This window comes from Brevundimonas sp. SL130, assembly GCF_026625805.1.
Taxonomy (GTDB): domain Bacteria; phylum Pseudomonadota; class Alphaproteobacteria; order Caulobacterales; family Caulobacteraceae; genus Brevundimonas.
Map to the genome: position 1 here is coordinate 225,706 of NZ_CP113064.1, position 110,791 is coordinate 336,496.

General features: G+C 67.0%; 112 protein-coding genes, 1 tRNA gene, 2 pseudogenes and 1 riboswitch (2 of these 116 running past the window's edge). Of the genes and pseudogenes, 68 read left to right on the top strand and 47 right to left on the bottom strand.

Annotated elements, in window-relative coordinates; translation table 11 throughout:
* Together timA and OU998_RS01065 are read left to right on the top strand one after the other, a co-directional pair.
* On the top strand, positions 1–613 hold the 3' portion of the coding sequence (timA, locus tag OU998_RS01060) for a TIM44-related membrane protein TimA (RefSeq protein ID WP_267515006.1). It extends 38 nt beyond the left edge of the window; only the last 613 of its 651 coding nucleotides appear in the window; the start codon falls outside the window, past its left edge; the stop codon is at positions 611–613.
* A 191-nt stretch (positions 614–804) separates the two neighbouring features.
* Positions 805–1,776 (top strand): MltA domain-containing protein, encoded by a 972-nt coding sequence (locus OU998_RS01065; RefSeq protein WP_324287971.1) that lies wholly within the window; start codon positions 805–807, stop codon positions 1,774–1,776.
* 168 nt (positions 1,777–1,944) lie between these two features.
* On the opposite strand, the gene OU998_RS01070 is transcribed toward OU998_RS01065, so the two are convergent.
* Positions 1,945–2,370, bottom strand: coding sequence for an organic hydroperoxide resistance protein (locus OU998_RS01070; protein ID WP_267515008.1), 426 nt, complete (start codon positions 2,368–2,370; stop codon positions 1,945–1,947).
* 119 nt (positions 2,371–2,489) lie between these two features.
* Between OU998_RS01070 and OU998_RS01075 the strand changes: the two genes are divergently transcribed.
* A complete protein-coding gene (locus OU998_RS01075) occupies positions 2,490–2,987 on the top strand; it encodes a MarR family winged helix-turn-helix transcriptional regulator (RefSeq protein ID WP_267515009.1) in 498 nt (165 codons plus the stop codon).
* Positions 2,988–3,150: 163 nt separating this feature from the next.
* On the opposite strand, the gene OU998_RS01080 is transcribed toward OU998_RS01075, so the two are convergent.
* Positions 3,151–3,618 carry a universal stress protein gene (locus OU998_RS01080; protein WP_267515010.1) on the bottom strand — a complete coding sequence of 156 codons (468 nt, stop codon included), beginning with the start codon at positions 3,616–3,618 and terminating at the stop codon, positions 3,151–3,153.
* 55 nt (positions 3,619–3,673) lie between these two features.
* Complete coding sequence (locus tag OU998_RS01085) at positions 3,674–8,545, bottom strand: NAD-glutamate dehydrogenase (RefSeq protein WP_267515011.1); 4,872 nt, start codon at positions 8,543–8,545, stop codon at positions 3,674–3,676.
* A gap of 207 nt (positions 8,546–8,752) precedes the next feature.
* Between OU998_RS01085 and OU998_RS01090 the strand changes: the two genes are divergently transcribed.
* A protein-coding gene (locus OU998_RS01090) for an IS630 family transposase (protein WP_267515012.1) occupies positions 8,753–9,695 on the top strand; the annotation gives its coding sequence in 2 pieces (ribosomal slippage) (positions 8,753–9,088 and positions 9,090–9,695; 942 coding nt in all).
* 239 nt (positions 9,696–9,934) lie between these two features.
* On the opposite strand, the gene OU998_RS01095 is transcribed toward OU998_RS01090, so the two are convergent.
* Positions 9,935–11,065 (bottom strand): AI-2E family transporter, encoded by a 1,131-nt coding sequence (locus OU998_RS01095; RefSeq protein WP_267515013.1) that lies wholly within the window; start codon positions 11,063–11,065, stop codon positions 9,935–9,937.
* A gap of 110 nt (positions 11,066–11,175) precedes the next feature.
* Here OU998_RS01095 and OU998_RS01100 point away from each other — a divergent pair, with 110 nt between their 5' ends.
* Genes OU998_RS01100 through OU998_RS01160 form a run of 13 tightly spaced genes read left to right on the top strand, consistent with a single transcriptional unit; the run spans position 11,176 to position 22,118 of the window.
* The gene (locus tag OU998_RS01100) at positions 11,176–12,678 is read left to right on the top strand and encodes a helicase HerA-like domain-containing protein (RefSeq protein WP_267515014.1); all 1,503 of its coding nucleotides are present in this window, start codon (positions 11,176–11,178) and stop codon (positions 12,676–12,678) included.
* A gap of 38 nt (positions 12,679–12,716) precedes the next feature.
* A complete protein-coding gene (locus OU998_RS01105) occupies positions 12,717–13,274 on the top strand; it encodes a NifU family protein (protein ID WP_267515015.1) in 558 nt (185 codons plus the stop codon).
* Positions 13,275–13,334: 60 nt separating this feature from the next.
* Complete coding sequence (locus OU998_RS01110; RefSeq protein ID WP_267515016.1) at positions 13,335–13,928, top strand: helix-turn-helix domain-containing protein; 594 nt, start codon at positions 13,335–13,337, stop codon at positions 13,926–13,928.
* A 45-nt stretch (positions 13,929–13,973) separates the two neighbouring features.
* The gene (locus OU998_RS01115; RefSeq protein ID WP_267515017.1) at positions 13,974–14,381 is read left to right on the top strand and encodes a helix-turn-helix domain-containing protein; all 408 of its coding nucleotides are present in this window, start codon (positions 13,974–13,976) and stop codon (positions 14,379–14,381) included.
* Between the two features lie 9 nt (positions 14,382–14,390).
* Positions 14,391–15,071, top strand: coding sequence for a tRNA (adenosine(37)-N6)-threonylcarbamoyltransferase complex dimerization subunit type 1 TsaB (gene tsaB / locus OU998_RS01120; RefSeq protein ID WP_267515018.1), 681 nt, complete (start codon positions 14,391–14,393; stop codon positions 15,069–15,071).
* Entirely contained in the window at positions 15,068–15,511 is a 444-nt protein-coding gene (rimI, locus tag OU998_RS01125; RefSeq protein ID WP_267515019.1) for a ribosomal protein S18-alanine N-acetyltransferase, read from the top strand. Before tsaB ends, rimI begins: the two co-directional genes overlap by 4 nt.
* Positions 15,512–15,538: 27 nt before the next feature.
* A complete protein-coding gene (locus OU998_RS01130) occupies positions 15,539–16,024 on the top strand; it encodes a Fur family transcriptional regulator (protein ID WP_267515020.1) in 486 nt (161 codons plus the stop codon).
* A 44-nt stretch (positions 16,025–16,068) separates the two neighbouring features.
* Positions 16,069–17,484: a tRNA (N6-isopentenyl adenosine(37)-C2)-methylthiotransferase MiaB gene (gene miaB / locus OU998_RS01135; RefSeq protein ID WP_267515021.1), complete on the top strand. Its 1,416-nt coding sequence runs from the start codon at positions 16,069–16,071 to the stop codon at positions 17,482–17,484.
* Positions 17,484–18,470: a PhoH family protein gene (locus OU998_RS01140; protein ID WP_267515022.1), complete on the top strand. Its 987-nt coding sequence runs from the start codon at positions 17,484–17,486 to the stop codon at positions 18,468–18,470. Before miaB ends, OU998_RS01140 begins: the two co-directional genes overlap by 1 nt.
* Positions 18,467–18,931, top strand: coding sequence for an rRNA maturation RNase YbeY (gene ybeY, locus OU998_RS01145; protein WP_267515023.1), 465 nt, complete (start codon positions 18,467–18,469; stop codon positions 18,929–18,931). Before OU998_RS01140 ends, ybeY begins: the two co-directional genes overlap by 4 nt.
* A 2-nt stretch (positions 18,932–18,933) precedes the next feature.
* On the top strand, positions 18,934–20,565 hold the full coding sequence (lnt, locus tag OU998_RS01150) for an apolipoprotein N-acyltransferase (RefSeq protein ID WP_267515024.1): 1,632 nt from the start codon (positions 18,934–18,936) through the stop codon (positions 20,563–20,565).
* 19 nt (positions 20,566–20,584) lie between these two features.
* Positions 20,585–20,998 carry a helix-turn-helix domain-containing protein gene (locus OU998_RS01155; RefSeq protein WP_267515025.1) on the top strand — a complete coding sequence of 138 codons (414 nt, stop codon included), beginning with the start codon at positions 20,585–20,587 and terminating at the stop codon, positions 20,996–20,998.
* Between the two features lie 43 nt (positions 20,999–21,041).
* Positions 21,042–22,118 (top strand): sialidase family protein, encoded by a 1,077-nt coding sequence (locus OU998_RS01160; protein ID WP_267515026.1) that lies wholly within the window; start codon positions 21,042–21,044, stop codon positions 22,116–22,118.
* A 31-nt stretch (positions 22,119–22,149) separates the two neighbouring features.
* Here OU998_RS01160 and greA read toward each other — a convergent pair whose 3' ends face one another.
* On the bottom strand, positions 22,150–22,629 hold the full coding sequence (gene greA, locus OU998_RS01165) for a transcription elongation factor GreA (protein WP_267515027.1): 480 nt from the start codon (positions 22,627–22,629) through the stop codon (positions 22,150–22,152).
* Between the two features lie 63 nt (positions 22,630–22,692).
* Between greA and OU998_RS01170 the strand changes: the two genes are divergently transcribed.
* Complete coding sequence (locus OU998_RS01170; protein ID WP_267515028.1) at positions 22,693–23,907, top strand: TIGR03862 family flavoprotein; 1,215 nt, start codon at positions 22,693–22,695, stop codon at positions 23,905–23,907.
* A 37-nt stretch (positions 23,908–23,944) separates the two neighbouring features.
* Positions 23,945–25,588 carry a M28 family metallopeptidase gene (locus OU998_RS01175; RefSeq protein WP_267515029.1) on the top strand — a complete coding sequence of 548 codons (1,644 nt, stop codon included), beginning with the start codon at positions 23,945–23,947 and terminating at the stop codon, positions 25,586–25,588.
* On the opposite strand, the gene OU998_RS01180 is transcribed toward OU998_RS01175, so the two are convergent.
* The gene (locus tag OU998_RS01180) at positions 25,585–27,951 is read right to left on the bottom strand and encodes a sensor histidine kinase (RefSeq protein ID WP_267515030.1); all 2,367 of its coding nucleotides are present in this window, start codon (positions 27,949–27,951) and stop codon (positions 25,585–25,587) included. The two genes, OU998_RS01175 and OU998_RS01180, sit on opposite strands and share 4 nt — an antisense overlap.
* Before the next feature lie 129 nt (positions 27,952–28,080).
* Here OU998_RS01180 and OU998_RS01185 point away from each other — a divergent pair, with 129 nt between their 5' ends.
* Positions 28,081–28,491: a metallopeptidase family protein gene (locus OU998_RS01185; RefSeq protein ID WP_267515031.1), complete on the top strand. Its 411-nt coding sequence runs from the start codon at positions 28,081–28,083 to the stop codon at positions 28,489–28,491.
* Positions 28,492–28,494: 3 nt separating this feature from the next.
* Here OU998_RS01185 and OU998_RS01190 read toward each other — a convergent pair whose 3' ends face one another.
* Positions 28,495–29,190, bottom strand: a complete 696-nt coding sequence (locus tag OU998_RS01190; protein WP_267515032.1) for a MarC family protein — start codon at positions 29,188–29,190, stop codon at positions 28,495–28,497.
* An 88-nt stretch (positions 29,191–29,278) separates the two neighbouring features.
* Between OU998_RS01190 and pyrF the strand changes: the two genes are divergently transcribed.
* The gene (pyrF, locus tag OU998_RS01195) at positions 29,279–30,010 is read left to right on the top strand and encodes an orotidine-5'-phosphate decarboxylase (protein WP_267515033.1); all 732 of its coding nucleotides are present in this window, start codon (positions 29,279–29,281) and stop codon (positions 30,008–30,010) included.
* Positions 30,011–30,013: 3 nt separating this feature from the next.
* On the opposite strand, the gene OU998_RS01200 is transcribed toward pyrF, so the two are convergent.
* Together OU998_RS01200 and OU998_RS01205 are read right to left on the bottom strand one after the other, a co-directional pair.
* Positions 30,014–30,817, bottom strand: a complete 804-nt coding sequence (locus tag OU998_RS01200) for a hypothetical protein (protein ID WP_267515034.1) — start codon at positions 30,815–30,817, stop codon at positions 30,014–30,016.
* A gap of 65 nt (positions 30,818–30,882) precedes the next feature.
* A complete protein-coding gene (locus tag OU998_RS01205) occupies positions 30,883–31,140 on the bottom strand; it encodes a DUF1674 domain-containing protein (protein WP_420709777.1) in 258 nt (85 codons plus the stop codon).
* A 95-nt stretch (positions 31,141–31,235) separates the two neighbouring features.
* On the opposite strand from OU998_RS01205, the gene htpX reads away from it, so the two are divergent.
* Positions 31,236–32,210 carry a zinc metalloprotease HtpX gene (gene htpX / locus OU998_RS01210; RefSeq protein WP_267515035.1) on the top strand — a complete coding sequence of 325 codons (975 nt, stop codon included), beginning with the start codon at positions 31,236–31,238 and terminating at the stop codon, positions 32,208–32,210.
* 177 nt (positions 32,211–32,387) lie between these two features.
* Here the strand turns inward: htpX and OU998_RS01215 are convergent, their stop codons facing one another.
* Positions 32,388–33,563, bottom strand: coding sequence for an acetyl-CoA C-acetyltransferase (locus OU998_RS01215; protein ID WP_267515036.1), 1,176 nt, complete (start codon positions 33,561–33,563; stop codon positions 32,388–32,390).
* A 158-nt stretch (positions 33,564–33,721) separates the two neighbouring features.
* Here OU998_RS01215 and trhA point away from each other — a divergent pair, with 158 nt between their 5' ends.
* The 3 genes from trhA to OU998_RS01230 all read left to right on the top strand — a co-directional run bounded on the left by trhA (position 33,722) and on the right by OU998_RS01230 (position 35,509).
* Positions 33,722–34,435 carry a PAQR family membrane homeostasis protein TrhA gene (trhA, locus tag OU998_RS01220; RefSeq protein WP_267515037.1) on the top strand — a complete coding sequence of 238 codons (714 nt, stop codon included), beginning with the start codon at positions 33,722–33,724 and terminating at the stop codon, positions 34,433–34,435.
* An 88-nt stretch (positions 34,436–34,523) separates the two neighbouring features.
* On the top strand, positions 34,524–35,153 hold the full coding sequence (phaR, locus tag OU998_RS01225; RefSeq protein ID WP_267515038.1) for a polyhydroxyalkanoate synthesis repressor PhaR: 630 nt from the start codon (positions 34,524–34,526) through the stop codon (positions 35,151–35,153).
* A complete protein-coding gene (locus OU998_RS01230; protein WP_267515039.1) occupies positions 35,150–35,509 on the top strand; it encodes a hypothetical protein in 360 nt (119 codons plus the stop codon). Before phaR ends, OU998_RS01230 begins: the two co-directional genes overlap by 4 nt.
* 224 nt (positions 35,510–35,733) lie before the next feature.
* Here the strand turns inward: OU998_RS01230 and OU998_RS01235 are convergent, their stop codons facing one another.
* From OU998_RS01235 to OU998_RS01245, 3 genes are all read right to left on the bottom strand, one after another.
* Entirely contained in the window at positions 35,734–36,156 is a 423-nt protein-coding gene (locus tag OU998_RS01235) for a hypothetical protein (protein WP_267515040.1), read from the bottom strand.
* A gap of 91 nt (positions 36,157–36,247) precedes the next feature.
* Positions 36,248–37,162 (bottom strand): hydroxymethylglutaryl-CoA lyase, encoded by a 915-nt coding sequence (locus OU998_RS01240; protein ID WP_267515041.1) that lies wholly within the window; start codon positions 37,160–37,162, stop codon positions 36,248–36,250.
* Positions 37,159–38,841 carry an ArnT family glycosyltransferase gene (locus OU998_RS01245; protein ID WP_267515042.1) on the bottom strand — a complete coding sequence of 561 codons (1,683 nt, stop codon included), beginning with the start codon at positions 38,839–38,841 and terminating at the stop codon, positions 37,159–37,161. The genes OU998_RS01240 and OU998_RS01245 overlap by 4 nt, the downstream gene beginning before the upstream one ends.
* Positions 38,842–38,917: 76 nt before the next feature.
* Here OU998_RS01245 and OU998_RS01250 point away from each other — a divergent pair, with 76 nt between their 5' ends.
* On the top strand, positions 38,918–39,658 hold the full coding sequence (locus OU998_RS01250; RefSeq protein WP_267515043.1) for a glycosyltransferase family 2 protein: 741 nt from the start codon (positions 38,918–38,920) through the stop codon (positions 39,656–39,658).
* 4 nt (positions 39,659–39,662) lie between these two features.
* Here OU998_RS01250 and OU998_RS01255 read toward each other — a convergent pair whose 3' ends face one another.
* A complete protein-coding gene (locus tag OU998_RS01255; protein ID WP_267515044.1) occupies positions 39,663–40,139 on the bottom strand; it encodes a hypothetical protein in 477 nt (158 codons plus the stop codon).
* Positions 40,140–40,250: 111 nt separating this feature from the next.
* On the opposite strand from OU998_RS01255, the gene pgi reads away from it, so the two are divergent.
* Both pgi and OU998_RS01265 read left to right on the top strand, forming a co-directional pair.
* Positions 40,251–41,858, top strand: a complete 1,608-nt coding sequence (pgi, locus tag OU998_RS01260; RefSeq protein ID WP_267515045.1) for a glucose-6-phosphate isomerase — start codon at positions 40,251–40,253, stop codon at positions 41,856–41,858.
* A complete protein-coding gene (locus OU998_RS01265; RefSeq protein ID WP_267515046.1) occupies positions 41,855–42,232 on the top strand; it encodes a DUF4260 domain-containing protein in 378 nt (125 codons plus the stop codon). The genes pgi and OU998_RS01265 overlap by 4 nt, the downstream gene beginning before the upstream one ends.
* On the opposite strand, the gene OU998_RS01270 is transcribed toward OU998_RS01265, so the two are convergent.
* Positions 42,233–42,817: a DUF1826 domain-containing protein gene (locus tag OU998_RS01270; RefSeq protein ID WP_267515047.1), complete on the bottom strand. Its 585-nt coding sequence runs from the start codon at positions 42,815–42,817 to the stop codon at positions 42,233–42,235.
* 96 nt (positions 42,818–42,913) lie between these two features.
* Between OU998_RS01270 and zigA the strand changes: the two genes are divergently transcribed.
* Positions 42,914–44,134 carry a zinc metallochaperone GTPase ZigA gene (gene zigA / locus OU998_RS01275; RefSeq protein ID WP_267515048.1) on the top strand — a complete coding sequence of 407 codons (1,221 nt, stop codon included), beginning with the start codon at positions 42,914–42,916 and terminating at the stop codon, positions 44,132–44,134.
* 43 nt (positions 44,135–44,177) lie between these two features.
* Here zigA and OU998_RS01280 read toward each other — a convergent pair whose 3' ends face one another.
* Positions 44,178–44,606, bottom strand: coding sequence for a hypothetical protein (locus OU998_RS01280; protein ID WP_267515049.1), 429 nt, complete (start codon positions 44,604–44,606; stop codon positions 44,178–44,180).
* 302 nt (positions 44,607–44,908) lie between these two features.
* Between OU998_RS01280 and groES the strand changes: the two genes are divergently transcribed.
* Both groES and groL read left to right on the top strand, forming a co-directional pair.
* Positions 44,909–45,196, top strand: a complete 288-nt coding sequence (gene groES, locus OU998_RS01285) for a co-chaperone GroES (RefSeq protein ID WP_008259448.1) — start codon at positions 44,909–44,911, stop codon at positions 45,194–45,196.
* Between the two features lie 118 nt (positions 45,197–45,314).
* Positions 45,315–46,958, top strand: a complete 1,644-nt coding sequence (gene groL / locus OU998_RS01290) for a chaperonin GroEL (RefSeq protein ID WP_008264422.1) — start codon at positions 45,315–45,317, stop codon at positions 46,956–46,958.
* 105 nt (positions 46,959–47,063) lie between these two features.
* Here groL and OU998_RS01295 read toward each other — a convergent pair whose 3' ends face one another.
* Both OU998_RS01295 and OU998_RS01300 read right to left on the bottom strand, forming a co-directional pair.
* Positions 47,064–49,247: a peptidase domain-containing ABC transporter gene (locus tag OU998_RS01295; RefSeq protein ID WP_324287972.1), complete on the bottom strand. Its 2,184-nt coding sequence runs from the start codon at positions 49,245–49,247 to the stop codon at positions 47,064–47,066.
* Positions 49,208–50,449, bottom strand: a complete 1,242-nt coding sequence (locus OU998_RS01300) for an HlyD family secretion protein (protein ID WP_267515050.1) — start codon at positions 50,447–50,449, stop codon at positions 49,208–49,210. The genes OU998_RS01295 and OU998_RS01300 overlap by 40 nt, the downstream gene beginning before the upstream one ends.
* Positions 50,450–50,573: 124 nt before the next feature.
* On the opposite strand from OU998_RS01300, the gene OU998_RS01305 reads away from it, so the two are divergent.
* From OU998_RS01305 to OU998_RS01315, 3 genes and pseudogenes are all read left to right on the top strand, one after another.
* On the top strand, positions 50,574–50,759 hold the full coding sequence (locus OU998_RS01305; RefSeq protein WP_267515051.1) for a class IIb bacteriocin, lactobin A/cerein 7B family: 186 nt from the start codon (positions 50,574–50,576) through the stop codon (positions 50,757–50,759).
* 195 nt (positions 50,760–50,954) lie between these two features.
* The gene (locus OU998_RS01310) at positions 50,955–51,155 is read left to right on the top strand and encodes a hypothetical protein (protein ID WP_267515052.1); all 201 of its coding nucleotides are present in this window, start codon (positions 50,955–50,957) and stop codon (positions 51,153–51,155) included.
* Between the two features lie 372 nt (positions 51,156–51,527).
* Positions 51,528–51,998: pseudogene (locus OU998_RS01315) on the top strand (TCP-1/cpn60 chaperonin family protein); the annotation flags it as partial.
* A 396-nt stretch (positions 51,999–52,394) separates the two neighbouring features.
* Here OU998_RS01315 and lpdA read toward each other — a convergent pair.
* The 4 genes from lpdA to OU998_RS01335 form a co-directional block, all read right to left on the bottom strand.
* Entirely contained in the window at positions 52,395–53,810 is a 1,416-nt protein-coding gene (gene lpdA / locus OU998_RS01320) for a dihydrolipoyl dehydrogenase (protein WP_267515053.1), read from the bottom strand.
* 174 nt (positions 53,811–53,984) lie between these two features.
* Complete coding sequence (locus OU998_RS01325) at positions 53,985–55,664, bottom strand: 2-oxo acid dehydrogenase subunit E2 (RefSeq protein ID WP_267515054.1); 1,680 nt, start codon at positions 55,662–55,664, stop codon at positions 53,985–53,987.
* A 1-nt stretch (position 55,665) separates the two neighbouring features.
* A complete protein-coding gene (locus OU998_RS01330) occupies positions 55,666–56,733 on the bottom strand; it encodes an alpha-ketoacid dehydrogenase subunit beta (RefSeq protein ID WP_420709825.1) in 1,068 nt (355 codons plus the stop codon).
* Between the two features lie 59 nt (positions 56,734–56,792).
* A complete protein-coding gene (locus OU998_RS01335; RefSeq protein ID WP_267515056.1) occupies positions 56,793–58,040 on the bottom strand; it encodes a thiamine pyrophosphate-dependent enzyme in 1,248 nt (415 codons plus the stop codon).
* A 149-nt stretch (positions 58,041–58,189) separates the two neighbouring features.
* Here OU998_RS01335 and OU998_RS01340 point away from each other — a divergent pair, with 149 nt between their 5' ends.
* The 5 genes from OU998_RS01340 to OU998_RS01360 all read left to right on the top strand — a co-directional run bounded on the left by OU998_RS01340 (position 58,190) and on the right by OU998_RS01360 (position 63,171).
* Complete coding sequence (locus tag OU998_RS01340) at positions 58,190–58,678, top strand: Lrp/AsnC family transcriptional regulator (protein WP_267515057.1); 489 nt, start codon at positions 58,190–58,192, stop codon at positions 58,676–58,678.
* Positions 58,679–58,720: 42 nt separating this feature from the next.
* The gene (locus OU998_RS01345) at positions 58,721–59,638 is read left to right on the top strand and encodes a pirin family protein (RefSeq protein WP_267515058.1); all 918 of its coding nucleotides are present in this window, start codon (positions 58,721–58,723) and stop codon (positions 59,636–59,638) included.
* A gap of 77 nt (positions 59,639–59,715) precedes the next feature.
* Positions 59,716–60,681 (top strand): WD40 repeat domain-containing protein, encoded by a 966-nt coding sequence (locus tag OU998_RS01350; RefSeq protein ID WP_267515059.1) that lies wholly within the window; start codon positions 59,716–59,718, stop codon positions 60,679–60,681.
* Complete coding sequence (gene mtgA / locus OU998_RS01355) at positions 60,681–61,373, top strand: monofunctional biosynthetic peptidoglycan transglycosylase (protein WP_267515060.1); 693 nt, start codon at positions 60,681–60,683, stop codon at positions 61,371–61,373. Before OU998_RS01350 ends, mtgA begins: the two co-directional genes overlap by 1 nt.
* A 127-nt stretch (positions 61,374–61,500) precedes the next feature.
* Positions 61,501–63,171 carry a pilus assembly protein gene (locus OU998_RS01360; protein WP_267515061.1) on the top strand — a complete coding sequence of 557 codons (1,671 nt, stop codon included), beginning with the start codon at positions 61,501–61,503 and terminating at the stop codon, positions 63,169–63,171.
* Between the two features lie 18 nt (positions 63,172–63,189).
* Here the strand turns inward: OU998_RS01360 and OU998_RS01365 are convergent, their stop codons facing one another.
* Entirely contained in the window at positions 63,190–64,101 is a 912-nt protein-coding gene (locus OU998_RS01365; protein ID WP_267516674.1) for an isopenicillin N synthase family dioxygenase, read from the bottom strand.
* A 241-nt stretch (positions 64,102–64,342) separates the two neighbouring features.
* Between OU998_RS01365 and OU998_RS01370 the strand changes: the two genes are divergently transcribed.
* Together OU998_RS01370 and OU998_RS01375 are read left to right on the top strand one after the other, a co-directional pair.
* On the top strand, positions 64,343–65,017 hold the full coding sequence (locus OU998_RS01370) for an OmpA family protein (RefSeq protein ID WP_267515062.1): 675 nt from the start codon (positions 64,343–64,345) through the stop codon (positions 65,015–65,017).
* A gap of 131 nt (positions 65,018–65,148) precedes the next feature.
* Positions 65,149–65,319 (top strand): hypothetical protein, encoded by a 171-nt coding sequence (locus tag OU998_RS01375; protein WP_267515063.1) that lies wholly within the window; start codon positions 65,149–65,151, stop codon positions 65,317–65,319.
* Positions 65,320–65,465: 146 nt separating this feature from the next.
* Here the strand turns inward: OU998_RS01375 and OU998_RS01380 are convergent, their stop codons facing one another.
* The 3 genes from OU998_RS01380 to OU998_RS01390 all read right to left on the bottom strand — a co-directional run bounded on the left by OU998_RS01380 (position 65,466) and on the right by OU998_RS01390 (position 68,368).
* A complete protein-coding gene (locus OU998_RS01380) occupies positions 65,466–66,626 on the bottom strand; it encodes an OmpA family protein (RefSeq protein ID WP_267516675.1) in 1,161 nt (386 codons plus the stop codon).
* A gap of 250 nt (positions 66,627–66,876) precedes the next feature.
* Positions 66,877–67,332: a MaoC family dehydratase gene (locus tag OU998_RS01385; RefSeq protein WP_267515064.1), complete on the bottom strand. Its 456-nt coding sequence runs from the start codon at positions 67,330–67,332 to the stop codon at positions 66,877–66,879.
* 55 nt (positions 67,333–67,387) lie between these two features.
* Entirely contained in the window at positions 67,388–68,368 is a 981-nt protein-coding gene (locus OU998_RS01390; RefSeq protein ID WP_267515065.1) for a threonine ammonia-lyase, read from the bottom strand.
* Positions 68,369–68,425: 57 nt separating this feature from the next.
* Here OU998_RS01390 and glpK point away from each other — a divergent pair, with 57 nt between their 5' ends.
* Positions 68,426–69,922, top strand: coding sequence for a glycerol kinase GlpK (glpK, locus tag OU998_RS01395; protein ID WP_267515066.1), 1,497 nt, complete (start codon positions 68,426–68,428; stop codon positions 69,920–69,922).
* A gap of 38 nt (positions 69,923–69,960) precedes the next feature.
* Positions 69,961–71,046 carry a phosphotransferase family protein gene (locus OU998_RS01400; protein ID WP_267515067.1) on the top strand — a complete coding sequence of 362 codons (1,086 nt, stop codon included), beginning with the start codon at positions 69,961–69,963 and terminating at the stop codon, positions 71,044–71,046.
* Here OU998_RS01400 and OU998_RS01405 read toward each other — a convergent pair.
* The 6 genes from OU998_RS01405 to OU998_RS01430 all read right to left on the bottom strand — a co-directional run bounded on the left by OU998_RS01405 (position 71,043) and on the right by OU998_RS01430 (position 76,433).
* On the bottom strand, positions 71,043–71,528 hold the full coding sequence (locus OU998_RS01405) for a PA2169 family four-helix-bundle protein (protein WP_267515068.1): 486 nt from the start codon (positions 71,526–71,528) through the stop codon (positions 71,043–71,045). The genes OU998_RS01400 and OU998_RS01405 overlap by 4 nt on opposite strands.
* Positions 71,529–71,853: 325 nt before the next feature.
* Positions 71,854–72,651, bottom strand: coding sequence for a tryptophan 2,3-dioxygenase (locus tag OU998_RS01410; RefSeq protein ID WP_267515069.1), 798 nt, complete (start codon positions 72,649–72,651; stop codon positions 71,854–71,856).
* Positions 72,652–72,723: 72 nt separating this feature from the next.
* A complete protein-coding gene (locus OU998_RS01415; protein ID WP_267515070.1) occupies positions 72,724–73,254 on the bottom strand; it encodes a CHAP domain-containing protein in 531 nt (176 codons plus the stop codon).
* A gap of 48 nt (positions 73,255–73,302) precedes the next feature.
* Positions 73,303–74,430, bottom strand: coding sequence for an acyltransferase family protein (locus OU998_RS01420; RefSeq protein ID WP_267515071.1), 1,128 nt, complete (start codon positions 74,428–74,430; stop codon positions 73,303–73,305).
* A gap of 78 nt (positions 74,431–74,508) precedes the next feature.
* A complete protein-coding gene (locus OU998_RS01425) occupies positions 74,509–75,981 on the bottom strand; it encodes a carotenoid oxygenase family protein (RefSeq protein ID WP_267515072.1) in 1,473 nt (490 codons plus the stop codon).
* A gap of 23 nt (positions 75,982–76,004) precedes the next feature.
* On the bottom strand, positions 76,005–76,433 hold the full coding sequence (locus OU998_RS01430) for a DUF2141 domain-containing protein (RefSeq protein WP_267515073.1): 429 nt from the start codon (positions 76,431–76,433) through the stop codon (positions 76,005–76,007).
* 257 nt (positions 76,434–76,690) lie between these two features.
* Here OU998_RS01430 and OU998_RS01435 point away from each other — a divergent pair.
* Positions 76,691–76,767, top strand: a tRNA-Ala gene (locus tag OU998_RS01435).
* A gap of 20 nt (positions 76,768–76,787) precedes the next feature.
* On the opposite strand, the gene OU998_RS01440 is transcribed toward OU998_RS01435, so the two are convergent.
* Positions 76,788–78,968 carry a primosomal protein N' gene (locus OU998_RS01440; RefSeq protein WP_267515074.1) on the bottom strand — a complete coding sequence of 727 codons (2,181 nt, stop codon included), beginning with the start codon at positions 78,966–78,968 and terminating at the stop codon, positions 76,788–76,790.
* A 180-nt stretch (positions 78,969–79,148) separates the two neighbouring features.
* On the opposite strand from OU998_RS01440, the gene fsa reads away from it, so the two are divergent.
* The 7 genes from fsa (at position 79,149) to OU998_RS01475 (ending at position 85,537) form a co-directional block, all read left to right on the top strand.
* Entirely contained in the window at positions 79,149–79,802 is a 654-nt protein-coding gene (gene fsa, locus OU998_RS01445; protein ID WP_267515075.1) for a fructose-6-phosphate aldolase, read from the top strand.
* 36 nt (positions 79,803–79,838) lie between these two features.
* Complete coding sequence (locus OU998_RS01450) at positions 79,839–80,552, top strand: DUF484 family protein (RefSeq protein ID WP_267515076.1); 714 nt, start codon at positions 79,839–79,841, stop codon at positions 80,550–80,552.
* Complete coding sequence (locus OU998_RS01455) at positions 80,534–81,463, top strand: tyrosine recombinase XerC (RefSeq protein WP_267515077.1); 930 nt, start codon at positions 80,534–80,536, stop codon at positions 81,461–81,463. The genes OU998_RS01450 and OU998_RS01455 overlap by 19 nt, the downstream gene beginning before the upstream one ends.
* A 37-nt stretch (positions 81,464–81,500) precedes the next feature.
* A complete protein-coding gene (locus tag OU998_RS01460; protein ID WP_267515078.1) occupies positions 81,501–81,956 on the top strand; it encodes an iron-sulfur cluster assembly scaffold protein in 456 nt (151 codons plus the stop codon).
* Between the two features lie 79 nt (positions 81,957–82,035).
* Positions 82,036–82,284: a membrane protein insertion efficiency factor YidD gene (gene yidD, locus OU998_RS01465; protein ID WP_267515079.1), complete on the top strand. Its 249-nt coding sequence runs from the start codon at positions 82,036–82,038 to the stop codon at positions 82,282–82,284.
* Entirely contained in the window at positions 82,281–84,209 is a 1,929-nt protein-coding gene (thrS, locus tag OU998_RS01470; RefSeq protein WP_267515080.1) for a threonine--tRNA ligase, read from the top strand. Before yidD ends, thrS begins: the two co-directional genes overlap by 4 nt.
* Before the next feature lie 86 nt (positions 84,210–84,295).
* Positions 84,296–85,537 (top strand): hypothetical protein, encoded by a 1,242-nt coding sequence (locus tag OU998_RS01475; RefSeq protein WP_267515081.1) that lies wholly within the window; start codon positions 84,296–84,298, stop codon positions 85,535–85,537.
* A gap of 48 nt (positions 85,538–85,585) precedes the next feature.
* Here the strand turns inward: OU998_RS01475 and dapD are convergent, their stop codons facing one another.
* From dapD to argB, 3 genes are read right to left on the bottom strand one after another with little or no spacing between them, the layout of a single operon-like run.
* Entirely contained in the window at positions 85,586–86,443 is an 858-nt protein-coding gene (dapD, locus tag OU998_RS01480; RefSeq protein ID WP_267515082.1) for a 2,3,4,5-tetrahydropyridine-2,6-dicarboxylate N-succinyltransferase, read from the bottom strand.
* Complete coding sequence (locus OU998_RS01485; RefSeq protein ID WP_267515083.1) at positions 86,440–87,102, bottom strand: pyrimidine 5'-nucleotidase; 663 nt, start codon at positions 87,100–87,102, stop codon at positions 86,440–86,442. Before OU998_RS01485 ends, dapD begins: the two co-directional genes overlap by 4 nt.
* Positions 87,099–88,028: an acetylglutamate kinase gene (gene argB, locus OU998_RS01490; RefSeq protein ID WP_267515084.1), complete on the bottom strand. Its 930-nt coding sequence runs from the start codon at positions 88,026–88,028 to the stop codon at positions 87,099–87,101. Before argB ends, OU998_RS01485 begins: the two co-directional genes overlap by 4 nt.
* Before the next feature lie 99 nt (positions 88,029–88,127).
* On the opposite strand from argB, the gene OU998_RS01495 reads away from it, so the two are divergent.
* From OU998_RS01495 to OU998_RS01515, 5 genes are all read left to right on the top strand, one after another.
* Entirely contained in the window at positions 88,128–89,435 is a 1,308-nt protein-coding gene (locus tag OU998_RS01495; protein WP_267515085.1) for a glycosyltransferase family 4 protein, read from the top strand.
* Positions 89,436–89,507: 72 nt separating this feature from the next.
* Complete coding sequence (locus tag OU998_RS01500) at positions 89,508–91,085, top strand: hypothetical protein (protein WP_267515086.1); 1,578 nt, start codon at positions 89,508–89,510, stop codon at positions 91,083–91,085.
* A gap of 222 nt (positions 91,086–91,307) precedes the next feature.
* A protein-coding gene (locus OU998_RS01505) for an IS630 family transposase (RefSeq protein WP_267513427.1) occupies positions 91,308–92,250 on the top strand; the annotation gives its coding sequence in 2 pieces (ribosomal slippage) (positions 91,308–91,643 and positions 91,645–92,250; 942 coding nt in all).
* Between the two features lie 30 nt (positions 92,251–92,280).
* Positions 92,281–92,547: a hypothetical protein gene (locus tag OU998_RS01510; protein ID WP_267515087.1), complete on the top strand. Its 267-nt coding sequence runs from the start codon at positions 92,281–92,283 to the stop codon at positions 92,545–92,547.
* A gap of 177 nt (positions 92,548–92,724) precedes the next feature.
* Entirely contained in the window at positions 92,725–92,955 is a 231-nt protein-coding gene (locus OU998_RS01515) for a hypothetical protein (protein ID WP_267515088.1), read from the top strand.
* Here the strand turns inward: OU998_RS01515 and OU998_RS01520 are convergent.
* Together OU998_RS01520 and OU998_RS01525 are read right to left on the bottom strand one after the other, a co-directional pair.
* Positions 92,952–93,797: a ribokinase gene (locus OU998_RS01520; RefSeq protein WP_267515089.1), complete on the bottom strand. Its 846-nt coding sequence runs from the start codon at positions 93,795–93,797 to the stop codon at positions 92,952–92,954. The two genes, OU998_RS01515 and OU998_RS01520, sit on opposite strands and share 4 nt — an antisense overlap.
* Positions 93,794–94,759 (bottom strand): nucleoside hydrolase, encoded by a 966-nt coding sequence (locus tag OU998_RS01525; protein WP_267515090.1) that lies wholly within the window; start codon positions 94,757–94,759, stop codon positions 93,794–93,796. Before OU998_RS01525 ends, OU998_RS01520 begins: the two co-directional genes overlap by 4 nt.
* 126 nt (positions 94,760–94,885) lie before the next feature.
* Positions 94,886–94,995, top strand: a riboswitch (TPP riboswitch).
* 69 nt (positions 94,996–95,064) lie between these two features.
* Here OU998_RS01525 and thiC point away from each other — a divergent pair.
* The 5 genes and pseudogenes from thiC to OU998_RS01550 all read left to right on the top strand — a co-directional run bounded on the left by thiC (position 95,065) and on the right by OU998_RS01550 (position 98,677).
* Entirely contained in the window at positions 95,065–97,083 is a 2,019-nt protein-coding gene (thiC, locus tag OU998_RS01530) for a phosphomethylpyrimidine synthase ThiC (protein ID WP_267515091.1), read from the top strand.
* Positions 97,084–97,086: 3 nt separating this feature from the next.
* Complete coding sequence (locus OU998_RS01535; protein ID WP_267515092.1) at positions 97,087–97,329, top strand: DUF4160 domain-containing protein; 243 nt, start codon at positions 97,087–97,089, stop codon at positions 97,327–97,329.
* The gene (locus OU998_RS01540; RefSeq protein WP_267515093.1) at positions 97,304–97,561 is read left to right on the top strand and encodes a DUF2442 domain-containing protein; all 258 of its coding nucleotides are present in this window, start codon (positions 97,304–97,306) and stop codon (positions 97,559–97,561) included. Before OU998_RS01535 ends, OU998_RS01540 begins: the two co-directional genes overlap by 26 nt.
* A 4-nt stretch (positions 97,562–97,565) precedes the next feature.
* A pseudogene (locus OU998_RS01545) lies at positions 97,566–97,847 on the top strand (phosphomethylpyrimidine synthase ThiC); the annotation flags it as partial.
* A gap of 80 nt (positions 97,848–97,927) precedes the next feature.
* Complete coding sequence (locus tag OU998_RS01550) at positions 97,928–98,677, top strand: DUF5131 family protein (RefSeq protein ID WP_267515094.1); 750 nt, start codon at positions 97,928–97,930, stop codon at positions 98,675–98,677.
* Here the strand turns inward: OU998_RS01550 and OU998_RS01555 are convergent.
* Positions 98,660–99,535, bottom strand: a complete 876-nt coding sequence (locus OU998_RS01555; protein WP_267515095.1) for a three-Cys-motif partner protein TcmP — start codon at positions 99,533–99,535, stop codon at positions 98,660–98,662. The genes OU998_RS01550 and OU998_RS01555 overlap by 18 nt on opposite strands.
* A gap of 56 nt (positions 99,536–99,591) precedes the next feature.
* Here OU998_RS01555 and OU998_RS01560 point away from each other — a divergent pair, with 56 nt between their 5' ends.
* From OU998_RS01560 to OU998_RS01575, 4 genes are all read left to right on the top strand, one after another.
* The gene (locus OU998_RS01560; RefSeq protein ID WP_267515096.1) at positions 99,592–100,101 is read left to right on the top strand and encodes an AAA family ATPase; all 510 of its coding nucleotides are present in this window, start codon (positions 99,592–99,594) and stop codon (positions 100,099–100,101) included.
* Positions 100,098–100,277, top strand: a complete 180-nt coding sequence (locus tag OU998_RS01565; protein WP_267515097.1) for a hypothetical protein — start codon at positions 100,098–100,100, stop codon at positions 100,275–100,277. Before OU998_RS01560 ends, OU998_RS01565 begins: the two co-directional genes overlap by 4 nt.
* 437 nt (positions 100,278–100,714) lie before the next feature.
* Complete coding sequence (locus OU998_RS01570; protein ID WP_267515098.1) at positions 100,715–101,494, top strand: IS110 family transposase; 780 nt, start codon at positions 100,715–100,717, stop codon at positions 101,492–101,494.
* Positions 101,461–101,655, top strand: coding sequence for a hypothetical protein (locus OU998_RS01575; protein WP_267515099.1), 195 nt, complete (start codon positions 101,461–101,463; stop codon positions 101,653–101,655). The genes OU998_RS01570 and OU998_RS01575 overlap by 34 nt, the downstream gene beginning before the upstream one ends.
* Before the next feature lie 340 nt (positions 101,656–101,995).
* On the opposite strand, the gene OU998_RS01580 is transcribed toward OU998_RS01575, so the two are convergent.
* The 4 genes from OU998_RS01580 to OU998_RS01595 form a co-directional block, all read right to left on the bottom strand.
* Positions 101,996–102,703 (bottom strand): DsbA family oxidoreductase, encoded by a 708-nt coding sequence (locus tag OU998_RS01580; protein ID WP_267515100.1) that lies wholly within the window; start codon positions 102,701–102,703, stop codon positions 101,996–101,998.
* 252 nt (positions 102,704–102,955) lie between these two features.
* Complete coding sequence (locus tag OU998_RS01585) at positions 102,956–104,416, bottom strand: sensor histidine kinase (protein ID WP_267515101.1); 1,461 nt, start codon at positions 104,414–104,416, stop codon at positions 102,956–102,958.
* Entirely contained in the window at positions 104,413–105,093 is a 681-nt protein-coding gene (locus OU998_RS01590) for a response regulator transcription factor (RefSeq protein WP_267515102.1), read from the bottom strand. The genes OU998_RS01585 and OU998_RS01590 overlap by 4 nt, the downstream gene beginning before the upstream one ends.
* On the bottom strand, positions 105,093–105,428 hold the full coding sequence (locus OU998_RS01595; RefSeq protein WP_267515103.1) for a PepSY domain-containing protein: 336 nt from the start codon (positions 105,426–105,428) through the stop codon (positions 105,093–105,095). Before OU998_RS01595 ends, OU998_RS01590 begins: the two co-directional genes overlap by 1 nt.
* 228 nt (positions 105,429–105,656) lie before the next feature.
* Here OU998_RS01595 and OU998_RS01600 point away from each other — a divergent pair, with 228 nt between their 5' ends.
* Entirely contained in the window at positions 105,657–106,028 is a 372-nt protein-coding gene (locus tag OU998_RS01600) for a hypothetical protein (RefSeq protein ID WP_267515104.1), read from the top strand.
* A 70-nt stretch (positions 106,029–106,098) separates the two neighbouring features.
* Here the strand turns inward: OU998_RS01600 and OU998_RS01605 are convergent, their stop codons facing one another.
* Entirely contained in the window at positions 106,099–106,737 is a 639-nt protein-coding gene (locus tag OU998_RS01605; RefSeq protein WP_267515105.1) for a ChrR family anti-sigma-E factor, read from the bottom strand.
* On the bottom strand, positions 106,734–107,372 hold the full coding sequence (locus OU998_RS01610) for a sigma-70 family RNA polymerase sigma factor (RefSeq protein WP_267515106.1): 639 nt from the start codon (positions 107,370–107,372) through the stop codon (positions 106,734–106,736). Before OU998_RS01610 ends, OU998_RS01605 begins: the two co-directional genes overlap by 4 nt.
* A 65-nt stretch (positions 107,373–107,437) precedes the next feature.
* Here OU998_RS01610 and OU998_RS01615 point away from each other — a divergent pair, with 65 nt between their 5' ends.
* Positions 107,438–108,793 carry an NAD(P)/FAD-dependent oxidoreductase gene (locus tag OU998_RS01615; protein ID WP_267515107.1) on the top strand — a complete coding sequence of 452 codons (1,356 nt, stop codon included), beginning with the start codon at positions 107,438–107,440 and terminating at the stop codon, positions 108,791–108,793.
* Positions 108,790–109,572, top strand: coding sequence for a DUF1365 domain-containing protein (locus OU998_RS01620; RefSeq protein ID WP_267515108.1), 783 nt, complete (start codon positions 108,790–108,792; stop codon positions 109,570–109,572). Before OU998_RS01615 ends, OU998_RS01620 begins: the two co-directional genes overlap by 4 nt.
* 26 nt (positions 109,573–109,598) lie before the next feature.
* On the opposite strand, the gene OU998_RS01625 is transcribed toward OU998_RS01620, so the two are convergent.
* The gene (locus OU998_RS01625; RefSeq protein WP_267515109.1) at positions 109,599–110,426 is read right to left on the bottom strand and encodes a S1 family peptidase; all 828 of its coding nucleotides are present in this window, start codon (positions 110,424–110,426) and stop codon (positions 109,599–109,601) included.
* A gap of 19 nt (positions 110,427–110,445) precedes the next feature.
* Positions 110,446–110,791: the 3' portion of a DUF350 domain-containing protein gene (locus OU998_RS01630; RefSeq protein ID WP_267515110.1), read on the bottom strand. The gene runs 95 nt beyond the window's last position; only the last 346 of its 441 coding nucleotides appear in the window; its start codon lies off the right edge, out of view; it ends in the stop codon at positions 110,446–110,448.

The following is a 110,791-nucleotide window of genomic DNA, read 5'->3' on the forward strand; positions in this document are numbered from 1 at the left end:
CGCCGTCATCGCGGCGATCGTCCTGTTTCAGCTCTATAATGTGCTGGGCAAGAGGGTCGGCCGTCAGCCGCAGGAGGACGCCAAGCTTGCCCCCCCTTCGCCGACCGCCCCGCCCGAGGCCTCAAAGACCCCCGCGCTCGATGCGGCGACCCTGGCCTCCATCGCCGGTCTGAAGGCCCGCGATGCGGCCTTCGATCCCAATCGTTTCGTCGAGGGCGCGCGTCAGGCCTATGAGACCATCGTCCGCGGCTACGCCTCGGGCGACCGTGCGGCCCTGGCGCCCCTGCTGACCCCCAATGTCATGGCCTCCTTTGACGCCGGCATCGCGGCGCGCGAGACGCGCGGCGAGACCGAGACGGTCGAATTCCTCTTTCCCCCGCGCGCTGACCTGGAAGGCGCCACCGTCCAGGGCGACAAGGCGGTGGCCAAGGTCCGCTTCCTGGCCGAGCTGCGCAGCCGGGTGACCAAGGCCTCGGGCGAGACCGCCGATTCCGTCACCGGGGAGCCCCTGGTCGAGGAACGTCGCACCGCCGAACACTGGACCTTCGAACGCACCCTGGGGGCCGCCGATCCCAACTGGGTCCTGGCCCGCGTCGAGCCGGCCAACGCCTGATGTCTTCGGCCGGGACGGTGCTGCCCAGGCGGGTTTTGCGCTGGGCGCCGACGCTCGCGTCGGCTCTGGCGGCGGCCGCCTGTTCGACCGGTCCCATGACCCCGACCTTCCCGGTCCCTCCGGCAACGGGGGGGCCCAAGCCCTATGTCCCTTCGCCGACGCCGGACGCGCCTCCGCCTTTGCCTGGGCCCATGTCCGGGCCCAGGCTGTCCGACGCCCTCAGCCCCGCCGTCCTGCCGGGCTGGAACGACGAGGATCATCTCGCCGCTTTCCGCGCCTATGTCGAAGGCTGTGACGCCGCGCGCGACGCGGCCGGCCGGGCCGTCTGCGCCCGCGCCCAGGCGATGGTTTCAGGTCCAGGCCTGACGCCGAGCGCCGCCCGCGCCTTCTTCGAAGCTAATTTCTCCGCCGTGCCCGCCCGCACCCACGACGGGGCGCCCGGCCTGCTGACCTCCTATTTCGCGCCAGAATATCCGGCCCGGCGCGTCCCGGACGCGGAGTTTTCGGCCCCCGTCCTGCCCAGGCCCGCCGATCCGCGCGACGCCGGCGACCGGGCGACCATCGAAGCCAACGCCCGCCCCGACCAGGCCCTGGCCTGGATGCGGCCCGAGGACCTGTTCTTTCTTCAGATTCAGGGTTCCGGCTATCTGACCTTCGAGGACGGGACGCGCGGCCGCGCCGCCTACGCCGCCGACAACGGCAAGACCTTCGTCGGCATCGCTCGACCGATGGCGCGTCAGGGCCTGCTGCCGGAAAACGGCACCTCCGGCGACGCCATCCGCGACTGGCTGGCCGCTCACCGGGGTTCTGAAGCCCAGGCGGTGATGGCTCTGAACCCCCGCTACATCTTCTTCCGCCTCGATCCGGACGACAACGGCCATCCGCCCGGCGCAGCGGGCATCCCCCTGACCGAGCGCCGCGCCATTGCGGTCGATCCGTCCCACTGGCGCTATGGCGAACTGGTCTGGCTGGAGGCTGACGGCGGCAATCTGAGGGGCGCCACCGCCTCCTATCGCGGTCTGGCCATGGCGCTGGACACCGGCTCGGCCATTCGCGGCCCGGTCCGCGCCGACCTCTATATGGGCCGAGGCGACGCCGCCGGCGCCGAGGCCGGAACCGTCCGCCACCCCCTCCACATGTGGCGGCTGGTCCCCAAGGGGTGACGCAAAAGACCCTCTCCCATCGGGAGAGGGCTTGAGCGCCCGAGAGCGTAGCGATCGGTCTTGCGCGAAAGGGTGAGGGTAAGGTGGTGCGAATTGGCCCACCGGCGGGCCCTCATCCGGCCCTGCGGGCCACCTTCTCCCAATGGGAGAAGGGCCGCGCCTGAGCCGTCACGCCACCGTCAGCTTGACCGAGATATTGCCCCGCACCGCGTGCGAATAGGGACAGACCGTATCCGCCTCCTCCACCAAGGTCAGAGCCGTCGCATGATCCACGCCCGGCAGGCTGGCTTCCAGCTCGACCTCCAGGCCGAACCCCTTGTCGCTGCGCGGCCCGATGCCGACCGTGGCCTTGATCGTCGCCTCGGACACGGCCTGCCCCTGGCCTTTTTGCGTCGCCACCAGCTTCAGGGCGCTGAGGAAACAGGCCGCATAGCCGGCGGCGAACAGCTGTTCCGGATTATTGCCCTTGCCGGCGCCGCCCAGTTCCTTGGGCATGCCCAGGGCCAGGTCCAGCGCGCCGTCGGCGGTGGCGACGCGGCCGTCACGGCCTCCGGTGGCGACGGCGGCGGTGCGGTACAGGACAGTGATGGACATGACGGATCTCCCTTGGGATAAATAAATATCGTGTGCGATCTAATCGCGAACGATGATTTAGGTCGCGCCTCTCGGGTCGTCAAGCTTGCGATTAAATCGCGCGCGATTATTATTGACCGATGAGCACCCCCGCCCCCGCCCCTGCGCCCGACCTCCAGACGCCCTTCGCCGTCGATGACATGCTCTGTTTCGCGGCCTATTCCGCCAGCCTGGCCTTCAGTCGCTTCTACAAGCCGATGCTGGACCGGATGGGGCTCACCTATCCGCAGTTCCTGGTGCTGAGCCTGTTGTGGCGCGAGGACGACCAGACCGTCGGCCGGCTGGGCGAGCGGCTGTTTCTGGAATCCAACACCCTGACCCCGCTGATCAAGCGTCTGGAGGCCGCCGACCTGGTCACGCGCGCCCGCGACGCCGCCGACGAACGGGTGGTTCGGGTCCGCCTGACCGATAATGGCCGCGCCCTCGCCGTTGACGCCGGATGTCTGGCCCAGGCCGTGATGGAGCGCACTGATCTGACGCCGGAGACCATGGTGCAATTGCGCGACGGTCTGGCGAAGCTCCGCAACCAGCTACGTCTCGGCGCTCAAGCGATGGAAGACGACGGCCAGCACGCCTAATTCTGCAGTAAGAAGCCTTAGGATTCAGCCACCTGGGTCAGAAAAACCGCAATCAGCGCGCCTGACTTCCCGACTGGACTAAAAAGGCTTCAGGTCTTTGACATCGCCGGCGTCTGAAATTGCATATTGCACCGTTTTCGGGCGTGGAGTGCAATTTCGGCCTTCAGGCCAGGTCCTCGATCTCGGCCTCGGTCAGTTCGCCGGGCACGATGGTGACCGGCAGTTTTCGCCCGCCCAGCTGGGCCCCCTGTTTGATGATGGCCGAGACCAGGGGCCCCGGACCGCGCGAGCCGCTGCCGGCGGCCAGGACCAGGATCTTGATGTTGGGATCGTCGCCGACCACCTTCTTGATCGCGGCCTGGGCCTCGCCCGTCTCGATCAGGAAGATCGGCGCCGCGCCGGATCGCTCCAGCGCCTCTTCGCCCAGCCGGTTCAGCAGGACCTCGGCCTCTTCGCGCTGCTGACGCTCGATCTCCTCGCGCACGCCCGACCAGTGGGCGTCGCTGTTGGAGGGCATGACGCGCAGCATCACCACCCGCCCCCCGGTCGAGCGCGCCCGCCGACAGGCGAACCGCAACGCGGCCTCGAACTCGGGGCTGTCGTCCACGACGACCAGGAACTTTCTCGGCATACCGGCCTCCCCGCCTGTTCTTATCGGCCGAAGAGGCGGTGAGACGGGGCCGCCGTCAAGCCTGCACCGCCGCCGTGGCCAGATCGCGGATCGTCGCATTGGCGATGGTCAGCTTGGCGAAGGTCCAGCCCGAGCCCGACTGTTCGATCTCGTCAACCGAGGCGCGGACCCCCTCGACCACCGCCTGTTTCGATCCGATCCAGGCGTCGACGGCGCCCTCGGCGGCGTCCTCGCTGACGCCCACCGACGGGTCCGACGCCCGCGCCACGGCCCGCGTCAGGGTCGCCTGCTCGTTCATCAGGTCCTCGATCAGACGGCGCACCGCCAGCCGGTCGAAATGGTCCGCCGACGGGATCGACCCCGCCGCCGCCCGCAGTCGGTCGAAGTCGAAGGCGGCCCCGACCTGGTGATACAGCCGGGCCATGGCCCCGACGGGCCAGCCCGTCTCCTGGGCCAGATCGCCGATGTCGGAGGCGGCGACCAGCGGCCGCATGATGCCGATCCGTCGTGTCAGATCCTCCGGCGCGCCATGTTGGGCGAAGGCCTCGACCCGGTGTTCCAGGCGGGCCTGTTCGAAGCGCGACAGCACGGGCGCCCCCTCGGCCTGAAGCGCGTCGGCGGTCGGTCGATAGCGGTCGATCAGCGCCTGGACCGAGACCCCGGCCTTGGCGCGTCGGGCCAGCCAGAAGGTCTGGCGGCGCAGGACCACAGCGATCTCGCGATACAGGTCGAGCTGGGCCTCGGCCGAGATCGTCCGGTCCAGGGCCGAGACCGCGTCCCAGGCCTCGTCCAGACGGAAGACGCGCCGCGCCGCCTCGAAGGCGATGATCAGGGCGGTGGTGTCGCACTCGGCCGAACCGCGCAACCGTTCCGGGAAGGTCGGGCCGCACATGTTGACGACCTCGTTGGCCAGAACGGTGGCGATGATCTCGCGCCGCAGCCTGTGGCTCTTCATCTGCGGCTCGAACCGGGCCAGGGCCTGCGGGAAGTAGCGGACCAGGATCTGTTCGAAGAAGGGATCCTCCGGCGCCTGGGACGCGACGATCTCTTCCGACAGCTCCAGCTTGGCATAGGCGGTCAGCACCGCCAGCTCGGGCCGGGCCAGCGGGATTCCGGCCGCCATCATCTCCTTGACCCGGGCGTCGCCCGGCAGGCCCTCGACCTTGCGGTCCAGCTTGCCGCGCGCCGACAGGGCCAGCATGAACCGCTGCTGGGCGTCCAGCGCCCCTGCCCCTTCCGCCTGTTGCAGGGTCAGGGCCAGGGTCTGGTCATAGTTGTGGGCCAGCACCTTCAGACCGACTTCCTCGGTCATGGAGGCCAGCAGCGGCGTCCGTTCGTCAGGCTTCAGCACCCCGTTGGTCACGGCCGACCCGACCAGGATCTTGATGTTGACCTCGTGGTCCGAGGTGTCGACCCCGGCCGAGTTGTCGATGGCGTCGGTGTTCATCCGGCCGCCGCCCTGGGCGAAGACGATCCGCCCGGCCTGGGTGAAGCCCAGATTGGCCCCTTCCCCCACCACCTTGACCCGCAGCTCGTCGGCGTTGATCCGCAGCGCGTCCGTGCCCTTGTCGCCAACCTGGGCGTCGGTCTCGGCGGCCGACTTCACATAGGTGCCGATGCCGCCCAGATACAGCAGGTCCGCCGGCGCCTTCAGGATGGCGCGGATCAGGCTGGCGGGGTCCAGCTGATCGTCGCTGACATCCAGAGCGGCCTTGATCTCAGGGGTCAGCTGGATCGACTTGGCCGAACGCGAGAAGACGCCGCCGCCCTTTGAGATCAATGCCTTGTCATAGTCCTGCCAGGACGAGCGGGGCAGGTCGAACAACCGCTTGCGCTCGCTCCAGCCAGCGGCCGGGTCGGGGGTCGGGTCGATGAAGATGTCGCGGTGATCGAAGGCGGCGATCAGCTTGGTCGCCTTGGACAGCAGCGCGCCATTGCCGAAGACGTCGCCCGACATGTCGCCGACGCCCACCATGGTGAAGGGCTCGGTCTGGATGTCCCAGACCTTGTCACGCGGACCGATCTCGCGGAAGTGGCGCTTGACCGCTTCCCAGGCGCCGCGCGCCGTGATGCCCATGGCCTTGTGGTCATAGCCGATCGAGCCGCCGCTGGCGAAGGCGTCGCCCAGCCAGAAGCCATAGGCCGCCGACACCCCGTTGGCGATGTCCGAGAAGGTCGCCGTGCCCTTGTCGGCGGCGACGACCAGATAGGGATCGTCCTGCTCCCAGGCCACGACATGGGCCGGGCGCGTCACCGACCCGTCGGCGGCGATGTTGTCGGTGATGTCCAGCAGGCCGGACAGGAAGGTGCGATAGGCGCGGATGGCCTCGCCCTGAATGGCCTCGCGGTCCGTCGTCCGGGGCAGTTGCTTGGGATAGAAGCCGCCCTTGGACCCGACGGGCACGATGACCGCGTTCTTGACCTGCTGCGCCTTGACCAGGCCCAGCACCTCGGTGCGGAAGTCGTCGCGACGATCCGACCAGCGCAGGCCGCCCCGCGCCACGGGACCGAAGCGCAGGTGAACCCCCTCGACATGGGGCGCCCAGACGAAGATCTCGCGATAGGGCTTGGGCAGCGGCAGATCCTCGAGCTCGCGCGAGGCGATCTTGATCGAGATGTGCGGCTTGGGCAGGCCGTCGTGGTCCAGCTGGAAGTAGTTGGTGCGCTTGATCGACCCGACCAGGGCGGCGATGCGGCGCAGCGCCTTGTCGTGATCCAGGCTCTTTACGTCCTGTAGCAGGCCGGTGATCTTGGTGTTCAGCGCGGCGACCGCCGCCTCGCGGGTTTCCACCGCGCCATCGACCGGGTCGAACTTCGCCTTGAACAGGGACAGCAGGGCGCGGGACACGTCGGGATATTCTTGCAGGGCCTCTTCCTGCACCGCCTGTGACGGATCCAGCCCGGTCTGCTGGCGATAGCGGGCCAGGGCGCGGATCAGGGCGGCCTCGCGCCATTCAATGCCCAGCTCGATGACCAGGCGATTGAAGCCGTCGCTCTCGGTGCGCCCGTTCCAGACGGCGGCGAAGGCGCGTTCGAACGGCCCCTTCACATCGGCGAAGACCAGTTCCTCGCCGCGTGGATCCTCCATCAGGAACTCGTGGACGTGGATCTCCTCCTCGCCCAGCGGTCGGATCGGATAGCCGTATTCCTCCAGGGTCTTCAGACCCATGTCGGCCATGATCGGCAGGACGTCGGACAGGGGAACCGAGGGGCCGCGACGATAGAGTTTGAACCGGAATTGCAGCCGGCTGTCCTCGGCGTTGCGGAAGGCGCGGACCGCCACAGATTCCCCGGCGCCGACCTCTCCGGTCGCGTTCAGCCGGTTCATCTCGCCCAGATCGATCGCGGCCTCGTCGGCGTCATAGCGGTCGCGATAGGCGGGGCCGAAGGCGCGGGCCCAGCGGGTGCTCAATGGCCCGACCTCGACATCCGCCACATCGGCGCGGCGCAGGGCGCTCTCGAACCGTTCGACCCAGCCCCGGCCGGCCTCGGCCACGTCGTGTTCCAGCTGGGCCGCATCGGGGACCGGGTGATCGCCCGGCGTCACGCCGATGATGAAGTGAACCCGCACCAGGGGCGCGTCGGACAGTTGCGGATACCAGGCCGAGATCCGGCCGCCCCAGGCCCGGGCGACGATCTGGCCGATGCGCTCGCGCACCGCCGCGTCGAACTTCTCGCGCGGTATGAAGCACAGCACCGAAACGAACCGGTCGAACGGATCCTGGCGCGAGAACAGCCGGATGCGCGGACGGTCATACAGGTGGAGGATGCCCAGGGCGATGGACAGCAACTCGTCCTCGCCGATCTGGAACAGCTCGTCGCGCGGATAGTTCTCGAGGATGTTGCGCAGCCGCTTCTCGTTGTGGCTGCCCGGCGCCTTGTCCGCGCGCGCCAGGACATTGGCCACCTTGCGACGGATCAGCGGGGTCTCGGTCGCCAGCTGGTCATAGGCGTCCGAGGTGAACAGGCCCACGAACCGGGTCTCGCCCGTCGCCTTGCCGTCCGGGCCGTAACGCTTGACCCCGACATAGTCCATGTAGGCGCGGCGGTGGACACGTGACCTTGCGTTGGCCTTGGCCACGGTGACCGGTTCGCTCAGGTCCAGCTGACGGCGCATCTGGCGCGTCAGCACGGCCGGTTCGGAGGCGCGGCGCAGCACGGTGCGCTCGGGATCGGCCAGAATGCCCAGACCGGCGCTCGACTGGCCCAGGGGGGCCTCGGCCTCATAATCGCCCTTGGCGTTCAGGGGATAGTCGTAGTCGCGGACGCCCAGGAAGACGAAATGGTCGCTCTTCAGCCATTTCAGGAAGGCGATGTTCTCGGTCAGGACCGCAGGATCGACCTTCGGCGGCGTCTCTTGCAGTCGCAGCAGGGCCTGGCGCATCAGGCCGGTCATGGCCTCGTGGTCGGCGACGGCGGCGTGGACGTCGGACAGGCATTCCGCCAGGCCTTCGCCCAGGGCGTCGCGTCTTTCCTGCGGCGCGCCGTCGATGACCAGCATGATCACGGACAGTCGACGTCCCTCCAGCTCCACCACGGGGTGAAACAGGGCGCGCACCGACACCCCGGCCTCGGCCAGGGCGCCCATGACGCTGTCGACCAGGAAGGGGGCGTCCGTCTGGATGATGCGGACCAGATCATAGTCCAGGGCCTGACCGTCGGCGCCGGCCAGCGGCCCCACGGTGATCAGGGGCGCCGATCCAGCGGGATAATCCTTCGCCGCACGCCAGGAGGCCGCCAACAGGGCGGCCAGATCCTCGCCATCCAGCTCGGGCGTTTCGTCGGCGGCGTAGTCTTCGTGGGCCTGGGCCAGGAAGGATTGTTCGGTCTTGCCCGGAGGTGTCCCCATAATCCGCGCGAAGGAAGCTTCCAGGGCGGCCGGAGAGATCGGCTGAACCGGGGCGGGGCGCAGATCGAGGGCGGTCATGGACAAAGGTCTCGGGCGACGCGGCCTTGGCCGCTGGGGCGGGCGCGCGACTGCGCGTCACATCGCTGACTAGGCCAGGTCTGGTCGCTCGTGAAGCCCCTGAAGACCGAAGAGTCTTCTAGAGCATGGCTCGCTTTGACGGAATCGGGATTCCCAAGTTTGCGGTGATCTGATTCAACGTTCGTGCTGGATGGGAGGCCAGCCCGGATGACGGCTCCTTATTCGATGGATCTTCGTGAGCGAGCGTTGGCGCGTAAGGCGGAGGGCGAGACACACCGGGAGATCGCGGCGGCGCTTCGGATCAGTCCGTCTTGCGTGTCCAAGTGGACGAAGCGAGTTGGAGAGACAGGTTCGGTGGCGCCGGGCCAGGTCGGCGGCCACAAGCCTCGCACGCTGTCAGGAGACTGCGCCGAATGGCTGCGCACCCGCATCGCCTCAGGGCCGTTCACGCTCAGAGGACTGACGGCCGAACTTGCCGCGCGCGGGATCAAGACCGGCCCTCGAGCGGTGTGGGTGTTCGTGCACGCTGAAGGACTGAGCTTCAAAAAAAACACTGCTGCCTGAGGAGCAGGCCCGGCCTGACGTCGCGCGCCGCCGCGCACGCTGGAAGGCGCATCAGGGGCGGATCGACCCGTCGCGACTGGTGTTCCTGGACGAGACCTGGGTCAAGACCAACATGGCGCCCTTGCGCGGCTGGGGGCCGAGGGGGCGACGCTTGAAGGGCCACTCGCCCTTCGGTCACTGGAAAACCCTGACCTTCATCGCCGCCCTGCGCCATGACCGGATCGACGCGCCCTGGGTTATCGATGGTCCGATCAACGGCGCGATCTTCCTCGTCTACATCGAGAAAATACTGGCGCCGACCCTGTCGCCTGGCGACGTCGTCGTCCTCGACAACCTCGGCAGTCACAAGGGCAAGGCCGCCCGCGCCGCTGTCAGGGCCAAAGGCGCACACATGATCTTCCTGCCCCCTTACTCCCCCGACCTGAACCCCATCGAACAGGTCTTCGCCAAGCTCAAACACCTCATGCGCAACGCCCAGCCCAGAACCATTGAAGCCACGTGGCGAAAGGCCGGAGAGATCATCAACCTCTTCAGCCCCGCCGAATGTGCGAACTACCTCGTCAACTCAGGATACGGTTCCGTGTGAAGGAATCACGCTCTAAACCCTATTCAGGTTGGAAGACTTTTGCGCCGCAAAAACGAGAAGGCCGCCGAGCGGGGGAACTCGGCGGCCTGCGCGAACCGACGCGAGGGGGGGGGTGCGTCGGTCGCTTCGCTGCGGTTCGGAGGGGAATGTCCCGCAGCGTCGATAAGGAAAATGGGAAGCCTTTCGGCCGGTTCAAGGGCCGCCAGTGCGGCTTTTAGCGCGGCGTGGCGCCGCAGGGGTCAGGCCTCTGTTTCGGCGGTCTTCTTCGTTGAGGCGTCGTTTCGGCTCTTGTCCTTCCGTCTGCCTTCGTCGGCATAGGGCGCGCCGTCGCCGGACAGGAGGATCGCCATCCACCGCGAACCCTGGAATTCGGCCAGGATCGCCATAGCCATGACGGCCAAGGGGGTCGATAGGAACATGCCCACCACGCCCCACAGCTTGCCCCAGAAGGCCAGGGCCAGCAGGACCACGACCGGATCGATGTTCTGGTTGTCCCCTTGCATGCGCGGCTGAACCAGATTGCCGACGATGAAGAGAATGGTCTGAAGTCCGACCAGCAGGATCAGGGCGGGCCAATAGCTGGGGAACTGCACCAGGGCGAACAGGGGGGGCGCCAGTCCCGCCACCGCTCCGCCCAACACGGGGATGAAGCCGACAATGAAGATGACGAAGGTCCAGAACTCGGCGTTCTGAAGGCCCACGGCCCGCATCAGGATCCAGGCCGCCAGACAGATCATGGCCCCGGTGACGGTCTGGACCCAGATATAGCCCTCAACCCCGCCGCGCACCCGTTCGAACACTGCGACCGCCTCATCGCGTTGGGCCTTTTGCGGGAACATGGCGACGATCTTGCGCCGGAATCCGATCTGCGACGCCAGCAGAAAGCCCAGATAGACCATGACGAAGAAGGCGCCGGAGGCGATCCCCTGGGCCTGCATGGCGACCGAGGCGACATAGCCGCGGATGTCGACGCCGTTGATCAGCTCCTGGGCCGTCGGCGGATTGTTCAGGCGAGCCATGCCGTAGACGTCGCGGATGATCTGATCGATGCGCGGCCCGATGTTCTGGAACACGCCCGAGGCCTCGCCGAAGAAGCCCGCCGCCCCGTTCACGATGATGGCGATGGAGGCGAAGAAGGCCAGAACGACCAGGATCAGGGCGGCGACCCCGGCCCAGCGGTCGTTCAGCGGGGTCCGGGCGGCCACCGACCGCTTCACCCCGTCGATCATGATCAGCAGGAACAGGGCCATGGCCAGCGGCGTCAGTATGTCCCGAAGCCAGTATATGGCGGCGCCCGCCGCAACGGTCGCGATCAGGGCGGCGGCGTTTCGTGACACGGCCGACGCCTGCATTGTGATGGGACTCTTCATGGCGATCCTTGTCGGCGGCGCATCGAGCGGCGTCAACACGCGCCGACTAGGGCGGTTCCGGCCATTGCGCGTCTGCGCTAGACCTTTGTCATCCCTCTGGAGACCTATCGATGTCTGACGCCCCCTCGGGTCTTTTTCTCGGTCAGTCTGACGCCGCTCAGCCGGAAACCCTGCTGTTTCACCGGGCGAACCGGCACGGCGTGATCGCGGGCGCGACTGGAACCGGCAAGACCGTGACCCTGCAGATCATGGCCCAGGGGTTCTCTGACGCCGGGACGCCGGTCTTCTGCGCCGATGTGAAGGGCGACCTGTCGGGGATTTCACAGCTCGGCGCCCCGAACGAGAAACTGCTCGCCCGCGCCGCCGAGATGGGCCTGACCCTGACGCCCCGCGCCGCGCCGACGGTGTTCTGGGACCTGTACGGCCAGAAGGGACACCCGATCCGCACCACTGTGTCCGAGATCGGTCCTGTACTGATGTCGCGGATGCTGGACCTGAATGAGGTCCAGGAAGGCGTGATGACGGTAGTCTTCCATATTGCCGACCAGGAGGGCCTGCTGCTGCTGGACCTCGCCGACCTGCGCAGTCTGCTGGCCTATGTCGGAGAGAACGCGGAACGGATCGGACGCGAGGTGGGCAATGTCGCCCCCGCCTCGATCGCCGCCATCCAGCGCGCCCTGCTTCAACTCGAACAGCAGGGGGGATCGGCCTTCTTCGGCGAGCCGGCGCTCAAGCTGGAGGACATGATCCGCACCGGCCTGGACGGGCGGGGTCAGGTCAATGTGCTGGATTCCACCCGGCTGATGAACAGTCCGCGCCTGTATGCGGCCTTCCTGCTCTGGCTGCTGTCGGAACTGTTCGAACAGCTGCCGGAGGTCGGCGACCCGGAAAAGCCGCGCCTGGTCTTCTTCTTCGACGAGGCCCATCTGCTGTTCAACGACGCGCCGCGCGCCCTGCTGGAAAAGGTCGAACAGGTGGTGCGGCTGATCCGGTCCAAGGGGGTGGGCGTCTATTTCGTCACCCAGAACCCGGCCGATATTCCCGACAGCGTCCTGGCCCAGCTGGGCAATCGCATCCAGCACGCGCTGCGCGCCTATACGCCGTCCGAGCAGAAGGGGCTGAAGGCTGCGGCCCAGAGTTTCCGCGCCAATCCCGACTTCGACACCGCCGAGGCCATTCAGGCCCTGGGCGTGGGCGAGGCCCTGGTTTCGGTGCTGGACGAGAAGGGCGCGCCCACCGTCGTCGCCCGCACCTGGATACGGCCGCCCGCCTCGCGCCTGGGACCGGCGACCGAGGCCGAGCGCGCCTCCGTCATCGCCGCCAGTCCGGCGCGGGGCCGCTACGAACAGGCGCTGAACCGCGAGTCGGCCGAGGAAATCCTCGCGGCGCGTCACGCCGCTGCCGATCAGGCTGAAGCCCAGGCCAGGGTGGATGAAGCGGCGGAAAAGGACCGCGCCAGGGCAAGGGCTCGGCCTGCGCCGGCCTCCCGGGCTCGCGCCTCCAGCCGGCAGACGCCGATGGAGGCCCTGACCAAGTCGGTGTTGCGAACGGCCGGATCCACTATCACCCGCGAACTTTTGCGTGGCGTTCTGGGCGGGCTGAGACGCCGTTAAGGCTTGCAACCTGACAGCTGCGTGCGCATCTGCCGCTCATGTTCATCCAGACCGAACCCACGCCCAACCCGAACGTGCTGAAATTCCTGCCGGGCCGCGATGTCTCGCCGCTCTCGGTGCTGGATTATCGCACCATAGACGAAGCCGCCGCCTCGCCTCTGGCCGAAGCCCTGTTCGAACTCGAAGGCGTCGACGGCGTCTTCTTCGGCGCCGACTATGTGTCGGTGACGCGCACCGAGCGCGGACCGGACTGGTCAGAGATGAAGGCGCCGATCCTGGGCGTGATCATGGATCATTTCGTTTCCGGCCGCCCCCTGACCCGCGAAGGCGCCGAAGTCGAGGGCCATGCGGAAGACGACAGCGAGATCGTCGCCGAGATCAAGGCCCTGCTGGACAGCCGCATTCGCCCGGCCGTGGCCCAGGACGGCGGGGACATCCTGTTCGATTCCTTCGACGAGGCGACCGGGGTGCTGAGCCTGCGGATGCGCGGCGCCTGTTCCGGCTGTCCGTCGTCTTCGGCCACTCTGAAAGCGGGCGTCGAACAGATGATGCGCCACTATGTGCCGGAAGTGACGCGGGTCGAGCAAACCCTCTGATCGCCTGAGGCGTTTTTCGTTCTCGCCACACGTGCGTCGGGGCGCCATCTTGGGTGCGACATGCCGCGTTTCGTTCCTGATCCTGAAGCTCTTCGCCTGGGCGAGGCCCTGGCCGCCCTGCGTCGCGAGCGCGGCCTGTCTCAGGCCGAGGCCGGATCGCGCCTGGACATGACCAGTCAGGGGTGGGGCCTGTATGAATCCGGCCGCCGACCGGGTCTGTTCCGTCCCGATGTTCAGCGGCGTCTGACCGGCGCCCTGGATGCGACGCCGGAGGCCTTGGCCTTGATCCGGGCCTTGATCCTGGGCGAGGCCGATGCGGGGCGGGCTGCTTCGTCGGCAACGGGTTTGGAGAGCCGAGGTCGCGACTTCGACGGGGCCGGCGTCGGGTCGAAACGACTGGAGGTCCGCGACGACGCCTTGTCGCCCTGGGCAGGAAAGGGCGTCCTTCTTGAATATCAGCCCGGACTGGCGCCGCGCCCCGGTCAGGGCTGCGTCGTGGAGATGGCTGACGGCGCCCTGCGGCCCCGCCTGTTTGAACGGTCCGACGCGGACTCGATCCATGTTCGGGGCGTCGGATCTCTCGAGGGTTCTGAAATCATACGCCGGCGGCATGTGACGCGGCTGTCAGCCGTGATCGCCCGACACGAACCATGAAACGAAAAGGTTGCATGCCCGCATGGGTTGTGTAATCTTCGCTTCATGAACAGGACGCCCGCCCTTTCCCGCAAAACCGCCCGCGCGGTCGAACCCCTGGACGTCGAAGTCGGCGCCCGGATCGCCTCGCGGCGCACGGCCCTCGGCCTGTCCCAGACCGCCCTGGCCGAACTGGTCGGCGTCAGCTGCCAGCAGGTGCAGAAGTACGAAGGGGGCCAGAACCGGATTTCGGCGGCGCGCCTGCATCATCTGGCCTTGGCGCTCGGCCTTCCGGTCGAAGCCTTCTTCCCGGAACGCCCCGAGGACGCCCATAATGCGGAGCTGTCCCTGATGCGGACCATCTCGCAAACGCCGGAAGGCCGGGCGATGGCCAAGGGTTTTTCCCGGATCGAGGATCAGGCGGTCCGACGCGCCCTGACACGACTGGTGGAGGTTCTTGCGCGAGCCGCCTAGAAGGCAGGCATGAGACTTCTGGTGATCGATACGGCGCTCGGCGCCTGCACGGCTGCGGTGTTTGAGGACGAGCGACCCCTGGCCGTCCGGTTCGAGCCCATGACCAAGGGCCATCAGGAGCGGCTGGGAGGGCTGGTGCGGGACGTCATGGCCGAAGCCGGCGGGGCTTATGGCGATCTGGACCGTATCGGCGTCACCGTCGGGCCCGGTTCCTTCACCGGTTTACGGGTGGGGCTGGCCTTCGCCCAGGGGCTGGGGGCGGCCGTGGATCGACCGGTGGTCGGGATCTCGACGCTGGACGGGCTGGCGGCGTCGCTTGAGGGGGCCGATGCGCCGGTCGCCGCCCTGATCGACGCGCGCCGGGGGCAGGTCTATGCCAAATTGTTCAGCCAGGGCCTAGCCATTGGTCCTGACGAAGCCTTGCCGCTGGACGAGGCGGCGCGGCGTATCACCGCTCAGGGCGAAGGCGTCCGGCTGGTCGGCAACGGCGTCGCCGTTTTGGTCGAGGCCATTCCTGATCTGAGCTTCGCCTCGATCGACCCCCGCGTGGCCCCGGCGCCCGAGGCTCTGGCCCGCCTGGTCCGCGCGGCCGATCCGGAGACCCATCCGCCCCGGCCCCTGTATCTTCGCGCGCCGGACGCCACCCCGCCCAGCCGCCTGCCGGGCCAGCCGCGTCAACCTGCCCCATGACCTCGGTCGATCCGGCCATCCTGGCGCGACTTCACGCCCAGGCTTTCGCCGCGCCGTGGAGCGAGGCGGAATTTGCGGATCTGCTGAATCAGGCGGGGGTCTTCGCCGTGGTCGAGCCGGACGGCTTTATCCTCATACGCGTCGTGCTGGACGAGGCCGAGATTCTGACCCTGGCGGTTCGACCCGAGGCGCGGCGAGCGGGTTTGGGCGGGCGTCTGACAGGGCAGGGGGCTCTGGCCGCCGCCCGGGCCGGCGCTGCGCGCCTGTTTCTGGAAGTGGCGGAAGACAATACGGCCGCGCGCGCCCTTTATGACCGCGCCGGCTTTCGCCAGATCGGTCGTCGCAAGGCCTATTACGCCGCTCCGGACGGCGCTCGAACCGACGCCCTGGTGTTGGGTTTGGACATGGCGAAAAATCCAGGCGAGGCGGCGCTTCCCTGAAGCGATCCAAACCCCTATTCTAGGTTTATGGACCGGATCGAAAAACTCAGCGCCGACCGCGGCATGCGTATGACCGAACAGCGTCGGGTGATCGCCCGCGTGCTGTCCAACGCCGAGGATCACCCCGATGTGGAGGAGCTGTATCGCCGCGCGTCGTCGATCGATCCGCACATTTCGATCGCCACCGTCTATCGCACCGTGCGCCTGTTTGAAGAGGCGGGCGTGGTCGAGAAGCACGACTTCGGCGATGGGCGCAGCCGCTATGAAGAGGCGGGCGACGATCATCACGACCATCTGATCGACACCAAGACCGGCGAGGTGATCGAATTCTTCGACGCCGAGATCGAGAAGCTGAAGACCGAAATCGCCGAACGGCTGGGCTTTGAACTCATCGGCCACAAGCTTGAACTGTACGGCGTGCCGATCGAAGGCGCGGAACCGTCCAAGCGCGAAGGCCTGATCTTCAAGCGCCACGCCGCCCGGGTCGCCCCCGCCGATGTGGATGCGGGCTGAACCTCGGTCTTGTCGTCGTGGATGCGGGCGATCATAAGCCCGGCATGACCGAAACCCTGGTTCCGCAAGCCGAGGCGACGCTGAACACGCCGTCCAAGCGCCTGTTCATCAAGACCTACGGCTGTCAGATGAACGTCTATGATTCAGAGCGCATGGCCGATGTCCTGCGCCCGCTGGGCTATGCTGTGACGGACGACGTCAAGGCGGCGGACTTCGTCATCCTGAACACCTGCCACATTCGCGAGAAGGCGGCGGAGAAGATCTATTCCGAACTGGGCAAGATGCGCGAGCTGCGCGACATCAAGCGCGAGGCGGGCGGCGATCTGACCATCGCGGTCGCCGGCTGCGTCGCCCAGGCCGAGGGCGAGGAGATCATGAAACGCCAGCCGGCGGTGGATATCGTCGTCGGCCCGCAAGCCTATCATCAACTGCCCGAGCTTCTGACCCGGACGGCGCGGGCGCGCGGCGAACGGATCGGCGCCGACTTCGCCCCCGACGACAAGTTCGACGCCCTGCCGGCCGCCCGCTTTACCGAAGGGCCGACCGCCTTCCTGACGGTCCAGGAAGGCTGCGACAAGTTCTGCACCTTCTGCGTCGTGCCCTATACGCGCGGGGCGGAATGGTCGCGTCCTTTGGCCTCGGTGCTGGAAGAGGCGCGGGCCCTGGCCGGGCGCGGCGTGCGCGAAGTCACCCTGCTGGGCCAGAACGTCAACGCCTATGACGGCGAACGCCCGGACGGCCGCAAGTCCAGCCTGGTCGAACTGGCCTACGCCCTGGCCGAAATCCCCGGACTGGACCGGATCCGCTACACCACCAGCCATCCCAACGACATGTCGGATGACCTGATTGCGGCCCACGGCGACCTGGACGCCCTGATGCCCTATCTGCACCTGCCGGTTCAGGCGGGGTCGGACCGGATCCTGCGGCTGATGAACCGCAAGCACGGGCGTGAGAAGTATTTCGACCTGATCGCCCGCATTCGCGAGGCCCGGCCCGACATGGCCATGGCCGGCGACTTCATCGTCGGCTTCCCTGGCGAGACGGACAAGGAGTTCGAGGACACCTTGGATCTGGTTCGCCGCGTCAACTACGCGGGCGCCTTCGCCTTCATGTATTCGCCCCGCCCCGGCACTCCCGCCGCCGGCATGGGCAAGCAGGTCGAGCCCGAGGCCGCCAAGGAGCGGCTGCACCGTCTGATCGAACTGCTGACCGAACAGCAGACCGCTTTCAACGCCGCCCAGGCGGGGCGCACCCTGAATGTGCTGTTCGACAAGCCGGGCCGACACGGCCACCGTCGCCAAGCGATCGGTCGATCCCCATATCTTCAGTCGGTCCATGTCGACGACGCGGATCATCTGATCGGCCAGATCGTTCCGGTCGAAATCATCGCCGGCCAGCAGAACAGTCTGACCGGTCGGCTCGTCTCCGCAGAGGCGGCGAAGAAAGAAAAGGCGGCCTAGTGGCGAGAGACTCCGAGTTCGTTCCCCTGAATGACGCTGAACTGCGTGCGGTGATCGGACCCAACAGCCGTCACGTCGCCCTGATCGAGGACGCGTTCAAGGTGCTGGTCGAGGCGCCGGGCGGCGGGGTCTCCGTCAACGGCGGCACGCGCGACCGTTCGGACGCTCGCCAGGTGATCGAGGATCTGGCCAAGCGCGCCGCCATGGGCGCGGACGTCACCGACGCCGATGTCCGCGCGGCCCTGGGCCAGACGCGCGGCGGCAAGGGCACGCCGGGCATGGCGGCGGCGGGCGTGTCGCTTCCGGGCGGCAAGCGCGGTTCCATCGTGCCCAAGACCAAGGCCCAGGCCGCCTATCTGGACATGCTGGGCCGCTGCGAGCTGTCATTCGGCGTCGGTCCGGCCGGCACCGGCAAGACCTTTTTAGCCGCCGCCTATGGCGCCTCCCTGCTGCGGCGGGGACAGGTGGACCGGCTGGTCATCACCCGGCCGGCGGTCGAGGCGGGCGAGAAGTTGGGCTTTCTGCCCGGCGACCTGAACGAAAAGGTCGACCCCTATCTGGCCCCGATCTGGGAGGCGCTGAACGATATTCTGGGGGCCGAGGACGTGCAGCGCCGCCGCGACAAGGGCGAGATCGAAGCCGCCCCCATCGCCTTCATGCGCGGCCGCACCCTCAGCCACGCCTTCGTCATCGTCGACGAGGCCCAGAACACCTCGCGGCTACAGATGAAGATGGTTCTGACCCGCTTGGGCGAGGGGGCGCGGATGGTGGTGACCGGCGACCCGTCGCAGATCGACCTGCTGAACCCGCGCGATTCCGGCCTGGCCCACGCCCTGCGCATTCTCGACGGGGTCAAGGGCGTCGGCGTCCTCAAGTTCGAAGCCTCGGACGTGGTGCGTCACGCCATGGTCGAGCGGATCGTCCGCGCCTATGACGCCGACGCCGCAAAAGGCCGCCCGGCCCCGGACCTCGAAGACCCCGCATGATCGAGATCGAAGTCGAGGCCGAGGCCTGGACCGGCGCCCTGCCGGACGCCGAAGCAGTGGTGGAGACGGCCGCGAAGGCTGCGCTGGGCGCCGTCGAGGGCGATGTCGTCGTCCTGCTGACCGATGACGCAGCGGTGCGCGAACTGAACGGCCGGTTCCGCGACAAGGACAAGCCGACCAATGTCCTGTCCTTCCCCGCCCCTGAAAACGCCGCACCGCACCTGGGCGACATTGTCCTTGCCTACGGCGTCTGTGCGACGGAGGCCCAGGCGCAGGGCAAGAGCCTGGCCGATCATCTGAGCCATCTGGTCGTCCATGGCGTGCTGCACCTCCTGGGACGCGACCACGAAGACGAGGCCGAGGCCGAAGAGATGGAGGCTGAGGAGCGAGAGATCCTGGCCCAGATCGGCGTCGCCGACCCCTATGCCGCCGATTTCTCTGTAGATGGGCAGGACGCCTAGCCATGTTTCCCGACGCCGCGCTCGACCGTTTCGCCGCCCGCATTCGTGCGCTTCCAGACAAGCGACGCGCCCTGACCTGGCGATTGATCCGCATCGGCCTGGCCTTGCTGGCGGGGGCTGGGACCGCCCTGGCCCATCCGCCGTTCGGGGTGCTGGCGGGCCTGCTGGGCTATCCGTTGCTGATGATCCTGTCGGAACGGTCGGACACGACGCGCGGCGCCTTCTGGATGGGCTGGCTGGCGGGCTTCGCCTATTTCTTCATCGGCTGCTGGTGGGTGGCGGAGGCCTTTTTCGTCAATCCCGAACAGGCCTGGATGGCGCCCTTCGCGGCCAGCCTGCTGCCGGCCGGGATCGCCCTGTTCTGGGGCGCGGCCTGCGCCCTCTATCGCCGGTTCGCCCCCATCGGCGTGGTCCGGGTTCTGTTGTTCGCCGCCCTGTTCTGCGCCGCCGAATGGCTGCGCGGCCATGTGCTGACGGGCTTTCCCTGGAACCCGGCCGGCGCGACCTGGCGGGCGGGCGGCGGCATGTCGCAATTCGCCTCGGTGGTTGGCGTCTATGGGCTGAGCCTGGTCACGGTCGCCGCCACCGCCGCCCTGGCGCCCCTGATCGGACCCGGCGCACAGCGCGGCCGTCTGATCTCGGCGGGCCTGGGGATCCTGGCGCTCGTCGCCGTGGGCGTCTTCGGCGCCGTGCGGCTGGCTCAGTCCGAGCTCCAGTTCACCGACACGGTGGTCCGCCTGGTTCAGGCCGATGTGAAACAGGAGACCAAATGGTCGCCCGAGGCCTATCGCTCCATCGTCGACCGTTATGTCGCCCTGACGGGACAGCCGGGGGCGAGGACTCCCGATGTGGTGGTCTGGCCCGAAGGCGCCCTGCCGGCCTCGGCCAATGAGGTCTTCGCCTCGACGGACGCCACGGCCATCGCGGAGGCTCTTCGTCCCGGCCAGACGCTGTTGATGGGTCTGTCGCGCGGCGAGGCCGATCTGACGGCCCCCGAGGGCGCGCGCTATTACAACAGCCTGTTCGCCTTAGCCGACGAAGGCGGGCCCGGTCTGCGGATCGCCGCCGTCTATGACAAGCACCGTCTGGTGCCGTTCGGCGAATACCTGCCGCTCGGTCCGATCATGACCTCCATCGGTCTGCGCAGTCTGGTGCATATGCCCAGCGACTTCACGGCAGGCCCAACCCCTGCCCCGATCCAGATTCCAGGCGCGCCGCCGGCTCAGATCCTGATCTGCTACGAAAGCCTCTATCCCGGCTTCACGCGCGGATCTGCGGGCCGCCCGGACTGGATCGTCAACGCCTCCAACGACGCCTGGTTCGGCGCCACCTCCGGCCCGCGTCAGCATCTGAACCTGGCCAGCTACCGCGCCATCGAAACCGGTCTGCCCATCGCCCGCGCCACGCCGACAGGGATTTCGGCCATGATCGACCCCTGGGGCCGGATCGTGGACGGGCAAAGACTGGACCCCGGCGTCATGGGGGTGATTGACGCCCGCCTGCCGCGCCCGATTGGCGTGACGCCCTACGGCCGGCTGGGCGACTGGCTGTTTCTGGCCGGCTTGCTGGCGGCCGGTCTCGTCGGCTTGTGGCCGTTGATCGCACGATCTAGGATTTCGCGAATCGAACGGTGATTTGGGGGCGGGCAAGGGCATGGCGCGAGACAAGACCGAACAGCCGCACGCTGTTGATCGCCACGTCGGCCGCCGTGTTCAGGAAAAACGTCTCGACCTGGGCCTGACCCAGAGCGCCCTGGCCCGCGCCGTCGGCGTCAGCTTCCAACAGGTTCAGAAATACGAGAAGGGCGCGAACCGTGTCTCGGCCTCGAAACTGTTCGAGATGGCCGAGTTCATGAAGGTCGAGATCCCGTTCTTCTTTCAGGGCTTCAAGGAGGCGCAGCCGGGCCTGGGCGAAGAAGAGACCGCCGGCTTCGATCACCAGCACAGGCCGACGAAACAAAGCGTCGAGATCGCCCGCCTCGCCCCGCTTCTGCCGCTGCGAAATCAGAAGCTGATCCTGGACATGATGCGGGAAATGTGTGGCGAAAGCGGTGACGAGCCTCGCTGACGTCAGTGGCGATCGCCGCGTCGATCTGGTCCAGGAGCCCAAGATGATTCGATCCGTTTTCCGCCATTTGTCGCCAATCCTGGCGGCAGTGCTGATCGCCGCTGTCGCCGCACCGACCTCGGCTGAACCTGCGGGGCCGGTGGTCGTCAGCGAGTTCATCTACGCCACAGCCCCCTATCCTCAGGCCCATGCCTCGACCGTCGTCGAAACGCGCACAGGCGTTATCGCGGCGGCCTGGTTCGGGGGCGCCTATGAGCGCTCGCCGGACGTCGAGATCTGGTTCGCGCGGCGTGGACCGGCGGGATGGGAAACACCGGTCTCGGTTGCGGACGGTGTTCAAGCCGACGGATCGCGCTTGCCGACCTGGAACCCCGTCCTGTTCCAGGACCCAGAGGGAGCGCTTCACCTGTTCTACAAGACCGGTCCCAGCCCCAGCACCTGGTGGGGTATGGAGCGTACATCGACGGACGACGGTCGCAGTTGGAGCCCGCCGCGCCGCTTGCCGGACGGAATCTTGGGGCCGATCAAGAACAAGCCTGTGGTTCTGGCCGACGGGACCTGGCTGTCGCCGTCCAGCACCGAGACCCCGGCCGAAGAATGGTCGATACATTTCGAAAGAAGCGAGGATCGCGGTCAGACCTGGACCTCCACCCCGCCTGTGGCCTCGCCGGTGGGGCTGGCGGCGATCCAACCCAGTCTGTTGTTCCATCCTGACGGTCGGCTGGAGGCGGTCGCGCGGACCCGCCAGGGCGTGCTGTCGATGACCTGGTCGAACGACGGCGGTCGGACCTGGTCGCCGCTGGCGGCGATCGACCTGCCCAATCCCAACGCCGGCGCCGACGCCGTGACATTGCGCGATGGCCGTCAGTTGATCGTCTATAATCACAGCGCCCATCTGCCCGGCGATCCAGGCCATGGCCCGCGCTGGCCGCTAAACCTGGCCCTATCGGACGACGGTGTGACCTGGCGCAAGGTGCTGACGCTCGAGGATGCGCCGATCAAGGACGGCTACGCCTATCCGGCGATCATTCAGACCCGCGACGGCTTGGTTCACCTGACCTATACCTATAACCGTGAACGCATCCGCCACGTGGTGGTTGATCCGTCGAAGCTGGAATAGCACGCGCCGCCGCCTCGGCCGCGCGCGCCCGTCAGCCTAAGGATACGATCTCAATCGACTGGCCCGTGACCGTGGTCTCGTCGCCGACCCGTCGGCCCAAAACCGCCCGCGCCAGAGGTGAAACATGACTGACCGAGCCCTTGGCCGGGTCGGCCTCGTCCTCCCCCACGATCCGCCAGGTCTGGACCCGCCCGTCCTCGCGCTCGATGGAGACCCAGCCGCCGAAACGCACCCGACCATCGTCGTCCCCGGGTTCCATCAACTGGGCTGAGGCGCGGCGGGCGGACCAATAGCGCAGGTCCCGGGTCGCCCGCGCCATGGCGGTGCGGTCGCTCTCGATCGACCCCTTGACCTGGGCGGCGGTGTAGGCGGCGCGGGCGGCGGCCAGTTCCGCCTCGATCAGGGCCAGTCCTTCGGGCGTGACCAGATTGGGGTGGGGCGAGATCGGGCGGTCCGCCAGGTCGGCGGCGGTGGCTTCCAGATCTTCTTCTCGGGTGAATGCGACGCTCATGGTTCGGACCATAGCGAACCGCGTCCCTATAGCCAGCGTCGCCGCAACCGGGCAAAGCGGGGGATGATCCAATCCAAACGTCAAGTCCATGTCATCGGCGCCGGCCCCGCCGGATTGATGGCGGCTGAGCGCCTGGCCCAGGCCGGGCTGACCGTCGTGGTGCACGACCGGATGCCGTCCGTGGCCCGCAAGTTCCTGATGGCCGGACGCGGGGGGCTGAACCTGACTCATTCGGAGCCGCTCGACCGGTTTCTGACCCGCTATGGCTCGGCCCAGGAGCCCCTCTCGCGCTGGATCGACGCCTTCACGCCCGCCGACCTGACCGCCTGGGTCGAGGGCTTGGGCCAGACCACCTTCGTCGGCTCCAGCGGGCGGGTGTTTCCCGACGCGATGAAGACCTCGCCCCTGCTGCGGGCCTGGCTGGCGCGGCTGGATGGTCTGGACGTCGAAATCCGCACCCGGTCGCGCTGGATCGGCTGGCGAGATGGGGCTCTGGCGTTCGAGACGCCGGACGGAGAGCGGTTGGAACGGCCGGACGCCGTGGTCCTGGCTCTGGGCGGCGCCAGCTGGCCGCGCCTGGGCTCTGACGGCGCCTGGAAACCCTGGCTCGAGACCGCCGGGATCGCCGTCGCCCCCTTCCGCCCCGCCAATGTCGGCTTCGACCTCGCCTGGTCGCCGCTGTTCCGTGATCGGTTCGCCGGTCAGCCGCTGAAGGGCGTGGCCGTGACTCATGGGAACAAGACAGCGCGCGGCGAGGCCATGATCGCCCGCTACGGCCTGGAAGGCGGCGCCGTCTACGCTCTGTCGGCCGGACTGCGGTCGTCGGTAGAGGCGGACGGGCGGGCCGATATCCAGATCGATCTGAAGCCGGATGTCGCGGTCGGCAAATTGACCGACCGACTGTCCAAGCCGCGCGGCAAGGCCAGTCTGTCGAACCATCTGCGCAAAGTGGTCGGGCTCGAGTCGGCCGCCGTCGCCCTGCTGTATGAAGCCGGACCCCTGCCGGTTTCGCCCCGCGCCTTGGCCGAGCGGATCAAGGCCATGCCGTTGACGCTGACGGGCGTCCAGGGTCTGGAGCGCGCCATCTCCTCCGCCGGCGGGGTGGATCTGGAGGGCGTCGACGAGCGGTTGATGCTGACCGCCCGACCGGGCGTCTTCGTCGCCGGCGAGATGCTGGACTGGGAGGCGCCGACCGGCGGCTATCTGCTTCAGGCCAGTTTCGCATCCGGGGTCGTTGCGGCGCGGGGTCTTATGGCTTGGCTCGACAGCCGGGACTGACGGGGGCAGGGTTGGGGTTCGCTGTTAGGAGTTCCCGATGCGTCACGCCCTGCCCGCCGTTTCCGCCCTCGCTCTTATGCTCGCCTGTTCCCCGGCCACCGCGCAGGCGAGGCTGAACATCGACGCCGCAAGAATGAACGAGGCGGTTCGGGTTCTGGCTTCGGACGAATTCGAGGGGCGGGCGCCCGCCTCCCCCGGCGAGGAAAAGACCGTCGCCTGGCTGGTTGAACAGTTCCGCGCCGCCGGAGCCGAAGGGGGTGGACCGGACGGCGCCTTCGTCCAGGTCGCTCATCTGTCGCGCACCCGCCAGGATGGCCCGGCGACCGTCGCGGCCAGAGTTGGCGGGACGACGATCAATCTGGAACGCGGCCCGGAGGTTCTGGTCTCGAGCGACCGCCCGGTGAACCACATCACTGTAACGGATGCGCCCGTCGTCTTCGTCGGCTACGGCGCCACCGCGCCCGAGCGCCAGTGGGACGACTTCAAGGACGTGGATGTACGGGGCAAGGTCATCCTTGTTCTGGTCAATGATCCAGACTTCGAAGCCCCCGCGGGCGATCCGGTCGCCGGCAATTTCGACGACAAGGCCATGACCTTCTACGGCCGCTGGACCTACAAGTTCCTGGAGGCGGGGCGTCGCGGCGCGGCGGGCGTGCTGGTGGTGCATGAAACGGCCGGCGCCGGCTACGGCTGGTCGGTGCTTCAGAATTCGTCGGCCGCGCCCAAGTTCGACATCGTCCGGGCTGACCCGAACGCCGAGCGCGCGCCCTTCCAGGGCTGGATCCAGCGCGCCAAGGCCGAAGACCTGTTCGCCGCCGCCGGGCTCGACTTCGCGGCGCTGAAGGACAGCGCGCGCCGCGCCGAGTTCAGGCCGGTCGTCCTGCCCGGCCTGACGATGAGCGTCGATTTCGGCCAGATCGCCGATCGGGTGGAGACCCAGAACGTCATCGCCCGCATTCCCGGCTCCGAACGCCCGAACGAGACCGTCATGTACGGCGCCCACTGGGACGGTTACGGGGTCGGCACGCCCGACCCCTCGGGCGACAAGATCTATAATGCGGCGGTCGATAACGCGACCGGGGTCGCCGCCCTGCTGGAGTTGGCCCACGCCTTCGCCGACGGCCCCCGGCCGAAGCGTTCGGTGGTCTTCGCCGCCTGGTCGGGCGAAGAGGCGGGACTGTTGGGTTCGACCTATTACGCCGCCAATCCGGTCTGGCCGCTCGAGACCACCGTGGCCAATATCAATGTCGACAGCCTGCTGCCCGGGACCGAGATCGACCCCAATGTCGTGGTGATCGGCAAGGGCAAGAACCAGCTGGACGCGGTTCTGGCGCGTCACGCGACCGCATCCGGCCGGACCCTGATCGCCGATCCGGCGCCCCAGGCCGGGGCCTTCTACCGCTCCGACCATTTCCCCCTGGCCTTGAAGGGTGTGCCCGCCCTGTTTCCCGCCGCCGGCTTCACCGGGGCCAGCGCGGACAGCCGCGACTATGTCCAGAACCGCTACCATCAGCCGTCGGATGAATGGGATTCGACCTGGCGCATGGACGCCGCTGCGGCTGACGTGGCCCTGATCTACGCCGTCGGACGCGAGCTGGCGGACTCGACCCAATGGCCGGAATGGAATCCCGGCGCTGAATTCGGTCCGGCCCGGGACCGGTCTCGGTCGGAAAGGCCTTAAGAGGCCACCGGTTCGGCTTGGGCGGGCGCCGGGACGTCCAGCGGAAGTTCCGGCGCGGCGGCGGCCGGAGAGACGCCCAGGGGCAGGTGCAGGATGAAGGCGGCCCCCTTGCCGGGCTCGCTTTCGACCTCGGCCCATCCGCCGTGCAGTTCGACCAGGGCCTTGACCAGGGCCAGACCGACGCCCGGACCGCCGCGTTCGCGCCGGACGAACCGGTCAAAGACGTGGGCCTGAAGATGATAGGGGATGCCGCGGCCGGAATCCGACACCGAAAGACGGACCTCCGAGCTCCCGGTTTCCGCCGACAGCGTCACCTCGCCGCCTTCGGATACCGAACGGGCGGCGTTCTCCAGCAGATGGTTCAGGGCCTGGCCGATGCGATGGGCGTCGGCGCGGATCGGCCGTAGACCGGGTTCGCACAGGACGGTCAGCGCAGCGCCGCGACCCTCGATCTTGGGCCTAATGCGCTCGGCGGCCTGACCCAGCAGGTCGGAAATGCTGACGTCGCCCAAGGACAGCTCCATCTCGCCGGCGTCGATCTGGGCCATGTCCAGCACGTCGTCGATGGAGCGGGCCAACTGGCTGGCGGCCACGCGGATGGCGCCGGCGTGCTGACGGCTGCGCTCGGGCAGGTCGCCCATGGTCTCCAGCAGTTCCGAATAGCCGACGATGGTCGTCAGCGGCGTGCGCAATTCGTAGGAGACGCTGCCGACGAACTCGCGCTTCAGCGCCTGGCTTTCCGCCAGGGCCTGCTCACGCTGAACCAGGGCCTGTTCCAGGCCGCGCCGTGCGGTGACGTCCGAGAAGGCGACCAGGGTGGCGCCGTCGGGCAGGGGGCGAGTCTGCCAGGCGGCGACGCGGCCGTCTACCGTTCGGCCCTCGCCCGAGATGGCGATGCGGCTTTCCGGATCCGGGTCGGCGACCCGCGCCTTCAGACCCAGCCACAGGGCCGGGTCGGGCAGGGTGGTCTTGCACAGCTCGGCTATGGCGTCGAAATCGTTCGAGGCGGCGATCCGCTCGCCCGTCAGGTTCCAGAAGTCCTCGAACGCTTCGTTGTGCAGCCGTAGCCGGCCGTCGGAGCCGAACACGGCGACGGCGTCGTTCAGCTTGTCCAGGGTGGCGGTCTGGACCTGGATCTGGGCGTTGAACCGGCTGCGCAGGTTCAGTTCGTCGGTGATGTCCGAGAAGATCAGCAATATGCCGCCCAGCGGGTGGGGCTGGCGCACGACCCGCAGCGTCCGTCCGTCCGGCAGCGACCAGCTGTCGTCGGGCGAAGCCTGGGCTGCGCCGTAGAACTCCAGCTCGTGCGCTTTCCAGCCGGCATAGTCCATGACTTCGGGCAGGCGGCGGCGCTGGCGCAGCCGGTCCAGAAGCTCGGCATGGGTCGGCCGCTCGTCCAGCCAGGCGGAATCCAGGTCGAACAGGGTCTGGAAGGCCGTGTTGTGGAAGGCCAGCCGCTTGGACGGCCCGAAGATGGCGACTGCGTCGGCCAGATGGTTCAGGGTCTCGTCATGGGCGTCGACGTGGCGGCGCAGGGTGTCGCGCGTCTCTTCCGCCTCGGTCACTTCGATGGCGAAGGCGATGACGGCGCCGCCGCCGGCTGGTTCGGCAATGATCCGCCAGGCCCGGCGATGGCCGCCGCCGGTGGTCCAGCGGAACCCTTCCTGTTTCAGGCCCAGCCGCCCGGCCTCGGCCACCAGGGCGTCGGCGCCCCGGTCGAAGGACAGGCCCATCTCCCGCGCCTGGACCACGGTCTCGGCCCCGATCTCGTGCAGCCAGATCCGGTTGGCCCAGGCCAGTTTCCCCGCGCCGTCCACGACCCAGGTCGGGATCGGCGAGGCGTCGCCCAGCATGGCCAGGCCGCTCTCGGTGGCGTCGGCGCCGGTCAGCATGACCCGGGACGCCGGCGACAGCCGCAGCCAGGCCGCGCCGCCCGCCACCCGGCCTTCGATCCGCCAGGGTTCGACGTCGTTCAGGTCGATCAGGCCCTCGAAGCCTTTTCCGGTCTCGACCAAGGCCTCGATCTGGCCGGCGTGGGTCTGTTTCAGCCGGCCGAGGACAATGGCGCCCATGTCCCCCGCAGCCCCGGCGTCCGGGCCGGACAGGCGGTCAATCAGCTCGCCCGGACCTATGGGCGGTCCGCTCGCCTCGCCGGTCGCCGTCAGGGCCAGGCTGACGTCGTCGAAGGCGCGAAGCATGCTGTCATGACGACCCAGGTCGGTCAGGGCGGCGTCACGCTGATGCGTCGCGGCGGCCGTCGTGGCGTTCAGGCGCGCGCGCAGGCGAAGGGCCCAGGCGCTGACCGCCAGAGCCAGTCCGGCTGCGCCTGCTGTGGCGACATAGGCGATGTCGGCCTCGGCCATACTTGTCCCTACGGTCACGACGACCTGATTCGCCCTTACCATACCCCAACCGCGCGAGAAAAAATCAGGGCCGTCTTCGCGTCAACCCGCCCCATTGCGCTCAGGGGCGCGGGCGGCGATATCCGGGGCATGACCGATGCGACCGCCGACCTCTTCGCCCCCTCTCTCGACGACTTCGCCCGCCTGGCGCGCGAGGCGTTCGAGGCCCTGCCGGCGGAGTTTCGCGCCGCAGCCGGAGAGGTGGTGTTTCGCATCGACGATTTCGCCGACGAACAGACTCTTGCGGACCTGGAGATCGAGGATCCGTTCGAACTGACCGGCCTGTATCACGGCGTGGACATCGGCCGACGCGACAGCCTGGGACCGGCGGCCGAGCCGTCGCGGGTCTTCCTTTACCGCCGGCCGATCCTGGACGAATGGTGCGAGCGGGGCGACGTGGGCCTGGCCGAGCTGATCGCCCATGTCCTGGTCCACGAGATCGGCCACCATTTCGGCCTGTCCGACGACGATATCCACGCCATCGAGGACGCGGCCGACTGAAACCTAGTTCGCGGCTGGATAGGGGGTCGTCACCGCGCCGGAGATCATGCCGGGGATGGCCTCGCCCAGGCCCAGCAGGATGAACTGGATCGCCAGGGCGCACAGGATCAGGCCCAGGACGCGGACGATGATGGCCATGCCCACCTCGCCCAGCATGCGGCTGAGCGAACCGGTCAGGGCGAAACAGACGAAGGAGACGGCGCAGGCCGCCGTGATCGCGACCAGCGATCCCATGGTTCCGGCATAGCCCAGCTTGGCCGCCTCGCCGGCCTGGATGATGACGGCCGAAATGGCGCCGGGGCCGATCATCAGCGGTATGGCGAAGGGCACCACCAGCCGCTGGAACCGCCGGCGGGCGTAGCCGCGCACGTCTTTGGAATCGGCGATGGCGTCCTTGTCGGCGAACATGGCCAGGAAGTCGCCGCGCGCCATGTCCAGGCCGAGCAGCAGCAGCAATATGCCCCCCGCAATGCGGAAGGCCGCCAGGGAGATGCCGAAGAACTGCAGCAGGCCCAGGCCCGTGAACAGGAAGAAGGCGAGGAAGACGGCGGCGAAGGTGCAGATCAGGGCGGAGACCGAAATCCGCTGACGCAGGGTGGCCCCGGCGGTGGCGGCGGCGAAGATGGGCAGATTGCCGATCGGATCCAGCAGGGCGAACAGGGTCACGAACAGGTTGACACCCAGATCGACCGCGTTCATCGCCTCGCCTCGCTCTTGAAATTCAACACGCCGGCCGCGCCGACGCACCCCTTGCGTCCTCGCATAGCCGCTCAGCGCGAGTCCGTCGATGACCCAGACCCAAACCGTCGCCCCCAATCGCGGTCCCGACGAACGGATCATCTGCGCCCTGGACGTGCCGACGGTCGCAGAGGCGGCGGCCCTGGTCGCGCGGGTGCAGGACGCGGTGGGCTTCTACAAGATCGGGCTGCAGCTGTTTGCGGCGGGCGGCATGGACCTGGCGCGCGACCTGAAGGCCGAGGGGCGCAAGGTGTTTCTGGACTGGAAGCTGCACGACATCGGCGCGACGGTCGAAAAGGCGGCGGCCAATCTGGCGGATGCGGGCTGCGACCTGCTGACGGTCCACGCCCGGCCCCAGGTGATGGCGGCGGCGGCGCGAGGCGTGGCGGGATCGGGGTTGAAAGTCCTGGGCGTGACGGTCCTGACCAGTCTGACCGCCGAGGATCTGGCCGCCGACGACCACAGCCTGTCGCCGGCCGACCTGGTCGAGCGCCGCGTCCGACAGGCGCTGGACGCCGGGGTCGACGGCGTCGTCTCCAGCCCGCACGAAGCGGGCCGGGTGCGCGAGATTGCGGTCGCGGCCGGCCGTCCTGATTTTCTGATCGTGACGCCCGGCGTCCGGCCGACCGGCGCGGCCCTGGACGACCAGGCGCGGGCCGCGACGCCCGAAGCTGCGCTTCAGGCCGGCGCCACCCATCTGGTGATCGGCCGCCCGATCACCGCGGCGCCTGATCCCAGGGCCGCAGCCCTGGCCGTCGCCGAAAGCATCGCCCTGATCTAGCGATCAGCCGCGCTCGCCCGGCTCCTGGGCGTAATACTGGCGCGGCGGGGCCTGGGGCGCGACATTGTCCGGAGGCGGCAGGTCGCCGTAATAGTCCTGAACCGGCGGCGGGGCGTGGACCTCGGGCGGCGCGACATAGATCTGCGCCGGGGCGACCTCGACGGGCGGACCCTGAACCTGAACCGGCGGCGCCTCCACATAGACCCGCTGCTGTTCGTAGGAACCGTGCTGCTCATAGGTCTGTTCATGCCGCTCGTGATAGCGGCCTTCGTACCGGTCTTCGCGATAGGCGGGGCGTGGTTCGGGGCGGCAGCCGCAGTCGGCCGGGCGTTGCGGCTGATAGGGGCGCCAGCCGATATAGTCGCGTCCGAAACCATAGACCGGATAGCCGACCGGGGCGCTGATCGGGGCCGGGCCGACGAAGTTCGCGGGCGGGCCGGGAATATAGCCGCCCGAGTATCCGCCGTCCGCGTAACCGCCGCCGCCGACATAGGTCACGCCGCCCCCACTGGAGCCACGGCTGAAGCTGGACGAATGGGAATAGGCGCGGGCGTTGACGGCCGAATAGGCGGCGGCTCCGGCATAGGCCGAGGCGTTGGCGCCGGCATTCACGTTCACATTGACGTTGCTGTTGGAGTTCCCACCGCCGTGCCCGCCTCCTGGGTGCCCGCCGCCGCCGTGACCCCCGCCCTGATGACCGCCGCCGCAGCTTCCGCAACCGCCGCTCGAGGGCCCGCCGGCCAGGGCGGGCGCAGCTGAAAGCAGAAGGGCCGCCGATGCGGCCGCGATCATGGACTGTATCGTCACGGGACAGACTCCTTTGAGTTGTCCCTGTTCAGGCAAGTGCGGCGCCCGGCCGGGGGCGCCGTCGGTCAGAAATCGACCGCCAGGCCCTTTTTCTCCCAGTCGCCATAGCGCGTGGGTTCCGGGCCGGTCGGACCGCCGTATTCGCTGGCGCTTTGTGGGGTCTGCTCCGCCGCGCGACGATCAGCCGCTTCCAGCAGGGCGCGGCGGGCGACCTCGCTCAGAGGTTTTTCAGGCGTGGCGTGCGGGACGTCGGCGTTGAAAACAGACGCGTTTTCCTTGTCGGCGGTCGCGTCGGTCATATCGGGGGTGGGATGTTCGGTCACAGGTCTGCTCCCTTGAGGGCGGCTCCTCATGGCTTCAAATAGTCGATTGAAGCCGTGACGCCAGAAAAAGCCGGATGATCGCGGATGGAACGACGATGAACCACCTGAAGACCTTCATCCTTCTGGCCGCCCTGACCGCCCTGTTCGGGGGCCTCGGCTATCTGATCGGCGGCGCGACCGGCATGGTGATCGCCCTGGTGTTCGCCGGGGGCATGAACCTGTTCAGCTACTGGAACGCCGACAAGATCGTGCTGAAGATGTACCGGGCCCAGCCGGTCGATGAGCAACACCCCAACGCCGTGGTGCGCAACTATGTCGCCGACGTGCGCCAGATGGCCCGCGACGCGGGCCTGCCCCAGCCCCAGGTCGCCATCATCCCCAACGACCAGCCCAACGCCTTCGCCACCGGCCGCAATCCTGAACGGGCCGCCGTCTGCGCCACCACCGGCCTGCTGGACATGCTGACGCGGGAAGAGGTGCGCGGGGTGATGGCGCACGAACTGGCCCATGTGAAGAATCGCGACACCCTGATCATGACGGTGACGGCCACCATCGCCGGCGCCATCGCCGCCCTGGCCAATTTCGCCCTGTTTTTCGGCGGCGGCGACGACCGCGAACGGCCGGGGGGGATCATCGGGACCCTGGCCTTGATGATCCTGGCGCCCATGGCGGCCGGCCTGGTGCAGATGGCCATCAGCCGGGGCCGCGAATACGAGGCCGACCGCGTCGGCGCCGAAATCGCCGGCGACCCCCAGGCCCTGGCCTCGGCCCTGCAGAAGATCGACGCCTACGCCAAGCGGATCCACAATCCCACGGCTGAGCGCAATCCCGCCTCGGGCCAGATGTTCATCATCAACCCCCTGGCCGGGCGCGGCGCCGACAACCTGTTCTCGACCCACCCGGCCACCGGCAACCGCGTGAAGGCGCTGATCGATTTGGGACTGAAGATGGGCGTGCGGCCCCGCGCCTTTGTGGAATCGGCCGCCGCATCAGCTGTGCCGGTCACCCCCGTCCGCACGACCACCGGCGTGCCCGCCACGCCGACAGAACCTCGCGGCCCCTGGGGCTGACTGCGGCATCTTTTTCTGAGGATCCGGCGCGTTCGGCGACGAACACTGGCCCAACTGTCGAATTTTCCTGAATTCGTCTTAGAAATCAGGACGCGGAGAAGCCAATTTGCGCGCGCTGGGGCGTGTTTGGGTTCATGCCGATGAGGGCTGAGGTGGGCGCGGGAGGGCGCAGATTGCTCACCCCCGCTCCACGCACATCGCCACGCCCATCCCGCCGCCGATGCACAGGGTGGCCAGGCCCTTCTTCGCGCCCGACCGCTTCATCTCGAACAGCAGCGTCGTCAGGATGCGGGCGCCCGAGGCGCCGATGGGGTGGCCGATGGCGATGGCGCCGCCGTTGACGTTGACCTTGGCCGGGTCGAGGCCCAGTTCCTTGACCACGCACAGGCTCTGGGCGGCGAAGGCCTCGTTGGATTCGACCAGGTCCAGGTCGGCGACGGTCCAGCCCGCCTTTTCCAGCGCCTTCTTCGAGGCCGGGATCGGCCCCGTGCCCATGATCGCCGGATCGACCCCGGCCGTGGCGTAGGAGGCGATCCGGGCCAGTGGCTCCAGGCCGCGCGCCTTGGCCTCTTCGGCGCTCATCAGCACCAGGGCGGCGGCGCCGTCGTTCAGGCCCGAGGCGTTGGCGGCGGTGACGCTGCCCTCCTTGGCGAAGGCGGGCCGCAGCTTCTGCATCAGCTCGATGGTCGCGCCGTGGCGGATATATTCGTCCTTGTCGACGACGACGTCGCCCTTCTTGCCGGGGATGACGACCGGAACGATTTCGGCGTCGAACCGTCCCGCAGTCTGCGCCGCCTCGGCCTTGTGCTGGCTGGCCAGGGCGAACTCGTCTTGGGCTTCGCGCGTGATCGCCCATTTGTCGGCGATGTTCTCGGCGGTCTGGCCCATGTGATAGCCGTTGAAGGCGTCCCACAGCCCGTCCTTGACCATGGTATCGACCAGGGCGACGTCGCCCATCTTGTGGCCGGCCCGCAGCTGCTGGGCGTGGGGCGCCTGGCTCATGCTCTCCTGTCCGCCGGCGACGACGATCTTGGCGTCGCCCAGGGCGATCTGCTGGGCGGCGATGGCGACGGCGCGCAGGCCCGAGCCGCAGATCTGGTTCAGGCTCCAGGCCGGGGCTTCCTGGCGCACTCCGGCGCCGACGGCGGCCTGGCGCGCCGGACCCTGGCCGGCGGCGGCTTGCAGCACATGGCCCAGGATCACCTCGTCCACCTCGTCGCCTGACACGCCGGCTCTTTCCAGGGCCGCCTTGATGGCGATCTCGCCCAGTTTCGACGCGGGCAGGGCCGACAAAGCGCCCAGGAAAGACCCGACGGGCGTGCGGGCGGCGGAAACAATGACGACCTCGGTCATAGGGATTTCACTCGCTGCTGAATATCAAGTTGCCGTTTTGCCGCATCGTGGCGGCTTCGTCACCTGTGGTCCAAAAAACTTGGCCCGGGATTCAGTCATTCGTCACCCTGATGGTGCATTCTTCAGGAACATTACGGACGATCCTGGATTGATTGGCCATGCTCCGCACGCTGAAACGCCTCGCCGCCCACGTCTGCACCCCGGACGAGTTGGACATGATCGAGCATTACCAGACGCGCGCCGAAAAGCTGGCGGACCTTTGGGTGCATGTCGTCGGCCTGATGCTGGCGGCGGTCGGGGGCGTTATTCTGGCGGGTCTGGCCGGGGTCTACACCGGGATCGGCGGCGTGCTCGCCACGGCCGTTTACGCCCTTTGCCTAGTCGGCATGCTGACGGCTTCGACCCTCTACAACTGGACCAATCCCTGCGCAGCGCGTCCCGTGCTGCGCCGGCTGGATGAAGCGGCCATCTTTCTGATGATCGCCGGCAGCTACACCCCCTTCACGACCCAGAGGTTCGAGGGCGCCTGGTCTATTGGTTTCACGGCCCTGATCTGGAGCCTTGCCTTCGCCGGCGCTGCGGTAAAGCTGTTCGCGCCCCGTATCTCCGACCGTTTCTGGAGCGCCGTCTATGTCGTCTTCGGCTGGCTGGCGGTCGCGGCCTTGAAGCCGATGGTGGAGACCGTCCATCCGATCGCCCTGGGCCTGCTGGTGCTCGGCGGCCTGATCTATACGGCCGGGGTCTTCGTCTTCATCAGCCCCAAGGTGCGTTTCCGTCGCGCCATATGGCACGGGTTCGTCGTCACCGGCGCCACGGTCCACTGGACGGCGGTGCTGGTCGGCGTGGTTCTGGCTCCTGTTCTGAGCCACTAGGACCGTCCGCGGGCTGCGCTGTCACGGCCTCTGGCGCTTCGCGCCGCAACGGAGGATAGTGACGCGTTGCAACATCGCGAGAACAAGCGTGGCTGACGAAAAAACCAAGGGCGGAAAGAACGGCGACGGTACGCAGGTCGTCATCAAGAAGTACGCGAACCGAAGGCTCTACAACACCCGAACCAGCGCCTATGTGACGCTGGAGGATCTCGCCGTCATGGTGCGCGAGGGGACCGAGTTCGTCGTCTTCGACGCCAAGACCAACGACGACCTGACCCGCCAGATCCTGACCCAGATCATCTTCGAGGAAGAAAGCCGGGGCGAGGCCCTGTTGCCGGTGCAGTTCCTGCGGCAATTGATCGGCTTTTACGGCGGTCAGATGCAGGGGGTGCTGCCCTCCTATCTCGAGATGTCGCTGGCCAATTTCGGCCGTCAGCAGGAGCAGTTCGCCAGCCAGGTGAGCCGCGCCTTCGGCTCAGGCTCGGGCGCCAGCCTTATGGAAGAGGCGGCCAAGACCAATATGGCCATGTTCGAACGGGCCATGCAGATGTTCCCCGCCTTCGGCTATTCGCGTGTCGAGCCCACGCCTCAGGCCGGAGAGACCAAGGCCGCGCCCGACGCGCCCGACACGTCCGACGCCCTGGACGAGATGCGTCGCCAGATGGACGAGATGCGCGCCCAGATCGATCGTCTGGCGGGCGGCTCGAAGACAAAATGACCGATCGAATCCGCGCGGTCGGCGGTCCCGAACGCGTGGACCGTCGCGAAGGGGAACGGCGTGAACGGGAACGCCGGGCGCAACCGGCGCCGTCGCGCGCCCTGGTCGAGATCGAGACCTCGGAACCCGAGTTCAAGCCCGAGCCCGGCCCGGCAAGACCTGCCGTCCATGGGGCGGTCGACGTCGGCGCGGCCGCCTTTGCAGCCCAGCAGATGGGGCAGAAGGGCCAGAAGCGGGGTCTGCGCGGCGGCCCGCCGGTTCTGGATGCGGCCCGCGCCGCCTATCTGGGAACCGAATATTCAGGCGAAGCCGAGCGTCGGCCGCCGATCGGCAAGGCCGCCAAGACCGACATCTGACGACGGGGAGGCGAGGCGGCACGGGGCTTGCTGGGACGGGGGCAGACCGCCTCTTTTCGGACCAGCCCATGCCCGCCGCATTCAGCCTCGCCGCCAAGGTTTTCGACGTCGCCGTCGTGGCCCTGATTTTCACGGCTTTTTCTTAGGGCCTATCGGCTTCTTAGGGGCCTACCGCCCTTCGGGCTGCTTGAGGCCGTATGGGGCCTGCTGTCCGCCCTCGACCATCAATTCCCGAGGTCGAAATCCTTGCGGGACGAGATGATGGTGACGATGAAGCCCGCCAGCACATCCAGCAGGATCATCACCACGATCAGGAAGAAGGTCGAGGTCGCGAAGCCGCGGATCAGCAGGAACTCGACCAGGACCACGATGAACAGGACCATCGACAGGGCGTGATTGACGATGGCGACCTTCTGGCTGGAGGTCGATTTGATCAGCTCGAAGAACAGCAGGATCAGGCCCAGGAACAGGATCAGATCGCCTGAGCCGATGTTCCACTGGGCGCCCGAGGCCATGGGGATGGAGAACAGCGGGTCGCGCAATATGGCGTCGGCCTGGGCCATGCCGACATTGCTCGAGGCCCCGAACAGCACGACGATATTGTACAGGATCACCGGGATCAGCAGCAGGGGTATGGCGATCAGCATGGCGGTCCTCCCCGGCGCAATGGCTGCGCTTATTAACCCTGACTACCGCCTTTTGCCTCCGTTCGCCACGACGGAGGTGTGACGACGGGCCTCAGGCGCGAGGGAAACCGCCTGCGCGGCTGAGGGCGGACGGGGCCGGGCGGCCGATGGCCTCGCCGATCCAGCGCGCCGTGGCGATCAGGGCGTCCATATCATAGCCGGTCTCGAACCCTGCGCGCGTCAGCATATAGACCAGGTCCTCGGTGGCGATGTTTCCCGTGGCGCCGGGTGCGAACGGGCAGCCGCCGATGCCGCCGACCGAGGCGTCCAGCACGTCGATCCCCGCCTCGACCCCCGCATAGGCGTTGGCCAGGCCGGTGTTTCGGGTGTCGTGGAAATGGAGACGCAGGGTGGCCTCAGGGGCCGCCTTGCGCGCGGCCTCGACCTTGCGCGTCACCGCCCAGGGGTCGCCCGCGCCTATGGTGTCGGCCAGGCCGATCTCGCCGACGCCCAGTTCGGCGATGGCGCCGACCATGTCCGCAACCTGGTCCACGGAAACCTCGCCGTCGAACGGACAGCCCCAGACGCAGGAGATCATGGCCGACAGCGACGGCGCGCCGTCCGACGCCTCCGCATTGTGTCGGCGGCCGACGATCTCGCCCAGCATGACAAGCTGGTCCTTCACCGACAGGCCCTGGTTCTTCAGGCCGAAGCCGTCGGTGGCGGCGACCGAGACATTGACCTCGTCCACACCGGTCGCCAGGGCCCGGTCATAACCCTTGCCGTTCAGGACCAGGCCGATGCGGCTGCGGCCGGGGGTCGAGGGCAGGGCCGCCATCACCGCTTCGGCGCCGGCCATCTGCGGCACATATTTGGGATGGACGAACGAAACGGCCTCGATCCGCCGCGCGCCCGCGGTCTCCAGTCGCCGAACCAAGTCCGCGCGGACGGCGGGCTCCAGCACCGTCTTTTCGTTCTGAAGACCGTCGCGAGGACCGACCTCGACGATCTGGATGAACCGGCTCACTGCGTCTCGCCAGCGCTGGTCGTCGGACGGGGCGGGGGCGCATAGACGGTCAGGTTCATCTCGTCCCCGCCCGAATAATTGTAGCCGCGCACCACCCCGACGGCGCGACCCGAGACGCCCAGTCGTCCGGCGGCGGCGCGGAAGGCGTCGGCGTCGCGCCCTTCGACGATGGCGGGCCGGCCCTCGGCCAGGGCGCGGGCGGCGCCCTCGGCGTCGGTCAGTTCGGTGTCCCGCCCGGTCAGGAAGACGAAACTGGGTTCATGGAAGGTGGTGATGGCCACCGGGCCGGGCGTGCGGCCCTGGCGCGGATGCAGGTCGGCGGCCTCCAGCGTCTTCTCCAGCTGGGGCGCGATGGCCAGGGGGCGCAGCTGACGGATGGTTCCGGCCAGGGCGCCATGGGCCACGATCCCAAAGGCGAGCGAGGCGACCAGGGCCGCGACCGGCGCCCGGTTCAGCAGCAGGAAGGCGCCCATGGCGGCGGCCGCCAAGGTGGTTCCCACGGTCAGGGCCGCCCAGGTCTGGGCCGTCGATGTGCCATAGACCGTCAATCCATAGACGGTGATCCCCATGATCAGCACCGCCGCGAACATCGCCAGTACGGCCCCGGTGATGCGCGAGACCTTGCCGATCGGTCGCGCCAGGGCGGCGGCGGCCAGCAGGGCCAGACCGCCGAAGGTGGGCAGGGTGTAGTGCCACAGCTTGGTGGGGGCCAGTTCGAACATCAGCCAGCCGGGAACCAGCCAGCAGACCAGGAAGCGGATCGCGGGCTCGGCCCGGCGGCTCCAGCCGGTCGAAACGGCGGCGGGCAGCAGCAGGGTCGAGGGGAAGAACAGCAGGGGCGCGAGCAACAGATACATGCCGGGGAAGCCGGAATGGCTCTCATGCGCGCCGGCGATCTTGGGCGCCAGGTCGCCGCCGATGGCCTCGCGCCAGAAGCCGCCGTCGGTGGCGATGGTGATGGCGATGGCCCAGGGCCCGACCATCAGGGCGACCAGCGGCAGGCCCCAGCCCCAGCCGAGCCGCGCCAGCCATTTCACGTCGCGATCCCAGATCGACAGGGCGATGACGGCCAAAACGATCACCAGAAGCCCGATCGGCCCCTTGATCAGGATCGACAGGCCGATCCCGATCCAGAACAGCAGCTTGTGCGGCCGGATCGGTCGTTCGCCGGCCTTTGCCGCCATATAGATCCGCGCCAGGGCCGCCATGGCCAGGGTGGTGGCGCCGCACAGCATGGCGTCGGTCTTGGCGATGCCTGCCTCGGTCGACAACAGGAAGGTGGCGCCCATGATGGCTCCGCCGAAGAAGCCGACCCTCGCCCCCAGCATGGCCGATCCGGCCCAGGCCACGGCCCAGGCGGCCAGCATGGCCCCCAGCAGCGACGGAATCCGATAGGGGGCGATGTCGCGATTCTCGACGTCCGAGGTCAGCGAGACGGCGACGGCCTGAAGCCAGTAGATGCCGACCGGCTTCTTCCAGCGCGGCTCGTCCTGGAAGCGGATGTCGACATAGTCGCCGCTCTCCAGCATCTGGGCCGTGGCCTGGGCGAACCGGCTTTCATCCCGGTCCAACGGCGGCAACAGCAACAGGCCGGGCAGGCCGGCCACCAGCGTCAGCAGGGCGGCGAACAGCGGCCCCCTCCAGCCGGCGATGCGGCGATCCAGATCGAAAGTCTTCATTCGACGATCCTTACACGCCGACCGGCCTGTCGTCAGCCGTCTCCCCTAAGCCGTCGATCTCGTCTATGGAGCGGCGATGACCGTCGAGACAAGCCAAGCCGCGCCCCAGATTTCCGTCGTCGTCCCCGTCCATGACGAGGCCGGGGCCGCCGTGCCCCTGGCGCGCGAGATCGCGGCCGCCTTCGCCGGCCGATCCTATGAGATGATCTTCGTCGACGACGCGTCCAAGGACGCCACCCTGGCCGAACTGAAGGCCGCCCAGGCCGAACTACCGGCCCTGCGCATCCTGTCGCACGGCGCCAACGCCGGCCAGAGCCGCGCCGTCCGCACGGGCGTTCTGGCCGCGCGGGGCTCTGTGATCGTGACCATGGACGGCGACGGCCAGAACCCGCCCGCCGATGCGCCGCGTCTGGTGGAGGCCCTGCTGGCCGCGCCCGCCGATGTCGGCCTGGTCGGCGGTCGCCGCGCCAAGCGTCAGGATTCTCAAGCCAAACGTCAGGCCTCGCTCTGGGCCAATCGTATCCGTCGCCGCCTGCTGGGCGACGACGCCGACGACACCGGATGCGGGCTGAAGGTCTTCCGTCGCGACGTCTTCCTGCGGCTTCCCTATTTCGACCACCTGCACCGCTACCTCCCGGCGCTGGTGATCCGCGAGGGGTTCCGCAACCTGTATCTGGATGTCGATCACCGCCACCGTGAGACGGGTCGGTCGAAATACACCAACTGGGGTCGGCTGAAGGTCGCCTTCGCCGACCTGCTGGGCGTCATGTGGTTGAAGACCCGCTCGCGTCGTCCCGGCGCGATCTCGGAGTTCTGATCTTCTAGACTTCCGGCTGCGGCGGCGCCGTGATCACCTCGACATTGTCGTTCAGCAAATAGGACAGTTCCGACAGGGCGGTGGCGCGCTCGGCCGGCGTGGCCGCCGCCTGCACAGCCTCCAGCTTTTTCGGCATGTCTTCGGAGATGCCCCGCAGGATGCATTTCAGATCGCCGTCCGTGCCGCGTTCCTTCAGGATCAGATGACCTTGCAGGTCCAGGGCGGCCAGGGCCTCGGCCTGGGCCTTGAAGCCGACGAAGGCCTGGCTGGTGAAGAAGGCCGCGTCTTCGGCCGCCTTGGACGCCGCCCAGCCGTCCACGATGGCCTTCAGCGCGCCGGATCGAGCCACGATATCCGCGAACAAGGGCTCGGCGGCGACCGAAACAGGTGCGCCGACCGCTGCGTGGGGCTGTTCGGCCGCCAGGGCCACCGCAGGATTGGACATCGACAGGGCGATTGTGAGAGCAAGGCCGCAGGACATGAGGTGACTTCCTGTTTCAGCGTCAGCTAGGACGTTGAACCGGCATACGCCCGACCCGTAAACGAGTGTTTATCTTCTTCTCTCCCGCCTTCTCTCCCCAGAGGATGACCGATGACCCGTGACGACGCCTGGACCGCTTTCGACGCCGCCGCTGAAACTGCCGGCAAGACCCGTATCGTGGATCAATTCGCCGCCGATCCCGGCCGTGTGGCGCGAATGTCGGTCGAGGCGGCGGGCCTCTATCTGGATCTGTCGAAACAGAGCTGGACCCAGGCCGCCTTCGAGGCCTGTCTGAACCTGGCCCGGGCCAGCGACGTCGAGGGCCGTCGCGCCGCCCTGTTCGCCGGCGAGGCCGTCAACCTGACCGAGGGGCGGGCCGTGCTGCACCCGGCCCTGCGCGCCCCTGCCGGCGCCGACTTTAAGGCCCTGGGCGAGCCGGTCTCGGCCGAGGTGGACGCCGTGCGGGCCGATATGAAAACCTATGCCGACGCCGTCCGCTCGGGCGCCGAAGCGGGGGCCACGGGCCGCAAGTTCGAGGCCATCGTCCACGTCGGCATCGGTGGGTCGGACCTGGGCCCGCGCGTGGTCTGGGACGCCCTGCGCCCGCTGGACCCCGCCATCGACCTGCGCTTCGTCGCCAATATCGATCCGCGCGACATGGCCGAGGCCCTGACCGGTCTCGATCCCGAAACCACCCTGGTCGTGGTCGTGTCCAAGACCTTCACCACCCAGGAAACCCTGGCCAACGCCGAGGCGGCCAAGGCCTGGCTGGCCGCCGCCCTGCCGGCCGAGGGCATGACCAAACACTTCATCGGGGTCACGGCGGCGCCGGAAAAGGCCGGGCAGTTCGGCTGCGGCCGCACCTTCGCCTTCCGCGACTGGGTCGGGGGCCGCTATTCGCTGTGGTCGGCGGTCAGCCTGTCGTGCGGCATCGCCCTGGGCTGGGACGTGTTCGAAGCCATGCTGGCGGGCGCCGCCGCTATGGATGACCATTTCGTCTCGGCCCCGCTGGAGCAGAACGCCCCGATCCTGCTGGCCCTGGCCCAGGTGTTCAACGTCGATGGTTTGAACCGGCCCGCCCGCACCGTGGCGCCCTACGCCCACGCCCTGCGTCGCCTGCCGTCCTTCCTGCAACAGCTGGAGATGGAGTCGAACGGCAAGCGGGTGCATCGCGACGGAACCCCCGTCACGCGCCAGACCTGCCCGGTGGTGTTCGGCGAGCCGGGCACCAACGGCCAGCACGCCTTCTTCCAGCAGATCCACCAGGGCCCACAGATCGTCCCGGCCGAGTTCGTGATCGTCGCCAAGACCCATGCCGACGCGCCGGAATCGCCGCTCTGGTCCAACGCCCTGGCCCAGGGTCAGGCCCTGATGCTGGGCAAGACCACCGAAGCCGCCAAGGCGGAAGGCCTGGCCCAGGGTCTGTCGGAGGATGAGGCCACCCGTCTGGCGTCCCACCGCACCTTCACCGGCAACCGCCCCTCGACCGCCATTCTGATGGACCGTCTGACGCCCGAGACCCTGGGCGCCCTCTTGGCCCTCTATGAGCACAAGACCTTCGTCGAGGGCGTGATCTGGGACATCAACAGCTTCGACCAATGGGGCGTCGAACTGGGCAAGGTCCTGGCCAAGGCGATCCTGAAGGACGTCCACGCCGGCGGCCCCTCCGCCGATCTGGACCCGTCCACCGCCGGCCTGATGAAGCGTCTGTCTCGATGAACGTCGTCGCTGCGGCCTGGCAAAGGCTTGAGGGCGTGGCGCTGTTCGGCGCAGGCCTCATCGCCTACGCCCATATGGACGCAGGTTGGATACTGTTCGCCGTCCTGTTTCTGGTTCCCGACGTCAGCTTCGCGGCCTATCTGGCGGGGCCGCGTTTCGGCGCCCTGGTCTATAACTTGGCGCACAGCCTGATCGGCCCCCTCCTGCTGGGCGGCGTGGGGCTCGCAGCGTCTATCCCGTCAGCGACGTCCGTGGCGCTGATCTGGCTGGTCCATATCGGCCTGGACCGCGCCTTGGGATATGGCTTGAAATCGCCTGAAGCCTTTGGCGTGACTCACCTCGGCCTGATCGGACGCGCCCAGTCGCGATCCTGATCAAACCCGGTCCTCGCGGCCCGGCGCGGCGTCGATCGTCAAGACGCGCCGGGGGGATCGTCTCCCGGCCGGCGGCGAGCGGTGCAGAACCTCCGGAAACTCCGGCCAGGCCTCCCAGCCCGGCGCCGTGCCCTTCATGACGGCGACATCGCCGGGGTGAAGGGTGCGCACCCGGCGGCGCGTGCTGATGTTGCGCCCGTCCAGATCCTCGCCGATCTCGCCGGCGAAGGCCCATTCCGGCCCCGGCCCCTCATAGGCGACGATCAGGCGCACCGGGACCGCGTCCTGGTGAAAGCGCGGGCAGGCGCGCCGGGTCACGGTCTCGCACCGCGCGCGCCAAGTCTCGCATCCGCTGATCGCCGCCACGATCTCCGCCAATCTCTCGATATCCTGGAGAAACCACTCGGGCGCCGGACCGGATGGGGCGATCCAGCGCCCGTCGCATTCGGCGGTGAAGTCGGCCGGGGGCGGGGCGTCGGGCGGCATGGGGCTGGGCCGCGACCAGATCGCCATCCGCACCTGCGGCTCGAACAGGGTGGTGAAGACCGTGGGCGCCTGCCCCTGGACGACTGCGCCGACCGCCATGGAAAACCTTGCTGACTGTGCGTGTTATACTATAACGTAACTCTCATAGTCGCCCGGCTGTGGTCAAGCTCGGCGCAGCATCCGTGGAGCGCCTTCGTGTCCGAGTTCAAGAAACTGCCCGTCACCGTCCTGTCCGGCTTCCTCGGGGCCGGCAAGACGACCCTGCTCAATCACATTCTGTCGAACCGCGACGGTCTGCGGGTGGCGGTGATCGTCAACGACATGAGCGAGGTGAACATCGACGCCGCCCTGGTGCGGGACGGCGGCGGGGCGGACCTGTCGCGGACCGAGGAACGGCTGGTGGAGATGTCCAACGGCTGTATCTGCTGCACCCTGCGCGAGGATCTGTTGATCGAGGTCGGCAAGCTGGCGCGCGAGGGTCGGTTCGACTGCCTGCTGATCGAATCCACCGGGATCTCCGAACCCATGCCGGTCGCCGCCACCTTCGACTTCCGCGACGAGGAGGGTTTCAGCCTGTCGGACCTGGCCCGGATCGACACCATGGTCACGGTGGTGGACGCCTTCAACTTCCACCGCGACTACCCCTCCACCGACAGCCTGAAGGCGCGCGGTGAACACCTGGGCGAGGATGACGAACGCACGGTCGCCAATCTGCTGATCGACCAGATCGAGTTCGCCGACGTCATCGTGCTGAACAAGTGCGACCTGCTGGAGGCGGCCCAGTTGGGAACGCTGAAGGCGATGATGACCCAGTTCAACCCGCGCGCCCGGATCCTTGAGGCGGTGCGGGGCGTCGTCGCCCTGGATCAGGTGATCGGCACGGGCCTGTTCGAGATGGAACGGGCCGAACAGGCGGCGGGCTGGTCCCAGGCCCTGCGTGGCGAGGTCACGCCCGAGACCGAGGAATATGGGGTCTCAACCTTCGTCTATCGGGCGCGCAAGCCGTTCCACCCCCGGCGTCTCTACGATCTTTTGAACCGCGAATGGCCCGGCGTCTGGCGCTCCAAGGGCTTCTTCTGGCTGGCCAGCCGGATGGACTATGTCGGGTCCTGGAGCCAGGCGGGGGCGGTGACGGAACATGAGTGGGGCGGTCTGTGGTGGGCCTCGGCCCCGCGCGAGCGCTGGCCTGACGACAATCTCGAATGGCTGAAGGCGATCGAGGCGGTCTGGCGTCAGCCCTACGGCGACCGCCGCCAGGAGATCGTCCTGATCGGCAAGGATATGAACCGCGACCTGCTGACCTCGATGTTCGACGCCGCCCTGCTGACCCGGTTCGAGATGGAGCGCGGGCCCAAGGGTTGGGCCAGGCTCGAGGATCCCTTCCCGCACTGGGGCCCCCGCCAGGACGCGGCGTAAAAAAGGGGCGTCCCGCAGGACGCCCCTTCTTCATCCCATCCGCCTACCAGCGGCGGTCGTAGCGGTAGTCGCGCCGATCATCCCGGCGGTCATAACGCTGGTCCCGACGATAGTCGCGATAGTCGCGGCGCTGCTCGTAACGGGAATCCCGGCTGTTGATGCCGTGATCGCGTTCCCAGTGGCCCTGGTTCCGGTAGCACTGGCCGCCGCGATAATATTCGCAGCCCGAGCCGCGGTTGGACGCCACGGCGCCGAGCGCCGCGCCGGCCAGGGCGCCGCCGGCGATATAGCTGCCGTCGCCATTGCCATAGAGGGCGCCGGCCAGGCCGCCCACTGCGGCGCCGATCAAGGCGTTGCGGGCGGTGTCGTCGCGGTCGGGATCTCGCGACTGGGCCGAGGCCGGGGCGGCCATCAGGGTCATGGCTACGACCGGGGCGGCGACGGCGGCGGCGATCTTCAGCATCTTGGACATGGTCGTCTCCTTTTATTTTCGGGCCGGGTTTCGCCTGTCCGGGTGTGGACGGGCTCCAGCGTTGAGACGGTTCTGCCAGCCCCAGCTTGAACAGGCCCGGAGCCGGCTGTTCATTTGGGGTTCACCTGTCGCGGAAGTTTCGCACGCCCGATGGGCGGGTCGCCTTGACGCTGGCCTTGGCTCTGACTAACTCCCGCTCGCGTTAGCACTCTCTCTGGTCGGCTGCTAAAACGGCGATCTGGAGAAGGCTGGCCCACCGTTTTCAAGTCACCCCTGTTCAGGGGAACACAAGGAGAGAACCGATGGCGTTTCGTCCGCTCGGCGACCGCGTGCTGGTTAAGCGCGTTGAAGAAGAATCCAAGACCAAGGGCGGGATCATCATCCCCGACACCGCCAAGGAAAAGCCGCAGGAAGGCGAAGTCGTCTCCGTCGGCCCCGGCGTCCGTGACGAATCCGGCAAGGTCAACGCCCTGGAACTGAAGGCCGGCGACCGCATCCTGTTCGGCAAGTGGTCGGGCACGGAAGTGAAGATCGACGGCGACGACCTGATCATCATGAAAGAGTCGGACGTCCTGGGCGTCCTGAGCTGAGCTGGATCGGGTGACAAGTGAGCCAAGTGCTAGTGAGCGGACCCCGCCGCTAGCCATTGCTCCTTACCGCTCACCCCTTGCTCACTAGCACCATTCACTCATTCAAGGAGCTGCCCGCATGGCCGCTAAAATCGTACAGTTCAACACCGACGCGCGCGACAAGATGCTGCGCGGCGTCAACGTGCTCGCCAACGCCGTCAAGGTGACGCTCGGTCCCAAGGGCCGCAACGTCGTGATCCAAAAGTCCTTCGGCGCCCCGCGCTCGACCAAGGACGGCGTGTCGGTCGCCAAAGAGATCGAGCTGGAAGACGCCTTCGAGAACATGGGCGCCCAGATGATCCGCGAAGTCGCTTCGAAGACGAACGACAAGGCGGGTGACGGCACCACCACCGCAACCGTCCTGGCGCAATCGATCGTGCAGGAAGGCCTCAAGGCCGTCGCCGCCGGCATGAACCCGATGGATCTGAAGCGCGGCATCGACAAGGCCGTCACCGCTGTCCTCGCCGACATCAAGGCCTCGGCCAAGAAGGTCGAGAACAACTCCGAGATCGCCCAGGTCGGCACCATCTCGGCCAACGGCGACGCTGAAGTCGGCGAAATGATCGCCAAGGCCATGGCCAAGGTCGGCAACGAAGGCGTCATCACGGTTGAAGAAGCCAAGACCGCCGAGACCGAGCTGGACGTCGTCGAAGGCATGCAGTTCGACCGCGGCTACCTGAGCCCTTACTTCATCACCAACGCCGACAAGATGGAGGTTCAACTCGAAGAGCCTCTGATCCTGTTGTTCGAGAAGAAGCTGTCGTCGCTGCAGGCCATGCTGCCGATCCTGGAAGCCGTCGTGCAATCGGGCCGTCCGCTGGTGATCATCGCCGAGGACATCGAAGGCGAGGCCCTGGCCACCCTGGTGGTCAACAAGCTGCGGGGCGGCCTGCGCGTCGCCGCCGTCAAGGCTCCGGGCTTCGGCGATCGCCGCAAGGCCATGCTGGAAGACATCGCCATCCTGACCGGCGGCCAGGTCATCTCGGAAGACCTGGGCATCAAGCTTGAGAACGTCACGATCGACATGCTCGGCAAGGCCAAGAAGGTCACGATCACCAAGGACGACACCACCATCGTGGACGGCGTTGGCGGCAAGGAAGAGATCGAGGCCCGCATCGGCCAGATCAAGCGCCAGATCGAGGACACCACCTCGGACTACGACAAGGAAAAGCTGCAGGAACGTCTGGCCAAGCTGGCCGGCGGCGTCGCCGTCATCCGCGTCGGCGGCTCGACCGAAGTCGAAGTGAAGGAAAAGAAAGACCGCGTCGACGACGCCCTGAACGCCACGCGTGCAGCCGTTGAAGAAGGCATCGTCCCCGGCGGCGGCATTGCCCTGCTGAAGGCGACCAAGGCGCTTGACGGCCTGACCGGCGACAACGCCGACCAGACCGCCGGCATCGCCATCATCCGTCGCGCCATCCAGGCCCCGATCCGCCAGATCGTGGAAAACGCCGGCGTCGAAGGCTCGATCGTCGTGGGCAAGGTGCTGGAAAACAGCTCCGCCACCTACGGCTTCAACGCCCAGACGGAAGAGTACGGCGACCTGGTCGCCATGGGCGTGATCGACCCGGCCAAGGTGGTTCGCACCGCCCTGACCGACGCCGCCTCGGTGGCCTCGATCCTGATCACGACCGAAGCGGCCGTCGCCGACGCCCCCAAGAAGGGCGGCTCCTCGGCCCCCGACATGGGTGGAATGGGCGGCATGGGCGGCATGGACTTCTAAGCTTGTCCTCGGGCTCGACCCGAGGATCCAAGTCACTCCAGGCTGAAAATGCAGAAGGGCGGGACCGTAAGGTCCCGCCCTTTTTGTTGTATAGGAACTAAGGCGTCAGGCCTGCGCCATTTCCGGCGCCGTCGCCCGAGTGCCGGGCCTCTGTTCCACCAGCCCGCCGTCTTGGACGACCAGCAACCGATCCGCGCGCCTCAACAATGCCGGCCGATGGGCGACGACGATGCGGGTGATCGGCAGCTGCGCAATCAGATCGGCGATGATTTCCTCGGTCGAGACGTCAAGATTGGCAGTGCCTTCGTCTAGGATCAGGATGCGCGGTTGGCGATACAGCGCTCGCGCCAGCAGGACACGCTGCTTCTGCCCGCCTGACAGGGTCGAGCCCATGTCGCCGACGAGGGACAGATATTGCATCGGCATCCGCACAATGTCCTCGTGCACCTGAGCGGCATAGGCGGCTTGCTGGACACGGACCATATCGAGGTCGGGATCGAAGAAGGCGATATTGTCGGCGATGGTGCCCGACAGCAGCCGGTCGTCCTGAGCCACCACCCCGACCTGCTCGCGCCAGGCCCGCCAGAGATCGGGCGTCGCCGTCTGTCCGTCCAAAGTGATGGCGCCGCCGGTGGGATGGCGCAGGCCCAGCATCAGCTTCAACAGGGTCGTCTTGCCCCCACCGGACGCGCCGGTAATGGCCAGGAACTCCCCCGGTCGGACCTCCAGATTGAGGCCTTGCAGAATTGCGCGGTCGGCGGCGCCGTAGCGGAAGTCGATGTCCCGCAGACTCATGGCGCCGCGGACATCCAGGCGCGGCGGGGCGGCGGCCGAAGAGGTCTCCACTTCGGCGATCACGATGTCTGACAGCCGCTCCAGATGCAGGTTCAGGAAACGGAACTGTATCGCTTGATTGATCAAGGCGTTGGCCCGATCCGTGAAGGTCTGGCGGAATGACAGGAAGGCGAACAGCATCCCGACCGAGAACCCATCGCCTGCCAAAATCGTTCGTGCGCCCAGATAGATGACGATCACCGTCTGTAGCCCTGTCACCAGCCCTTGGGTGAAGGTCAGGGAGATCTGGAACTTGCCGACAGAGACGGCGGCGTTGATTGCATTGGCGTAGAGATTGCGCCACGAACTCTCGCGTTCGGCCTCGCGGCCCATGATCTTGATCGTGGTCGCGGCGCGCACGGTCTCCATGATGTGGGACTGCTCGCGGGCGCTTTCGACGATCTGTTCTTCGGTGCGGGCCCTCATGGCCGGGAACAGAGCGAAGGCGAGACCCAGGTTGATCGCCACTGCTCCGACCACGACCGCCGTCAAGGTCGGCGAATACAGCAACAGGATGACGATTGCGACGACCGCCATTAGTCCGTCGATAAGGGCCGCGATTACCCCGCGCGTCAGCACGTCCTGGATTGCCGAGGCCGAGCCGATGCGCGAGAGGATGTCTCCTACATGGCGCTTCTCGAACCAGTCGCTGGGCAGGCGGATCATGTGCCGTACCAGATTGCCGACCATCTGGAAGCTGAGCATCTGACCGAACACCTGAAGCGCCCAGGCGCGCAAGGCCTCGATCGTGACCTGGACGACGACCAGGGCGCCGAAGCCGATGGCCAGCACGGTCAACAGGTCGCGGTCCGACCGCATAATGCCTTCGTCCACCACCAATTGCATCTGGAACGGCATGGCGAAGGCCGCGACCTGCAACGCCAATGACAGGCCGAGAATCTGGAAAAACGCGGGCCAGAATCCGACCATCCTGGACCACAGGCTGGTCAGCTTGATCGGCGCGCGCGCCGTAACCTTTTCGAAGGTGGCCGACGGCGTCAGCTCAAGCACTACGCCGGTGAAATGGTTCGACAGATCGGCGATAGCATAGGTCCGCGCGCCGAGGGCTGGGTCGTGGACCACAGCCTTGGTTCCGGACACCGACTTCAGCACCACGAAATGATTCAGATCCCAGTGCAGGATGGCCGGCAGCCGCACCTTGTTGAGCGCCGACAGCTCGACTTTCAGGGCCCGCGGCGCGAACCCCAGACTGTCGGCGAACCCCATGATGCTGCGCAAGGTCGCGCCCGACATCGACAGGGTGAACCGCTGGCGCAGACCGTTCAGATCGACGTCATGGCCGTGATAGCGGGCCACCATGGCCATACAGGCCAGGCCGCATTCGGCCGCCTCGGCTCCCTGAATGATGGGCAGGCGTCGGCGACGGGCGAAGTTTAGTTCCGCTGGAATCTTCATCATCGGCGTCCGGCGGCGTAGAGGGGGTCCAGCAACCATTCCAACAGCGTACGGCGGTCGATGACGACGTCCGCGCTCAACAGCATTCCGGGTTGCAGCGGCAGGGCCTGGCCATAGGCCTCGACGCTGTCTCGGGCTAGCTTGACCCGCACGCGGAACACCGGCTCCTGGACCTGCAGTCCAGGAATGGCGATCTCGGTCGGGGCCAGGACGGTGCGCGAGACCGAGGTTACTACGCCCTGTCCGGTACCGAATTTCTGATGGGGAAAGGCCTGGTAAAGCAGCCGGACCTCCTGACCCGCTTTGACGAACCCGGCCGCCCGTGACGGGGCGTAGAGTTCGGCCTCCAAGGCTGAGTCCCCGGCGGTCAGCACCGCCACGGCGGCGCCCGGCGCCACGGTCTGGCCCGCATCCACCGGCAGGGCCGCGACCCGCCCCGCCACAGTGGCGACGACGACATAGCGGCCTTGCGCCTCAGCCTGGGTCGCCTGCTGGTCCAGACCCGCGTGGGTCGAGGCGGCCTCGGCGCGAGCGGCCTGAATATCGATTGGAATGGCGGCCAGACGCGCGTCCACCTCGCCGATCTGCCGCTCATAGCTCAAGGCCTGTGACGACAGGGTCGAGGCCTCCTGCTGTACGGACAACTCGGCGGATCGACGGGCTTCCAGTTCGCGGCGGGGCAGGAACCCTTGCGCGGCGATGGTCTCTGCGCGGTTCACCTCGGCGCGGGCCAGCGTCAGGCGCTCCGCCTGAAGCGCGATGTTGCGCCGGGTCTCTGCCAGTTCGCGGCCCAAGGCGGCGCGGCGCTCGGTCAACTGGCGATGCTCGGCCGCGAGCGCGGCTTGGGCGGCGGCGGCGCGCGATCCGGCTGCCGCGCCCTGCGCGTCCAAGCTGCGCGCCAAAGCTTCGAAACTGTCGCCGCCCTCCAGGGCCGAGGACAACGTCAAGGTTGCAATGGGTTGCCCGACGACGACACGGTCGCCCTCGCGCACGTAGACGTTGGAGACGATCCCGCCCTGCCGCGCGGCCAGTCGGATCATCCCGGCCTGGGGTGTCAACCAGCCGACGACCGTCTCCTTGCGAGCATAGGAGGCGGTGGCTGCAAACGTCGCGCTGCCTAACATCACGGCAAACATCAGCCCTGCGAGGACGCGGGATGACACGGAGGAGGCCAATATCACCTCGCCTGCGAGGCGTCGGGTGGCATGAGTAATAGCTTCCTTACGAAACAAATCTGACATTCTTTAGGAATACCTGCGCGGAGAGAATTTTTGCCCTTTGATCTTGACAGGGTGCGGTTTCAGACACAACCTTAGATTTGTGATCCGGACAGCTGGATCGTGCATTCTAGATTAGGAGGGGACCATGTCGGCTGTAGATATGGACGTACGTGAGCTTACGGACAGCGACATTGACGAAGTAAATGGGGGGGCTGCATTAGCCATTGTCGCCGCCGTTGCTATAATAGTTGTTGTCGTAGTTGCTGTTGCCTATGTCGGATATCAAGATGGCCATCGAGATGGCTACGAAAGTAATAGAGACAAGAAATAGATCAATTCGTTCGTTTTTTTGGATTTAGACGAATGAACACGTTACAGCAAGTCTCTTTTAATTACGTATTCAAGTTTGCATCTATATTGTCTATTGCTGTGGCGTTAGTATATGCTGGCTTTTACAAAGCAGGATATCAGTCCGGAAAAGACAAAGCTCTGCAAGACAATGCGCAAATCTCAAAGGATTATATTGATGAACGAGTCAATTAAACTCAACATCGAAGGTCTCCGCCTCCTTAATGAGGGCGAGATCGAAGAGGTAAATGGCTGTACTGTAGCCGCATCTGCTGGTCTGGTTCTAAGTTTGGCAGCCGTTTATGCGGTATTCCGACAAATCGGATATGAGGCGGGTAAAGACCAAGCCTTGCGAGACAATAGAGCGGATGACAAATAGTGTATATTGTTCATGAGAAATTAATTTTAATATTGTCAGCCCGCGTTGGTCTATATTCGATATTGGCTGAGCTGGGAATTTAACCACGACTTCGAGGTAGATATGAACTATAAAGCCTTGATTATCACAATGGAGGACTGAGATGCGTGAAATGACTGCCGCCGAAGTAGGTGCCGTAGCCGGAGGGACGAGCTTCATCGTTCTTCCGTTGGTGGTGATCCTTATCCCCACTTCCCATCAGCCCGAACGAAGCTCCTGACGCGCCATAGACGGCTTCGGACGCTGTCCGGAAAGCATCGTACAGAGATAGTCTCTGACCGATGCTTTTTGATTGATGGCGCTGCCCTCTTCGTCGACCATCGAGGTCAATGAAAGAAGGACCGCGTCGACGACGCCCTCAACGCCACGCGCGCCGCGGCTGACGAAGGCATCGTTCCCGGCGGCGGCATCGCCCTGCTGAAGGCCTCCAAGATCATGGCCGACGTCAAGGGTGACAACGCCGACCAGACCGCCGGCATCGCCATCATCCGTCGCGCCATCCAGGCCCCGATCCGCCAGATCGTGGAAAACGCCGGCGTCGAAGGCTCGATCGTCGTGGGCAAGGTGCTGGAAAACAGCTCCGCCACCTACGGCTTCAACGCCCAGACGGAAGAGTACGGCGACCTGGTCGCCATGGGCGTGATCGACCCGGCCAAGGTGGTTCGCACCGCCCTGACCGACGCCGCCTCGGTGGCCTCGATCCTGATCACGACCGAAGCGGCCGTCGCCGACGCCCCCAAGAAGGGCGGCTCCTCGGCCCCCGACATGGGTGGAATGGGCGGCATGGGCGGCATGGACTTCTAAGCCCACTCCAGCTCAGGCTGAAAATGCAGAAGGGCGGGACCGCAAGGTCCCGCCCTTTTTCTTTGGTCGCTCAGGCCGCGCCGGCCATCCTAATTCCGCAACCCGAATCCAGTCTTTTCAGGCCTTTACCGCGTGAGGTCGCGCCTCAACCCACCACGCTCCAAAACCGTGCGACACTCTCCCCCACACGGTCTTTGAAAATCGAATCCCCACTCCCGTCGCCCTCTCAGCAAATGGCGCTTTTGGCGCTTTTGGCGCTTTGTCACCCTGTTTTCGTGCCAGCGCCATTTCGCTGCCGCCCAGCCGCCCAGCCGCCCAGCCGCCCAGCCGCCTGGCCGCCTGACGTCGAAGGTCGCGCGGGTCCGTCGCCGGACAGTCGGGGTTTGGACCCGGCCTTCAGATATGGATCGCGTGCCCCAGAGCCCGCAGCGACGCTTCGTGGAAGGCCTCGCCCAGGGTCGGGTGGACGTGGATGGTCCCCGCCACATCCTCCAGCACCGCCCCCATCTCCAGCATCTGGGCGAAGCTGTTGGACAGCTCCGACACATGCTGACCCACCGCCTGGACGCCCAGGATGCGGTGATCGGCCTTGGACGCGATCACCCGCACGAAGCCGCCGTCCTCGCCCGCCTCGATGGCCAGGGCCCGGCCGATGGCGGCGAAGGGGAAGACGCTGGTGATCACGTCGTCGCGGCCCGCGACATCATTCGGGCCCAGGCCGGCCGAGACGATCTCCGGCTCGGTGAAACAGACGGCGGCGATGGCGACCGGATCGAACACCCGGTCATGACCACCCTTTCCTGAAGAATGGGCAATGATCTCCGCGACCACTTCGCCCTGGGCCGAGCCCTTGTGGGCCAACATGGGTTCGCCGGTCAGGTCGCCGACGGCCCAGACGTTTCTCATGCTGGTGGCGCAGCGCTGGTCGATCTTCACGAACGGCCCGGCCATGGCTACGCCCATAGTCTCCAGACCCCAGCCCTGGGTGCGCGGCCGACGCCCCACCGTGACCAGCACCTTGTCGGCCTTCAGCTGCAACGGCTCGCCGTCCTTGGTCGTGACGTTCAGCCTGCCTTCCCCGAACCCGCCGGCGCGCGCGCCCAGGTGCAGCTCCACCCCGTGCGTCTCCAGCCATTTGGCGACCGGATCGGTCAGGGCCTTGTCATAGAGGGGCAGGATCCGCTCGGCCATTTCGACGATGGCCACCTCGGCCCCCAGCTTCCTGAAGGCGATGCCCAGCTCCAGACCGATATAGCCGCCGCCGACGACGACCAGCTTCTTCGGAACCTCCGACAGGCTCAGCGCCTCGGTCGAGGAGATGACGTCGCCGCCGAAGGGCAGGAAGGGCAGTTCGACCGGCTCCGACCCGGTGGCCAGGATGACGTGTTCGGCGGTGATGCGGATGTCGCCGTCGTCCGTCTGGACGATGCAGGTCTTGGCGTCCTCGAACTTCGCCCAGCCCTTGATCACCCTGACCTTGGCCTTCTTCAGCAGGGCCGCGACCCCGGCGTTCAGCTTACGGACGATCCCGTCCTTCCACGCGACCGTCTGTTTCAGGTCGATGGCCGGCTTGGCCGCCGTGATGCCCAGCGTCCCGCACCCGGCCGCCTTGGCCACCGTCTCGAACTTGCCCGCCGCATGGATGATGGCCTTGGACGGAATACAGCCGACGTTCAGGCAGGTCCCGCCCAGGCCGTCGCCGCCGTCCACCAGCACGGTGTCGAGCCCTAGCTGGCCGCAGCGAATGCCGGCGACATAGCCGCCGGTGCCCGCGCCGATGATCAGGACTTTGGTCTTGAGGACTTGCATCATTCGTTCCGTCATATCCCACCCTCTCCCGGCGGGAGAGGGCTTGAGCGCACGACGGCCTGCCGTCGTCCTTGCGCGAAAGGGTGAGGGGTGCGGTGGTGCGAACTAGCCCACCGGCGGTCCCTCATCCGTCTCGCTACGCGAGCCACCTTCTCCCCGTGGGAGAAGGAAGAAAACTCACCCCATCCACAGGGTCGCGGGCTGCTCCAGCAACCCCTTGATCCGCTGGACGAACACCGCCGCATCATGCCCGTCCACGATCCGGTGATCGAAGCTGGACGACAGGTTCATCATCTTACGCACCACCATCTGGCCGTCGCGGACCACGACCCGTTCGGCGATCTTGTTGGGGCCGACGATGGCGACCTCGGGGTGGTTGATGATCGGGGTGTGGACCACCCCGCCCAGGGCGCCCAGCGAGGTGATGGTGATGGTCGAGCCCGACAGCTCCTCGCGTTTTGCCGAGCCGTCCTTGGCCGCGCCCGAGACGCGGGCGATCTCCAGCGCCGTATCCCAGGCGTCGCGCGCCTCGGCGTGGCGGACCACTGGCACCATCAGGCCGTTCGGCGTCTGGGCGGCGATGCCCAGATGGACCGGGGCGTGCTGGGTCAGGACCCCCGCCTCGTCGTCATAGTGGGCGTTGATCTGCGGCTGGTCGCGCAGGGCGACCACGATGGCGCGGGCGAGGAAGGGCAGCAGGTTCAGCTTGGGCTGATCCTTGCTCTTGGTGGCGTTCAAGTGGGCGCGAAGCTCCTCCAGCGCCGTGACGTCGATCTCCTCCACATAGGTGATGTGGGGAATGCGGCGCACGCTCTCGGCCATCTTCTCCGCGATCTTGCGGCGCAGTCCGATGATGCGGACCTCGGTGGCTCCTTCGGCGCGAGCGAAGGTCGAGCTGGCCGCCGGAGCCGTCGCCGGCTGGGCGCCGCCGCGCGCGATGAAGCCGTCCAGGTCCTCGTGGGTGATCCGTCCGGCCGGGCCGGAGCCGGGCACGAAGGTCAGGTCCACACCCAGATCCCGCGCGCGGTTGCGCACGGCGGGCGATGCGGACGGGCGTTCGCCGGGGGCGCGGCCGGTCAGGGCAGGGGCGACGGACTTGCCCCCCTCCCCCGCTGCGCGGGTGCTCCCCCCAGGAGGGGGAGATTTAACCGTCTCCTCCCCGCGCGAAGCGGGGGGAGGTGGCTCGGAGCGAAGCGGAGAGACGGAGGGGCTCTTGGCGACATTTCCGACGCCCGCCACATCGAACGCCACCAGCGGCCCGCCGACCGGGACCTGCCGCCCCGCCTCGCCATACAGGGCGACCACGGTCCCGGCGACCGGCGAGGTGATCTCGACCGTCGCCTTGTCGGTCATGATGTCGGCGATGATCTGGTCTTCCTCGACCGCATCCCCGACCTTGACGTGCCAGCCGACCAGCTCGGCCTCGGCCGTGCCTTCGCCGACGTCGGGGAGCTTGAAGACATAGTTGCCGGTGGGTGCGGCGTCAGCCCCCTCCGTCGCCTTCGGCGCCACCTCCCCCAAGGGGGGAGGATTGGATGCCGCGCGATCTCCCCCCCTTGGGGGGAGTACCGGCGAAGCCGGGGAGGGGGCCGTCGCGTCTTCCGCATTCCCCGCCCCCTCGACCTCGAACTCCACCAGCGGTCCGCGCACGGGAACCATGGTGCCGGGCTCGCCGTGCAGGGCGATGACCTTGCCCGACACAGGGGCGGTGATCTCGACGGTGGCCTTGTCGGTCATGACATCGGCGACGATCTGGTCCTCGGCGACCACATCACCGACCTTGACGTGCCAGCCGACCAGTTCGGCCTCGGCGGTGCCTTCGCCCACGTCGGGCAGTTTGAAGACGAAACGACCCATATCAACGACCTCCCGTCATGACGCTCTTCAAGGCGTCTGCGACCCGTTGCGGCCCGGGGAAATATTCCCATTCGAAAGCATGGGGGTAGGGCGTGTCCCAGCCGGTGACGCGGGCGATGGGCGCCTCCAGGTGATAGAAACAACGCTCCTGAACCAGGGCCGACAGTTCGCCGCCGAAGCCCGAGGTCTTGGGCGCCTCGTGTACGATGACGCAGCGGCCGGTCTTCTTCACGCTGGCCTCGATGGTCTCGATGTCCAGCGGCACGAGCGAGCGCAGGTCGATCACCTCGGCGTCCACGCCGGCGTGCTCGGCCCCGGCCAGGGCGACCCAGACCATGGTGCCATAGGCCAGGATGGTGACGTCGTTCCCCTCGCGCATGACCCGCGCCTTGCCGATGGGCTCGACATATTTGCCGGTCGGCACCTGGGCCAATCCTTGCGCCTTCCACGGCGAGACCGGCTTCTCGTGCCAGCCGTCGAACGGACCGTTGTAGAGGCGCTTCGGCTCGAAGAAGACGACCGGGTCGTCATCCTCGATGGCGGCGATCAACAGACCCTTGGCGTCATAGGGGTTGGACGGAATGACGACCTTCAGCCCGGCGATATGGGTGAACAGGCTTTCCGGCGACTGGCTGTGCGTCTGGCCGCCGAAGATGCCGCCGCCGTAGGGCGAACGCACCACAATGGGGCTGGTGAACTGGCCGCCCGAGCGATAGCGCATCTTGGCCGCTTCCGAGACGATCTGGTCATAGGCCGGATAGATGTAGTCGGCGAACTGGATCTCGACGACGGGGCGCAGACCATAGGCGCCCATGCCGATGGCGGCGGCGACGATGCCGCATTCGCTGATCGGGGCGTCGAAACTGCGGGTCAGGCCGTGCTTCTGCTGCAGCTTGTCGGTGACGCGGAAGACCCCGCCGAAATAGCCGGCGTCCTCGCCGAACGACAGGACATTGGCGTCCTCGCCCATCTTGACGTCGATGGCCGAGTTCAGGGCCTGGATCATGTTCATCGGCTGCACGCCGGATCCCGTCGCTTCCGAGGCGGGGGCGGCGTTCTGGTCGACCATGTCCGGCTCGACGCCGTCGTTGCGATCGGCGTCGGTGAAGGTGGTTTGCTCAGCCATGGTCAGACCCCCACCTCGCGGCGCTGTTCGATCAGCCGCCAGTCTTCGGTCGCATAGACCTCTTCGAACATGGTCTTCACGCTGGGGCGCGACTGGCCCAGGGTGCCGATGGCCTCGGACTCCTTGCCGGCGGCGCGGACCTGTTCGACCGCCTCGCGCAGGGCGACGGCATGACGCTCGTCATCCCATTCGCCAATCACGGTCAGGTGCTGGCGCAGACGGTCCAGCGGGTCGCCCAGCGGCCATTTCTCGTGCTCGTCGCCGGGGCGATAGCGGCCGGGATCGTCGGAGGTCGAGTGCGGGGCGCCGCGATAGGTGAACAGTTCGATCACCGTCGCCCCCTGGTTCGACCGGGCGCGCTCCTCGGCCCACTGGGTCGCCGCCCAGACCGCCAGGAAGTCGTTGCCGTCCACCCGCAGGGCCGGCAGGCCATAGCCGATGGCCTTGGAGGCGAAGGTGGTCTCCAGCCCGCCGGCGATGCCCTGGAAGGAGCTGATGGCCCACTGGTTGTTGACGATGTTCAGAATGACGGGTGCGCGATAGACGGATGCGAAGGTCAGGGCGTTGTGGAAGTCGCCTTCCGCCGTGGCGCCGTCGCCGATCCAGCTGATGGCGATCTTGTCGTCGCCCTTATAGGCGCTGGCCATGGCCCAGCCGACGGCCTGGGGAACCTGGGTGCCCAGATTGCCGCTGATGGTGAAGAAGCCATAGTCCTTGGCCGAATACATGATCGGCAGCTGACGGCCTTTGATCGGGTCCGCCGCGTTCGAGTAGATCTGGTTCATCATCTCGACCAGCGGATAGCCGCGCGCAATCAGCAGCCCCTGCTGGCGATAGGTCGGGAAGCCCATATCCTCACGCGACAGCAGCATGCCCTGCGCCACCGCAATGGCCTCTTCGCCGGTGCACTTCATATAGAAGCTGGTCTTGCCCTGGCGGTGGGCGCGGTGCATCCGGTCGTCGAAGGCGCGGGTCAGGATCATGGCCTTCAGGCCGCGACGCAGGGTCTCGGGGTCCAGACGCGGATTCCACGGACCGACGGCCTGTCCTTCATCGTCCAGCACCCGGATCAGCCGGAAGGCGTGATCGCGCATCTCATACGGCGTCGTCCCGACCTCAGGCCGTTCGACCACGCCGGCGGGGTCCATCAACAGATGGCTGAAGTCCGCCGCATCACCCGGTCGGCCCGAAGGCTCAGGTACGCGCAGCGACAACGGGCGGCTGTTCTTTTGGTTCAATTTGTCGTTCATGCGGGCGTCCATGTCCGTTCGGGGGTCCGTCCGTGTTTCCTCTGGACGTTTGATAACACGGCGCCTAAGCAGGTGCTCGCTCAATTTGACCTTGCGAAATCCCGATTTAGGGTATTTTATTTCGCCATACTGTTAATCGGAGAAACGCATTGGCGGACGAACTCGATCCCATCGACGCTCGGATCCTGGATATCCTGCAACAAGACGCCGGCCTGTCGGTCGCGGAGGTCGCAGACCGGGTCGGTCTGTCGGCTTCGCCCTGCTGGCGCCGGATCAAACGGCTGGAGGATTCCGGCCTGATCACCAAGCGCGTCACCCTGTTGAACGCGCAACTTCTGGGCCTGGACTTCGAGGTCTACGCCATCGTCAAACTGATGCTGCCGTCGGCCGAGAACCTGGACGTGTTTGAAGCCGCCGTCGCCAAATGGCCGGAAGTGGTCCAGTGCGCCACCATTACGGGGCGCGAGGACTATGTGCTGCGGATCATCACGTCCGACATGCACGCCTTTGACAAATTCCTGCGCGAGAAGCTGCTGGCCCTGGGCATCGTCTCGGACTGCGAGAGCCATATCGTCACGCGCGGCGTGAAGAATGTGACCGCCCTGCCTCTTGGCATAGTCACCCCTCACGTCGGATAAGACCGTTCGGCGGCCTCTTCCGCCGAAGGGGATGCCGAAATCATGATCGAACTGGTGATCGACGCGCGCCGCAAGGACCTGGGCGGGTTCGAGGTCGGCCGCGTCCTGCCCTTCCATTCGCGCCGGATGGTGGGACCGTTCATCTTCCTGGACCAGATGGGGCCGGCCGAGTTCGCGCCGGGCGCCACGGCCATCGACGTGCGGCCGCATCCGCACATCGGCCTGTCGACCCTCACCTATCTGTTCGAGGGCGAGATCATGCACCATGACAACCTCGGCTATAACCAGGCCATCCGCCCCGGCGAGGTGAACTGGATGACCGCCGGCAAGGGCATCGTCCATTCCGAGCGCACCGATCCGCTGAAGCGCAGCCAGGGCGGGCCGATGCACGGGATGCAGGCCTGGGTCGCCCTGCCCGACGAGGCCGAGGAGATCGATCCCGCCTTCCATCACCTGGATGAGGACGCCCAGCCTGCCTACGAGAACGGCGGCCTGTTCGCGCGTCTGGTGGCGGGCGAGGCTTACGGCGCCAAGGCCGGCGCGCCGGTGTCTTCGCCGCTCTTCTATGTCCACTGGGAGCTTCAGCCCGGCGTCCGCACCGCGCCCCCGCCCGGCAAGGGCGCTGGCGGCATGAGCGAGCGCGCCCTGTTCGTGGCCAAGGGCTCCATCGAGGTCGGCGACCGCACCTTCCACGAAGGCCAGATGATCGTGCTGGAGCCGACGGCCGAGCCGACCGTCAAGGCCCTGGTCCAGTCCACTGTCATGGTCCTGGGCGGCGAACCGATCGGCGAACGGCTGATCTGGTGGAATTTCGTCGCCTCCAGCCAGGCCCGCATCGATCAGGCCAAGGCCGACTGGAAGGCCGGTCGGATGGCGCTGCCCAGCGAGGACGATCTGGAGTTCATCCCCCTGCCGGAAGAGCCCGCCAAGGCTCCGCCTCCGCCCACCGATCCGGTATGATTTCTCCCTCCCCTTCATGGGGAGGGAGAACACGCCCTCATTTGCCCCCGCCCCCGCAACCCGCTAACGCCTCCCGCATGAACTTCGATTTCGACGCCCAGGCCACCGCCGCCCTGTTCGACAGCACCGGCGCCGTCTTCGCCCTTGGCGACGGCTCGGTCCGGTTCGCCGACGGCGCGACGGTCCAGGCCCATGACGGCGCCGTGCTCTGCGCCGCCGTCCATCCGACCGGCGACGGGATCGTCACCGGCGGCGACGACGGCCAGGTGGTCTGGAGCCGCCGCGGCGCCGAACCAGCGGTCCTGGCCACGGCGAAGAACCAGTGGATCGACTCCCTCGACGCCTCGCCCGCCTCGGGCCTGATCGCCTTCTCCTGGGGCCGCACCCTGTCGGTGATCGACCCCAAGGACGCAGCCTTCCGCCGCGACTTCCAGCACGAGCGCACCGTTTCCGGCGCCGCCTTCGACCCCAAGGGCCGGCGCATCGCCGCCTCGACCTACGGCGGCGCGGCGCTGTGGTACGCCCGGATCGAGAAGCAGCAACCGGTCAAACTGGCCTGGGCAGGGTCCCACACCGCCGTCGCCTTCTCCCCTGACGGGGCCTTCGTGGTCACCACCATGCAGGACAGTCAGCTGCACGGCTGGCGGCTGAAGGACGCCAAGAACCTGCGCATGGGCGGTTATCCGTCCAAGGTCCGGTCGCTGGCCTTCCTCGCCAATGGACAGCTGTTGGCCACCTCGGGCGCTCAGGGCGCGGTCCTTTGGCCCTTCATCGGCGCGAACGGCCCGATGGGGCGCGAGGCGACCGAGATCGGCTATGACGATACGACCCTGGTCAATCTGGTCTCGGCCCGCACCGGACACGGCCTGCTGGCCGCCGGCCTGACCGACGGCCGCGTCTGGGTCGCCCACCCGGCCGCCCAGGGCCTGAACTTCGTCAAGGCCGAGAAGGGGCCGTCCATCGTCGCCCTGTCCCTCAGCCCCGCCGCCGACCAGGTGGCCTGGGCCGACGAGGACGGCGCCGCCGGCGTGGCGATCCTGTAATGGCGCGCGGGCGGAAAAAGCCAGGGTTCCGGGCGGCGCTGATCGCCCTGGCGGTCCTGACCCTGCTGCCGATCGGCGGCGTGCTGATCGTCGCCGTCCTGCCGCCCGCCCCGACCATATTGATGCTGCGCCAGGCCGTGCGTGGCGAGGGGTTGGATTATCAATGGCGCGGTCTGAACGACATTTCGCCCAATCTGGTCAACGCCGCCATCGCCGCCGAGGACGCCCGCTTCTGCAGCCACCACGGCTTCGACATCGAGGCGATCCAGAAGGCGCTGGATCATAACGCCGAGGGCGGCCGCATCCGCGGCGGCTCGACCATCAGCCAGCAGACGGCCAAGAACGTCTTCCTGTGGCCGGGGCGCGACTGGGTCCGCAAGGGATTCGAGGCGGGCTACACCGTCCTGATCGAGACCGTCTGGTCCAAGCGCCGGATCATGGAGGTCTATCTGAACGTGGTCGAATGGGCGCCCGGCGTCTATGGCGCCCAGGCGGCCGCCCAGCACTGGTTCGGCAAGGACGCCGCCGACCTGACCCCGCGCGAGGCGTCGCGTCTCGCCGCCATCCTGCCCGCCCCGCGTCGCTACAAGGCCGCTGCGCCCGGTCCCTATGTCCGCCGCCGCGCCTCACGCATCCAGGCGGCCATGGGCACGGTCCGCGGACAGGGGCTCAACACCTGTGTGTTGCAATAGGCGCTGGCCTCACCCCGCCGCTCGGCGTCGTCCGCGCCGTTAACCTGAGGCTTGAGGCTTCTCTTAACCGTATGACGGCATTGTACCGTTCCACGGGCCGGGTGCGCCCGGCAGGGAAGCGACGAACTTGGCCTCTCCATTGATCCGTCGGGCGGTCCGCCGCCTCTTCAGCCTCGTCTCGCGCCTGGGCCACGACCGGCGCGGCAATGTGGCGATGATCTTCGCTTTCAGCCTGCCGATCATCGCCATGCTGGCGCTGGGCGGCATTGATCTGCACCGCGTGACGACGGCCCGGTCCCAGTTCCAGGACGCCCTGGACGCCGCCACCCTGTCTGCGGCCCGGTCGTCCTATACGGACCCCGACGACCTGAAGACCGTCACCCTGATCACGCTGCGGGCCAATCTGGAGAATACCGAGATCGAGCCGATCCAGGACTCTGATGTCACTGTCGTGATGGACGGCACGACCGTCGTGGTCTCCAACGCGGTCGGCCGGGTGAAGACCCTGGTCGCCAACATCGTCCTGCCGCCCTATGGGCAGCTGCTCGACGACACTATTCCCGTCAATGTCCATTCCGAGGTCAACCGGTCGGCCAAGAATCTTGAAGTGGCCATGGTGCTGGACATCACCGGCTCGATGGACGGGACCGATATCGCCAATCTGAAGACCGCCGCCCTCAAGATGGTCGATATCGTCGTCAAGGACGTCCAGACCCCCTACACCTCGCGGATGTCCGTCGTCCCCTATTCGATGGGCGTCTACTTGGAATCGCGCGCCGCCGCCGCGCGGGGGCCTGTGGCGGCCGGCAAGACCATCACAGCCGTAACCAAGACCTGCACGCCGACCAGCAAGCCGACCAGTTGCACCATTACGGTGACGGCGGCGAACCATGGTTTCGTCGTCAATGACCGCGTTGTCGTTACCGGCGTGTCCGGCATGGCGGTCAACAGCGCCACCAAGACGACCCGCAGCTCGACCAACACGGCCTTCACCGTGACGGCGCGCACGACCGACACCTTCAGCTATGTGATCAGCAGCAATATCTCGGGAAGCTATTCCGGCAACGGGACGGCCTATTGCACCGTCGCGGGCTGCCAGTATCTCGCCTACACCAATGCGGCAGGCAGTACGTCCGTTCATGAGATCAGCAACTGCGTGACAGAGCGGATCGGATCCGCCGCCTATACCGACGCCTCTCCTGCGTCGGCCTATGTGGGCCGCAACTATTCCAGCACCAATGAAAACACCTGCCTCACCGTCGGCGTTCAGCCCCTGACCAGCGATCGCGACAGCCTAAAGTCCATCATCAACAGTCTGGCGGCGGGCGGCTCGACCGCCGGCCATATCGGCACGGCCTGGGGCTGGTACACGGTGGCGCCCAACTTCAACAGCCTGTGGCCCTCGGCCTCGGCCGCAAACGACTATGATGAGTTCAAGACGATCAAGGCCGTGGTCCTGATGACCGACGGCGACTTCAACACCCCCTATTACAGCGGGGTGATCGCCAAGGACTCCCTGTCGGGCTCCTATAGTCAGAATGATGTTCGCATCAACCAGAACGCCAGCAACGGATCCTCGGCCTCCCAGGCGCCGAAGCTCTGCACCGCCATGAAGGCCAAGGGAGTCGTCGTCTACACCGTGGGCTTCTCGATCACCGCCAACAGCGCGGCTGCGACCCTGTTGTCAGGCTGCGCCTCCTCGTCCGACAAGGCCTATCTGGCCAATAGCGGAACGGCCCTGGTCGCCGCCTTCGAAGCCATCGGTCGCGACATCACCCAGCTGCGGATCGCGCGCTGATCGGCGGGTCCGCCGCCGTCAGAGCAGGCGGATCTCCCGCAGACGTTCGGTCAGATAGGCCTCGGCCGTAATGGTCTTGCCGGCGTAACGATCGGGGTTTTCCGACGTCACGGCGCTGGGCAGGGTTTCGATCGGGAAGTCCGGGTTGAAGTGCAGGAAGAAGGGCGTCGAATAGCGGGCGAAGCCGCGCCGTTCCGGCGCCGGATTGACGACCCGGTGGGTCGTCGACGGCAGGACGTGATTGGTCAGCCGTTGCAGCATGTCGCCGATATTGATCACCAGGGCGCCCGGCGGCGGCGCGATGTCCAGCCAGGTTCCGTCCTTCTCCTTCAACTGCAGCCCGGCCTCCTCCGCCCCCAGCAGCAGGGTGATGACATTGATGTCCTCATGCGCTCCGGCGCGAACGCCCGGCGCATCCGCCGGCACCGGCGGATAGTGCAGCAGCCGCAGCACGCTATTGCCCATCTCGACCTTGTCGTCGAAATAGCCGTCGTCGAGGTTCAGATAGCGGGCGATGGCCCGCAGGATCTTGCGGCCCAGGGCGTCCAGATCCTCATACATGCCATAGACATGGGCCTTGAAGTCCGGGGTTTCCGTCGGCCACAGGTTGTCGCGCATGAACTGGCGGTACGGATGGTCCTGCGGCAGTTCGCGGCCGACGTGCCAGAATTCCTTCAGATCGACCGTGGCGGCGCCCTTGGCCGCCTCGACGCCGAACGGGGTCAGGCCGCGCGCACCGCCGGTGCCGGGCTGGTGGTATTGACGTTTTACGTCTTCGGGCAGGGCGAAGAAGGTCTTTGCATCATGGATCGCGGCGGCGATCCGGGCCTCGTCCAGCCCATGGTCCGCCACGACGGCGAAGCCGAACCGGGCGAAGGACGCGCCCAGAGCGTCGCTGAAACCCTGGAAGTCCGTATCATAGCCTGTCATCGAAACCGGCGTGATGGCGCGCGGGGCGTCGGTCTGGGTTTCGGTCGAGCTCACGGACGGTTCTCCTTCGGGCGGTATGCGGCGGCTTCATACGCCTATTCCCCGTTTATGTCAGTCGGGGCGGATTGTCCCGGAGAGGCGCTCCATCCTTAGCGGCGACGCGTTCATCTATGGTACAGCTGGGAACCTAGACAGTAAGCGAGCGTTTTTGCGCCAGACTTCAATTCGGAAGGACCACTCCATGCGCGCCAAGATTTTTGTCGCCAGCGTTTCCATCGCGGCCCTGCTCGGGACCGCCGCCTGCACCACCACCGACCCCTATAGCTCGACGCCCACCCGTAACAACACGGGAACGGGCGCGATCGCCGGCGCCCTGGGCGGCGCCCTGCTGGGCTATCTGACCAACACCTCGAACGGCGAGCAGGGCCGCAAGAACGCCCTCATCGGCGCCGGCATTGGCGCCCTGGGCGGCGCCGCTGTGGGCCAATATATGGACCGTCAGCAGCGCGCCATGGAGGCTGAACTGTCGGGCAGCGGCGTCGGCGTGGCGCGTCAGGGCGACAACCTCGTTCTGCGCATGCCGTCCGATGTGACCTTCGCCACCAACCAGTCGTCGATCGATCCGCGCTTCCTGCCGGTGTTGGACGACGTCTCACGGGTGCTGCAGGAATATGATCGCTCCACCATCGACATCGTCGGCCATACCGATTCTTCGGGCGGGGATGTCATCAACCAGCCCTTGTCGGAACGCCGCGCCGCCAGCGTCGCCTCCGAGCTGGTGCGTCGGGGCGTGATCGCCGAGCGCCTGTATGTGGCGGGCGTCAGCTCCAGCCAACCGGTGGCGTCCAATGCGACGCCTGAAGGCAAGGCCCAGAACCGTCGGGTCGAAATCCTGATCCGGCCGTTCACGGGCTGATCAGACCGAGCGCGAAGTTGAAGGGGGGCGGCGTCACGGACGCCGCCCTTTTTGCTGGGCGCACCGAACCGTGATTTGCGCCGGCTCGCGCCGTATGATTCCCCGGAGGGCGTGGCGGTGGGAGACGTTCGTTGGCGCCTGACGGTCCAGGGCTTGGGCAGGGTCTGAAGCTTGCGGGGATTGCGCTGGTCAGCGCCATCCTTGCGGCCACGCTCGTCGTCCTTGTCGGGGAGGCGCTTTTTCAACCCTCCCAGCCGACAGCACGCGATCCGCAGATCCAGCTGGTCTCCTCCACCGACTGATTTTGTTCCCGCGCCCGAGGCGCTGGCGCCGATTACACGGAACAGCCAAGAAAAACGCCGCTTCCAGATGGAAGCGGCGTTTCAATCTTACGACAATCTTCTGACCTCAGGTCGGCCCGGGATCCGGGCCGACCCTTTGAACGGTCTTAGAAGTTGATGTCGATGGTGGCGCGACGGTTCAGCGGCTCACGCACGCCGTCAGCCGTGGCCTTGGCCAGGGCGGTTTCGCCCTTGCCGTCGAGGGCGATGACGCCGCCGTTGACGCCTTGCGAGACCAGGGCGTCCGCGACGGTGCGCGAACGACGGTTCGACAGGCCGAGGTTATAGGCGGCCGAACCCGAGGTGTCGGTGTAGCCGACGATCACGACGCGGGTCGCGGCGCCGGTCTTGGCGTAGCTGGCGGCCTGGGCGACGACCGAGCGGGCTTCAGCCGTCAGGTCGGAGCGATCCCAGTCGAAGTAGACCACGAACTGACGCGCGGCCGGCTTCTGAGCCACCGGCGGCGGGGGCGGCGGGGGCGGAGGAGGCGGCGGGGGCGGGGGCGGCGGGGGCGGCGGGGGCGGGGGAGCCGCTTCTTCGGCGCCGAAGCTGTAGCGCAGACCCAGGGTCACGGTGTGCGACTGATCGTAGTCGCCGTCCCATTCGCCGAACGAGGTGGCGCCGGCGCCCGTGCCGGCCGTGGTCGAAGCCCAAGTGGCGTCGCCGGTCAGATAGCGGTAGGTCAGGTCGATATTGGCGCGGTCGCTGATGGCCCAGGCCAGACCGGCGATCGCCTGAGCGGCGAACTCGGTCGAGCTGTCGTCGATGGCGAAGCTGGCGCCGCGGTTGGCGCGTAGAGCACCGACGGTTTCGGTGTTGACGTGGTTCACGCCTGCGCCGAGGCCGACGAAGGGACGGATGCCCCAGGCTTCATAGCCGAAGTCGTAGATGACATTGGCCATCAGGGTCGTCGACTCGATGTCGCCTTCCGGCGAGTTGCAGCCGCCGGTCGCCGGGGTGAGGTTGCACAAACCCTGGGTGCCCGACACGGCGCGCACGGTGCCGATGTCGCCCGAGCGGTAACCGCCTTCGAGTTCAACGCGCCAGCTGGGGTTGAAGCGATAGCCGAGACGGGCGAAGGCCGCCCAGCCGTCGTTCACTTCATAGTTCCAATTTGCGCCATTGGTCGACGACTCGGCATTGATGTCGTCGATGATGTGGTAGCCGGCGTCAACCGCGCCGTACCAGCCGTTCGGCTCGGCCGACGCAGCGCCAGCGGACAGGGCCAGAGCGGCCGCTGCGCTGGAGGCCAGCACGAAAGTCTTCATACGCATAGGGGGTAGCCCTCCGCCTGTTTTAATCTAGGGCGGGTCTACCGCCTCACCCGATCTTATCAGCGTTGCCGTGGAAGGTCGAGGTGAAAACAGGGCGATTTAAGGCGCCGCAATCTCCACCGTGCTATTGATGCTACAGGTTAAATTGGCGACCTCGCCGCGATTGGAACGATTTTAGGTCGTTTCCGGAGGACTTGCATTCGCCATGATGATCCACATCGGTGGATCGCAGCCTTCAGCCGGCCTAATGCGCGACGACCTGCATCCCTAACCATTCCGCGACCAGCGCCGGCTTATCTGCGCCCTCGATTTCCACCGTCAGCTCTTGCTTCAGCAGCCAGCGCCCGCCCCCCTTGTCCTCGGCCGACAATAGCCGAAACCGGCCCCGCACGCGCGATCCAGCCCGCACGGGGGCCAGGAATCTCAGCTTGTCGAACCCGTAGTTGATCCCCATCGTCAGGCCGTCCAGCGGCGCGACGGCGTCATAGCTCATGGCCGAGGCCAGGCTGAGGGTGAGGAAGCCATGGGCGATGGTTCCGCCGAAGGGCGTGGCCTTGGCCGCCTCCGGATCGACATGGATGAATTGCCGATCCTCAGTGCAGTCGGCGAAGGCGTCGATCCGCGCCTGGCTGACCTCGAACCATCGCGAGACGCCGATCTCCTGCCCGATCAGGCCCTGGAGTTCCTGTGGCTTCGTCATTCCATTGCTCCCTTTTCCGCGAAGCCTGACCCAGGCTTAGGGGGAAGGAAAGGGGTCACGCGTCGAAACGACCCTCGATGATCTCGGCGTACAGGCCCGGATCGACATTGCCGCCGGACAGGATCAGGCCCGTGGTCACGCCTGCGCTCTCGGCCTTTCCGGCCAGCAGAGCCGCCAGCGACACCGCTCCGCCCGGCTCCACCACAAGCTTCAGATGGCGGAAGGCGAACCGCACCGCCTCGGCCACCTCGGCGTCGGACACTGTGACGGCGCCGGCCAGCCGCTTGTTGATCGGCCAGGTCAGGACGCCGGGCATGGGGCTCATCAGGGCGTCGCAGATCGAGGGCGCGCCCTGGGGGTGGCCGACCCTTTCCCCGGCCGCCAGCGACCGGGCCGTATCGTCATAGGCCTCGGGCTCGACCACCAGGACGCGGGTCTGCGGGCTGCGCTCGGCCATGACCAGATTGATTCCGGCCATCAGCCCCCCGCCCGAGGCGCCGCACAGCAGCTGGTCCATCGGCGCATCGGCCTGGTCCAGCATCTCCAGCGCCGTCGTCCCCTGGCCCTCGATGATGAAGGGGTCGTCGAACGGCGGCACGAGGACGCACCCCCGCTCGGCGGCGATGGCGGCGCCGATCGCTTCGCGGCTTTCGGTCCAGCGATCATAGAGCCGCACCTCGCCGCCGAAGCCGATCACCCCCTCGACCTTCACCTTCGGCGAGTCCGACGGCATGACGATGATCGCCGGCGTTCCCACCAGGGCCGCCGCCGCCGCCACGCCCTGGGCATGATTGCCGGACGAGAAGGCTACGACCCCGCGCGCCTTCTCCTCGGCGCTCAGCCGGCTGATCCGGTTATAGGCGCCGCGAAACTTGAAGGCCCCGGCCCGCTGGAGGTTTTCCGCCTTCATCAGAACCCGGCCGCCGACCACGGCGTTCAGGGCCGGGCTCTCGATCAGGGGCGTGCGGACGGCGACGCCGTCGATCTGGCGGGCGGCGTCGAGGACGCCTTCATAGCTGGGCAGGTGCGTCGTCATATGCTCCCTTTAGCCCGAGCCGCAGCCGTCGCCCAAGACGGCGCAGGAGAGAAATAGATGAGCCTGATCCTCGCCATCGACCAGGGCACGACCTCGACCCGGGCCATCGCCTTTGAGGTCCGGGACCACGACCTGCGCCCCGTCGCTGTCAGCCAGATCGAGCTGGCCCAGCATTTCCCCCGCTCCGGCTGGGTCGAGCATGACGCGGCCGAGATCTGGTCCGCCACCCTCCAGACCTGCCGCGAAGTGGTGCGCCAGGCGGGCGGCGTCGACCGGTTCGCCGCCATAGGCATAACCAACCAGCGCGAGACGGCGGTGATCTGGGACGCCGCGACCGGCGAACCCCTGCACCACGCCATCGTCTGGCAGGACCGCCGCACCGCCGACGTCACCGCCCGCCTGACCGCCGAGGGCCATGAACCGACGGTCCAGGCCGCGACCGGCCTGATCCTCGACCCCTATTTTTCGGCGACCAAATTCGCCTGGCTGCTGGACGCCGCGCCCGGCTCGCGCGAGCGGGCGGCGAGGGGCGAGGTGAAACTGGGCACGATCGACGCCTGGCTGATCTGGAAACTGACCGCCGGTCGGGTTCACGCCACCGACGCCACCAATGCGTCTCGCACGGCTCTGATGGATCTGAAGATGGTGGAATGGCGCGACGACCTGTGCGCCCTGTTCGACGTGCCGCGTCAGGCCCTTCCCGCCATCGTCCCCTGCGCCGGCCTGATCGGCGAGACCGATCCGGCGCTGTTCGGCCGCCCCCTGCCCATCGCTGGATCGGCCGGCGACCAGCAGGCCGCCCTGGTCGGCCACGGCGCGCTGAAATCCGGTGACGCCAAGATCACCTATGGCACCGGCGCCTTTCTGGTGGCCAATGTCGGCGAGACGCCGGTCGCCTCGACCCGTCGTCTGCTCGGCACGCTCGGCTATAGGGCCGACGGCCGCACCGCCTATGCGCTGGAGGGATCGATCTTTTCGGCCGGGTCGGCGATCCAGTGGCTGAGGGACGGGGTCAAGCTGATCTCCGAGTCCCGCCAGTCCGAAGCCCTGGCCCAGAGCCTGACCGACAATGGCGGGGTCTATATGGTCCCCGGTTTCACCGGCCTGGGCGCCCCCTGGTGGGAGCCCGAGGCGCGCGGGACCGTGGTGGGGCTGACTCGGGATTCGGGCCCGGCTCATTTCGTCCGCGCCGCCCTGGAGGCCCTGGCCTATCAGACGCGTGATCTGCTCGACGCCCTGGCTCAGGACGGCGCCCCGCCGCTAAAGACGCTGAAGGTCGACGGCGGCGTCACCGCCAACAGTTTCGCCATGCAGTTCGTCGCCGACATCTGCGAGGTCGAGGTCGAACGTCCCGCATTTCAGGAGATGACGGCCCTCGGCGCCGCGCGCCTGGCCGCCCTGGGCGTCGGCCTGGTCTCCGATCTGGAGGCCCGCCCGGCCGAAGCCCCGGCCTGCTGGAAGCCCCGGATGAAGCCCGAGGAACGCGAGCGTCTGCTTTCCGGCTGGCGCCGCGCCGTCAAGGCCGCCATCATCGCCGCGCCGGACCGCGCCTAAGACGCGGGCGGCTCAAAGGAAACGCCAAAGGGCCGCCCATGACCGACGCCACCGACGCGCCTATGCAGGACGCTCAAACGGCCTTTTCCGGCACGCGCGAGGTCGATCCCCGCTACCGGCTGGACGAGGCCGCGCTGGACGCCTGGATGATCGACCATGTCGCGGGCTACGCTGGCCCGCTGACGGTGCGCCAGTTCAAGGGCGGCCAGTCCAACCCCACCTATGAGCTGGTCACGCCGGGCGCCGCCTATGTGCTGCGCCGCAAGCCGCCCGGCGTTCTCCTGCCCAGCGCCCACGCCGTGGACCGCGAGTTCCAGGTCATCTCCGCCCTGGCCGCCCAGGGATTCCCGGTGGCCAAGCCCCATGCGCTGTGTCTGGACGAGGCCGTCATCGGCTCGATCTTCTATGTGATGGACAAGGTCGAGGGCCGTATCCTCTGGGACCTGAAACTGCCCGGCCTGACCCCCGTCGAGCGCCGCGCCATCTATCACGCCCAGACGGACGCCCTGGCGCGGCTTCACGCCTTCGATCCCGCCGCCATCGGCTTGGCCGACTATGGCAAGGCCGGCAATTATTTCGCCCGCCAGGTCGGTCGCTGGACCAAACAGTATCGGGCCTCCGAAACCGAGTCCGTCTCCGCCATGGACCGGCTGATCGATTTCCTGCCGGACAGCCTGCCGTCTGAGGGGCCCAGCCGCATCGTCCACGGCGACTTCCGCCTCGACAATATGATCCTGGCCGAGGATCGGGCCGAGGTGCGCGCCGTGCTGGACTGGGAACTGTCGACCCTGGGCGATCCGATGGCGGACTTCTCCTATCTGCTGATCGCCTGGGCCATTCCCGCCAGCCTGCGCAACGGCCTCGCCGGCGCCGACCTCGTGGCCCTGGGGATCCCCTCGGTGGAGGAGACAGTGGACCGCTACGCCGCCGCCACCGGCATGCGGCCCGCCGATCTGGACTGGCTCTACGCCTACAACCTGTTCCGACTGGCGGCGATCTGCCAGGGCATCGCCGGCCGCGTCCGCGACGGCACGGCGGCCAGCGCCCATGCCCGCAGCATGGCCGCCCAGGTCGGCCCGCTCAGCGACGCGGCCTGGGGTTTCGCGAAACGGTCGGGCGCCTAGGTCGGGTAGAGGGGGTTGGACGCGTCCCTCTGGCCTTCCAGACTGTGTTTCAGGGCGTGCATCTCGTCATGCCCGACCTTGATCGCCGCATAGGCGCGACGGACGGTCTCGCGCGTGGTGGCCGAGATGCCGGCATCCTCCAACGCCTTCTCGAACTTGTCGGCGATGAAGCCCTCGCCGCTGTCGATCGAGCCGACCACGGAATCGTCGTTGCGCAGCAGGGCGTGTTTCACATCCAGGAAGGCGCGATGGGCCTTGGCCAGGATCGAACCCTGCGGCTCGGGGTCGCCGCCCAGGCCGCGCACGGCGCCCGATAAATCCTCCACCACCTGCCGTCGTTCGGCGCTGCGGGTCTCGAACAGGGTGCGATAGTGCGGATCCTCGGTCTGTTCGGCCGCCTCGCGGTAGCCGTCCACGCTGTCCAGCGTGGTTTCGATCAGCCCATTCAGAACCGTGATGTCGTGGGCGTTGGGATTGGTCATGTCGCTCATTCCTTCCGCATTGCGGTCGAACGGCGGAATGGGCAGGCGGGGGGAAGGTTGCCGGGTGCGGCGATCGGACGATCAAAATGGCGTCAGAGCGTGTCAGGATCGATCCTGCTCCGCGCCTAATTCCAGAGAATAAACCGCCTGTTTTCAAAGCGTCGGCGAGGATGCGCAGGCCTCTTCTAAGCAGGCTCCGGGGCAGGCGCATACTGGGCGGATGAACGCTCAGCGCCGCCCCGTCGCTTGTAAAGAATGGACGAAAATAGACTCAAAAAAATTGCGGTGGATTCCGTCTATTTCGCCTCCGGGCCTTGGCGCCGGGTCACAGGCTGGTGCGCAGCGACCACAGCTCGGGGAAGCAGCGCTTGGTCAAGGTCGAGGCCAGATAGGCCGCCCCCTCGGTGCCGCCGGTGCCGCGCCGGCGGCCGATGATCCGCTCGACCGTGACCACATGCTTGTGCCGCCAGGTCAGCAGGGCGTCGTCCAGATCGACCAGTTTCTCGGCCAGCTGATACAGGGGCCACCAGCGTTCGGTGTCGCGATAGACCTCCAGCCAGGCCGCCTCCACGGCTTGCGACGGCTCATAGGGCTGGGTCACGTCGCGGTTCAAAACCTCGGCCGGCACCGGCAGGCCAGCCTTGGCCATCTGGGCCAGGGCGTCGTCATACAGGCTGGGGGCGGCGATGGCGGCCTGGAGCGCGGCCAGGGCCTCGGGCCGGTCCGTGTGGAACTTCAGGAAGCTGGAATCCTTCAGCCCCAGCATGGCCTCGAACCGGCGGAACTGATCGCTCTGGAAGCCCGAGGAGGAGCCCAGCGAACCCCGGAACCGCAGATAGTCGGCCGGGGTCATGGTCGACAGAATGTCCCAGCTCTGGGTCATCACCGCCTGGATGCGACTGACGCGGGCCAGGCTCTTGTAGGCGGGGACCAGGTCGCCGGCGCGCACCATGGTCTGGGCCAGGGCCACCTCGTGCAGGATCTGCTTGAGCCACAGCTCCTTGGTCTGGTGGATCACGACGAACAGCATTTCGTCGTGCTGGTCCGACAGCGGATGCTGGGTGGCAAGCAGGTCGTCCAACGCCAGATAGCCGGCGTAGGTGATGTCGCTGGATTGGGTCATGCCCGCCTATCGCCCGTGGCTGGAGAAGGTGCAAGCGCACCGCTCCGATCCGCTCATCCCGGCGGGTTCAGGTCAGTGCTGGCCCTGGCTCGTGGCGTTCGAGGCGATCTGGCGGCCGGCGTCGAAGGCGTCGCGCGCGCCTTTGTAGATGAAGCCGTAGGTCGGATAGACGGTGGTGCCCAGATCGTTGATCGGATTGTACCAGACCTTGACCTGCGACCAGTCGTTGGAGGGCGAGACATCGACGACCGTGACATTCTCCTCGACCTTGCCGCGGCTGCCGCCCCAGTTGGCGTGGGTCACGCGGACCACGCGGTCGGTCAGAATGTCGGAGACGACGGCGACATGGCCCCGGCTCATGCGGCCTTCGGGACGGAAGACCAGGACCGAACCGGTCTCGGGCGCGTCGCCGGTGCGGAACTTCTCGGCGGCCTGACGCCACCAGGTCCAGGCGTCGCCGAAGATGTTGATGCCCGAGAACATGCGGGCGAAGGTGACGCACTGCCAGTACGGCTCATCGGCCTTTGCGGAAGCGGGCGCGACGCCCAGCGCAAGAAATCCGAAGGTCGTCGCAACCGCGACGGCTTTGAGCCGTTTAATCATGCTTGGCCTGTATCCCGACTGCCGATGGTGGTTTTAGACCATAGGAAATTAGGATTGAGAAACCCTTTTCGACGTACCGACGTCAGGTGTTTTGTCGCTTGACGCGGTTCTGCGGCGTTGCGCCATCCCCCTCAAAGCCTTGCGAGCCGGGTGTTCGACGAGGTGGTAGGAGACGGCTGCGACGACCGGCAAAAGGGCCAGAATCGCCAACCACACGAAAAGTTGAAGCTGCTTGTCCGGGGCGTCGGTAACCTTGGCCGCAAGGTTCACGGCCAGCAATTTCCACGGCACGCAGACCATATAGACCGAATAGCTGATCTCCCCCAGATAGACGGCGGGCTTGGACGCCAGCCATCCGGCCCGTTCGTTCGGCAGCGAGGCCAGCGACAGGATCAGGGCCCCTGCCAGCAGGACGGTGACCCCGTCCCACAGGCCCAGGGCCGCGCTCAACACCATCAGGCCGAACGACACAGCCGAGGCCGTCCAGGGCGCCTTCAGCGGGCCACGACGATAGACCAGGTACAGGGCGCACCCCAGGGCGAAACAGGGCACGATCCGCAGCGCCCCCCAGAGGATGGTCGCCTCGGTCAGGGGGAAGCCCGCCAGCCGCTCGAACCCGGAGTAGAGCGCCGCCAGGAAGGCCGCCGCTCCGAGGAAGGCCGCGACCGGGCGCTGACGCAGCCGCCAGAAGACCCAGGCGAACAGGGGGAAGCACAGATAGGCGAACCACTCGGCCGAGATCGACCAGGACGGATGGTTCCACCCCGCCACCGGCGCCAGGCCCCAGGCGTGGACCATCAGCAGATTGGCCGGCAGCGACGCCCAGCTCAGCACATTCCCATCCACGCTCATCCCGGCGAACAGGGCGGCGGCGGCCAGCAGCCCCACCCCGACCAGGGTCGCGACGTGCAGCGGATAGACCCGCGCCACCCGCGCCCACAGGAAGCTGCGATACGAGAACCGCTTCTCCCCCGCCGCCTGCAGATAGACGTGGCTGAGGATGAAGCCGGACAGGACGAAGAACAGCTCGACCCCCAGATAGCCCTTCTGGACCAGGCTGGACGAGGGCGCCCCCGCCAGGTTCTCCCAGAAGGCGTAGACGGCCACCCAGATCGCCGCACCGAAGCGCAGGGCGGTGATGGGGCGAAGATCGGCGGGCGTTTGCACGGGGGTCATGGTCTCACCTTGACACGTCGGTCTTGTCGAACCGTGAAGGCCCGCAAGCTTCGCGCCCCCGCCGCCTTAGGTGACCCCCTACCCGACCCACGTCCCGTGGAAGCCCGCCGGCAAGGCTGTGTCCGCCTGCCAGGTCGCTACCGGCCCGTCCTCGACATGGGCCGCGTCGAACACGTGCAGCTCCGTGCGCCCCGCCTTCAGATTGACCGAAGGCCCGATCAGCCAGGCGTCGGTTTCGGCCGTGGCGCCGGGCTTGGGCACGAAGACCGTCTCCTCCACGATCTGATGAAGGCCGAAGGTGAAGCCGTGCGACCGGCCGCTGTCCCAGTCCTGCAAGGCCAGACCCGTAGGCAGGGGGCGTCCCGCCGTCTCGCCGCTGGTGTGAACGGTCAGGCGGCGCTTCAGCCCCAGACGACGCGGGTCGGCCTTGGGGAATTCGCCCACGGCGTCGCTTGTCAGCATCTCGGCCTTGCCGTCCGGACGCAGGGTGATCAGGGCCAGCTTGGCCGGATCACCCGGCACCACCCCGTGTCCCTCGACCAGAACCCGCGCCCCATCGACGGCGAAGCGCGGATCGCCGCTGGCCGCCACGTCGAAGCGGATCGTCCCGTCCGCCTCGGCCCAGGCGTCGCCCAGGTGGAAGTGGAAGAAGCCCGGCAGTTCATAGAGGCGCGACTGTGTCAGGTCGTCCTTGTCCAGCACCATGACCTGGGTCCCCGCCTCGGGCCGCCACGCCAGGCCGTTGATGATCGGCAGGGCCTGGCGTTCCTGGATCCAGGGCTGAAGCACCAGGATCACATGCCGGTCGGTGGCGGTGAAGTCGTGCATATAGCTGGCGCGCGGCAAGCGGATGACCTCGGCCCGGTTCAGGCCCCCGTCGGCGTTCAGCCGCCAGATCACGGCCCGGTCGCCGGCCGTGCCGACATTCCAGATCGAGCCGTCGGGCGCGCGACGCGGGTGGGCCTGGAACGGCATGCCCTTCAGGTCGTCGCGCAGGGTGACGAAGCCCTGGCTCGACAGGTCGGACGCATCCATGGCCAGGGGCGAGCCGCCTTCCCACAGGGCCCAGACCTGGTTCCCGGCCGCCATGACCGCCGTATTGGCGGCGTTGGAGTCGTCGTTCGAGCCGACGCGGGCGCGGGCGTCGCCCCTTGTGCCGAAGCCGGGCGTCACGACGGCGTCCAGTTCGGTCTCGACCCGGCGCTTGGGCGTATCGGCGAACCGGGCCTCCAGCGTGGCCTGGCCGTCCTGGATGCGGAAGGCCCGCATCAGGCCGTCGCCGTCGAACCAGTGGGTGACCGATCCGCCCGGCCGCCGGAACCGACCGGGTCCGTTGCGGAACAGGGCCCCTTCCAGACCCGCCGGGGCTCGGCCGTTGATCAGGCGCATCGCCTGACGCGGCAGGTCGCCCTCGACGTCGCGGGTGGCCAGGGCCCATTCGGCCTTGGCGGCGGCGTCGAGGGCCGCAGCGGCGCGAACCATCTCGGGCGTGGCGACGGCGGCCGACAGTGCGGCGGCGCCCATCAGGAAGGAACGGCGGGACGGGGTCATGGTCTGGCTCCTGCTGGGACGGATTATTTGAGGCTGATGGTCTGGACGACCGCGCCGGTCGCCGCGAACTTGGCGCGCTCCCACGAGGCCGGACCCATGTTGCCGACGGCGTTGTTGGAGAAGGCAAAGGGCTCGACCGGCATGCCGAAGGGATTGGTCTTCATCTTCCCGTCGCCGTCCACGTCGTGGAAGGCGCGCATGGCGTAGTCGCCGTCCGGCAGATCTTCGAACGTCACCCGTCGGGAAGGCTCCCCTGCCTCGACCATGGCGTAGCGAACCGGCTGACCCGCGCCGCCATAGTTGGCCTCGCTGTCGAACAGGGCGACCATGATCCGTCCCGTCGGGGCGGCCACGTCGAAGTCGAAGGTGACGTCGGCGGCCAAGGCGGAGGTGGAGGCCAGGGCGGCGGCGGCAAGGGCGGCGCAAGCACAGAGGGCGGAAAGGGTCTTCATGGCGCAGTGTCCTGTTCAGGGGGACCGACGACCGGCCCTTGATGACCTGACCCTGAAGACGATGGGTCGCCCTTGCCATCGGACATGCGGGAGCGACCACCTGGCCTTCGTGAACGACCGTCTCCGCCGCCGACGATGCGCGTGTCGCCACCCGTTCGATGATTCAGCGCGCCCCATCTCGCCGCTACGCCGCGTTACAGGTCGAAACGCGGACGACATCAGTCACAGCCCGGCCTGTGGCAGTGTGACCGCGTCACGGCCTGGTGGCGGAGTGGCTACGCGGCGGGCCTGCAAGCCCGAAAACCCTCCGTTCGACTCGGAGGCCAGGCCTCCATCCTCTTCGCCTCTCAGAGGTCAGAGGAAGGAGTAGGGATCGACATCCACCGTCAGGCGGACCGAGGCGGGGATCTTCACCCGCGTCAACCAGGCGCGCAGGAAGGCCTGAAGGTTCACATCGCGGTCCGCCCGCACCAGCAGCCGCTTTCGCCGCCGTCCGCGCACCAGGGCCAGGGGCGCGTCGGCGGGGCCATAGACCTCCAGCCGTTCGGCGTTGGGAATGGCCTGGGCCAGGTCGGCGGCGACCTTCTCCACCGCCTGCGCATTCTCGCTGGACAGGATGATCGCCGCCAACCGGCCGAACGGGGGCAGGGCGGCCGCCTCACGCTCGGCCATCTCCGCCTCGACGAAGGCGTCCCGGTCGCCGGCCGCCAGGGCCTGAAGCACCGGATGTTCGGGGGTCCAGGTCTGCAAAATGGCCCGCCCCGGCCGGTCGGCGCGCCCCGCCCGCCCCGTCGCCTGGGCCAAGAGTTGATAGGTCCGCTCGGCCGCCCGCAGGTCGCCGCCTCGCAAGCCCAGGTCCGCATCCACCACCCCGACCAGGGTCAGGCGGGGGAAGTTGTGGCCCTTGGCGGCGGCCTGGGTGGCGACCAGGATGTCGATCTCGCCGTCCGTCATCCGCTGGATCAAGGCCCGCGCCGACTTGGCGTCGGGCACGGTGTCAGAGCTGAACACCGCCGTCCGCGCCTCGGGGAACAGCTGGCGCACCTCTTCCTCGACCCGTTCGACGCCGGGACCGACCGAGACCAGGGAGTCCTCGGCCCCGCACGACGGGCACAGTTTGGGCCGCGCCATGGAGAAGCCGGTCAGGTGACAGACCAGACGGCCGGTATAGCGGTGCTCGACCAGCCAGCTGTCGGTGTCCGGCGCCGTCAGCCTATGCCCGCAGACGCGGCACAGGACGACCGGCGCATAGCCGCGTCGGTTCAGGAACAGCAGGGTCTGTTCGCCTCGCGCCAGGGTCTCGCCCACCGCCAGACGCAGCGGTTGCGACAGCCAGGTCTGGGGATCGGGCGTGTGCTGGCGCAGGTCCAGCAGTTCGATATCGGGCATCACCGCCACCCCGTGACGCGCGCCCAGCTTCAGCCAGTCATACCGTCCGGCCTGGGCGTTCCACAGGGTCTCCAGCGACGGCGTCGCCGAGGCCAGAACCACGGCCGCCTTTTCGATCCGCGCCCGCGCCACCGCCAGGTCGCGCCCGTGATAGACCAGACCCTCTTCCTGTTTGAACGAACTGTCGTGCTCCTCGTCCACCACGATCAGCCGCAGATTGACGAAGGGCAGGAACAGGGCCGAACGGGCGCCGACCACGATATTGCACCGGCCGGCGACCACCGCCTCCCACACCTGACGGCGGCGGGGCGGGGCGACGCCGGAATGCCATTCGGCCGGGGCGGCGCCGAACCGGGCCGTGATCCGTTCAATCAAGGCCTGGGTCAGGGCGATCTCGGGCAGAAGGATCAGGATCTGCGCCGCCGGATCGGCGCGCAGGACCCGGGCTATCGCCTCCAGATAGGCCTCGGTCTTGCCCGACCCCGTGACCCCGTCCAGCAGGAAGGGGCGAAAGCCGCCGCCGGTGACGCCGGCCGCCAGAGCCGTCGCCGCCGCCGCCTGGTCGCCGTTCAGGGTCGCCGGCGCATGGTCGGGATCAGGTCGGTCGAACGCCGCCTCGGCGGCGATCTCGACGATTTCCAGAACGCCCTCGTCGATCAGGCCCTTGATCACGCCCGACGACACGCCGGCCGCGCGCGCCAGATCGGCGCCCGCCATGGCGCGGTCGCCCAGGGCTTCCAGCACGCCCGTCCGGGCCGGGGTGGCGCGCGCCGGCTGCCGGTCGCCGACCCGTCGCACCCGACGTTCCGGCCGGGGGCGCGGCGCGCGCAGCCCCTTCAGCGCGGTCGCCGCCATCTCGCCGGGCGGAGACAGGGTCCAGCGCCCGGCCCATTCGACGAAGTCCATCACGCCGGCCGGTAGCGCAGGGTCGTCCAGCCTCGAGTCGACCGACTTCAGCCGCCGGTTGGAGCCGGTGGTCTCGAACACCTCGGCCACCACGCCCCGGATCAGACGCGGCCCCAGCGGCACGGCGACCTGATCGCCGCGCGCCAGCGTCATGCCTTCGGGCGCCTCATAATCGAAGGCTTCCGGCACCGGCAGGGGAATGAGGACCGAGGCGACTTTCACTCGCCCTCTCCTCCCCATGAAATGGGGAGGGGGACCACGAAGTGGTGGAGGGGCTCTTGCCGCATCACAGGCGCCTGTCGTGCGGCCAGAGCCCCTCCGTCACGGCGCGAAGACGCGCCGCGCCACCTCCCCATCGCAAGCGATGGGGAGGAGAAAGGGAGTCGCATCCGCTGCTCGGTGACGCTAAAAGCCCTGTCCATGAAACTCTTTCTCGATACCGCCGACGTCGCCGTCATCAAGGACATGATCCCCACCCGAATGGTGGACGGCGTCACCACCAATCCGTCGCTGATCGCCAAGTCGGGTCGGAACATCGCCGAGGTCATCGCCGAAATCTGCGCCCTGGTCGAGGGGCCGATTTCCGCCGAGGCCGTCTCGCTCGATTTCGAGACCATGGTCAAGGAGGGCGACAAGCTCGCCGCCATCGCCCCCAATGTGGTGGTGAAACTGCCCCTGACCTGGGACGGCCTGCGCGCCTGCCGCGTCTTCACGGACAAGGGGATCAAGACCAACGTCACCCTGTGCTTCTCGGCCGCCCAGGCGCTGCTGGCCGCCAAGGCCGGCGCCACCTTCGTCTCGCCCTTCGTCGGGCGGCTGGAAGACAATGGCGCCGACGGCATCGCCCTGTTGGAGGAGATCCGCGTCCTCTATGACGTGCACGGTTTCGAGACCCAGATCCTGGCCGCCTCGCTGCGTAACGTCGCCCATGTGGCCGCCGCTGCCGTGGCCGGATCGGACGCCGCCACCTTCGGCGCCGACACATTCAAGGCTCTGGTAAAGCACCCGTTAACCGACAGAGGTCTTGATGCCTTCGTGGCGGACTGGGCCAAGACCGGTCAGTCCATTCTGTAAATCGCGCGTCACGGAGAGGTCTGTTTGAGCGGCTCATTGGACCTTTTCGAAACCTCCGAGGCGGACGCCGTCCCCCATCTGGGCGACGGCCTGCATTGGCCCGAGGTGCGCGGCTGGCTTCAGACCCATCCCCAGACCCTGCTGGACGACCGGTCCCTGCTGGAGGAGATCGGCCTGCGTCCGCACGGCCGCAATGTGGTCGAGTTCGGCGCCGCCGCCCTGACCCGGCTCGAAGCCGTGGTCGAGCGTGAGGCCGGCGCCCGACGCGAGGTCGAGACCATCGCCCGCGCCAATTTCGCCGCCCAGACCCAGACCCATGTCGCCGCCCTCGACCTGATGGAGGCCCGCAACCATTCCGACCTGGCGCGACGTCTGGACGCGGCGGCCCAGGGGCGGTTCGGCCTGGCCGCCGCCGCCATCGCCCTGGAGCGGCCCGGCGGCGTGCCCTTCGGCTGGCGCGGGCTCGATGCCGGCGCCGTGGACGGTCTGCTCGGCGAACACGGCCTGACCTGGCTGGGCCCGATGTTCGAAGGCCTGGACCTGTTCGGCGCGGCCGCCGACCAGGTGAAGTCGGTCGCCCTGATCCGCATGGCGCCCCATCTGACGCCGGGCGAACCGCCCCGTCCCTGCCTGTGCGCCTTCGGCTCGCCTGAACTCGAAGGCTTCACCCCCACCATGGGCTGCGAACTGGCCGCCTTCCTGGCCCGGGTGGTGGAGCGGATGGCTGAGCGATGGCCGGTGTTGAACTGACCGCCGCCGAGGCCCTGCTCGCCTGGCTCGAGCATCTGGCGCACGAACGGCGGCTGTCGCCCCGTACGCTTGAGGCCTACGGCCATATCGGCCGGCTCTATGTCGCCTTCCTCGAACGCCATCGCGGCGAGGCCCTGACGTTGAAGACTCTGGGAACCGTCACCGCCGCCGAGGTCCGGGCCCATCTGGCGGACCGCCGATCCGGCGATCATCCCCTGGCGGCCCGGTCCCTCAGCCAGACCCTGTCGGCCATTCGCGGCTTTCACGCCTTTCTGGACCGACGACTGGATACGCCCGCGCCCCAGCTGGCCTTGGTGCGCGGACCCCGCATCAAGCCGTCCTTGCCCCGACCGGTGACGGAGGACCAGGCGCGCGGCCTGCTGGCCGAACCCGACGCCGATCCGGACGCCGAACCCTGGGAGGCCGCGCGCGACCGCGCCGTCCTGACCCTGCTTTACGGCTGCGGTCTGCGGATTTCCGAGGGCCTGTCCCTGACCCGGGCCGACGCCCCGTTGGGCGAAACCCTGCGTGTGCTCGGCAAGGGATCAAAGACCCGGATCGTCCCGGTTCTGCCCGCCGTGCGCGCGGCGGTGGACGCCTATCTGGCGCTCCAGCCCTTTCCGGTTCAGCCGTCCGACGCCCTGTTCCGCGCCCGGCGCGGCGGGCCGCTGAGCCCGCGTCACGTCCAGGCCTCGGTCCAGCGGCTGCGCGGGCGGTTGGGCCTGCCCGAACGCACCACCCCCCACGCCCTGCGCCACAGTTTCGCGACCCATCTGCTGGGCGCCGGCGCTGATCTGCGCTCGATCCAGGAACTGCTGGGCCACGCCAGCCTGTCGACGACCCAGAAATACACCGGCGTCGACGCCGAGCGCCTGCTGAACGCCTATGCGGCGGCCCATCCGCGCGCCTAGGGTTCCACCCGGCCACTGCCCGTCCTATCTTCGCCCCATGATCGACGATCTCTACAGCGCGCGCATTCTGACGCTGGCGGCCAACCTGCCGCATGCGGGGCGGTTGTCGTCGCCTGAGGGAACCGGCGAGCGAGTCGCCAAACTGTGCGGATCGCGCGCGACGGTCGATGTGACGCTGGACGACCAAGGCCGCGTCGCCGGCTTCGGCCAGGACGTCAAGGCCTGCGCCCTGGGTCAGGCGGCGGCCGGTGTTCTGGGCCAGTCCGTCATCGGCGCCTCGGGCGAGGAGATCGCCGACGCCCGCGACGCCATGGTCGCCATGCTGAAATCCGGCGGCGAAGGCCCCCTCGGCCGGTTCGAGGATCTGCGCCTTCTGCGCCAGGTCGCCGACTATCCCGCCCGCCACGCCTCGACCCTGGTGGCCGTTGAGGCGACGCTGGAAGCGGTCAATCAGGCCCTGGCGGAACGAACTCGTCTCGCCGGCGCGGCCTGACGGGCTCTGACCGGTTGATCCCCCTGCGATGACAGGGGATAAGCGCGGCGACCCCATCCAGCCCCCGGCGAAGGGACATATGTCTCTCTATGAACGCGGCGTCCGCGCGGCCCATCGGGGCTACAAGCTGACGCTGTCCCCCCTGATCGGCCAGCAGTGCCGGTTCCTGCCGACCTGTTCGGACTATGGGCGCGACGCCCTGATCCAGCACGGACCGGTCAAGGGGGGATGGCTCACCGTGCGCCGTCTCTGTAAATGCCATCCCTTCGGCGGTTCGGGCTATGACCCGGTGCCGCCCCAGAAGACCGACGAAAAAGAACAGTCATGATCGATCTGAAATTCCCCGACGGCGCCGTGCGTCAATATCCGGCCGGTTCGACGGCGCGCGACGTCGCGACCTCGATCTCGCCGTCCCTGGCCAAGAAGGCGGTCCTGGCCGAGCTGAACGGCGAGCAGCGCGACATGGGCCGGGTGCTGGAAACGGGCGGCGACTTCCGCCTGATCATGCGCGACGACCCCGCCGCGCTTTACACCATCCGTCACGACACGGCCCACGTCCTGGCCGAGGCGGTCCAGACCCTGTTCCCCGGCACCCAGGTCACGATCGGCCCGGCCATTGAGGACGGCTTCTACTATGACTTCTTCCGCGACGAGCCCTTCTCGACCGACGACTTCGCCGCCATCGAAAAGGAGATGGGCCGGATCGTCGATCGCGACGCCAAGTTCGAGCGCGAGGTCTGGGACCGCGACGAGGCCATCGTCTTCTTCGAGGCGCGCGGAGAGAAGTTCAAGGCCGAGCTGATCCGCGACCTGCCCGAGAACGAGACCATCACCCTGTACAAGCAGGGCGACTGGATCGACCTGTGCCGGGGTCCGCACTTCCCCTCGACCCGCCATGTCGGCAAGGCGTTCAAACTGACCAAACTGGCCGGGGCCTATTGGCGCGGCGATTCCAAGCGCGAACAGCTTCAGCGCATCTACGGCACCGCCTGGGCGACCAAGGAGGATCTGGACGCCTATCTGCAGCGGCTGGAAGAGGCCGAGAAACGCGACCACCGCAAGGTCGGCAAGGCGATGGAGCTCTTCCACATGCAGGAAGAGGGCCGGGGCATGGTCTTCTGGCACCCCAAGGGCTGGATCCTGTGGCGGGTGCTCGAGGCCTATATGCGCCGCCGCCTGGACGCCGCCGGCTATGTCGAGGTCAAGACGCCCCAGGTTCTGGACCGCAAATTCTGGGAACAGAGCGGCCACTGGGACAAGTACCGCCCCAATATGTTCGTCTGCGAGACGGTCGAGGGCGAGACCCTGTCCCTGAAGCCGATGAACTGCCCCGGCCACGTCCAGATCTTCGACCAGGGCCAGCGCTCATACCGCGAACTGCCGCTGCGCATGGCCGAGTTCGGCGCCTGCCACCGTTATGAACCGTCGGGCTCGCTGCACGGCCTGATGCGGGTGCGCGGCTTCACCCAGGACGACGCCCACATCTTCTGCCGCGAGGACCAGATCGTCGAGGAGACGTCCGAGTTCATCAAACTGGCCCGCAGCGTCCACGCCGACCTGGGGATGGAGACCGCCTATATCAGCCTGGGCACCCGCCCCGAGAACCGCGCCGGTTCGGACGAGTTCTGGGACAAGGCCGAGGCCCTGATGGCCGAGGCCGCCCGCGCCGCCGGGACCGAGCCGGTGGTCACCGAGGGCGACGGCGCCTTCTACGCGCCCAAGCTGGACTTCATCGTCAAGGACGCCATCGGCCGCGAATGGACCTGCGGCACGATCCAGCTGGACTATGTCCTGCCGGAACGGCTGGACGCGACCTATATCGCCGAGGATGGCCAGAAGCACCGTCCGGTCATGCTGCACCGGGCGATTCTGGGCAGCTTCGAGCGGTTCATCGGCATCATGATCGAGAACTACGCCGGCGCCTTCCCCCTGTGGCTGGCGCCGACCCAGGCGGTCGTGGCCACCATCACCTCGGACGCCGACGACTACGCCCGCGATGTGATGGCCCGGTTCAAGGCCGCCGGCCTGCGCACCGAAATCGACCTGCGCAACGAGAAGGTCGGCTACAAGGTGCGCGAACACTCGGTCGGCAAGGTGCCGGTCATCGCCGTGGTCGGCCGCCAGGAAGCCGAACAGGGTATGGTCGCCATCCGCCGCCTGGGCTCCCAGGCCCAGACGGTGGTGACGGTGGAGGAAGCCATCCGCATCCTGACCGACGAGGCGACGCCGCCGGACTTGAAGCGAAGTGTCTAGGCGCCTGGGGTTGCGCATTTTGCGTAACATTGATATTTGACATTTCGCAATCTGGGGGTGGCGAAATGGGCAGGACGAACGTTTTGATGATCGTGGCTGCAGCGTGCGCCACGATCATTTCTCTTCCGACGACAGCTGGGGCAGGCGAGAGAGAGCGGGCCTGCGATGCGGGTTCGAGGGGTATTTCACGCTTTCAGAACGGCGGCTCGGAGGCCCGCGCTTGCGTCGTGCGCAGTCTCGAGGAGTTCCGCTTCGTTCAGTCCCCAAACGCCGATGGCGACGCCACATTGGATGTTGTGCAGAGGCATGCCCAGACCTTGGCTGACTTCTACGCCGCGAGATCCGACCAGCAACAGGCCATTCTGGATACAGGCGCCTTCTTCACTGGAACTGGAACGCTCGGGTATGCGATCAGCGGACCTGCGGGCGTGACGACCCAGAGTTACTGGGGCTACGGTGCTTTGCTGCCGGTAATTCTGGTGCAGTTCAACGCCAACGAGCCGACCAAGGATCTCTTCTTCGCCGGCGGTATCGGCATCGACCTGCTGAACGACCGCTATGTTCTGCTCAGGACGCATCTCAACGTACTGAAAACACTGGCGCCCAAACGTACCGGCTACACCACTCTGTGTAACGAGGCGGAAGAGCACCTGAAGGACGTTGGAAGCTGGGCGGCGGGTGACGACAAGACGGCCATCTTGCCGGTCGTGGAGACCGTAGCGCGGCGCTGCCGGACACAACAGGCCAATCAAGCCGCGCTCGACCTTACGACCGTCCTGGCGGATGCCTGGAAGCAGGACGCGGCTCGACGTTATGCGATCGACGTGCTGCGGTTGGATCAACTGATCACGGAGCGCGACGGACAGTTGCGCACCACCCCGACCGAAGCCCTGACCATGCTGGCTTCGACCCCGTTGAGAGCCCTGGACACTCTGATTTCAGGTGAGAACGCTCAGGCGGCGTTGAATACGATCAAGCTGCAAGACGTCCTGGCAGGGATTAGTCTGCACTTGTCCGACGCAAGGATACCTGCGCCCCCGACGCGCCTTAATGAACCTTTGACGGTGAGCGCCGCCGCAGAAGCGCGCGGAACCATCACACGTTCTGCGAGGCAGACCTCGACCGTCCTGGGAACTCTGCAATGGCTGCGGCAGGCCACAGCCGCTCTCGAGACCGGCCGAGCCGTCCAGAATGAGGAAATCCGGATTGCGGGGGATCTTCATTCCGCCAGCCAGGCGTCACAGTTGATCTTTGCCTACGATACGGCGTCACGGCGGATCCAAGTCAGGCTTCAGGCGCCTGGCGCGCAGCAGTCCCCTACCGTCTGACAGCGTGACCTCGTAAAACGGAGGCGGCTTGACCGCCTCCGTCCTGCGTCAGTCGCGCAGCAGTTCGTTGACCCCGGTCTTGGCCCGGGTCTGGGCATCCACCCGCTTGACGATGACGGCGCAGTACAGCGACGGCCCGCCCTTGGGATCCGGCAGGGCGCCCGGCACCACGACCGAATAGGCCGGCACCTCGCCCCGGAAGATTTCGCCGGTCGCCCGGTCCACGATCTTGGTCGAGCCCGACAGATAGACGCCCATGGCCAGGACCGCGCCCTCGCGCACGATCACGCCTTCGGCCACCTCGGCGCGGGCGCCGATGAAACAGCCGTCCTCGATGATGGTCGGATTGGCCTGAAGCGGCTCCAGAACCCCGCCGATGCCGGCGCCGCCCGACAGGTGGACGTTCTTGCCGATCTGGGCGCAGGAGCCGACCGTGGCCCAGGCGTCGACCATAGACCCTTCATCGACGAAGGCGCCGATGTTCACGAACGACGGCATCAGCACGACATTCTTGGCGATGTAAGCGCCCTGACGGACGATGGCGCCGGGCACCGAGCGGAAGCCGGCGGCCTGATAGTCGGCGGCGGCCCAGTCGCCGAACTTGTTGGGCACCTTGTCCCAATAGGGACCGACGCCCGGCGCATGACTGGTCGGGCCGCGGTCGCCGGCGCGCATGATCTGGTTGTCGTTCAGACGGAAGGACAGCAGCACCGCCTTCTTCAGCCACTGATGCGTGGTCCAGACTCCGTCCTCGCTGCGTGAGGCGACGCGCGCCTGGCCGGCGTCCAGCAGGGCCAAGGCGGTCTCCACGGCGTCGCGGACATCGCCATGAGTGGCGGTCGAGACGTCCGCGCGCTCTTCCCAGGCGGCCTCGATGACGGATTCGAGATGCGACAGGTCGGTCATGCGGCTTCGTCCTTGAAGTTCAGGGCGTTGAGGAAATCGAGAAGATCGGGGGCCATATGGTCGATATGGTCGCCCAAAGGCTTTCCGTGACCGTCGCCGATCAGAATCGTGGCCATGCCCAGAGCCTTGGCCGGCTCCAGGTTTCTGGGCGTGTCCTCGAAGAAGGCGGCGCTGCGGGGCTCAAAATTGAACCGTTCGATCATGTGGCGGAAGGTCGAGGGCTCGGGCTTGGGCGTCAGATCCCCGTCCTCGATGGCGAAGACGCCTTCAAAACAGTCAGCGATCCCGATCCGATCCAGCACCCGATGCGCATAGTCGCGTGCGCCGTTGGTGAAGACGAAACAGCGGCCCGGCAGGCGCTTCAGCCGATCCGCCAGGCGCGGATTGGGCTCCACCCCGTCCAGCGGCACCTCATGCACCACCCGCAGGAAGTCCTCGGGATCGATGGTGTAGTTGGCCATCAGCCCGGCCAGGGTGGTGCCGTGCTCGTCCAGAAACTGGCGCTGCAACACCCGCGCCTCCTGCGGCTCCAGCCCGACGGCCTCGACCACATAGGCGTTGATCCGCGCCTGGACGAGGGACATCAGCCCCTGGTCGCGCGGATACAGGGTGTCGTCCATGTCGAACACCCAGGCGTTGACGTGCGACAGGTCGATCAAGACGCCTTCACCAGGGTGCCGGCGCCGAACTCGGTGAACAGCTCGACCAACATGGCGTGGGGCCGGCGGCCGTCCAGAATGACGACGGCCTCGACCCCGGCGCGCACGGCGGTCATGGCCGTCTCCAGCTTGGGGATCATGCCGCCGTTGGCGACGCCGGTGTCGATCAGGCCTTGGGCCTCCGCCAGGGTCATCTGGCGGATGATCTCACCGTCCGCCCCCTTGACCCCCGGCACGTCCGTCAGCAGCAGCATCCGCTTGGCGTTCAGAGATCCGGCGATGGCGCCCGCCACCGTATCGGCGTTGACGTTATAGGTCTGGCCGTCCTCGGCCACCCCGATCGGGGCGATGACCGGAACCCAGTCCTCGGTCTCCGACGCGATCAGCCCCTTGATCAGCTTGGGATCGACCTTGGTCGGTTCGCCGACATAGCCCAGATCGACCTCGTGCTCGATCATGCTGTCGGGGTCGCGCTTGGTGCGGCGGGTCTTCTCGACCGTCAGCAGGCCGGCGTCCTTGCCCGACAGGCCGACGCCGCGCACGTCCGCCTCCTTGCCCGCCATGGTGATCCAGTGGGCGATCTCTTTGTTCACGGCGCCGGACAGCACCATTTCGGCGACCTCCATCGTCGCCGGGTCGGTGACCCGCAGCCCGTCGACGAAGCTGGATTTCACCCCCGCCTTCTCCAGCATAGCGCTGATTTGCGGCCCGCCGCCGTGCACCACGACCGGGTTCACCCCCATCAGCTTCAGCAGCACCACATCGGCCGCGAACTGACGCGCCACGGCGCTCTCGCCCATGGCGTGGCCGCCGTATTTGATGACCACGGTCTCACGGTCATAGACCTGAATATACGGCAGGGCCTCGGCGAGCGTCTTCGCCGTCTCCCAGCTGCGTTCTTCGGACTGGCGTTCTGTTTCGTTCATCACCGGCGCGAGATAGCGGGGGATGGGGGCGGTGTCACGTGGGAAGGCTCACGCCGTGGAGAGATTGGCCACACACAGGGTCTGGCCTATGAACAGCCCATGATCCGAATTTGCATCGACGGCTACAACCTGGCCATGTCCAAGGGCACTGGCATCGCAACTTATGGCCGTTCGTTATTGCAGACAGCGACCCAAATGGGGTTCGGTACAGAAATTCTCTTTGGTCCGGCCGCGCCGCGCAGCCGGTCTTCTCTGGTCAACGAGGCCAATGTCGTCGGCCCGACGTCACCGGTTCAACGCCGTCCTGTTGAAAGGGCTCTGCGCTATATAGAGGCCCGAACAGGTGGGTGGGGCTTGAAGGCTTGGCCGACGCCGATATCCGGCGAGGTGTTGTGGCCGGAATCTCGTGGTGGTCAACCACCAGCCAAGGCTCTCTGGGTCGCCGATTCAGCCTACTCACGCGCAGCGCGTAGCTTCAAGAAGCACAATCGAATCCTGTCCGTTCGCTTCGACGCAAACTTCGATCGTCCCGCGCCAGACGTGATGCACTGGACGGTCCCGTTACCTTTGCATGCGACCGGCCGTCCCAACATCTATACCATCCACGATCTGATCCCGCTGACAGCGCCTCACACCACCATCCACGACCGCGACCTGTTCATGCGCCTGCACGCACACATCGCCAGGCGCGCAGACCATATCGCCGTGGTGTCGGAAACCACCCGTCAGGATGTCATTCGGCTTCTCGGCGTTCCGGAAGACAGGGTGACGAATACATATCAAACGCTGTCCATCCTCCCCCAGCACACCGCTAAAACAGCAGAGGAGGTTTCCAGAGATATTGAGGAAACATACGGGCTCGGCTGGAAGGACTACTATATCCATTTCGGTGCCATAGAGCCGAAAAAAAACCTCGGACGCATCGTCGAGGCCTACATCGCCTCCGGCTCTCGACGCCCCCTAGTCATCGTTGGCGGTCGGGGCTGGCTGCAGGAAGACGAAACCGCTTTGATCGCCCAAGTCCGGCGAGACCAGACTGCCGCCTCAGAACGAATCCGCACCTATGATTTCCTGTCACAGTCTCATCTGGTCAGCTTGATCCGGGGAGCCCGGGCCTTGGTCTTTCCTTCCCTCTACGAAGGTTTCGGCCTGCCGGTTCTCGAAGCTATGAGCCTGGGCACAGCTACACTGACCTCCAATCGAGGCGCACTGCGCGAAGTCGCAGGAGATGCAGCTCTCTTGGTGAAGCCCGAGGATGTGGACTCGATCCGGCGCGGCCTGCAAGCGTTGGACTCTGACGGTTCTCTGGTCGAATTCCTTGAGATGAAGGGACGTCTTCAAGCCAAGATCTTCAGCCCGGGCGCATACGGCGAACGCCTGAAAACCCTTTATGCGATCGTGACATAACATCGCGAATGGACGAACTGAGTTAGACGATGGTAGGCTTGGCCACTGTCGATATGTGCATTTTGGATACGGATGAAACGCACCGCACTAACTGTCCTGGGAATGCATCGCAGCGGCACATCCTCCGTAGCCGGCGCACTTGCTCTCCTCGGCGCGACAGCGCCAAAGACCATGTTCGACCCTAGCCCCGACAACCCTAAAGGTTACTGGGAAAGCCGGGCGGCCGTCCATTTGAATGACCGCATGCTCGGCATCGGCGGCTCTTGGTGGAATGATTGGCGCCCCCTCGAGCCGACGCGCTACTCCGAGACGCAGACGGGTGATTTCCGGTCAGAGATCATCAGTCTGCTACAGTCCGAATACGGGCAGGCGGAAACTATCGTCCTGAAAGACCCACGTCTGTGTCGGCTATGGCCGATATGGGAACCCGCAGTGATTGAGAGCGGTTTCGAGCCGGGATACGTCCTGCCTCTGCGCCCTCCTGCGGAGGTGGCTCGGTCGCTGCTCATGCGCGACGGCTTCTCAATGGAGGAGGGTTTGTTGTTGTGGCTGCAACATGTCCTCAGCGCGGAACGCTACAGTCGCGGTCGGCCTCGCGTCGTTCTGAGATGGTCGGATTTCATCCAGGACTGGTCCTCCCAAGTAGCGCGCATCGCTCAGTCCCTTGACTGGATCCATGACCCCAGCCCTGCGGCCGCCGCTGCTGTCGACGACTTTCTCGCCCCGGATCCGCGCACGCGGCGCAGCACGCTTTCCGAAGCCAGACAACCGAGCCAAATTCATGACTGGGCGAACCAAGCCTATGGGCTGATGACCGCTTTGATGCTCGAAGACACGGCTGCAACCCATCACCGCATCGACGACTTAGCCCGTCTCTTCGACAGCGCCTGCGGCCTGTTTGGCGCCGCGCTGGCACCTGCCTTGGTGAAAGCTCAGACTGCACAAACCTATCAGATGGAACGAGACCAGGCCCTGCATGAGGCCAGCGTCGCTCGCGACAGGATAGCGACCCTCGCTTCTGAATCGACCGAGCGCGCAGACCAACTGCGTATCGCCCTTCAGTCGGTGCAGACGCTGGAGAGCCAGAAGAGCGAGCTTGAAGTTCACGCACGTCGTGACGCCGTCGTCATCCGTCGCATGGCTGCCAGCATCGATCGTCTGACGGACGCCGTGGCCCGAGCCGACGCTCAGACCGACGCCGTGGTCGAGTCGCGCGCCCAAGCTGAAAGCGTGATTCAGGCCATGACCTTGGTCCGGACTCAAGTCGAAGCTCTTGAGCAATCCCACGCCCGGGCTCAGGCGCTGGCGAGCGAGCAGTCGGCCGGCCAACTGCAGACCCTGACCGAGACCCTGGAGCGTACTTTCGATCAGGTTCAGCGCCAGGCCCGTGTCGGCGCCGAGGAAGCCCAGGCTCGCATCGTTTTCGAGGTAGCGGCTCGTCAGGAGCAAGCCAGAATTTCGGACCAGGCTTTGACTGAGCAACGCCGCGAAGCCGTCATCAAGGCGGAACGACAGGCCGAAGCCCTGTACCAGACCCAGGCTGCGCTGGACGCCGCCCGCGCCGACCGGAATTGCTTGGAAGATCAGATTAGGCGCCATCCCTTGGCGACTTGGAGACGCTTGCGCGCTGCGTCGCAAACAGCGGACTGAGCCTTTACCGCACGGCCCGCCCGCGTAGTGGCGGATCAGCCATTCACGTCACGACCTATTGAGGCCCCGCAAGCCGTTCGGTCGCCTGTGTCGCTAAATCCAAGGTGACGGAAGCTCGTCTATCACTCATTCTCTAGAGCATGGCTCGCTTTGACGGAATCGGGATTCCCAAGTTTGCGGTGATCTGATTCAACATTCGTGCTGGATGGGAGGCCAGCCCGGATGACGGCTCCTTATTCGATGGATCTTCGTGAGCGAGCGTTGGCGCGTAAGGCGGAGGGCGAGACACACCGGGAGATCGCGGCGGCGCTTCGGATCAGTCCGTCTTGCGTGTCCAAGTGGACGAAGCGAGTTGGAGAGACAGGTTCGGTGGCGCCGGGCCAGGTCGGCGGCCACAAGCCTCGCACGCTATCAGGAGACTGCGCCGAATGGCTGCGCACCCGCATCGCCTCAGGGCCGTTCACGCTCAGAGGGCTGACGGCCGAACTTGCCGCGCGCGGGATCAAGACCGGCCCTCGAGCGGTGTGGGTGTTCGTGCACGCTGAAGGACTGAGCTTCAAAAAAAACACTGCTGCCTGAGGAGCAGGCCCGGCCTGACGTCGCGCGCCGCCGCGCACGCTGGAAGGCGCATCAGGGGCGGATCGACCCGTCGCGACTGGTGTTCCTGGACGAGACCTGGGTCAAGACCAACATGGCGCCCTTGCGCGGCTGGGGGCCGAGGGGGCGACGCTTGAAGGGCCACTCGCCCTTCGGTCACTGGAAAACCCTGACCTTCATCGCCGCCCTGCGCCATGACCGGATCGACGCGCCCTGGGTTATCGATGGTCCGATCAACGGCGCGATCTTCCTCGTCTACATCGAGAAAATACTGGCGCCGACCTTGTCGCCTGGCGACGTCGTCGTCCTCGACAACCTCGGCAGTCACAAGGGCAAGGCCGCCCGCGCCGCTGTCAGGGCCAAAGGCGCACACATGATCTTCCTGCCCCCTTACTCCCCCGACCTGAACCCCATCGAACAGGTCTTCGCCAAGCTCAAACACCTCATGCGCAACGCCCAGCCCAGAACCTTTGAAGCCACATGGCGAAAGGCCGGAGAGATCATCAATCTCTTCAGCCCCGCCGAATGTGCGAACTACCTCGTCAACTCAGGATACGGTTCCGTGTGAAGGAAGCACGCTCTAGGGCTAGAGTACGATTTGAACGGCGTGATCTGGAAGTCGGATTTGTCGTCGGAAGAACCCGGCTGCACCGCCTTCTGTCCCGACGAGGCCGGGGTCGGCGACATCTCGGTCCTTTACCGGGGCATGGGCGTTATCGCCGCCACGGCGGACAAGAATCCACGCAACTTCCTCGACCTGTCGGTCGATGCGCTCGCCACCTACACCACGCCCTCCTGGGGCGCTTTCCGATTGGGCGGTTTCGTCAAATTCGAGACGGACCAGCAGTTCGACGCCCAGCAATGAGCTTACGGCGCGCGCGCCGTATATGCGACGCAGGATTTTATTGGACGCAAGGGAGACTCCCTTGCCCTCTATCTCGGCTACGGCCGAGTCGAGCCGGGCGAGGACGAGGCTCGAAAGGCCGCGCTCGGCGTCACTAACCTCGACGCCTACGACCGCATCGAGGTCGAAGCCCACTATATGCTCCGCACCGGCTGGTCCCTCGTCGATGTGATAGAGCTCAACTATCGTACATTCCAGGAGATCGACGCCCCGACGCCGATCCGCGCGGCGGGCCTCCAGCGGCATGAAATGGCGGCAGTTCGCTTCAAATTACCGAACGACCTCTTCATCGCCTACAGCGACGGCAGCCTGCCCTTTGATCGTAAGGGCGATCAAGTGGTCAAGATCGGCTGGTCCTACAAGCTCTAACCCGCCAGCAGCGCCAAGACCTCCGCCCGCTCCGGCGCGGACGGCTGAGCCCCCGGCCGGGTGACCGAGACCGCCCCCGCCGCACAGGCGAAGCGCAGCGCCTCGCCCGGCTCCATCCCCTCGAGCAGAGCCACGGTGATGGCCGCCACAAAGGCGTCACCGGCGCCCGTCGCATCGACGGCCTCGACAGACGGCGGCGCTGCCCAGGCCATTTCGACGCCGCGCTGGTACAGGGCGGCGCCCTTGGCGCCCTTGGTCACCACCACGCGCCCGCCGCCGCGGTGCAGGCCGTCGCCATAGAAGGCGGCCTCGGTCTCGTTGACGACGATCAGATCGGCGCGGCGCAGCAGCATCTCCGACACCGGCGCGGCGGGGGCCAGATTGGCGCAGACGAAGCCGGTCGCCCGGCCGACCGCCGCCTCAACCGTCGCGATCGGCAGTTCCAGCTGGACGATCAGGGCGGCCTCGATCCGTTGCGGCAACTGCTCCGGCGTCACCAAGTGATTGGCGCCGGCCGCGACCACGATCTGGTTCTCGCCGGTCGGATCGACGGCGATCAGGGCCACGCCGGTCGGGGCGGCAAGGTCCGTCTCCACCCCCGACAGATCGACGCCCAGGTCGGCCATCAGGGCCAGGGCCTCGCCGGCCATGGCGTCGTCGCCGACCCGGCCGATCAGGCTGACCTCGGCGCCCAGTTTCTCAGCGGCATAGGCCTGGTTGGCGCCCTTGCCGCCGGGATAGCGGCCCAGGGTCGCGCCCGTCACCGTCTCGCCGGGCGCCGGCAGGTGGGGCGCCGCAGCGACCAGGTCCAGGTTGATCGAGCCGACGACGGTGATCCTCATCCCCCTCGCTCTCCCTGGGCGCCCTTCAGCGTCTCGGCCAGCAGGTCGAACACCCCCTGCGCGTCCGCCGCGACGGCCCAGCGGTGGCGCGCTGTGGCGGGATCGACGCGGAACTCCACCGCCGTATGGCCGCGCGTCAGCTCCGAGCCCGTCTCGACATCGATCCGGCAGGGCTTCAGCGTGAACAGGTCCGGCTTCATCAGCCAGGCGATGGGACAGGGGTCGTGCAGGGGCGACGCCGTCTCTCCCCCGACCTGGCCGGTCGCCTGCCGCTCGGTCCGCTGCGAGAACCGCAGCAGGGCCGCCGTCGTACGCGCCGGTTCGGTGCGGATTTTCTCAATGGCGCGTATCCGCTCTTCGGTCGCGCGCACCTGATGCGTCACGTCCAGACCGAAGGCGATCACCTCGCAGCCCGAGCCGAACACCACCGACGCCGCATCGGGGTCGGCCCAGATGTTGAACTCGGCCGAGGCGGTGACATTGCCCCCCTCCGACCGCGCCCCGCCCATGACCACGACCGGGCCCAGGTGTTCGGCCAGCCGCCGTTCGCGCTTCATGGCCAGGGCCAGATTGGTCATCGGCCCCAGGACGGCGACGGCGACCGATCCGGCCGGGCGTTTCATCACCAGATCGACGATGGCGTTGGCCGCAGGGCCGTCGCCGATGATGCCGGTGGGCGCGAACGGTTCGAGGTCGCCCAGCCCCTCCGGCCCATGGAAGTCGCCCGCCCCGGCCGGGGGCCGTTTCAGCGGCCGCTCGGCGCCGCCGAACACGGGCACGTCGTCCCGACCGGCGATCTGGCGCATCATCCGCGCATTGCGCTGGGTCAGGGCGGCGGGGACATTGCCGCCCACGGTGCAGACGGCCAGCAGCTCCAGCTCGGGGGCGGCGAAGGCCAGGAAGAGCGCCACGGCGTCATCCACGCCGGGGTCGCAGTCGATGATCAGGGATTGGATAGACACAGGCTCCGTTTGCCGCCCCCGAGGCCTGCGGGCAAGACCGTTTCGCTCCTTATCCCGCGTGAATCCGGCGCCTTTTCCAGCCAAGCTGGACCCGCTTGACGTCCGCCTCCCCCGGCGTCACCCTGATGCTGTTCTCCGGGGGGTCGCAATCGAGCGGCTGAGATAGAGGTTTCTCCTCTGACCCGTCGAACCTGATCCGGGTCATGCCGGCGAAGGGATGAGTACGCTTTTGGTCCACGCGCCCCGTTCGGGCTCAAGGCCCCTCGCGCCCGACGTCGGCGGACCTCACACCGTTTGAGGCCGCCATGAATATCCAAGTCACCCCGCCCGCCCTGCCCGAAGAGCCGAACGTCGAGCTCGCCCTCAAGGACGCCCGCGAGCAGGTGATGAAGGAGACCGGCGCCATCCCCACCGGCGAGCGCGCCGGGTCGCGCAAGGTCTATGTCGCCGGCGAGCTCTACCCCGACATCCGCGTCCCCTTCCGCGAGGTCGCCGTCCATCCGTCGGCCAATGAGCCGCCGGTGACCATCTATGACTCCTCCGGCCCCTATACCGACCCGACAGTCACCATCGACATCAAGCGCGGCCTGCCCTCGGTGAAGTCGTCCTGGCAGCTGGATCGCGGCGACATCGCCCCGGTCGCCAACCCGCGCGAGGTCAAGCCCGAGGACAACGGCCACGCGTCGGGCAAGAACCTAGCCCCCCGCTTCGACACCTCGCACCACCGCGTCTTCAAGGGCGTCGAGGGCCGCCCGGTGACCCAGTACGAATACGCCCAGGCCGGGATCATCACGCCCGAGATGGAATATGTCGCCATCCGCGAGAATATGCGGCGGGAGGCAGTGGCGAGTGGCGAGTGGCGAGTGGCGAGTGACGTCGCCTCCACCATCACCCTAGCCGACGGCACGACGGTCCCCGTCCCCTCTTCCTCCTCGCCACTCGCCACTCGCCACTCGCCACTGGAGCGCGACGGCGAATCCTTCGGCGCCAGCATCCCCGACTATGTGACCCCGGAATTTGTGCGCTCCGAGATCGCGCGCGGCCGCGCCATCATCCCGCACAACATCAACCACCCCGAGGTCGAGCCGATGATCATCGGCCGCAACTTCCTGGTGAAGATCAACGCCAACATCGGCAACAGCGCGGTCCTGTCGTCGGTAGACGACGAGGTCGACAAACTGGTCTGGGCCACCCGCTGGGGCGCGGACAATGTCATGGACCTGTCGACCGGCCGCAACATCCACAACATCCGCGACTGGATCATCCGCAACTCGTCCGTCCCCATCGGCACCGTGCCCATCTATCAGGCGCTGGAGAAGGTGAACGGCGTCGCCGAGGACCTGACCTGGGAGGTGTTCCGCGACACCCTGATCGAACAGGCGGAACAGGGCGTCGACTATTTCACCATCCACGCCGGGGTGCGCCTGCCCTTCGTGCCGATGACGGCGAAACGCGTCACCGGCATCGTCTCGCGCGGCGGCTCCATCATGGCCAAATGGTGCCTGTCCCACCACAAGGAGAGCTTCCTCTACGAGCATTTCGAGGACATCTGCGACATCATGCGGGCCTATGACGTCAGCTTCAGCCTGGGCGACGGCCTGCGTCCCGGCTCGATCGCCGACGCCAATGACGAGGCGCAATTTGCTGAGCTACGCACGCTCGGCGAACTGACCAAGATCGCCTGGGCCAAGGGCTGCCAGGTGATGATCGAAGGGCCCGGCCACGTGCCGATGCACAAGATCAAGGCCAACATGGATGAGCAGCTGAAACACTGCCACGAGGCGCCCTTCTATACGCTTGGCCCGCTCACCACCGACATCGCCCCCGGCTATGACCACATCACCAGCGCCATCGGGGCGGCCATGATCGGCTGGTTCGGCACGGCCATGCTCTGCTACGTCACGCCCAAGGAGCATCTGGGCCTGCCGGACCGTCAGGACGTCAAGGACGGCGTCATCACCTACAAGATCGCCGCCCACGCCGCCGACCTGGCCAAGGGCCACCCCGCCGCCCGCCTCCATGACGACGCCCTGTCGCGCGCCCGGTTCGAGTTCCGCTGGGAGGACCAGTTCAACCTCGGCCTCGACCCCGAAACCGCCCGCAAATACCACGACGCCACCCTGCCCAAGGAAGCCCACAAGACCGCCCACTTCTGCTCCATGTGCGGCCCGAAATTCTGCAGCATGAAGATCAGCCAGGACATCCGCCGGGATGCGATGGCGCAGAATGACGCGGGGGGGAGTTTGGCGGATGCGGAGGCCGGGATGGCGGAGATGAGCGCGAAGTTCCGTGCCGGGGGCGGGGCCATTGAGGTGAAGCTGTAAGCCATGCCCACCGTCCTGCGCCTCGGCCCCCGACGGTTCTATTTCTACAGCCATGAGCCGAACGAACCGCCGCACGTCCATATCGATGAAGGCGACCGCTCGGCCAAGGTCTGGCTGGAGCCCGTGGCCCTGGCCCGCAACCTCGGCTTCCGGGCGCATGCGTTGAATGATATCCTCAATCAGGTCCGCGAGCACCGGACCCCGCTTCTGGAGGCTTGGCATGGCTATTTTGGCGACGGCCGCTGACGAACGCATCTCCGATGTGCGCATCGACGACGACTATCTGACGGTCGAGCTGATGGACGGCCGCATCATCTCGGCCCCCCTGGCCTGGTACCCCCGCCTGCTGAACGCCTCCCCGGACCAGCGCGCCCGCTGGGAACGCGCCGGCGGCGGCTACGGCTTGCACTGGCCGGATCTGGACGAGGACCTCTCGACCGAGGGGCTGCTCAGAGGCGCCCCGGCCCGGGCCGCCTAGCGACCGGTTCGGGGTCCGCTGGGAGGACCAGTTCAACTTAGGCCTCGACCCCGAAACCGCCCGCAAATACCACGACGCCACCCTGCCCAAGGAAGCCCACAAGACCGCCCACTTCTGCTCCATGTGCCGCCCGAAATTCTGCAGCATGAAGATCAGCCAGGACATCCGCCGGGATGCGATGGCGCAGAATGATGCGGGGGCGAGTTTGGTGGATGCCGAGGCCGGGATGGCGGAGATGAGCGCGAAATTCCGCGCGGGGGGCGGAGTGGTGGAGGTTAAGGTGTAATGCACCGCTTGGAGTCAGTCGGTTAACCAAAAACCAGCGATGGTTGCGATTCAAGTGCAATCAGTTCATGGTTTGTTCTCATGGCCGAAACTAGCATCGAATGGACAGACGCGACCTGGAATCCGGTCGCGGGCTGTCTCATCATCTCTCCGGGATGCACGAACTGCTATGCCATGCGTATGGCCGCGCGGCTCGAGGCTATGCGCGTGCCAAAGTATGAGGGGCTGACGCGAAAGAGCGGCCAACGCTACATCTGGACAGGGAAAGTCCGGCTGGACGAGGCCTCGCTCGATATTCCGCTCAAATGGAAGAAGCCGCGCAAGATTTTCGTGAACTCCATGTCGGATCTATTCCACGCCGATGTTCCCGCGGAGTTTATTGCGCGCGTTTGGTCTGTCATGGAGCGGACGCCTCAACACACCTACCAAATCCTCACGAAGCGGCCCGAGCGGATGCGCGAGGTTTTGACGACATTGGGGCTGCCCGCGCTGGAACACGTCTGGCTCGGAACCAGCGTTGAAGACGCTGCGGTTCTGCCCCGTCTCGATGATCTGCGCGCCACACCCGCCATCATTCGGTTCGTATCCTTCGAACCCCTGATTGGATCAGTGGCGAACGCAAACCTAACTGACATCCATTGGGCTATCGTCGGCGGAGAATCTGGCCCCAGAGCGCGACCAATGAACCAAATTTGGGTCGATGAAATCCGCCTTCGCTGCCGGACATTCGGCACCGCGTTCTTCTTCAAACAATGGGGCGGAAAGAACAAAAAAACGGCGGGTAGAACCTACCTGGGGCAAACATGGGATGAACTACCTAGCCTTCAATAAATGTTCGACTATCGGCTTAGCTGCGCTCCATGCGGCTGAGCTTGGATTCGCCATCAAGAAAAAGAGCGAAAACATTGGAGCTCCTTGGTCGTTGTAAAGCCGTTTGGGACCCGCAACCCTAGGGAAGATCGTTCTGAAGCGCGCAGATACGAAATCTTCCAAAACGGCAAGATCGCTTGTGCGCTTTGTCTCGACGACGTCATCGCCAAATAAGTCCCGATGAGCCTTCGAATTGTACCAAGCCTGTTCCCAAGCGTCGGTGCCCAGGAAGCGAGTGAGCGAAGCCCTCTTGACCTCACAAAGGTCAGACGGATCTTTCGTAGCTTGACGATAAAGACCAGACAGCGACACGAGATACCAGATGTCCATCGCCTTGGTTCGGGCGATTGCCTCGAGTGTCGCCCAGTCCACTTGAAGACCATATGGATCTAAAAACACCACAGCACGGGTGCTCTTCCAACCATTCCAGTCTTCGGCGAGCTTTAAAAGGTCATTAGCATCGCCCCTATGGACCGTTATATTTCGATCTGGATATTTTGCCTTTAGAGCTTCGAGGGCAGCCACATGTTTTGGCTTCTGCTCCATAAATATAAGGCGGTCGAAAGGTGGATTTATATCTATAGCGATCTGAGCCGATCCCTTTCGACGATCCAATGATTCAGGAATGTGTCCAGCTAAGGTATCCTCAGCCGCGATGCGTTTAGTAATTTCGCCCGTCCCCGCGAATGCGTCGATGTACCAAAGCTTGAAATTTTTGGTTCGCATTAACGTCGCGTAAGATTGCAAATAGCCCTGCACCATCGAAAGCTTAAGGCTCGTCGATAGACTGCCGAATTCGTGTTCGCCAATTTCTGACACGTTTCCCCCCTCGTGTAGAATCGTATTGAGCCTCACAACGCCAAGATGTGCAACAGATGCCCACCCTCGTCCTCCTCGCCGGACCCAACGGCGCCGGCAAGACCACCTTTATCAACCGCTTCCTGCGTCAGCGGGCGGAGGCCTTCCAGTTCGTGAACCCGGATGAGGTCGCGCGCGGCCTGACGGGCGGAGGCGCAGCGCGCGATCTGGCGGCCGGGCGGCTGGTGCTGGAGCGGCTGGACGCCCTGTTCGTCGAGCGGGCGGACGTAGTGCTGGAGACGACCCTGGCCACCCGCTCCCACGCCCCACGCATCCGCCGTTTCAAGGCCGCCGGATACAGGGTTGAACTGATCTATCTGCGTCCGCCCTCTGCGGACTTCTCCGTCGCCCGCGTGGCGCGCCGCGTGGCTCAAGGCGGTCACGGCATACCGGAAGACACGCTGCGCCGACGTTTCGCGCTCAGCCTCGACTATCTGGAGACGGTCTACAAACCGCTGGTGGACTCGTGGGAGGTCTATGCAAGTAGCGACGAGGAGACCGAACTGCTAGATTGGGGTCCGAAATGAACACGATCTTCGACCGCGAAACCACGCTGAAAGCCCTGCGCGACGCCGCCCGGATCGCGCGGGAAGGCACGCGCGAGGAGAAGTCCGGCAAGTTCCTGCCGCCGCCCGGCTGGAAGGGGCATCTGGTCACAGCCGCCGATGTTCCGGCCGCGCCCCGCAAGAAGAAGACGGCCTAACCCTCTCCTTTCGTCATCCTCCGGCAAGCCGCGTCTTCGCGGCGCAGACCGGGGGACCCAGTTGCCTGCGCGAGCAGGACCCTGTCGCGGACTCGGCGTTCGAGATCGGTGCGGCGGACGGATTTCGCCTTCGGCGCCTCCCCTGGTCCAAGCTTCGCCTGGCCAGAGGATGACGAAGGGTCCCCCGGTTCCGCTGCGCGGCCCGGAGGATGACGAAAGTTTGGGACGGCGCGGATCGAGGGGCCGGCCCCCTTGTGTGTCGATTTTCGGTTAGTTTGCGAATGCGGGCGGTTGTTAGCGCAACCGCCCGCCGCGGCCTTGAACCCGCATGCCCCCTGGCTTTGATGCCGTGACGGAGCCTGGGTCAGGCTGTGATCTTCCAAACCCGAACAGTTGCACGGGACGAGGATCCCGCACTGGCAAGGAAGGGTCGCAAGATGACACAGGATAGAGTGTTTGTCGGCATTGATGTGAGCAAGGCGAGGCTGGATGTCGCCTTGACGACGGGCGAGGCCTGGTCGGTGAGCAATGATCGGGCGGGCTGGCGCGCCTTAGCCGACCAGCTCCAGACGATCCGGCCTGAAGCCGTCGGGCTAGAGCCTTCGGGCGGCTACGAACGGGGCCTGGTCGAGGCCTTGACGCAGGCCGGCCTTGCGGTGCGGCGGGTGGAGGCCGGTCGGGTCCGCGCCTTCGCGGGTGTTCTGGGCCTGAAGGCCAAGACCGATCTGATCGACGCCCAGCTGATCGCCCGCTTCGTCCAGACCCTGCCGGGACGGACGGTGGAGCCCAACGCCCGCGCCCAGGCTCTGGCTGAGTTGGTCGATGCCCGCCGCGCCCTGTGCGAGGAACAGGTTCGGGTCCGCAATCAAGCCGAACAGGTGCGCGACCCGATGCTGCGTCGCATGGCCGCCCGCCGCCTGAACCGGATGAAGGCCGACGTCGTGCTGCTGGAGAAGCGTCTGGCCGCCACCGTCGCCGCCGATCCCGACCTGGCCGAGCGCGACAGGTTGATGCGCTCGGTCCCCGGCGTCGGCCCGGTGTTGAGCTGGACCCTGATGGCCCACCTGCCCGAACTTGGTCGGCTGAGCCACAAGCAGATCGCCGCCCTCGTCGGCGTCGCCCCCTATGACCGCCAGAGCGGATCCTTGAAGGGCCGAAGCATGATCCGAGGCGGGGACGCGCCGTGGTCCGCAACGTCGCCTATATGGCCGCACTGATCGGGGCCCGCCACAACCCTGTCCTGGCCGCTATGAAACAGCGCCTCGCCGCAAAGGGAAAACCCGGAAAGGTCATCCTCGTCGCCCTGATCAACAAGCTGATGACCCTGCTCAACGCCGTCGTCCGCGACCGTTCCGAATGGAGAATCGCAACCCACTGACAAACACAGTTGCTCCGTCTCGTCGCTGCGCGACGATCCACCTCCCCCAAGGGGGAGGATCTCTAGGGCGACCGAAATCCTCCCCCCTTGGGGGAGGGGGACCGCCGCGCCTCTTGCGCGGGGGTGGAGGGGGCCCGGCGCGCGCAATTCCGCGACGAAAGCCCCAGGTTTTCAAACCCTTGCCCCCCGCACCGGGCGATCATCTCATCACGGTCCGAAACGCGCCTATACTGCCCGCCGGGTCTTTGACATCGCCATCCCCTGCGCCCGTCGCCGCGCGCCAGAATAGACGAAAATAGACTCATTTTTTTCGAGTCGAATGAGTCTATTTCGCCGGCCGTCAGACCTCGGCCGCGATCTTCCTCAGGGCCTCTTCGAACGCCGCCGCCGGCTGGCCGCCGCTGATCAGATATTTGCCCTCGACCACCACCGCCGGGACCGAGGTGATCCCCCGCGACCGCCACAGGTCCTCGGCCCCGCGCACGTCCTGGGCGTAGCGGCCCGAGGCCAGGACCTCGCCCGCCTCGGCCCGGTCCAGGCCGGCGGCCTCGGCGGCCATGGTCAGGACGCCGGCGTCGGTCAGGTTGCGGTTCTCGGTGAAGTGGGCCGTGAACAGGGCCTGTTTCAGCGCCTTCTGCTTGTCGGGCGCGGTCTCGTGCGCCCAGTGCAGCAGGCGGTGGGCGTCGAAGGTGTTCCAGATGCGGCTGTCGTCGGTCATGCGCATGTCGAAGCCGCTCCCACCTGAAATCGAAGATTTCAGGTCTTTCCAAGCATCGGCGGCCCGCTCGCGGATCATGGCGCGGTTGGCGGCCGACTGTTCCGGGGTGGCGCCGTATTTGCGGCCGATATGCTCGACGATGTTCTCACCCTCGGGCGCGATCTGGGGATTCAGCTCGAAGGGCTGAAAGGCGATGTCGGCGCCGATCCCCTCGCCCTCCAGCTTGGCCAGCGCCGTCTCCAGCCCGCCCAGACCGACCACGCACCAGGGGCAGACCACGTCGGAAACGAAGTCGATCTTCAGGGTCTTGGTCGGAACGGCTTGGGTCATGGGCGCGGCCTTCTGGAACAGAGAGTGTTCCGGATCATATGGGGAAGGACGCCCCGAACGCCAGACCGTCTCCTTCCCAAGGCGTCGGCGGGGTCCCTAGTGAGAAGTGCGAGTGAGCAGGAGGTGAGCGGCGCGGTTCAGGCTCTTGCGATCCTCGCTCTGTCGCGTCGCCCGAAGACCACGCTCACCCCTTGCTCACTCGCACTGATCACTCGCACGGTTCGACGCCTTCGCCCGCCGATGGCTCCCGCCCTAACCGGCTTGGGCCGCCGGCAGCTCCAGCACCACCTTCAGCCCGCCCATGTCGCTGTCGCCCAGGGTCAGCCGCCCGCCATAGGCCCGCGTCAGGTCCTCGACGATCGACAGGCCCAGGCCCGAGCCCGGCGCGCTCTCGTCCAGCCGGGCGCCGCGTTTCATCACCGTCTCGCGCTGGTCGGCGGGCAGGCCGGGGCCGTCGTCCTCGACCACCACGATCATCTGGCCCAGGCCGCTGGGGCCCGCCGAGACGCGGACGCGGCGCGTGCTGAACTTGGCCGCGTTCTCGATCAGATTGCCCAGGATCTCTTGCAAATCCTGGCGTTCGCCCAGGAAGGCCAGGTCGTCGGGCGCGCGCCAGTCGATCTCGGCGCCCTTGTCGCGGAAGACCTGTTCGATCATGACGGCCAGCTCGTCCAGCACCTCGGGCACGGGGGTGGTCTCGCCCAGGCCGTGGGCGGCGCGGGCGGCGGCGCGGGCGCGGCGCAGATGGTGGTCGACCTGGCCTTGCATCACCTTGGTCTGACGCCGCACCAGTTCGGGCAGGGCGCCCTCGGCGGTCCCGGCCTCGGCCAGCATGACCGAGATCGGGGTCTTCAGCGCGTGGGCCAGGTTGCCGACATGGGTGCGCTGGCGATCCACCACCTCCTGGTTATGGTCCAGCAGCCGGTTGACCTGTTCGGCCAGGGGCTGGATCTCCAGCGGATAGGACCGCCCGATCCGCGCCGCCTTGCCGTGGCGCACGGCCGCGATCTCGTTGCGCAGGTCATAGAGGGGCCGCAAGCCGACCTGGACCTGAATAAAGACCGCCGACACCAGGCCTAGGCCCAGGATCAGCAGGGCGACCCAGGTGACGGTGGCGAACTGGCGCGTGTCGGCGTCCACCTCGGACCGGTCGATGGCGGCTAAGAAGATGACCGGGTTGTCGCGCCGGGGAATGGACTTCATGCTGGCCGCGACCCGCAGCGGCTCGCGCGTGGTCGGGTCGTTCTTGGGGCCCCGGGTGTTGTAGGTGATCACCTTCCCAAACGCCCTGTCCAGCCGGGGCGGCAGATCGGCCGGCAGGGCCAGGTCATAGGTCCACAGCGAGGTCGAGCGGGCGATGCTGACCATGGTCCCGTCCGGCCGAACCTCCAGGATCTGCCAGTATTTGCCCGACAGCAGCCGCAGGGTGCGGGCGTCCTGGATCTGGGGCACGACCTCGCCCTCGCCGGTGCGGCTGGCCGCCACCACGATCTCGTCGATGGTCTCGTCCAGCATGTCGCCCAGTCGCCGCAGGGCCGATTCCTGGAAGGCCTGGGTCAGGACGATGGCGGCGATCACCAGGGCCACCAGGATCCAGGCCGAGGCCAACCAGATCAGCCGGCGCGTCAGGGATCGGCCGGGACGACCCAGATAGCGGCCCCAGTCGGCGCGTCGATCGCCAGAGGGAAGCTCGGGCGTCGCCGCCTCGCTCACGCCGCCTCGGACTCGCCGGCCAGGGGCGTCAGCCGATAGCCAAGGCCGCGCACGGTCTCGATCCGGTCCGGCCCGACCTTCTTGCGCAGCCGGCCGATGAAGACCTCGATGGTGTTGGAGTCGCGGTCGAAGTCCTGATCGTACAGGTGCTCGACCAGTTCGGTGCGGCTGATGACCCGGCCCTGGTGCATCATCATATAGTGAAGCAGCCGGTACTCCAGCGAGGTCAGCCGCAGCGGCTCGCCATTGACGCTGGCGCGGGCCGCGCGCGGGTCCAGCCTTAGGCCGCCGCACGCCAGGGTCGCCGAGGCGATGCCGGCCGAGCGGCGCAGCAGGGCCCGCAGGCGCGCCAGCAGCTCCTCGGTGTGGAAGGGCTTGGTCAGATAGTCGTCGGCGCCGGCGTCGAAGCCCGCCACCTTGTCCGACCAGGCGCCGCGCGCGGTCAGGATCAGCACCGGCGTGGTCTTGCCCTCGCGCCGCCAGCGCTCCAGCACCGACACCCCGTCGATCTTGGGCAGGCCCAGGTCCAGGACGACCACGTCATAGGGCTCGTTCTCGCCCAGATAATGGGCTTCCTCGCCGTCGGGGGCGTGGTCCACGGCATAGCCGGCGTCGGACAGGGCGGCCTTCAACTGGCGCGACAGATCGACGTCGTCTTCGACGAGAAGGACACGCATCAGTCTGGCCTGGGACGCTGGTTGTTGTTGGAGCCGCCGTCGCGCGTGCGGCCGGTCTGACCGTCGACCACGACCTCGCGGACGCGACCGTCGCGTTCCACCAGGACGGAGTAGTCGCCGTCGCCGCGCGGGCGGGTGTCGATGGGGCGCCCCCCGACGGCTTCGCCGCCACGGCGACGCGCCTCGTCCGGACTGACGCGCGGCTGGCGCGGCTGAGGCTGAGGTTGGGTCTGCTGGCGTTCGTCGCGCGACTGTGCGCTCGCCGCCGGAGTAAGGACCGGAGCGAGGGCCAGGGTCGCGACGGCGACGATCAAACTGGCTGACTTGCTGAACATGGGCGTCAATCTGGCGCCGTTCTCCTGAACAGGCCCTGAATGATCCGTATAGAATAGGGCGGACCGAAACGCCATTGCGCGAACGCCGGAACACTCCGCACCTGACGCATTTCTCATCTAGATGAACCGAACCTGATCGCCGCTGTTCAGATCGGGCTCAGCCGCCCCGTCGTCATATCTCCTCATCGCTGGTCAGCCCGACCGGCCCGCACCCGAGGAGAACACATCATGCGGAAGTTCATCATCCCCGCCGTCGTCCTGGCCGCCGTCGCCTCGGCCGCCCTGCCCGCCGCTGCACAATCCTATGGCCATCACAGCCGCCCGCCCGTCCATCAGGTCGGCTATGGCGACTGGCAGTCGATCAACGCCCGCCAGGACAATCTGGACCGCCGCATCGATCGGGGCGTGCGCACCGGCCAACTGAGCCGCCGCGAGGCGACCCGTCTGCGCGGCGAGTTCAACGGCCTGCTGCGGCTTGAGGCCAACTACCGCCGTGGCGGCCTGACGGCCTGGGAGCGCAACGACCTCGATCGCCGCTTCGACCGCCTGTCGGCCCAGATCCGCAATGAGCGCAACGACCGGGACAACCGTCGCGGCTAAAACGAAGTCACGCCCCGAGACGATTGGAGCGCGGTCCGAAAGGACCGCGCTCTTTGGTTTAGACGCCGGCCTACAGCTTGATGAAGGGCTGGATCAGCTTGCCCAGCCAGCCGTCCAGCTGGATCTGCCCGTCCAAAGCCACGACGCACAGGCAGGGATCCTGCGACACCACACGCGGCTGGTGCAGCACCTCGGTGTCCGCCTCTTCGAAGTCGCCCACATCGAACCGTTCGGTCTCGGTGGCGTAGGCGCCGTGGATGACGCAGGTCAGCTCGACGCCGCCGTGGGTGTGTTTGGGCGTCTCGCGGCCCGGCCCGATCTCGAGCAGGATGACCCGGCAATCGCCGTCGCGCGGCGCTTGAACGTCGCGGGCGCGCATGCCGGGGCCCAGCCATCGCCAGGGCCCGAGGGCGTAGCGGCGCAGGGGCTCCGGCAAGCCGACCATGTCGTTCAGGGCCGTAGACGCCAGCGCCTGTCCGGCGTCCGCCTCGACACGCGCCAGGACGCGGGCCAGGGCGTCGTCCGGCATGGGCGCGGGCTCCAGCTCGTCCAGCAGACGGCCGCCCACGGACTGAAGCCGGCGCACCCAGGCGTCGTTCTCGGGCCGCATCGCCAGGTGGGCGGCGACCACCACGGCCTCCGGCGGGCTCAGCGTGCCGGCGGCATAGGCCAACAGCCGTTCTTCGGAAGGGTTGTGACGGGCGCTCATGCCTCGCCTCCATCGTCGTCAAGCAGGGTGCGCAGTTTGATCATGGCCTTGCGTATGCGGGATTTGACCGTACCCAGCGGCAGGTCCAGCCGCCGGGCGATTTCGGAATGGGGATTGTCCTGGAAGAAGGCCAGGCGAAGGACCTCGATCTGGTCGGCCGAGAGCCGCGCCATGGCCGTTTTCAACCGCGCGGCGTCCTGGGCGGTCGAAAGGATCTGGTCGGGTCGTTCCGGCTCGTCCTGGGCCAGTTCGATCTCCGGCATCGGGGTCCGGCGCGCATCCTGGCGCAGCACGTCCAGTCGCCGGTTGCGGGCGATGGTGAAGATCCAGGTCGCGGCGCGGGCCTTGGCGCTGTCGAACAGCTCCGCCTTGCGCCAGACTGTCAGCATGGCGTCCTGGGCGAAGTCCTCGGCCGCGCCTGCGGGCGCCCCGGCCTTCATCAGATAGGCCTTCAGACGCGGGGCGAAATGTTCGAACAGGCGCGCGAACGCCTCGCGGTCCCGCCTCAGCGCCACCGCCTCGATCAGTCGGTCATATTCGCCGTCCCCCGGCGTCACGGGCGGTCGAATCCGCTGATAATCTGAGACCTGTCCATACATGGACCCTAATACGGTTCCGACGAAAGTCTGGATCATTTCGTGATCCGCCTGCGCGCACGGCGCGTATCTTCGCCACCTGCAAGCCGCCCCCCGGAGTCTTTATGTCCTTGTCGTCCCCTACCACCGAGACCGGTTCGCGGCTGCGGATCGCCGTCGTGGGCTCGGGGATCGCCGCCCTGTCCAGCGCCTGGCTGCTGTCGAAGCGCCACGATGTGACGATCTATGAGCGCGACGACCGGCTGGGGGGCCATTCCAACACCGTCGAGGTGCGCACCCCCACCGGCGAGACGGCGGTGGACACCGGCTTCATCGTCTTCAACGACGCCACCTATCCCAATCTGATCGCTCTGTTTGCTCATCTGGGGCTCGAGACCCGGGCCACCGACATGTCCTTCGCCGTATCGCTGGACCAGGGTCGGTTCGAGTATGCCGCCCCCGCCCTGTTCGCCCAGCGCCGCAACCTGTTCCGCCCGCGCTTCTGGTCGATGCTGAAGGAGATTCTGCGCTTCTATCGCTCAGCGCCCGGCGGCATGGCGGCCCTGGGCGACAGCGACGTGACCCTGGGCCAGTATCTGAAGCGCGAGGGCTTCAGCGAGGCCTTCCGCGACGATCACCTGCTGCCCATGGCCGCCGCCATCTGGTCGTCGCCGGCCCACACCCTGATGGATTATCCGGCCGAATCCTTCCTGCGCTTCTGCGGCAACCACGGCCTGCTGAAACTTGTCGGGCGTCCGCTGTGGCGCACCGTCGTCGGCGGCAGCCGAGTCTATGTCGAGGAACTGGCGCGCCAGATCGGCGCGAGTCAGCAAGGTGACGGGGTCCGGCTGCGGCGCGGGGTGGACCAGGTCCGGCGCATCGACGGCGGCGTGGTGGTCCAGGACACGACCGGCGCCGAGGAGCGGTTCGACCATGTCGTCATCGGCGCCCATGCCGACCAGGCCCTGGCCATGCTGGCCGAGCCGACGGCGCGCGAGCGTGAACTGCTGGGCGCGTTCAAATACAGCCGCAACCTGACCATCCTGCACACCGACGCCGGCCTTATGCCGCGTCGCCGCCGCGCCTGGGCCTCGTGGAACTATATCGGCGCCGACGGCGGCCTGTGCGTCACCTACTGGATGAACAAGCTCCAGGGCCTTCCGGGCCAGGACCTGTTCGTCACCCTGAACCCGCCGCGCCCGCCCGCCGCCGGAACCCTGCTGCGCAGCGAACTGTACGAGCATCCGATCTTCGACCCCGCCGCCATCAAGGCGCAAAAGGATCTGTGGAGCCTGCAAGGCCAGGGCGGGGTCTGGTTCTGCGGCGCCCATTTCGGCGCCGGCTTCCACGAGGACGGCCTTCAGTCCGGTCTGGCGGTGGCCGAACAGCTGGGCGGGGTGCGTCGCCCCTGGACCGTCGAGAACGAGAGCGGCCGCATCCACCTGTCCGCGCCCGAGGCCGAGTTCGAGCGGGCGGCGTGACCCAGGCCTCAGCCCTCTACGTCGGCGGCGTCTTCCACGCCCGCCTGCGCCCCAAGCCGCACCGCCTCAACTATCGCGTCTTCTGGCTGATGCTGGATCTGGCCGAGATCGACGCCCTGAATGACCGGCTGAAGCTCTTCTCGCGCAATCGGTTCAACCTGGTGTCCTTTCACGACCGCGACCACGGCGACGGGTCGGGCGTCTCTCTGCGATCCCAGGTGGAGCCCCGTCTGGCGGCGGTCGGCGTGGACATCGGCCGGGGCGCGGTGCGGCTGCTGGCCATGCCGCGCGTGCTCGGCTTCGTCTTCAACCCGATCAGCCTCTATTTCTGCCACCACGAAGACGGTCGGCTGGCGGCCATGATCTATGAGGTGACCAGCACCTTCGCCGAGCGGCGATCCTATGTCCTGCCGGTCCTTGCCGCAGACGCCGACGCCGGGCGCTTTCAGCAGCAGGTCGCCAAGGGCCTCTATGTCTCGCCCTTCATGGGCATGGACATGAACTATGACTTCAAGGGCCAGCCGCCGGGCGCGACCCTGGCCCTGGCCATCAACGGCTCGGACGCCGAAGGCCTGCTGATCGCCACCACCATGAGCGGGCGGCGCAAGCCCATGACCGACCGCGCCCTGGCCGCCGCCGCCCTGGCCATGCCGCTTCTGACCCTCAAGGTCGTCATCGCCATTCATTGGGAGGCGTTGAAACTCTGGCTCAAAGGCGTCCCCCTGACGCAGAAGCCCGCGCCAGAACCCGGCGTCGTCGACCTGCGTCACCGGGGCTGAGGATCGGCCCGCTCGGCGCTCCTGTCCTAAACCGACAAGCACACCACCTGCGCCACCCGCAGGTCCCGCCGCAGCGCATCCGCCACCCGGCCATAGTTGTCGATGGTCACCGGCTCGCCCAGCGCCACCTCGTCCGCGCGCTGTTCGCCGCGAATGGCGGGGGCGAAGGATTCCGGCGCCGTCGTATAGATCCGGCCCCGTCGCGGGGCCTCGGCGATGGTGACGCCCAGAACGCGGCCGCGCCCGTCCATCACCGGCGCCCCCGACAGGCCCGACAGCGTCCCCTCCAGCCCGTCGGTGCGACCGACCTCGGCCCAGGCCAGGACCGGTTCGTCACGGGCGCCTCGGCCGGACACCTTCAGGGTCTCTCGGCCCAGCAGGCGCGAGGTCACCTCCCCCGCCTGCCCCTGAGGGAATCCCGGATGAAAGGCGCGCTGCCCCTTGCGCAGAGGCGTCTGGGCGGCGACCGGCAGGGCCGGCGGCCCGCCGTCGGTGATCAGCAGGGCCACGTCGGCGCGGGGGGCCAGCCGCACGTCGGCCGCCACGGCCCGGCCGCCGCCGACCACCAGGGCGGGCCGACGACAGCCCTCGACCACATGGCGAGCGGTGACCCAACGGCCGCGTCCCGCGATGGAGAAGGCGGTGCCCGACGAGGGCTTGAAGGTGTCCGGCGCATCCAGGGTTACGGCCGTATCGAACGGCGTGACCGGCCCCAGCAGGGCGCCCTCGATCTCATCGGGCGGCGGCGGTGCGGGCGGGGCGTCGGCGTTCTCGCGTCGGCCCAGCGACACGGCCAGCAGCACGCCCGCGACCGCGCTGTAAATGGCCCAGTCCGGCAGGCGGGGGAATTGCATGACGCGACCCGTTCGCCGCTCAGCCGGTCAGGGCGGCGGACAGGATCAGGGCGGTCGCCAGCTTGGCCCCGACCAGGACCACGGCCGCCGAGACCTCGCCGTCCTTGATCCGCTGCGGCAGGCCGTGCAGCATCAGGTCCACGATCCGGAAGGCCAGCAGCTGAAGCACCAGGGTCGCCACGCCCCAGATGGCGATGTCGCGCACCGAGGTCGAGACCGACAGGGACACGGCCAGCGGAATGGCCAGGCCCACCAATATCCCGGCGAAGGCGACGGCGGCGGCCGGATTGCCCTCGCGGATCAGGGCGATCTCCTTCCACGGCGTCAGCATGGCGTAGATCGACGCCCCCGCCGCGAGCAGCAGC

Excerpts from the sequence above, each read along its gene's own strand:
- OU998_RS01065 (WP_324287971.1), top strand. The coding sequence starts at position 805 with ATGTCCGGGCCCAGGCTGTCCGACGCCCTCAGCCCCGCCGTCCTGCCG.
- OU998_RS01070 (WP_267515008.1), bottom strand. The coding sequence starts at position 2,370 with ATGTCCATCACTGTCCTGTACCGCACCGCCGCCGTCGCCACCGGAGGC.
- OU998_RS01075 (WP_267515009.1), top strand. The coding sequence starts at position 2,490 with ATGAGCACCCCCGCCCCCGCCCCTGCGCCCGACCTCCAGACGCCCTTC.
- OU998_RS01080 (WP_267515010.1), bottom strand. The coding sequence starts at position 3,618 with ATGCCGAGAAAGTTCCTGGTCGTCGTGGACGACAGCCCCGAGTTCGAG.
- OU998_RS01085 (WP_267515011.1), bottom strand. The coding sequence starts at position 8,545 with ATGACCGCCCTCGATCTGCGCCCCGCCCCGGTTCAGCCGATCTCTCCG.
- OU998_RS01095 (WP_267515013.1), bottom strand. The coding sequence starts at position 11,065 with ATGAAGAGTCCCATCACAATGCAGGCGTCGGCCGTGTCACGAAACGCC.
- OU998_RS01100 (WP_267515014.1), top strand. The coding sequence starts at position 11,176 with ATGTCTGACGCCCCCTCGGGTCTTTTTCTCGGTCAGTCTGACGCCGCT.
- OU998_RS01105 (WP_267515015.1), top strand. The coding sequence starts at position 12,717 with ATGTTCATCCAGACCGAACCCACGCCCAACCCGAACGTGCTGAAATTC.
- OU998_RS01110 (WP_267515016.1), top strand. The coding sequence starts at position 13,335 with ATGCCGCGTTTCGTTCCTGATCCTGAAGCTCTTCGCCTGGGCGAGGCC.
- OU998_RS01115 (WP_267515017.1), top strand. The coding sequence starts at position 13,974 with ATGAACAGGACGCCCGCCCTTTCCCGCAAAACCGCCCGCGCGGTCGAA.
- tsaB (WP_267515018.1), top strand. The coding sequence starts at position 14,391 with ATGAGACTTCTGGTGATCGATACGGCGCTCGGCGCCTGCACGGCTGCG.
- rimI (WP_267515019.1), top strand. The coding sequence starts at position 15,068 with ATGACCTCGGTCGATCCGGCCATCCTGGCGCGACTTCACGCCCAGGCT.
- OU998_RS01130 (WP_267515020.1), top strand. The coding sequence starts at position 15,539 with ATGGACCGGATCGAAAAACTCAGCGCCGACCGCGGCATGCGTATGACC.
- miaB (WP_267515021.1), top strand. The coding sequence starts at position 16,069 with ATGACCGAAACCCTGGTTCCGCAAGCCGAGGCGACGCTGAACACGCCG.
- ybeY (WP_267515023.1), top strand. The coding sequence starts at position 18,467 with ATGATCGAGATCGAAGTCGAGGCCGAGGCCTGGACCGGCGCCCTGCCG.
- lnt (WP_267515024.1), top strand. The coding sequence starts at position 18,934 with ATGTTTCCCGACGCCGCGCTCGACCGTTTCGCCGCCCGCATTCGTGCG.
- OU998_RS01155 (WP_267515025.1), top strand. The coding sequence starts at position 20,585 with ATGGCGCGAGACAAGACCGAACAGCCGCACGCTGTTGATCGCCACGTC.
- OU998_RS01160 (WP_267515026.1), top strand. The coding sequence starts at position 21,042 with ATGATTCGATCCGTTTTCCGCCATTTGTCGCCAATCCTGGCGGCAGTG.
- greA (WP_267515027.1), bottom strand. The coding sequence starts at position 22,629 with ATGAGCGTCGCATTCACCCGAGAAGAAGATCTGGAAGCCACCGCCGCC.
- OU998_RS01170 (WP_267515028.1), top strand. The coding sequence starts at position 22,693 with ATGATCCAATCCAAACGTCAAGTCCATGTCATCGGCGCCGGCCCCGCC.
- OU998_RS01175 (WP_267515029.1), top strand. The coding sequence starts at position 23,945 with ATGCGTCACGCCCTGCCCGCCGTTTCCGCCCTCGCTCTTATGCTCGCC.
- OU998_RS01180 (WP_267515030.1), bottom strand. The coding sequence starts at position 27,951 with ATGGCCGAGGCCGACATCGCCTATGTCGCCACAGCAGGCGCAGCCGGA.
- OU998_RS01185 (WP_267515031.1), top strand. The coding sequence starts at position 28,081 with ATGACCGATGCGACCGCCGACCTCTTCGCCCCCTCTCTCGACGACTTC.
- OU998_RS01190 (WP_267515032.1), bottom strand. The coding sequence starts at position 29,190 with ATGAACGCGGTCGATCTGGGTGTCAACCTGTTCGTGACCCTGTTCGCC.
- pyrF (WP_267515033.1), top strand. The coding sequence starts at position 29,279 with ATGACCCAGACCCAAACCGTCGCCCCCAATCGCGGTCCCGACGAACGG.
- htpX (WP_267515035.1), top strand. The coding sequence starts at position 31,236 with ATGAACCACCTGAAGACCTTCATCCTTCTGGCCGCCCTGACCGCCCTG.
- OU998_RS01215 (WP_267515036.1), bottom strand. The coding sequence starts at position 33,563 with ATGACCGAGGTCGTCATTGTTTCCGCCGCCCGCACGCCCGTCGGGTCT.
- trhA (WP_267515037.1), top strand. The coding sequence starts at position 33,722 with ATGCTCCGCACGCTGAAACGCCTCGCCGCCCACGTCTGCACCCCGGAC.
- OU998_RS01230 (WP_267515039.1), top strand. The coding sequence starts at position 35,150 with ATGACCGATCGAATCCGCGCGGTCGGCGGTCCCGAACGCGTGGACCGT.
- OU998_RS01235 (WP_267515040.1), bottom strand. The coding sequence starts at position 36,156 with ATGCTGATCGCCATACCCCTGCTGCTGATCCCGGTGATCCTGTACAAT.
- OU998_RS01245 (WP_267515042.1), bottom strand. The coding sequence starts at position 38,841 with ATGAAGACTTTCGATCTGGATCGCCGCATCGCCGGCTGGAGGGGGCCG.
- OU998_RS01250 (WP_267515043.1), top strand. The coding sequence starts at position 38,918 with ATGACCGTCGAGACAAGCCAAGCCGCGCCCCAGATTTCCGTCGTCGTC.
- OU998_RS01255 (WP_267515044.1), bottom strand. The coding sequence starts at position 40,139 with ATGTCCTGCGGCCTTGCTCTCACAATCGCCCTGTCGATGTCCAATCCT.
- pgi (WP_267515045.1), top strand. The coding sequence starts at position 40,251 with ATGACCCGTGACGACGCCTGGACCGCTTTCGACGCCGCCGCTGAAACT.
- OU998_RS01265 (WP_267515046.1), top strand. The coding sequence starts at position 41,855 with ATGAACGTCGTCGCTGCGGCCTGGCAAAGGCTTGAGGGCGTGGCGCTG.
- OU998_RS01270 (WP_267515047.1), bottom strand. The coding sequence starts at position 42,817 with ATGGCGGTCGGCGCAGTCGTCCAGGGGCAGGCGCCCACGGTCTTCACC.
- OU998_RS01280 (WP_267515049.1), bottom strand. The coding sequence starts at position 44,606 with ATGTCCAAGATGCTGAAGATCGCCGCCGCCGTCGCCGCCCCGGTCGTA.
- groES (WP_008259448.1), top strand. The coding sequence starts at position 44,909 with ATGGCGTTTCGTCCGCTCGGCGACCGCGTGCTGGTTAAGCGCGTTGAA.
- groL (WP_008264422.1), top strand. The coding sequence starts at position 45,315 with ATGGCCGCTAAAATCGTACAGTTCAACACCGACGCGCGCGACAAGATG.
- OU998_RS01295 (WP_324287972.1), bottom strand. The coding sequence starts at position 49,247 with ATGGTTGCTGGACCCCCTCTACGCCGCCGGACGCCGATGATGAAGATT.
- OU998_RS01300 (WP_267515050.1), bottom strand. The coding sequence starts at position 50,449 with ATGTCAGATTTGTTTCGTAAGGAAGCTATTACTCATGCCACCCGACGC.
- OU998_RS01305 (WP_267515051.1), top strand. The coding sequence starts at position 50,574 with ATGTCGGCTGTAGATATGGACGTACGTGAGCTTACGGACAGCGACATT.
- OU998_RS01310 (WP_267515052.1), top strand. The coding sequence starts at position 50,955 with ATGAACGAGTCAATTAAACTCAACATCGAAGGTCTCCGCCTCCTTAAT.
- lpdA (WP_267515053.1), bottom strand. The coding sequence starts at position 53,810 with ATGATGCAAGTCCTCAAGACCAAAGTCCTGATCATCGGCGCGGGCACC.
- OU998_RS01325 (WP_267515054.1), bottom strand. The coding sequence starts at position 55,664 with ATGGGTCGTTTCGTCTTCAAACTGCCCGACGTGGGCGAAGGCACCGCC.
- OU998_RS01330 (WP_420709825.1), bottom strand. The coding sequence starts at position 56,733 with ATGGTCGACCAGAACGCCGCCCCCGCCTCGGAAGCGACGGGATCCGGC.
- OU998_RS01335 (WP_267515056.1), bottom strand. The coding sequence starts at position 58,040 with ATGAACGACAAATTGAACCAAAAGAACAGCCGCCCGTTGTCGCTGCGC.
- OU998_RS01345 (WP_267515058.1), top strand. The coding sequence starts at position 58,721 with ATGATCGAACTGGTGATCGACGCGCGCCGCAAGGACCTGGGCGGGTTC.
- OU998_RS01350 (WP_267515059.1), top strand. The coding sequence starts at position 59,716 with ATGAACTTCGATTTCGACGCCCAGGCCACCGCCGCCCTGTTCGACAGC.
- mtgA (WP_267515060.1), top strand. The coding sequence starts at position 60,681 with ATGGCGCGCGGGCGGAAAAAGCCAGGGTTCCGGGCGGCGCTGATCGCC.
- OU998_RS01365 (WP_267516674.1), bottom strand. The coding sequence starts at position 64,101 with ATGACAGGCTATGATACGGACTTCCAGGGTTTCAGCGACGCTCTGGGC.
- OU998_RS01370 (WP_267515062.1), top strand. The coding sequence starts at position 64,343 with ATGCGCGCCAAGATTTTTGTCGCCAGCGTTTCCATCGCGGCCCTGCTC.
- OU998_RS01380 (WP_267516675.1), bottom strand. The coding sequence starts at position 66,626 with ATGAAGACTTTCGTGCTGGCCTCCAGCGCAGCGGCCGCTCTGGCCCTG.
- OU998_RS01385 (WP_267515064.1), bottom strand. The coding sequence starts at position 67,332 with ATGACGAAGCCACAGGAACTCCAGGGCCTGATCGGGCAGGAGATCGGC.
- OU998_RS01390 (WP_267515065.1), bottom strand. The coding sequence starts at position 68,368 with ATGACGACGCACCTGCCCAGCTATGAAGGCGTCCTCGACGCCGCCCGC.
- glpK (WP_267515066.1), top strand. The coding sequence starts at position 68,426 with ATGAGCCTGATCCTCGCCATCGACCAGGGCACGACCTCGACCCGGGCC.
- OU998_RS01400 (WP_267515067.1), top strand. The coding sequence starts at position 69,961 with ATGACCGACGCCACCGACGCGCCTATGCAGGACGCTCAAACGGCCTTT.
- OU998_RS01405 (WP_267515068.1), bottom strand. The coding sequence starts at position 71,528 with ATGACCAATCCCAACGCCCACGACATCACGGTTCTGAATGGGCTGATC.
- OU998_RS01410 (WP_267515069.1), bottom strand. The coding sequence starts at position 72,651 with ATGACCCAATCCAGCGACATCACCTACGCCGGCTATCTGGCGTTGGAC.
- OU998_RS01415 (WP_267515070.1), bottom strand. The coding sequence starts at position 73,254 with ATGATTAAACGGCTCAAAGCCGTCGCGGTTGCGACGACCTTCGGATTT.
- OU998_RS01420 (WP_267515071.1), bottom strand. The coding sequence starts at position 74,430 with ATGACCCCCGTGCAAACGCCCGCCGATCTTCGCCCCATCACCGCCCTG.
- OU998_RS01425 (WP_267515072.1), bottom strand. The coding sequence starts at position 75,981 with ATGACCCCGTCCCGCCGTTCCTTCCTGATGGGCGCCGCCGCACTGTCG.
- OU998_RS01430 (WP_267515073.1), bottom strand. The coding sequence starts at position 76,433 with ATGAAGACCCTTTCCGCCCTCTGTGCTTGCGCCGCCCTTGCCGCCGCC.
- OU998_RS01440 (WP_267515074.1), bottom strand. The coding sequence starts at position 78,968 with ATGGGGAGGAGAGGGCGAGTGAAAGTCGCCTCGGTCCTCATTCCCCTG.
- fsa (WP_267515075.1), top strand. The coding sequence starts at position 79,149 with ATGAAACTCTTTCTCGATACCGCCGACGTCGCCGTCATCAAGGACATG.
- OU998_RS01455 (WP_267515077.1), top strand. The coding sequence starts at position 80,534 with ATGGCCGGTGTTGAACTGACCGCCGCCGAGGCCCTGCTCGCCTGGCTC.
- OU998_RS01460 (WP_267515078.1), top strand. The coding sequence starts at position 81,501 with ATGATCGACGATCTCTACAGCGCGCGCATTCTGACGCTGGCGGCCAAC.
- yidD (WP_267515079.1), top strand. The coding sequence starts at position 82,036 with ATGTCTCTCTATGAACGCGGCGTCCGCGCGGCCCATCGGGGCTACAAG.
- thrS (WP_267515080.1), top strand. The coding sequence starts at position 82,281 with ATGATCGATCTGAAATTCCCCGACGGCGCCGTGCGTCAATATCCGGCC.
- OU998_RS01475 (WP_267515081.1), top strand. The coding sequence starts at position 84,296 with ATGATCGTGGCTGCAGCGTGCGCCACGATCATTTCTCTTCCGACGACA.
- dapD (WP_267515082.1), bottom strand. The coding sequence starts at position 86,443 with ATGACCGACCTGTCGCATCTCGAATCCGTCATCGAGGCCGCCTGGGAA.
- argB (WP_267515084.1), bottom strand. The coding sequence starts at position 88,028 with ATGAACGAAACAGAACGCCAGTCCGAAGAACGCAGCTGGGAGACGGCG.
- OU998_RS01495 (WP_267515085.1), top strand. The coding sequence starts at position 88,128 with ATGATCCGAATTTGCATCGACGGCTACAACCTGGCCATGTCCAAGGGC.
- OU998_RS01500 (WP_267515086.1), top strand. The coding sequence starts at position 89,508 with ATGAAACGCACCGCACTAACTGTCCTGGGAATGCATCGCAGCGGCACA.
- OU998_RS01515 (WP_267515088.1), top strand. The coding sequence starts at position 92,725 with ATGCTCCGCACCGGCTGGTCCCTCGTCGATGTGATAGAGCTCAACTAT.
- OU998_RS01520 (WP_267515089.1), bottom strand. The coding sequence starts at position 93,797 with ATGAGGATCACCGTCGTCGGCTCGATCAACCTGGACCTGGTCGCTGCG.
- thiC (WP_267515091.1), top strand. The coding sequence starts at position 95,065 with ATGAATATCCAAGTCACCCCGCCCGCCCTGCCCGAAGAGCCGAACGTC.
- OU998_RS01535 (WP_267515092.1), top strand. The coding sequence starts at position 97,087 with ATGCCCACCGTCCTGCGCCTCGGCCCCCGACGGTTCTATTTCTACAGC.
- OU998_RS01540 (WP_267515093.1), top strand. The coding sequence starts at position 97,304 with ATGGCTATTTTGGCGACGGCCGCTGACGAACGCATCTCCGATGTGCGC.
- OU998_RS01550 (WP_267515094.1), top strand. The coding sequence starts at position 97,928 with ATGGCCGAAACTAGCATCGAATGGACAGACGCGACCTGGAATCCGGTC.
- OU998_RS01560 (WP_267515096.1), top strand. The coding sequence starts at position 99,592 with ATGCCCACCCTCGTCCTCCTCGCCGGACCCAACGGCGCCGGCAAGACC.
- OU998_RS01565 (WP_267515097.1), top strand. The coding sequence starts at position 100,098 with ATGAACACGATCTTCGACCGCGAAACCACGCTGAAAGCCCTGCGCGAC.
- OU998_RS01570 (WP_267515098.1), top strand. The coding sequence starts at position 100,715 with ATGACACAGGATAGAGTGTTTGTCGGCATTGATGTGAGCAAGGCGAGG.
- OU998_RS01580 (WP_267515100.1), bottom strand. The coding sequence starts at position 102,703 with ATGACCCAAGCCGTTCCGACCAAGACCCTGAAGATCGACTTCGTTTCC.
- OU998_RS01590 (WP_267515102.1), bottom strand. The coding sequence starts at position 105,093 with ATGCGTGTCCTTCTCGTCGAAGACGACGTCGATCTGTCGCGCCAGTTG.
- OU998_RS01595 (WP_267515103.1), bottom strand. The coding sequence starts at position 105,428 with ATGTTCAGCAAGTCAGCCAGTTTGATCGTCGCCGTCGCGACCCTGGCC.
- OU998_RS01600 (WP_267515104.1), top strand. The coding sequence starts at position 105,657 with ATGCGGAAGTTCATCATCCCCGCCGTCGTCCTGGCCGCCGTCGCCTCG.
- OU998_RS01605 (WP_267515105.1), bottom strand. The coding sequence starts at position 106,737 with ATGAGCGCCCGTCACAACCCTTCCGAAGAACGGCTGTTGGCCTATGCC.
- OU998_RS01610 (WP_267515106.1), bottom strand. The coding sequence starts at position 107,372 with ATGATCCAGACTTTCGTCGGAACCGTATTAGGGTCCATGTATGGACAG.
- OU998_RS01615 (WP_267515107.1), top strand. The coding sequence starts at position 107,438 with ATGTCCTTGTCGTCCCCTACCACCGAGACCGGTTCGCGGCTGCGGATC.
- OU998_RS01625 (WP_267515109.1), bottom strand. The coding sequence starts at position 110,426 with ATGCAATTCCCCCGCCTGCCGGACTGGGCCATTTACAGCGCGGTCGCG.